Source organism: Winslowiella arboricola (assembly GCF_025527015.1).
Taxonomy (GTDB): domain Bacteria; phylum Pseudomonadota; class Gammaproteobacteria; order Enterobacterales; family Enterobacteriaceae; genus Erwinia; species Erwinia arboricola.
In genome coordinates this window covers 230,687-345,741 of record NZ_JAODIM010000041.1, presented here as the reverse complement: position 1 = coordinate 345,741, position 115,055 = coordinate 230,687, and the positions used below count along the sequence as shown (strand labels likewise).

The window sequence follows — 115,055 nt, the reverse complement described above, 5'->3', positions numbered from 1 at the left end:
CACAGTAATAGTGCGGGTGGCGGTACCAGCAGCAACTATCATCACAGTGGCAGTACTACGGCGGCGCCTGCGCAGCCACAACAAGACGGTGAGAACGCTGAGTAAGCGCGTTTGCCGTTCTGCCTGGACGGGGAGTTCAGTATTGACTGAGGTCCCCGTCTCGGTCCTATTTATAATGAGAGGTTCTACGCTTGTTTGACCGTTACGATGCCGGTGAGCAGGCCGTCCTGGTTCACATCTATTTCTCGCAAGACAAAGATATGGAAGACTTGATGGAGTTTGAAACTCTCGTCTCTTCCGCTGGTGTCGAAGCGCTGCGTGTAGTGACAGGCAGCCGCAAAGCGCCACATCCCAAATATTTTGTCGGTGAAGGAAAGGCAGTCGAAATTGCCGATGCGGTAAAATCCAGTGGCGCATCGGTGGTGTTATTTGATCACGCCTTAACCCCGGCTCAGGAGCGTAATCTTGAGCGTCTGTGTGAGTGTCGCGTAATCGATCGCACCGGCTTAATTCTTGATATTTTCGCCCAGCGCGCCCGCACCCATGAGGGTAAATTGCAGGTCGAGCTGGCTCAGCTACGCCATCTTGCCACGCGTCTGGTACGCGGCTGGACGCACCTTGAACGCCAGAAAGGCGGTATCGGCCTGCGCGGCCCGGGTGAAACCCAGCTGGAAACCGACCGTCGCTTACTGCGTAACCGTATCACTCTGATTCTTTCTCGTCTGCAACGCGTGGAAAAACAGCGCGATCAGGGCAGACAAGCACGCGCCAAGGCCGATGTGCCGACGGTGTCGCTGGTGGGCTATACCAATGCCGGTAAATCCACGCTGTTTAACTGTATTACGGCGGCCGATGTCTATGCGGCCGACCAGTTATTTGCCACGCTGGACCCGACACTGCGCCGTCTCGACGTTGCGGATGTTGGCGAAGTGGTGCTGGCGGATACCGTAGGTTTTATTCGCCATCTGCCCCATGATTTGGTGGCGGCGTTTAAAGCAACATTGCAGGAGACGCGTCAGGCGACGCTGCTGCTGCATATCATCGATGCCGCCGATCTGCGCGTCGATGAAAATATCGAAGCGGTCGATATTGTCCTCGACGAAATCGAAGCGGACGAAATTCCGCAGCTGTTGGTGATGAATAAAATCGACATGCTGGAAGATTTTGAACCGCGTATCGATCGCAACGATGAAAATCTGCCGATTCGTGTCTGGTTGTCGGCGCAAACCGGCGTCGGCATACCGCTGCTGTTCCAGGCGCTGAGCGAACGCCTGGCCGGCGAGATCGCGCAGTATGACCTACGCCTGCCGCCTGAAGCCGGGCGGTTGCGCAGCCGTTTTTATCAGCTGCAGGCGATCGAAAAAGAGTGGAATGAAGATGATGGTAGCGTAGGTTTACAGGTGCGCATGCCAATTATTGACTGGCGGCGGTTATGCAAACAGGAACCGGCGCTGGTGGATTATATTGTTTAACGGATGTTTGACTGATTTTGCCTGAAACGCGTATCCCGGCCTGGGATACCACCGCACACACAATTAATGGAGTATAAACATGGCGTGGAATCAGCCCGGGAATAACGGACAGGACCGCGACCCGTGGGGAAGCAGCAATAATCAAGGCGGCAACTCTGGGGGAAATAAAGGAGGGCGCGATAAGGGGCCTCCTGATCTTGATGATATCTTCCGTAAACTGAGCAAGAAGCTCGGTGGACTGGGCGGTGGTAAGAACAGCAACGATAACAGTGGCGGTCAACGCACGCCTGGACGCGGCGGACGTCGTCTGGTGACTATCGTGGCCGTGGCTGCCGTCGTGGTTTGGGCAGCGAGCGGTTTCTATACGATTAAAGAAGCTGAGCGCGGTGTGGTAACCCGCTTCGGGAAATTCGACCATCTGGTTGAGCCAGGCCTGAACTGGAAACCGACCTTTATCGATCAGGTACGTGCCGTTAACGTTGAATCGGTACGTGAGCTGGCGGCATCCGGTGTGATGCTGACCTCTGACGAAAACGTGGTGCGCGTTGAGATGAACGTGCAGTATCGCGTGACCAACCCGGAACGTTACCTGTTCGCGGTTACCAGCGCGGATGACAGCCTGCGTCAGGCAACGGATAGCGCCCTGCGTGGGGTGATCGGTCGTTCGACCATGGACCGTATCCTGACTGAAGGCCGTACCGTGGTGCGTAGCGAAACCCAGCGTGAGCTGGAAGAGACTATTCGTCCATACGATATGGGCATTACGCTGCTCGACGTCAACTTCCAGGCGGCGCGTCCACCGGAAGAAGTGAAAGCCGCATTTGATGACGCCATCGCCGCACGTGAAAACCGTGAGCAGTATGTGCGTGAAGCGGAAGCCTATTCGAACGAAGTCCAGCCGCGTGCTAACGGTCAGGCGCAGCGTATTCTGGAAGAAGCACGTGCTTATAAAGCGCGTACCGTTCTGGAAGCGCAGGGTGAAGTGGCGCGTTTCGCCAAGTTGTTGCCGGAGTATAAAGCAGCGCCGGAAATCACCCGTGAACGTCTGTATATCGAAACCATGGAGCGCGTCCTGAGTCATACCCGCAAGGTGCTGGTGAATGACAAGGGCGGTAATCTGATGGTGCTGCCACTGGATCAGTTAATGCGTGGTGGCCAGGCTGCCTCACCGAACAATTCTCAGGACAGCAGCAGTAACAGTTTGTTGCGCCTGCCGCCAGCGTCCGGCAGTAATGACCGCGCCAGCAGCAGTTCGTCGTACAATCCAGACAACATCATGGATCAGCGCCGGGTGAATGCTCAGCGCAACGATACCCAGCGCGAAGGGAGAGAGTAAGCGATGCGTAAGCCATTAATCGTAGTATTGATTGTTGTGCTGGTGGTGCTTTACGCGTCACTGTTTGTTGTGCAGGAAGGCCAGCGTGGCATTGTGCTGCGTTTTGGTAAAGTTCTGCGTGACGATGAGAACAAACCGCTGGTGTTTGCGCCAGGTCTGCACTTTAAGATCCCATTCCTGTCTTCAGTGAAGACGCTGGATGCGCGCACCCAGACCATGGATAACCAGGCTGACCGCTTTGTAACCAAAGAGAAGAAAGACCTGATCGTTGATTCCTATATCAAATGGCGTATCAGTGACTTCAGCCGCTACTACCTGGCAACCGGTGGTGGTGACGTTTCTCAGGCGGAAGTGCTGTTAAAACGTAAATTCAGTGACCGTCTGCGTTCTGAGATGGGCCGTCTGGATGTGAAAGATATCGTGACCGATTCGCGTGGCCGTTTGACTACCGACGTGCGTGATGCCCTGAACACCGGCAGCACCGGCGATGCTGAGATTGCTACGCCTGCGGCGGATGATGCGATTGCTTCAGTCGCCAAGCGCGTCGAGAGCGAAACCAACAGCAAAGAGCCGGCGATTAACCCGAACAGTATGGCGGCGTTAGGTATCCAGGTGGTTGATGTGCGTATCAAGCAGATTAACCTGCCAGCGGAAGTTTCTGACGCGATCTACAACCGTATGCGTGCTGAACGTGAAGCGGTAGCGCGTAGTCAGCGTTCACAGGGTCAGGAAGAAGCGGAAAAACTGCGCGCGACTTCAGATTATGAAGTGACGCGTACCCTGGCGGAAGCTCAGCGTACCGCGCTGATTACCCGCGGTGAAGGCGATGCCGAAGCAGCGAAGCTGTTCGCGGATGCCTTTAGCCAGGATCCTGATTTCTACGCCTTTATTCGTAGCCTGCGTGCCTATGACAGCAGCTTCAATAGCAATCAGGATGTGATGGTGCTTAGCCCGGACAGTGATTTCTTCCGCTTTATGAAATCGCCATCTAACGCGACGCGTTAATTCACACCCCCCGTACCCAGGGCGGCATATTGATGCCGCCCTTTTTTATGGAAATAATTAAAAATGAACGCAACCATTTTGCTGGCGCTGGCCTTAGTGCTGGTGATTGAAGGGCTGGGGCCGATGCTGTTGCCGCGCGCATGGCGCAGCATGATCCACGCGATGACGCAGTTGCCCGATCACTTATTACGTCGCTTTGGCGGTGGCCTGGTAGTGGCCGGAATCGTGATTTACTATATGGTCAGCACCCATATCCAGGGGTGAAATCCTTTCCGCACCTACTACATGCGCTCTGAGCAAAAAAACTCCGCAATCGTATGCTAAAAGTGCTGAAAGACGAAAATTACGATGGTAGAATCCTTTTTTAAGCAATCGGTGATTTTGAGAAATGGGTAAGAACGTCGTCGTACTGGGCACCCAATGGGGTGACGAAGGTAAAGGTAAGATTGTTGACCTTCTAACTGAACGTGCAAAATACGTTGTACGTTATCAAGGTGGTCATAATGCTGGCCATACGCTAGTCATCAACGGTGAAAAAACCGTCCTCCACTTAATTCCCTCTGGCATCCTGCGTGAAAACGTCACCAGCATCATCGGCAACGGTGTGGTGCTGTCTCCTGCTGCGCTGATGAAAGAGATGAAAGGCCTGGAAGATCGTGGTATCCCGGTACGTGAACGCCTGCTGATCTCAGAAGCTTGCCCACTGATTCTGCAATATCATGTTGCCCTTGATATGGCGCGTGAGAAAGCGCGTGGCGCCAAAGCTATCGGCACCACCGGTCGCGGCATTGGCCCGGCTTATGAAGATAAAGTGGCTCGTCGCGCACTGCGCGTCAGCGACCTGTTTAACAAAGAAACTTTCGCCGCTAAGCTGAAAGAAGTGATGGAATATCACAACTTTACGCTGGTGAACTACTACAAAGAAGAAGCGGTTGATTACGATACCGTGCTGAAAGATGTTATGGCAATTGCTGACATCCTGACCGGCATGGTGGTTGACGTTTCTGAACTGCTGGATGGCGCGCGTAAGCGTGGCGATCTGGTGATGTTCGAAGGCGCGCAGGGCACCCTGCTGGATATCGACCACGGTACCTATCCGTATGTGACGTCCTCTAACACCACCGCAGGTGGCGTGGCGACCGGTTCCGGTATTGGCCCGCGTTATGTTGATTACGTACTGGGCATCGTTAAAGCCTACTCTACCCGTGTCGGTGCAGGTCCGTTCCCAACCGAACTGTTTGATGACATCGGTGAGTTCCTGTGTAAGCAGGGCAACGAGTTTGGCGCCACCACTGGCCGTCGCCGTCGTACCGGCTGGCTGGACGCGGTAGCGGTGCGCCGCGCCGTACAGATCAACTCACTGTCAGGTTTCTGCATGACCAAACTGGACGTGCTGGATGGCCTGAAAGAAGTGAAGATCTGTGTGGCTTACCGTATGCCGGATGGTCGTGAGGTCACCACTACGCCACTGGCGGCTGAAGGCTGGGAAGGTATCGAGCCGATCTATGAAAGCATGCCTGGCTGGAGCGAAAGCACCTTTGGCGTCAAGACTGTAGAAGGTCTGCCGCAGGCAGCGCGCGATTACATCAAGCGTGTTGAAGAGGTGACCGGTGTGCCGATTGATATTATTTCTACCGGCCCGGACCGTAGCGAAACCATGATTCTGCGCGACCCGTTTGACGCATAATCTTAGCGCTGGCCGGACAATGTCCGGCCTTTGTCTGTCTGGCCTCTCGCTTCCTGCTGATCCCGGTTCCCGCCCTTTTCTATATAATATCAATAGTTGCTTAAAAAATTGCCCTGAAACTCATGGGCTGGTTTATCATCATTTAAACAAAATGTATTTGAGCGGACGATGCCACGTCGGTGATTCACTGAGGTATATGTGCAGCTAACCAGTTTTACAGATTACGGCCTACGCGCGCTGATCTATCTGGCGTCACTCCCCGCTGACCAGATGACCAGCATTACTGAGGTGAGCGAGACTTACGACGTTTCACGTAATCATATGGTCAAAATCATCAATCAGCTAAGCCGGACCGGCTATGTTGCTGCCGTGCGCGGTAAAAACGGCGGTATACGATTGGGCCGACCCGCCGAAGATATCGTGATTGGTCAGGTGGTGCGCGAAATGGAACCGCTGCAGTTAGTTAACTGTACCAGCGAATTTTGCCATATCACCTCAGCCTGCCGGCTGAAGAAGGCGCTGTATGATGCGGTACAGTGTTTCCTGCTGGAACTGGATAAATATACCCTCGCCGACCTCGTGGAAGATAATCATCCGCTCTACAAATTACTGCTGGTTGACCAACCGTCAATCCGCAGTCGATGACAACGGAGGAACCGATATGTCACAAGATCCTTTTCAGGAACGAGAAGCTGAAAAATACGAAAACCCCATTCCCAGCCGCGAATTTATTCTGTCGCATTTAGACAAACGCGAAAAACCGGCCAGCCGTGAAGAGCTGGCGGATGAACTGGGGATGGACGGAGAAGAACAACTTGAAGCCCTGCGCCGCCGTCTGCGTGCCATGGAACGCGACGGTCAGCTGGTATTTACCCGTCGCCAGTGTTACGCCCTGCCGGAACGCCTCGACTTACTGCGCGGTAAAGTGATTGGCCATCGTGAAGGTTATGGCTTCCTGCGCATTGAAGGTCAGAAAGACGATCTCTATCTCTCTGCAGAGCAGATGAAGATGTGCATGCACGGCGACGTGATCCTCGCGCAGGCGATGGGCGCGGACCGTAAAGGCCGTCGTGAAGCGCGTGTGGTACGCGTACTGGAACCACGTAACAGCCAGATTGTCGGTCGCTATTTTACCGACGCTGGCGCGGGTTTTGTGGTGCCGGACGACAGCCGTCTGAGCTTTGATATTTTGATCCCACAGGAGTCGATTCTCGGCGCGCGTATGGGATCGGTAGTGGTGGTGGAGCTGGAACAGCGTCCAACGCGCCGCAGCAAAGCGATTGGTAAAGTGGTTGAAGTGCTCGGCGAGAATATGGGCACCAGCCTTGCCGTCGATATGGCGCTGCGCACCCATGAAATTCCGAACAGCTGGCCAGAACAGGTTGAAGCTGAAATCGCTAAACTGAGCGAAGAAGTGCCGGAAGAGGCGAAAATCGGCCGTATCGATCTGCGCGAGCTGCCGCTGGTAACCATCGACGGTGAAGATGCGCGCGACTTTGATGACGCCGTCTACTGTGAGAAAAAACGCGGCGGTGGCTGGCGTTTATGGGTAGCGATTGCAGATGTCAGCTACTACGTGCGTCCGGGCACCGCGCTGGATACCGAGGCGGTTAACCGTGGCACCTCGGTGTACTTCCCGTCTCAGGTCGTGCCGATGCTGCCGGAAGTGCTGTCGAACGGTCTCTGCTCGCTGAATCCGCAGGTCGATCGCCTGTGTATGGTGTGTGAAATGACCGTTTCCACCCAGGGCAAGCTGACCAGCTATAAGCACTACGAAGCGGTAATGCGTTCACATGCGCGCCTCACCTACACCAAGGTGTGGCATATTCTGGATGGCGAGCAGTCACTGCGCGAGCAGTATCGGCAGCAGGTGCCGCATCTGGAAGAGCTGTACAGCATGTATCATGCGCTGGAGCAGGCGCGCGCCCAACGCGGCGGCATCTCTTTCGAAAGTGATGAAGCGAAGTTTATCTTCAATGCCGAACGCCGTATTGAACGTGTTGAGCATACGGTGCGCAACGATGCGCACAAAATTATCGAAGAGTGCATGATTCTGGCGAATATCGCCTCGGCGCGTTTTGTTGAAAAGCACAACGAGCCAGCGCTGTTCCGTGATCATGACCGTCCAAGTGACGACAGTATCACCAGTTTCCGTACGGTACTGAACGAGCTGGGCCTGTCGCTGCCGGGTGGCGCGAAGCCGGAGCCGGTGGACTATGCCGCCTTGCTGGATCAGATTGCCGATCGTCCCGATCATGAGATGCTGCAAACCATGCTGCTGCGCTCAATGAAGCAGGCGGTGTATGACCCGGAAAACCGTGGCCACTTTGGTCTGGCGCTCTCCTCTTACGCCCACTTTACTTCGCCGATTCGCCGCTATCCCGATCTGCTGCTGCACCGCGCTATTAAGTATCTGCTGGCGCAGGAGCAGGGCACTTTACAAGGTATCACCACGCCAACCGGCGGCTATCACTATGAATTGCCGGAGATGCTGCAGCTCGGTCAGCACTGTTCGATGGCGGAACGTCGCGCTGATGAAGCGACACGTGATGTTGCCGACTGGCTGAAGTGTGACTTTATGCAGGATCAGGTGGGCGAGACCTTTACCGGCGTGATCGCCAGTGTCACCGGGTTTGGGTTCTTTGTGCGTCTGCTTGATCTGTTTATCGACGGCCTGGTGCATGTTTCGACCCTCGACAATGACTACTATCGCTTTGATGCGGTCGGACAGCGTCTGATTGGCGAATCCGGCGGCCAGACTTATCGTCTGGGTGATACCGTGGAAGTGCGGGTTGAAGCGGTGCATATGGATGAGCGTAAAATTGATTTCGCGCTGATCTCAAGCCAGCGTAAAGTGCGCGGCGCAGGTAAAACTGAACGTGACCGGGCGAAAACGGCTGCGCCGAAAAATAGCGGCAAACGTCGTCGCGATACCGGTAAAAAGGCCAACTTTGAACCCGATGCCGCTTTCCGTGCGGGCAAAGAGGATGCGGCAAAAAAAGAGAAAAAAGCCAAACCGGCTGCGGATAAAACCCGTAAAATCGGCGCCGCTACCCGATCGAAGCGCGCCAGAAAGAAAACCCCGGCTGGCGAATAAATCCATGAATGTAGGGGCGGTGTTCTTGCCGCCCGTATTGATGGTTTGTAATAGTCGCGATGACGGCGTTCTCGCCGCCCGCAATGCAGCATTTTAATTATTGAGTTAACTAAATGAGTGAAATTGTTTTTGGTATCCATGCCGTTCAGGCGCTGCTTGACACCGATCCGCAACGTTTTCAGGAAGTCTTTATTCTGAAAGGACGCGATGATCGTCGTCTGCAGCCGCTGATTAAAGGGCTGGAAGCGCAGGGGATTGTCATTCAGGTGGCAAACCGCCAGTGGCTGGATAGCAAAGTCGAAGGCGCAGTGCATCAGGGAATTGTTGCGCTGATTAAACCGGGTCGTCAGTATCAGGAAAACGATCTGCCGGATCTGATTGCCAGCCTGGATCAGCCATTTTTACTGATCCTCGATGGTGTTACCGATCCGCATAACCTCGGTGCCTGCCTGCGTAGTGCCGATGCGGCTGGTGTTCATGCGGTCATCGTACCGAAAGATCGTTCTGCCCAGCTGAATGCCACCGCGAAAAAAGTGGCCAGCGGCGCGGCGGAAAATGTGCCGTTAATCCGTGTCACTAACCTCGCGCGCACCATGCGTCTGCTACAGGAGTCTGACGTCTGGATTGTGGGCACTGCTGGCGAAGCCGACCACACCGTATTCCAGAGCAAAATGACCGGCCCGATGGCGCTGGTGATGGGCGCGGAAGGTGAAGGTATGCGTCGCCTGACGCGTGAGCATTGCGATGAGCTGATCAGCATTCCAATGGCGGGCAGCGTCTCTTCACTGAACGTTTCAGTTGCCACCGGCATCTGTCTGTTTGAAGCGGTGCGTCAACGCAGCGTTAAGTAATCTCTCCGGGGCGTGACCCGCGCCCCGAAAATCTCCGCCGGTTCAGGCATATTTTCTTTCTGGCTGCATACTTAATTGCGGGCGACGAAAACGCCGTCATCCACGACTGTTATCAATCGTTAACACGGGCGGCGTTCTCGCCGACCGTGCCGATGGCCTGCAAGGAGAACAATATGTTGTGGCACACCCATACCGTTTTTAATCAGCCACGCCCGCTAAATAACAGCAATCTGTTTCTATCCGATACACCGCTGCGCGAAGCCCTGATCCGCGAAGGTGCCGAGTGGGATGTGGATCTTCAGGCATCGGTGGGACAACAACTGGGCAGCGCCGAATCACTGGAGCTGGGACGGCTGGCCAATGCTTCGCCGCCCGAACTGCTGCGCTACGATGCCTGTGGCGAACGTATTGACGAGCTGCGCTTCCATCCTGCGTGGCATCTGCTGATGCAGGGGCTCTGCGCCAATCGGGTACATAATCTTAGCTGGCAGAGCGATGCCCGTTCCGGTGCGTTTGTCGCCCGGGCGGCGCGCTTTATTCAGCATGCGCAGGTCGAAGCGGGCACTCTTTGTCCCGTCACTATGACTTTTGGCGCTATTCCGTTACTGCAGCAGAGCCTGCCGCCGCTGTTTCAGGCATGGCTGCCGGGGTTGCTGTCGGATCGTTACGATCCGCATCAGCAGGCGGGCGAGCAGAAGCGCGGCCTGCTGATTGGTATGGGGATGACCGAGAAACAGGGCGGCACGGATGTACTGAGTAATACCACCCGCGCCGAGCCGGTTACTGCACGCGGCAACGGCGAGGCTTATCGGCTGACCGGCCATAAATGGTTCTTCTCGGTGCCGCAAAGCGATGCGCATCTGGTGCTGGCGCAGAGCAAAGGAGGCCTCGGCTGCTTCTTTATGCCGCGCCTGCTGCCGGATGGCAGCCGCAATGCAATTCGTATCGAGCGCCTGAAAGATAAAATGGGCAACCGCTCTAACGCCAGTAGCGAAGTGGAGTTCGCGAATGCCAGTGGCTGGCTGCTGGGCGAAGAGGGAGAGGGCATCCGCCAGATCCTGAAGATGGGCGGCTATACCCGTTTCGACTGTGCACTGGGCAGCCACGGCCTGATGCGACGCGCGCTGTCAGTGGCGTTGTACCATGCGCATCAGCGTCAGGTGATGGGCAAAAGCCTTGTCGATCAACCATTGATGCGTCAGGTGCTGAGTGCGCAGGCGCTGCAACTCGAAGGACAGACAGCGTTGTTAATGCGGCTGGCGCGCGGCTGGTCAATGCCAGCGGATGAGAGCGAACGCGCTTTCTGTCGGCTGTTCACCCCGGCGGCGAAGTATGTTATCTGCAAAAGTGGTATGTCGTTTGTGGCGGAAGCGATGGAAACCCTTGGCGGCATCGGCTATTGCGAAGAGAGCGAGCTGCCGCGTCTGTACCGGGAGATGCCGGTTAACAGCATCTGGGAAGGCTCGGGTAATGTGATGTGTCTCGACGTGCTGCGGGTGCTGGCGAAACAGCCTGGCGTTATGGAGATGCTGAACCGGCAATTTGATGCGGTCAGGGGCATCAACCGTCACTTTGACCGCCGCTGGCGTCAGCTGAAATTGCGTCTGGCGAAGCCGCATGAATCGCAGGCGCGTGAAATCACCACGCTGCTGTTTCATCTGGCGGTGGGCGTGCAGGTGCTGACGTGGCTGGAGCCGCCGCTGGCGGACGCCTGGTGTCGTCAGATGCTGGATACGCGCGGTATCGCCATGCTCAGTGAGGATGTCTGTACGCGTTTACTGTTGCGTGCTACCGGCAGCTGACGGGTTAAACAGCACCGCCGTGGCGTACCACAGGCCAGGCATTACGGTTTCACTGACCATCACAATTTGATAGTAAGTGGCGCCGCTGGCGTTAGCTTTGGCGGCAATCGCGCGCTGTACATCGTCTGGCGAACCCCGCGATGTGGCGCTGATGGTGCCGACCTTCGTCAGGCTGCTACTTTGCGCGCGGGTAATCTCCTGCGCCTGTGAGGCGGGCGGCGGCGGCGCTTGTGGCGTGGGGGTTAATGCGCTGCAGCTACTCAGCAACAGCGCCAGCAGAAAAGTTATCGCAATACGCATATAAGGCAGCTCCGGGCGGGGATAACCCTTAGTTTACGCCATCCCCGCGTCAGGATTATCCTTTTAAGCTAAATACGCTCACTAAATGGGTGAGGTGATGCCCTTTCTGGCTCAGCTCAGCCGCTGTCTGCTCGGAACGCGCCACCATTTCAGTATTGTGGTGAGTTGCCTGACCAATCTGCGACATCGCGATATTGACCTGACCAATCCCGGCAGACTGTTCATGTGACGCCACATCGATTTCCCCCATCAACGCTTTGACCTGATCAATACGCGTGACAATATTGTCCATCGCTTCGCGCGTCTGTTCCGACAATTTATGCCCTTCGGTCACTTTGCTAATCGAGTCTTCAATCAGGCTGTCGATCTCCTTCGCCGCCTGCGCGCTACGCTGCGCCAGACCACGGACTTCAGCGGCAACCACCGCAAAGCCTTTACCGTGTTCACCGGCGCGCGCCGCTTCCACCGCCGCATTGAGCGCGAGGATATTGGTCTGGAAAGCAATTGATTCAATCACATGAGTGATATCCGCAATACTTTGTGAGGAGACCTTAATCGCCGACATGGTATTAACCGAGCGGGTCACGGTACTGCCGCCATGGTGCACCGCACTGGCCGCTTCAGCGACCAGCGTCAGCGCCTGCGAAACGTTATCGGCATTCTGTTCTACCGTGGCGCCCAGCTGTTCCATACTGGCGGAGGTCTCTTCCATGCTGCTGGCCTGGCGCGAAATCTGTTCGCTGATAGTGCTGCTGCTGGCGGCAATCGCGTCGGTGCCGTGACTGATCTCTTCGGCAGCGTGGCGCACCTGTGAAACAATGCGCTCCAGACCATCGCCGATACCATTGATCGCGGTAATCAGCTGACCGACTTCGTCCTGGCGTCGGGTCTGCAAGGTGGCTCGCAGGTTGCCGGCGGCATAGTGTTCGGCGAGGGTAATCACCTGTTGCAGCGGTTTACTTAACCAGCGACGGGTGACCCAGACGAAACTCAGCGCAAACAGCAGCACCAGCGCCAGACCGACCAGCAGGAAGGTATTACGTGTGGCATTAATTGGTGCCAGCAGGCTGGCTTTACTGATATCGCCGGTAATTATCCAGTTCCAGCCGGGCAGTTGCTGCCAGGCGACGATTTCCGTTTCGCCATGCTGATTGCGGATCTCCATGGTGCCCTGTTTTTCCTGCAACAGGCGCTGCTGATCGGTTGCCGACCAGTCCGGATTCTTGCCTTCGAGCGTGCTATGGAACAGATACTGGCCCTGAGATTTCCCGGCTGCGCCGTTGATCACACTGAAATAGCCGCTGTCGCCCAGGGTTTTATTCAGCACTTTCTCGCGCATCAGATTGAATTGCGACGTGATATCAACGCCGACAAACAGGATGCCAATCACTTCGCCCGTCGCGTCTTTTACTGGCTGATATTGGGTGATATAGCGCTTGCCAAACAGCGTCGCCAGACCGCTAAACGTTTGTGACTGGTTAGCCAGCGCCCAGGCCGGGCTGCTGCGGTCCAGTTTGGTGCCCATCGCCCGGCTGCCATCCTCTTTGCGCAGCGAGGTGGCGACACGGATATAGTCATCACCACTGCGCACAAAAATGGTTGAGATTGCGCCGGTACGCTCAAGGAAATCATCCACTGTTCCTTCATCGAGGTTCAGGGTTTTTAATCCGGCACGTAAGGTGGGGGTCGATTCGCTGCCGACCGCAACCCTCTGGTTGTTATCGCGGCTGAAGGTTTTTGGCAGAAAACTCTGGAACAGTCTGGTGTAATTACCGACTTCTTCGCTTAGGGTGGCGTTAAACATACCGGCCATATCGCCAATACCTGCCACCTGATTTTGCATATTATCGAGGGTTAAGCTCTGTAATTGTTTCGCGGCGTTGTGAGTTAATGAAAGCGTGAGAATAAAAAACAGCACTGCCACGCTTAAAGACGTCAAAACAGACAGCTTTACTCCCAGGCTCCATCTGCTGAGTGAAAGACGTATCATAAGTTATACCTTATTAGAGGGTGTTATAGAGATACGATTAACGGCAGCAGTTGTTTAAATTTTACCCTTCACTCTATAGGGTTAATGGATCTGGTGATATATGTAATAGTTGCGTGGCGAAATAAGTTATTAATTAACAATATTTTGCCTTTGCAGGCAGATATGCGACGGTGCTGAGTAAAGATTTATGCTGGAAGGAGGCGAGATGATTGAGATTGTGACGGAAACCTTTGCGGGGATTGAGTGTTTGCATGCCGCGCCGGCAGGTCAGCGGCAGCATTCATTGCCGACCATCGTGTTTTATCATGGCTTCACCTCATCGAAAGAGGTTTACTCATACTTTGCCGTGGCGCTGGCGCAGGCGGGTTTTCGTGTGGTATTGCCCGATGCTGATCAACATGGTTCGCGTTATAACGGTGACAGCGAGCAGCGGCTTAGCCATTTCTGGGAGATCCTGCGCAGCAATATTGATGAGTTGCCGCAGTTGTCAGGCGCACTACGTGAGCGTGGGCTGGTGGCGGAGGGGCGTTTTGCCGTAGCCGGCGCTTCGATGGGTGGTATGACCGCACTCGGTGCGATGGCGCGTTATCCGGATATTCACAGCGTCGCCTGTATGATGGGTTCCGGCTATTTTATGTCGCTGAGCCAGACGCTGTTTCCCCCGCTGGTGGCGCAGACCCCTGAGCAACAGCAGCGCTTAGCGCAGCGACTGGCGCCGTTACAGGCTTATGATGTCAGCGACAGGCTGGAGCAGCTGGCTAATCGTCCGTTGCTTTTGTGGCATGGCGACGCTGATGAGGTGGTTCCGGCGGCGGAAACCGTGCGGCTGGAACGTGCGCTGCGCGAGGCGTCGCTCGACGCACAGCTGACTTTTTTAACGGAAACCGGCGTCGGCCACCGTATTACGCCGCCAGCGTTGACCGCGATTGTCGCTTTCTTTAAACATCATCTGTAAATCTGCAGGGAGCCGTTCCCGGCTCCCGTATCACCATCGGCACGGGTGGCGATATTTAATTTACGATCTGCCTTGAGTTTCGGCGGGTGCGCCAGTATGATTACGCGTCAATTTTTCAGCCGCAACTTAAAACAACGTTCCTTGCTTCCATGGGCCGCGGCTGCCCTGACAGGAGGCTGAATAATCCGTAAGGAGCAAATTCGATGCGTCATTACGAAATCGTATTTATGGTTCACCCTGACCAAAGCGAACAGGTTCCGGGCATGATCGAGCGTTACACTGGTGCTATCACTGGTGCAGAAGGCACGATTCACCGTCTGGAAGACTGGGGCCGTCGTCAGCTGGCTTACCCGATCAACAAACTGCACAAAGCGCACTACGTTCTGCTGAACGTTGAAGCTCCGCAGGAAGTGATCGATGAGCTGGAAACTAACTTCCGCTTCAACGACGCCGTTATCCGCAGCATGGTTATGCGCGTTAAAAACGCGGTTACCGAAGCATCTCCGATGGTTAAAGCGAAAGACGAGCGCCGTGAGCGTCGTGAAGATTTTGCTAACGAAACCTCTGATGATGCAGATGCTGGGGATTCTGAAGAGTAATCAACCGTGACGGTTAATCGGCTGCGTTTGTCCGGCACTGTGTGCAAGACACCAGTTCGAAAAATTAGCCCGTCAGGTATTCCTCACTGCCAGTTTGTGCTTGAGCACCGCTCGCAGCAGGAAGAAGCCGGATTTAGCCGGCAAGCCTGGTGTCGTATGCCCATCATATTAAGCGGCAAGACACATCAGGTCATTACTCAAAGTATAACGGTCGGCACGCAACTCATCGTCGAAGGTTTCATTAGTTGCCATCAAGGGCGCAATGGCCTGAGTAAGATTGTGTTACATGCCGAGCAGATTGAATTGATAGATTCTGGAGACTAGCCAAATGGCACGTTATTTCCGTCGTCGCAAGTTCTGCCGTTTCACCGCGGAAGGCGTTCAAGAGATCGATTATAAAGATATCGCAACGCTGAAAAACTACATCACTGAAAGCGGTAAGATTGTACCGAGCCGTATTACCGGTACTCGCGCTAAATACCAGCGTCAGCTGGCTCGTGCTATCAAGCGCGCGCGTTACCTGTCTCTGCTGCCGTACACTGATCGTCATCAGTAACGGCCGCTGTCCATTAACGACTTTAAGAGGATATGGTAATGCAAGTTATTCTGCTTGATAAAGTAGCAAACCTGGGCAGCCTGGGTGATCAGGTTAACGTTAAAGCGGGCTACGCTCGTAACTTCCTGGTTCCACAGGGTAAAGCTGTTCCTGCTACCAAGAAAAACGTTGAGTTCTTTGAAGCACGCCGTGCAGAACTGGAAGCCAAACTGGCTGACGTTCTGTCTGCAGCTAATGCACGCGCTGAGAAAATCAACGCACTGGGCACCGTTACCATCGCGTCTAAAGCAGGCGACGAAGGTAAACTGTTCGGTTCCATCGGTACCCGCGACATCGCTGATGCAGTTACTGCAGCTGGCGTTGAAGTGGCGAAGAGCGAAGTTCGTCTGCCGAACGGCGTTCTGCGTACCACCGGTGAGCACGAAGTGGACTTCCAGGTTCACAGCGAAGTATTCGCTAAACTGACCGTGAAAGTAGTTGCTGAAGCTTAATTGATTCAGTAATGCGAGAACGCCGGCCTTGTGCCGGCGTTCTTGTTTCTGTGGTTTACTGCGCGCGGATAAAGGTTCCATCCGGCTGGCGGGTAAACAGAATTGCGCCATTATCGGTTTCCACCGTTAATCCGGTCACCACACCATTGGCATCCTGGCGGATTTTCACCTTCTGACCGGTATGCAGATTGCTTAGCGGCTTATCATCACCTTCCACCCGCGCCATGGCGAACACATCATTCACCTGCAAATTATTATCACGGAACAGCTGCGCCATCGTCTGGCCTGAGGCCACCTGATAGTTGCGCCACTCGCCCTGTGAATCGGCTTTTGGGGGCGTTTCCGTTACTGCTGCCGGTGGGCTGCTTTCATTATTGTTATAAACTTCAGCCTGCAATGGAGTATCTCCGGCGCCACTCTGCTGGGCCGGAGGCGCTTGCGGTAAGTCAGGTTGCGGATTCGGCCACAGAAATGCCAGCAGCATTACCAGCAGCGCCACAATAATGCCGCGGCGATGTCTGGCCGGCAGCGGATCCATCCAGCGGGCGTTATCGACAAAACGCCAGATATTGCTAACTTTCAGCTTGCTGCGTGATGAAGATCCTTCAGGCATCATTGCATCCTCCTGTGGCGCATCAGGTGCTGAGGGTTTGCGCGTTGCCATCCACATCTTCAGTACCGGATGGTAAAACGGCAGGCGCTTCCTTTGCCGGGGGGCAATTCTCCCCATGTAAATAACCTCGTTAACCCCAGACGATATCCCGATTCAGACATCATAAACTGCAGACATTTAATTATAGTCCGCTAACTGTTTGATGTGAAAAGAACAAGCCAGATACGTGACGCTGTGGGCGTTATTAATGATATGAAGGGCTATTGTTTCTGTTTCTGGCGCAAAAGTCATCCACCGAAACACGGGATTTTACCCTCGGGGCTTGCGCTGTTATGCTCTGCGTTTAGTTTTTATCAATGATGAAAGGAAAATCCATGACAACCCCTTCTTTTGACAGCGTCGAAGCGCAAGCAAGTTACGGTATCGGTTTACAGGTTGGCCAGCAGTTGCTGGAATCTGGACTGCAGGGTCTGCAGCCAGAAGCATTGCTGGCGGGTCTGCGCGATGCGCTGGAAGGGAATGCTCCCGCTGTACCGGTTGATGTGGTGCATCGTGCGCTGCGCGAAGTTCACGAGCGTGCAGATGCTGTGCGTCTCGAACGTCAGCAGGAGCAGGCGGTGGAAGGTCAGAAGTTCCTTGAAGAGAACCTGAAGCGTGAAGGCGTCAGCAGCACGGAGTCAGGCTTACAGTTCAGCGTGATTCAGCAGGGTGAAGGTGCGATTCCATCGCGTCAGGATCGCGTACGCGTGCATTACACCGGTAAGCTGATCGACGGCACCGTGTTTGACAGCTCCGTACAGCGTGGCGAGCCAGCAGAGTTCCCGGTAAGCGGCGTAATTGCCGGTTGGATCGAAGCGCTGACCCTGATGCCAGTCGGTTCCAAATGGGAACTGGTGATCCCTCACAACCTGGCATACGGCGAGCGTGGTGCTGGCGCCTCTATCCCACCACTGAGCACCCTGGTATTTGAAGTTGAGCTGTTAGAGATTCTGTAACAGCACTATGCAGGGGAGCCGTTATCGGCTCCCGTTCTGATGACGGGCACGGTGTAAATCATCGGCACGGGCGGCGAAAACGCCGCCCCTGCAGCGGTATCACCGTTTTAAATTAATACTCCAAATCGCAAAGCCCACCTCATCACTGCCTTTCGGCGTCATCGGATACTGCGCGTGCTGCTGAATAAACGCCGTGGCTTTTTCACCCGGTGAGGTTTCAAAACGAATATCCAATGGCTGCTTGCTGGCAATCGGCGCCAGCCGCCAGTTGTTATCCGCCTGCGGTTTCACCTCTCCCTGCGCTTTGCTTTGCGCGCTGATATAAGCCGCCACCACCGAACGGTTCTCATCCGGTGAAGCGAAAGCCACATATTTGTCGCCGGTGCCGGCAAACTTGCCGCCGTAAGCGCGATAGTTATTGGTGGCGACGAGGAAAGTCGCCTCAGGATCGACCGGCTTGCCCTGATAAGTCAGCTGCTTAATGCGCGATGCCTGAGGGTTAATCAGCTGACACTCGGCGTCGTAACGGGCGGGCTGGGTAACATCAATCTGATAATTAACGCCATCAATCACATCGAAATTGTAGGTGCGGAAATCCCAGTTCAGCAGCGCTTGCGGCTGACTGCTGTTAACGTCGATCTGATTAAACTGACCGGCGGAACACTCCAGCCACTGTTTCACCTGCTTACCGCTGACTTTCATCACTACCAGCGTATTTGGGTAGAGATAGAGATCGGCGGCATTACGGAAGGTGAGCTGGCCTTTCTCTACTTCGACATAGCTGGCGGGATCGTTTTTGCGACCACCGGCTTTAAAGGGCGCGGCAGCGGACAGCACTGGCAGATTCGCCAGGTCCGGGTCGCCCTGAATGTAGTGTTTTACGTAATCGAGCTGGGCATTATTGACGATCTGCACCGTCGGGTCGTCCTGCACCAGCGACAGATAGCTGTACATTACATCGGCGGATTTACCGATGGGCTTACTGACGAATTCACGCGTGGCGCGGTGATCGTCGGCCAGCACTTTCACCAGCGCCGGATCCTCAGCCGCCAGCGATTTTTTCGCGCTCTTATCATAGACAGGTCGTGCTTCCGCCCGGGCGCTGCTGACCTGCCATTTACCGCTCTGATTATCCAGCACCAGATCGACCACGCCGAGATGATCGCCCCACATACCGGGCATCACTGCCGGAATGCCATTCAGCGTGCCTTGCTTGATATCCGCACCCTTAATGGCAGCGAATTCCGCACTGGGGAATACCGCATGAGCGTGACCAAACATAATGGCGTCAATCCCCGGCAGCAGGCTGAGGTAGTAAACCGAGTTTTCCGCTAACGCGTGATACGGTTCGCTGGAGAGGCCAGAGTGGGGGATAGCCACCACAATATCCGCCCCCTGCTTACGCATCTCCGGCACCCATTTCCGCGCGGTGGCGGTGATATCGTCAACCGTCACTTTGCCCTGCAGATTGGCTTTATCCCATACCAAAATCTGCGGCGGCACAAAGCCGATATAGCCAATTTTTAGCTGATGCTGCTTGCCGTCGCGGTCGGTAACTTCAACCGGTACTATCAGAAAAGGCGTAAACAGCGGTTTACCGGTTTTCGTATCAATCACATTGGCATTAATATAGGGGAAGCGCGCGCCGCTAATCGCTTTATGCAGGTAGTCGAGACCGTAATTGAACTCATGATTGCCGAGATTGCCGACGCTGTAGTCGAGGGTGTTCATCGCCTTATAGACCGGATGGATCTCACCCGCATTAAGCCCCTTCGCCGCCATATAGTCGCCGAGCGGGCTGCCCTGAATAATGTCGCCGTTATCGACCAGCACGCTATTTTTGCTCTCTTTACGCGCGGCCTCAATCAGGGTGGCGGTGCGTACCAGACCAAACTTTTCGCTGGGCGTATCTTTGTAGTAGTCGAAGTCCATCATATTGCTGTGCAGGTCGGTGGTTTCCATAATCCGCATATCGACAGTAGCAGCATGGAGGCTGGTGGAAACCATTATGGCCAGCAGCGTCAGACAAGGCTTGAACATCACATTCTCCTGTAAGTGATATACTCGATAACTCAATCAGTTATGCTACAGATCTTAAATTACTCCGTTATGGCAGGAAGGCCAGATTTGACTGACTTTTGTCGGCGAGTAATGACAAACTGCTATGATCTAATCAACACGGACTTATCTGGCGCAGGCCCATGCAGGTGGTGTCGCCATGACGAATCAAACCATGAGGTGAAGAATGTTAGAGCAAATTTGCCAGCTGGCACGTGAAGCAGGCGCGGCGATTATGACGGTTTATAATGACCAGGCACCGCTTGACGTTTCTCATAAATCGGATGACTCGCCGGTCACCGCGGCAGATATCGCGGCGCATAAAGTGATTGTACAGGGACTCAGCGTCCTGACGCCGGACCTGCCGATCCTCTCTGAAGAAGATCCTCCGGCCTGGGATGTGCGCCAGAAGTGGCAGAGTTACTGGCTGGTGGATCCGCTGGATGGCACCAAAGAGTTTATTAAGCGTAATGGCGAGTTTACCGTCAATATCGCCCTGATTGAAAAGGGTAAGCCGGTGATGGGCGTGGTGTATGCGCCAGCGATTGGGGTGATGTATTCGGCGGCAGAAGGTAAAGCGTGGAAAGAAGAGGGCGGTAACCGCGTGCAGATCCAGGTGCGTGATGCACGTCCGCCGCTGGTGGTGATTAGCCGCTCGCACGCCAAATCGGATGAGGAACTGAAAGAGTATCTGAAGCAGATGGGCGAGCATCAGACCACCGCCATTGGCTCTTCGCTGAAATTCTGCCTGGTAGCGGAAGGTAAAGCGCAGCTCTATCCACGTTTCGGACCGACCAATATCTGGGATACCGGTGCTGGTCACGCGGTAGCGATTGCGGCTGGCGCCCATGTGCATGACTGGAAAGGCCAGACGCTGGACTATGCGCCGCGCGAGTCGTTTTTAAATCCAGGTTTCCGGGTGTCGATTTTTTAACAGAGGCGGCGTTCTCGCCGCCCTTATTGCAATAATTTACGCACCAGCGTAATCACCTGCTTCACTTCATCCTGAGTTAACGCGCCATCTTTAGCGAAGCGTACTTTCCCCTGCTTATCCAGCACCACAATCGCTGAACCGCCATCGGCTAATCCCCAGGCTTTTTTCGCCGCGCCATGGCTGTCGACAATAAACTGCGACCACGGATACTGCTGCTTATTGCTCTCAATGCTGCTGCGCACAAACATCCCGGTGCCTGGAATCGCATCATCGGTGTTTACCAGCGTGGTGGTCTGATAATGCTCGTGCGGGAACGTCGCTGCTTTAATCGCTTCAATCAGGGCGGCATTTTTCTCCTTGGCGGAAGAGCGCCCGGCGATATGCTGGATGACCCGTACTTTGCCTGGCAGCTGCGCGCTGTTCCAGTTTTTATAACTAAAGTCGTCCTGCTGATAGATCAGTTCTCCACGGTCAGCGATGCCGACGGCAGGAACGCGTTCTCCTTCGGTAAAATTATGGGCGGCCGCCGTCAGGGGGATAAACAGTGACAGCGCGATAGCAAGAAAGCGGGCAGTTGTCATAACGACTCCAGATAAGCAGGTGATCCGACCAGCTGGTCATGTTTCTGCAATAATAAGCAGGGATGATGCGTCTGTCGCATCGAACTGTCAGCTTTGCGGCAGACAGCACAAATCCCTGCTGATTGAAGGTTTATACTGAGATTTATACGCTGAATAACAGACTATTCTGTAATGTTATGTCAGTTCAGTAAAAAACATCGCTTTTCGGAACCATGGAAGGGAAAGGTGTTCTATAGTTTACCGACAATTTGCGCCTCAGTAGTTCGTACCGAATTTGGCAACGGCGGGGCGTAGTGAAGGATTTAACCCTCAGGAGTTAACACAGAATGAAAATATTTCAGCGTTACAACCCACTACAAGTGGCGAAGTACGTAAAAACGCTGTTTCGCGGCAGGTTGTATATCAAGGACGTAGGTGCGTTTGAATTTGATAAAGGCAAAATTTTGTTGCCACGCATCAAGGATAAGCAGCATTTTAGCGTGATGTCAGAAGTGAACCGCCAGGTGCTGCGTTTACAGACAGAATTTAACTAATTTGTGACGGTGGTGAGAATACCACCCTGAAATATCCCAGGGGAGCCGCTATCGGCTCCCTTTTTGCTGGTAGCGATAACGTCTACGGGCGGCGAGAACGCCGCCCCTACTCAGCCATCGGCAGATTTATTGCTGCGACCGGGCGTTCGACAATCCGCGTGACCAGCAGCTGATCAATGCGATAGCTGTCAATATCCACCACTTCAAACTTATAACCAGCAAACTTGACGAAATCGGTGCGTTTCGGGATTTTGCGTAGCATATACATCATAAAACCGCCGATGGTTTCGTAGTTGCCGGACTGCGGGAAGTCATCAATATCCAGTACGCGCATCACGTCATCAATCGGCGTGCCGCCCTCGACCAGCCATGAGTTCTCGTCGCGCGCGACAATCTGCTCTTCCATACCCTGACCGACCAGATCGCCCATCAGCGTGGTCATTACGTCATTGAGGGTGATAATACCCACCACCAGTGCATACTCATTCATAATCACCGCGAAATCTTCACCGGCGGTTTTAAAGCTTTCCAGCGCTTCTGATAACGTCAGAGTATCCGGCACAATCAGCGCCGAGCGGATCTGCACGCCGCTATGCAGCGCCATGCTCTGATTGCCCAGTACACGCAGCAGCAGCTCTTTGGAATCGACATAGCCGACAATATGGTCGATATCGCTGTTACATACCAGGAACTTTGAATGCGGATGGCGGGCGATTTTCTCTTTCAGGCTGGTTTCATCTTCGTGCAGATCAAACCAGACGATATTTTCGCGTGAGGTCATTGATGAAGGCACGGTGCGCGATTCGAGTTCAAACACATTCTCGATCAGCTCGTGCTCCTGCTTGCGCAGCACCCCGGCCAGCGCACCGGCTTCCACCACCGCATAGATATCGTCGGAGGTGATGTCGTCTTTACGCACCATCGGGATTTTAAACAGGCGGAAAATCATATTCGCCATGCCGTTAAAGAACCAGACTAACGGACGTAAGATAAACAGGCAGAAGCGCATCGGGTTGATAATGCGCAGCGCAATGGCTTCAGGCGCAATCATGCCGATACGTTTTGGCGTCAGGTCCGCAAACAGGATAAAGAAGCTGGTAACCAGGGTAAACGAACAGATAAAGCTCAGCTGATCGGCCATTTCCGGTGAGACCACGCGGACTAACAGGCTGCGAAATGCCGGGGAAAACGCCGAATCACCGACAATACCGCCGAGAATGGCGACGGCATTCAGGCCAATTTGCACCACGGTAAAGAACATCCCGGGTGTTTCCTGCATTTTCAGCACATGTTGCGCGTTAATATTGCCATCATCGGCTAACAGTTTAAGTTTAATTTTTCGGGCGGCGGCCAGCGAAATCTCCGACAGGGAGAAAAAGGCGCTGACTGCAATAAGTGCCAGTATGACAAGCATGCTATCTAACATAGGGTATCCGTAGGTTTGTTTCTCTTGTCATTTTTGGCTTGGGTGCAGCGCGGGTGTGGCGTACATCAATGTACATGACATCAGGTCGGGGGCCGTCCATGCCAAAAATGTCTGCGCAATACGACGACAACATAACATAAAGCGTCGGAGCAGAATCCATATATCAGGGCCGGTATTCTGAGCCCCGGTGCGCATTATAGCAGCAGCCCATATCAGGCGGCTAGTGCTTCCCGGTCAGCGGGGAAATTAGACGATAATGTTATTTTTTGCCGAAGACATAACGTAAAGCGGGAGTTTGCGCCTTGTCTAATGACTGCACCTGGTTACACTGCTGTTAAGTGTAGATGGAGATTTACTGTTGTGTACGCTACTGGCTTTGCCGACAATACACCGTAAAGTTTAATTTAGGGGAGCGATTAATCGCTCCCATTTGAGTTGAGAAAACGATCTGCCCATCTGGAATCAGGGCTGGCAAGAGAATCAGGAGTAAGCGTGCCACGAATTCATGTGTACTGCATTTACTGTCTGCTGGTTGCCGCGCCTGCGACACAGGCCGCGACTGTCCGCTTACAGGTTGAAGGTTTATCCGGGGATTTACAGAAAAACGTCAGGGCGCGCCTGTCGACCATCAGTAGCGATGAGGTTTCCGCCGATGGCCGTTTCCGCGCCAGGGTATCGAATGCGATCAAAGAGGGGCTGAGCGCGCTGGGTTATTATGAACCCGATATCGATTTCGAATCGCGACCTGCCCCAGCGCAGGGCGGCCGTCCGGTATTGATTGCCCGCGTAACAGCCGGTGAACCGGTTAAAATCGCCGGAACCACAGTGGTGGTGCGCGGCGATGCGCGCAACGACGAGGATTATCAGAAAATGGTGCGCGACGGGAAGCCAGCGATCGGCACCGTCCTCAATCACGGTAAATACGATAGCTTCAAAAGTAACTTCACCAATCTTGCCCTGCGCAACGGCTACTTTGACGGTGATTTCCGTAAAAGCCAGCTGGGTGTCTCCGTGGAACGCCGCGAAGCGTTCTGGGACATCGACTATGACAGCGGTCAGCGTTACCGCTTTGGCGATGTTAGTTTTGAAGGCTCGCAGATCCGCGAAGAGTATTTGCAAAACCTGGTGCCGTTTAAAAAGGGTGACTATTACAGTTCGCGCGACCTCGCCGAGCTGAATCGCCGCCTGTCGGCCACCGGCTGGTTTAACTCGGTGGTGGTTGCACCGGAGTTCGATAAGTCACGTAAAACCAAAGTGTTGCCGCTAACTGGCGTGGTCTCTCCGCGTACCGAAAACACCATCGAAACCGGGGTTGGCTACTCGACCGATGTCGGCCCTCGGGTTAAAGCCACCTGGAAAAAACCGTGGGTAAACTCGCGTGGTCACAGCCTGACCACCAGCGCCAATATCTCTGCGCCAGAACAGCAGCTGGATTTCAGCTATAAAATGCCGTTGCTGAAAAGCCCGCTGGAACAATATTACCTGTTGCAGGGCGGGCTGAAACGCACTGACCTCAATGACACCAAAGCCGACTCCTCCACCCTCGCCGTCTCACGCTACTGGGACAGCAGCAGTGGCTGGCAGAAAGCTATCAACCTGCGCTGGAGCCTCGATCACTTTACCCAGGCCAGCGTCACCAATACCACCATGCTGATCTATCCCGGGGTCAGCGTTAACCGTACCCGTTCACGCGGCGGCCTGATGCCGGTCTGGGGCGATTCGCAGCGCTACTCGCTGGATGTTTCCGATACCACCTGGGCTTCAGATGTCGATTTCGCCGTGGTGCAGGCGCAGAACGTCTGGATCCGCACCCTTGCCGACAAACACCGTTTTGTCGCACGCGGTAATCTCGGCTGGATCGAAACCAACGACTTTGAGCGCGTTCCGCCGGATCTGCGCTTCTTCGCCGGTGGTGACCGCAGTATTCGTGGTTATAAATACAAAGGTATTTCGCCGCGCGATGATGATGGCAAGCTGACCGGCGCCTCGAAGCTGGCGACCGGCTCGCTGGAGTATCAGTACAATGTGACCGGCAAATGGTGGGGCGCGGTGTTTGTCGACTCCGGCGAAGCGGTGAATGATATCAAGCAGAGTAACTTTAAAACCGGCGCCGGTTTTGGCGTGCGCTGGCAGTCGCCGGTAGGGCCGATTAAATTCGATATTGCCCGGCCGATAGGCGATCAAGAGGAGCATGGTGTGCAGTTTTACGTTGGATTGGGGCCTGAATTATGAGTCGCTGGAAAAAGGTCCTTATTGGCATCCTGATTTTTATGTTGCTGTTGCTGGGCGGCGTGGCATTTCTTATCGGCACCACCACTGGCCTGCATCTGGTGCTTAATGGCGCTTCGCGCTGGGTGCCCGGCCTGGAGATCAAACAGGTCGACGGCGGCTGGCGCAATCTGACGCTGAAAGGTATTCAGTACGAAATGCCGGGCGTCACGCTAAACGCCGGTGAGCTGCATCTGGCGGTTCAGCTGGGTTGTCTGCGGGACTCGGCGTTTTGTGTTAACGATCTGTCGCTGAAAGACGTCAACCTGGTGGTCGACAGCAAGAAAATGCCGCCAGCGGCCGAGCCGGTGCCGGAAGAGGATAGCGCAACCGGCGATCTCTCCACGCCATACCCCATCACCTTGCGTCGTCTGGCGCTGCAAAATATCAATATCAAAATCGACGATACCAGCATCTCGCTGCTGGATTTCTCTACCGGCATGCACTGGCAGGGGCGGGCGATGACCTTAACGCCGACGCGCATTCAGAGCCTGCTGGTGGCGCTGCCGAAAGCGAAAGAGGTGGCAACTGAGCAGGCCGTCGCGGCGAAAACGCCGGCAGAAGAGAAACCGTTGGGTGAAACCCTGCGCGAGATGTTCGCCAAACCGCTGTTGCCGGATCTGCCTGATTTCCGCATGCCGCTGGATGTCGATGTGCAGGAGATTGTGGGCGAGCAGCTGCGCATCACTGGCGATACGGAGATTGTAGTGAATCGCCTGCTGGTGAAAGCGAAAACTGAAGATCGTCTGTTGCGCCTTGAGACGCTGGATGTCGACTCGCCACAGGGGCTGCTGAATGCCAGCGGGCAGGCGCGTCTGGCCGATAACTGGCCAGTGGATTTTAGCGTCAACAGCACGCTGAATATCGATCCGCTGAAAGGCGAGAAAATTAAGCTCAACCTCGGCGGCGGCATGCGTGACCAGCTGAAGCTGGCGCTGAATCTCTCCGGTCCGCTACAGGCGCAGCTTGATGCGCAAACGGAGCTGGCTACCGCTGGCTTGCCGCTGGAGATGACGCTGACCAGTCCGCAGTTCCGCTGGCCGTTAACCGGACCAATTCAGTATCAGGCGGATGATTTCAACTTTAAATTTAGCGGTAAAGCCACCGATTACGTGATGTCGCTGCGTAGCGCCGTGAAGGGTGAAGCGATACCGCCTGCCACGGTCAGCCTCGATGGCAAAGGTAATATCGAGCAGTTTAATCTGGATAAACTGCGACTGGCGGCGTTGCAGGGCCATGCCGATCTCAGTGCGGTGGTCGACTGGAGCAAAGCGATTAGCTGGCGCAGTGAACTGCTGTTATCGGGCATCAATACCGCCAGACAGTACCCGGACTGGCCTGCGAAGCTGGACGGTAAAATCACCACCCGCGGCAGCCTGTACGGCGGCAGCTGGCAGATGCGCGTGCCGGAGCTGGCGCTGCATGGCAACGTCAAACAGAATGCGGTCAGCGCCGATGGCTCGCTGTATGGCAACAGCTATAATCAGTGGAATATCCCCGGGATTAAGCTGGTGCTGGGACGCAATAACGTCAATGTGAAAGGTTCGCTGGGCGAAACGCTGAATCTTGACGCTGATATTGACGCGCAGCATCTGGATAATGCGCTGCCAGGGCTGGCTGGCGTGGCGAAAGGCAGCATCAAGGCACGCGGTAATCTGCAGGCACCGCAGCTGCTGGCGGATCTCACCGCCACCGGCCTGCGCTGGCAGGAGATGCGTATTGGCCGGGTGAAGGTGGATGGCGATGTGCGCTCCAGCGATCAGATTGCCGGCAAGCTGGCGGTGCGGGTTGAGCAGCTGAAACAGGATGCGCTGGCGATTAATCTGCTGACGCTGAACGCGGAAGGGAATGAACACCAGCATCAGCTGAAGCTGAATGTGCAGGGTGAGCCGGTTTCCGGCCAGCTGGCGCTAAACGGCAGCTTTGACCGTAAACAGCAGCGCTGGAAGGGGGCGCTGAATAATACCCGCTTTGATACGCCGGTCGGTGAGTGGCGTCTGTCGCGCGCGATGACCATCGACTATCTTAACAGCCGTCAGACCGCCACCATTGGCCCGCACTGCTGGCAGAACCCCAATGCGGAGCTGTGTGTGCCGCAAGCGGTCGAAGCCGGTCCCAGCGGCCATGCGCGTGTGGTGTTAAACCGCTTTGATCTGGCGATGATCAAACCCTTCCTGACCGATGAAACCAAACTCAGCGGCGTGTTTAACGGTGATGCCGAGGTCAGCTGGACCGCTGACGGTAAATTGCCGCAGGGCAAAGTGGCGCTGAAAGGCAATGGCGTCAAAGTTGAGCAGGATATTGAGGGCAATACGCTGCCGATTGCCTTCGACACGCTGAATCTTAATGCCGGACTGCATAATGGCCGTGCGCAGCTTGACTGGCTGATCCGCATCGCCAATAACGGTCAGCTGGATGGCAATGTGCAAATCGCCGATCCGCAGGGACGGCGTACGCTGTCCGGTAACGTCAATATTACCGATCTGTCGCTGGCGATGCTCAATCCGGCGCTGATGCAGGGTGAGAAGATTGCCGGTGTGCTGAATTCCAGCCTGCGTCTGGGCGGCAATCTGCAACGACCGCAGGTATTTGGTCAGCTGGCGCTGCGCAATGTCGATGTGGACGGTAACTTTATGCCGGTGGATCTGACCAGCGCCAATCTGACGATGCTGTTTAACGGCATGAGTTCGACGCTGGAAGGGCTGATCCAGACTTCACAGGGACAGATTAACCTTAATGGTGACGCCGACTGGAGCCAGCTGGATAACTGGCGCGCCAGAGTGGCGGCCAAAGGCGACAAAGTACGCGTCACCGTGCCGCCGATGGTGCGGATGGATGTCTCGCCGGATCTGGTGTTCCAGGCGACGCCGTCGATGTTTAATCTGGATGGCCGCGTTGATATCCCATGGGCGCGTATCACGGTGCAGGAAGTGCCGGAAAGTGCGGTGGGTGTTTCATCTGATGAAGTGATGCTGGATGAAAAGCTGCAGCCGATTGCGCCAAAATCGACCTCGATTCCGATTAACAGCAATCTGGTGATCCATATTGGCAACAATGTGCGCCTCAGCGCCTTTGGCCTGAAAGCGCGCCTGAATGGCGATCTGAAGCTGGTGCAGGATAAGCGCGGGCTGGGACTGAACGGGCAGATTAATATTCCGGAAGGCAGTTTCAAGGCTTACGGTCAGGATCTGATGGTACGTAAAGGGGAGCTGCAGTTTGCCGGGCCGCCGGACCAGCCATATCTGAACCTTGAAGCGATCCGTAACCCGGAAGCCACCGAAGATGATGTTATCGCTGGCCTGCGCGTCACCGGCCTTGCCGATGAGCCGAAAGCAGAGGTATTCTCCGATCCCGCCATGTCGCAGCAGGAGGCGTTATCCTATCTGTTACGTGGTCAGGGATTGGGCAATGATGGTGACGGAAATGCGTTAACTTCAGCATTGGTTGGTTTAGGGGTTGCACAAAGTGGTCAGGTTGTGGGTAAAATCGGCGAGACATTCGGCGTTAGCAATCTGGCGCTTGATACCGCAGGTGTTGGCGACAGCCAGCAGGTGCAGGTCAGCGGCTACGTGCTGCCGGGTCTACAGGTAAAATATGGTGTTGGCATATTTGATTCACTGGCGACCTTAACCTTGCGTTATCGCCTTATGCCCAAACTCTATTTGGAAGCGGTGTCTGGCATTGATCAGGCATTAGATGTGCTCTATCAGTTTGAGTTTTAGCAATGCGAATAATTGTCTATGGCAGTTTACGACGCAAGCAGGGTAACAGTCACTGGATGACCAACGGCCAGTGGCTCGGCGATCATCTGATCGAAGGCTATGAGCTGTATAGTCTGGGACATTACCCGGGTGTGGTGGCAGGAGCAGGCCATGTTTATTGCGAAGTTTACCGGATTGATGCCAGCACGCTGGGAGAGCTGGATGCTCTGCGTAGCAAAGGCGGAGAGTATAAGCGTCAGTTAGTGCAGACGCCGTACGGCAGTGCCTGGTTGTATGTTTATCAACGTTCCGTTGCCGGCAGGCAACGTATCGAAAGTGGCGACTGGCTGCAGCGGGATGCCGCGAGTCAGGAGTAACATCAGGCTATAAAAAAACACCGCTCAATGAGCGGTGTTTTTGTTTCAGCCTGACGGACAGCGAGGACGCCGCCAGTGGCAATATTTACTTCGCCTTAGCGCGTTCGAAAGAGGTCACAATCTCAGCTTTAGCCGCTGCAGCATTGTCCCAGCCTTCAACTTTCACCCATTTGCCTTTTTCCAGCGCTTTATATTGCTCGAAGAAGTGAGTGATCTGTGCACGCAGCAGTTCTGGAAGGTCGTTCACATCTTTGATGTGATCGTACTCTTTAGACAGCTTGGTGTGCGGAACGGCAACCAGTTTCGCATCTTCACCAGCTTCGTCGCTCATTTTCAGCACGCCAACCGGACGGCAACGAATCACCGAGCCAGGCTGCAGTGGATACGGGGTTGGCACCAGCACGTCAACCGGATCACCATCCAGAGACAGAGTGTTATTGATGTAACCATAGTTGCATGGGTAAAACATCGCGGTAGACATAAAACGGTCAACGAACAGCGCGCCAGTCTCTTTATCCACTTCATATTTGATTGGATCGGCATTGGCCGGGATCTCGATGATCACATAGATATCTTCTGGCAGGTCTTTACCCGCTGGAACATGGTTCAAACTCATCTCGTATTCCTTCAATAGTCTTAAGTCGAGTGACGGCTATTATAGCCAACTGGTTATGAAAGTATTGCCTCTTTTTCCGCTTTCAGAATGCTCCATGGTCAGCGGATATTCTGGTGCAGTACTGCACCGCCACTGTGCAAAGCCGCGTAGCATAATGCCTCGGTATGCAGAAAAGCGCGCTATATCCGCTAACAAAAAGCTGGCACAAAGTTTGCTGTAATTAATTACCGCCATGGTCAGCCCAGGCTGATACAGGCAACGTCGCCTGCTGCGGTCAAATAATCAGCGCCGTGCTATGCAGGGCGCATACAATTTATCATCAGGCAAAGAAGCCCCGTCGACTCTCAGAGTCGGCGGGGCTTTTTTCATTTTTGGAGAGTCATCATGGGAAAACTTAAACAGTGGTTCCAGGGACCACAGGATATTACGGAAGCTGAAGCGGTCGAGGATTATGCCGTGGGACGGGTGCCAACCCATTATCGCTGGCCAATCCCGGCGATTATTCTGGTGCTGCTGGGCAACTCCACCGCGATGTTCTGGTTTAGTCTCGGCGCGGATATGAGTTACAAGGTTGGCTGGCCGACGCTACTGCTGCCGATTGCCTATATGGTGGTATTCGCGACGATTATTGGCTCCTGTATTATGAAGCTGGCAAGCAAAGAGGGGTTGTCACTGAACCTGATGACGCGCGGCCTGGGCTTCGGTTATATGGGCTCGGCGTTTACCTCACTGATCTACGCGATTAACTTTATCTTCTACTTCCTGTTTGAAGGCACCATCGTCTCACATGCGATTGCCAATTATGCCGGCGTGGAGGTGAATTCACCGGCGGGCATTGCGATATTTGCCGTTACCGGGCTGGTGGCTATCTGGTTTGTCTGGAAAGGGATGTCCTCCATGCAGTTCCTGCAGACCTGGGGCGTGCCGATCTTTATCCTGCTGTTTGGTTTCTGCATCTGGCAGCTGACCCATCACTATCAGCCGGTGGGATTCTCGGGCTGGCATGCGCAGGGCGCAGTGGACAGCAATGCGCTGTGGCTGGTGATGAATATGGCCAACGGACAGATCGTGTTCCAGGGGCTGATGGCCACCGACTATGGCCGCTTTGCCAGACCTGGCGTGACGCATAAAGGCACCGCCACCATCATGCTGGGGATGCTGATCCCCATCGTGGTGGTTATGCTGTTCGGTGCGTTTATGGCTTATACCCTGATGCCGCATATTGAGCAGGGCGATGCCTGGGCGCTGGCATTGGATCCGGGTTTTGTCTTCCCGCTGATTATTGCGCTCACCGGCGTGCTGTTCGCAATTATTACCCAGATTCGCATTAACGTGCTGAATCTCTACTCCGGCTCGATTGCACTGTCGAACACCATGGATATGGCCTTTAACTACCGTCCTGGCCGTCAGTGGTGGATGGTGCTGGTATGGGCGCTGGGCGTGATCTTCTATGTTTTCAATATCCTGCAATATACCGGCACTTTCCTGTCGATTACCGGCATTCTGACCAATACCTGGGTGTTTATCATCCTCGCCGACTACTTTATCTGCCGCAAGGTGTTCAGGCTGGCGCCGACCGACTTTGTTGAGTACCGCAAAGAGTATCTGCGCATGTGGAATCCGTCCGGCACCATTGCGCTGTTAGTGGCGGTGGCTATCGGTGCGGCGGGCGTGCTGGGGCTTTACCCGATGGTTTACGCCTCGTTTATCGCCATGCTGGTGGGACCGGTGATCCATGTGATTATCAGCGTTGCCACCCGCGGTCAGTACTACTTCAAAACCTTCCCGACAGATATGCCGACCCGCTGGCGGCCGTCTGATGCTTACAGTGGCCCAAAACCACAGCTTGCTCCGCAACTGAACAAGGAAGCTGAATAATGACCGATCCACACTTGCAGGTAGCGGCGATTCAGTTTGAGCCGACGCAGTTTCGTAAAGAAGAGAACATCAGCCAGCTGCTGGCGCTGGCGGGTGCAGCGGCACAGGACGGCGCCCGGCTGATTGTAATGCCGGAAATGGGTACCACCGGTTACTGCTGGCGCGATCGCAGCGAGGTCGCCCCCTTTGTGGAAACCGTCGATGGCGCAACCTGCCAGCGCTTTTGCGCGCTGGCGCGGGAACATGACTGTTATCTGGTACTGGGCATGCCGGAAGTGGATGCTGAGAGCGGCCTTTACTACAACAGCGCGGTGTTGATTGGCCCGCAGGGGGTGACTGGCGTGCATCGCAAAACCCATCCCTATATTTCCGAACCAAAATGGGCGGCAAATGGCGATCTTGGCCATCAGGTCTTCGCCACACCGATTGGCAATATCGCTTTGCTGATCTGCATGGATATCCACTTTATCGAAACCGCGCGCCTGGCGGCGGTCGGTGGCGCGCAGATTATCTGCCATATCAGTAACTGGCTGGCGGAACGCACCCCGGCGCCTTACTGGCTGACCCGCGCATGGGAAAATGGCTGTGCACTGATTGAGAGTAACCGCTGGGGCTGGGAACGCGGCGTGCAGTTCAGCGGTGGCAGCTGTGTGGTGGATGGCGACGGTAAGCTGCTGGCCGCTCGTGACAGCGGCGACGGCATAGTGGCGGCACAGATATCGTTGCCGCAGCATAATCCGGCGCTGGCGAAACGCCGCCCGGAGCTTTATCAGCGCCTGATGACCAATACTTTTAGCTGGAATCCTGCTGATTTCTTTGGCTTATACGGTATGGAACCGTTGCCGCCAGGCAAGCAGTCGCAGGTGGCGGTGGCGCAGTTTACGCCACAGATCGGGCCGGAGCTGAATCTGTGCAGGATGCGTGAGATGGCGCAGGCGGCGAAATGCGCTGGCGCCGAGTTGCTGGTTTTCCCGGAAAAGGCGTTAACCGGCGGCAGTGGGCGGGAACAGGCAATTGATGCCAGCCATCCGGCAGTGGCGCAGTTCCTGCAACTGGCGCTGGAACTGGATATGGCATTGCTGGCTGGCTGGATTGAGCAGGAAGGGGATGCGTTCTACAACAGTGCGCTACTGGTTGGTGCGCAAGGTGTGATTGCTAACTATCGCCAGATCCATCTCAATGCCGCCGATCAGCGGTGGGCGACAGCGGGCGAGTGCTGGGTCACCGCCGATCTGCCTTGCGGTCGCGTCGGCTTGCTGCTGGGTGAAGATTTGCTGATCCCGGAAGCGGGTCGTATTCTTGCTCTGGAGGGCTGCGATCTGCTGGCCTGTCCGGCGGCGCTGGGTGAACCGCTGCCGCTGGCGCATAGCGGCACCGTGATTCGTCATAACTATCCGATACCCACCGGCGCCGATCCGCTGCACTGCCTGTTGCCAAGAGTGCGTGCCGGGGAGAACAACTTGTGGCTGGCCTTTGCCAACAGCTGCGATGCGCAAGCGGGCAGCTTCGGCATCAGCGGTATTTATGGCCCGGATACCTTTGCTTTCCCGCGCAACGAAGCCAAAGTGGTGCAGGCGGAAGGGATGGTGACCCTGACCATCGATACCGGCGACAGCAGTACGCCGTATCCGACGCATGTGGTGCGGCGCAAAGATCTGGTATTAATGCGCCAGCCACACTATTACCGCGCACTGGTAGCCAGACGTCCGACATGAATCCATTTAGCGGCGGCCTGCAGGCCGCCTTGCAGGAGAGACCTATGCAGTTAAACGGCGATGCCGGTGATAAGAAAACGGTCATCCCGGTGGGGATTCTCTACTCCGTCTCCGGCGATTACGGCGTAATTGGCCGCGAAATGGTCAATGGCATTATGCTGGCGATTGAAGAGATTAATGCCGATCCGGCGTTTAACTTCACGCTGGCGCCGATTGTCTGCGATCCCGGCGGTTCGCTGGATAAGTACTACGAATATTGCTACGACCTGCTGTATCGCCATGGTGTGCGCCATATTGTCGGCTGTTACACCTCGGCTTCGCGTAAGGTGATGCTGCCGTTAATCGAAGGAGCCAATGCCCTGCTGTGGCACTCGGCGCGCTATGAGGGTTTTGAAAGCAGTAATAATGTGATTTACCTCGGCGCTGCGCCAAATCAGCATGTGATTCCAATGCTCAGCTGGCTGCTGGAGCACCATCAGCCGCAGATCTACCACGTTGGCTCCAACTATGTCTGGTCATGGGAAATTGATCGTATTACCCGTGAAGTGATTGAGCCGGTCGGTGGTGAACTGGTGGCCAGCCAGCTGCTGCCGCTGGGGGAAACCGAAGTGCAGGCGATTATTGACGATATTATTGCCAGAAGGCCGAAAGTGGTACTGGCGACGCTGGTGGGGATCTCCGCGTATCGTTTCTACCACGCCTGGCACGCCGCTGCACAGCAGCATCCTTTTCTCGCCTCTGACACCCTGCTTAAACTCAGCCTGACGCTGTGTGAACCTGAAGTAAAACTGATTGGCGCAGCAGCGCTGGAGGGCTATCTGGTCTCTTCGGTGTGGTTCCAGTCAATCGATACGCCGCAGAACCAGCGCTTTCTGCGCCGTTATCGACAGCGCTTTGGCGAGCAGAGTTCGCCTTCGGTGGATTCGCAGGCCGCGTGGCTGGCCGGACAGTTTCTGGCGCGTGCTATCGACCGCAGCGGCAGCGACGAAGTGGTTGGGGTGCGTGAAGCGGTCTGGCAGGATGAGATCGACGGCCCAGCCGGGAAAGTCCGTATTGATGCCGATAATAATCATGCGTGGCTGACGCCGCATATGGCGCGCTGTGAGCAGGGAGTCCTGCAAACCTTCTGGCAGGCGCCTGCGGCGGTGAAACCCGATCCCTGGTTAACCTGGGTCGATCTGGCGCTGCTGGCGCAAGAGGGCAGCGCCTGATGAGCCGCGCCAGAGTGCGTATGCGTGGTCTGAAGGTGTGCGCCATTGGCTGCGACGGGCGTGATGCGCAGCATCTGCAGCAGCAGTTCGCGCGGCTTGGCGTCGAAGCCAGCTTTCATGAGCATTTTCCGCCGCCGGCAGCCTTTGAAGGCCAGCAGCTGGTGATATTTGATGGCGACAACTCGCAGCTGTTCCATCCGACGCATCGCCTGCCATGGCCTGAGTTACCGAAAATTGTCCTGACCGCCATGGAGACGCCATCGCGTCTGCAATGGATTATCGAGCAGCAGATTTCCGGTTATATGCGTAAACCGGTGCGCTTTGATGGCGTGATGACTGCCTTCACGCTGGCGCTGGCGTCTGATGCCCGGCAGCAGGAGCTGACCGCGCAGCTGCAACGTCAGGAGGAGCGGCTGAAGGCGCGGCGTTTTCTGTTTTCCGCCCAGCTTCTGCTGATGCAACAGCTTGAGCTGGATGAAGACAGCGCATACAGCCTGCTGCGCCGCATGGCGATGCAGCAGCAAAAAACCGTCGAGCACTTCAGTATCGATCTGCTGGCGAATCGTCAGGGCTATCTGGCGCTGGCGAAAACTTTGCTGGCGGCGCCTGGTGGCTGACTATTTATTGATCAGAAACAGCGACACGATACCGGCGGCAATCAGCGGGCCAACCGGTACGCCACGAAACAGCGACACGCCGATAATGGTGCCAATCAGTAAGCCACCGACAATGGTTGGCTGACTGCTCATCAGTGAGACGCCGCGGCCACCCAGCCAGGACACAAAAATCCCCACTGCAATCGCCAGCAGTGATTTCCAGTCAAGAAACGATTTCAGCAAGGTGCTGGTGGGCAGCGAACCACTGGCCAGCGGCGCCATCACTGCGATGGTCAGAATAATAATCCCCAGTGTAATGCCCTGTTTTTCCACATAGGGGAAGAATTGCGACAGCGGGGTAATCTTGATTACCAGCAAAACCAGAATCGATACGGTGACAGCAGTGTTATGGACAAAAAAACTCAGTCCACCGAGCAGAATCAGGATAATTAACGACGAGTACGCGGCCATCTGTGGCTCCGGAAAAAGAAAAAAAACGTGCTCCTCACCTTATCACTCTATCTCACTGACAATCATCAGGATTCGCACAGCTACCCTGATTAAGCGATTTCAGCAACAGCGCCTGATTCTTAATCAGCTGGACTCCCTGCGCCCCCAGCGACAGTCCGGCCATGGTGCCCTGTTCTGCCAGATACCAGCCTTTTGCCGCGGTCAGCCAGCTGTCGCGATACTTCAGCCAGTTACGCTGCGCATCGCGTAATTTGGCTTTTTGCCCACTGTTCAGTTTTTTCATCACCGAGTTGTACTGGCGGTTCATCTCCTTATCCCATGACTGATTAGCGGTATCATAGCATTGCGACATGCCGACGGTGGATGAGTTGCTGTTCAGGCAGCTCTCCAGCGCGCTGTCAATCGGGTTGCTGGCAGCAAAGACCGCAGATGGCAGCGCCAGGCAGAGGGCGAGCAGGTTTTTTTTCATCTGTTGATTCCGTAATTTCTGATAACGCATTTAGTTAAGCGTTGGTTATCTGTAGTGGCGGGCCAATAAAAATAGCGCCAGTATCGTTAAAGTTTAGTGGAGGAATTGCCGATAACTTGTGCGTTTTTAGGCTTCAGGATTTTTTGCCTTTTTCCGCAATAGGGAATACCTCATGCTAAACAAAATCTCAATCCGTACCGGGCTGTTGGCTTTACTGGCATTAATGACGCTGCTGCTGCTGGTAGTCAGCATTATGGGCATTACCGCAATCAACAAAGGAACCCAATCACTGGATGCGATCAACCGTATTCAGGGCATCGAACAGAATAGTTTGTATCTGAGTAACAGCAATCTGCTGCGGGTGCGTGTCGTGGCGGCACTGGCGATTCGTAAAATGGAAGTGGGATTAACCGATGAAGGGGCAAGCCAGGTTAAGCGCGCGCTGGGTTATCTTGAGCAGTCGAAAATTGATCTGAAACGCTTTGTTGATGCCGGTACCGTAACCGCGCATGGCAAGCAGCTGGCGGACGCGGTGGTCAGCAGCTATCAGAATTATATGGATAAGGGTATTACACCGCTGGTGAACGCGCTGAACAAGCAGGATGTGGATGCTTACTACGAACAGCTGGAAGGGAATATTACCGCGCTCACGATGCATTTTAGCGATGCGGTGACGGCGTTTGGTGACTATGCCAATCAGGTCAGCGCCAGCCAGCTGGCGCAAGCGGCGAAAAATGAACTGCAGATGAAGATACTGATCGCCTTCAGCTGCCTGTTAACGCTGCTGCTGGTGGTGCTGGCATGGTTTATTTTACGCAACCTGCTGCTGAAACCACTGGATAGAGCCGTGGTGCATCTGGAGTATGTGGCGGCGGGAGATCTCACCCAGCAGGTGCCGCAAGGGGGCTGCTATGAGCTGGGACGGCTTAACTCCGCCTTAGGCAGTATGCAGGTTGCATTGCAGGAATCGGTCAGCCGGGTGCGCGACGCCAGCCTGCAAATTGATGTGGGCAGCCGTGAGCTGAGCGCCGGTAACCTGAATCTCTCCGCGCGCACCGAAGAGTCGGCGGCCTCGCTGGAGCAGACCGCTGCCAGCATGGAGCAGCTTACTGCGACGGTGAGGCTCAACGCGGAAAACGCGCAGAATGCCCATCAGCTGGCGCGCAGTGTTTCCGATACCGCCGATCGTGGTGCCGAAGTGGTCTGTTATGTTATCGAGAAAATGCAGCAAATCTCCCACAGTTCCGCGCGTATCGCCGATATTCTCAGCGTGATCGATGGCATTGCCTTCCAGACAAATATCCTGGCGCTTAATGCCTCGGTGGAAGCGGCGCGTGCCGGCGAGCAGGGGCGGGGATTTGCGGTGGTGGCGACCGAAGTGCGTGAACTGGCGCAGCGCAGCGCCAATGCGGCGAAAGAGATCCGCGTGCTGATTGCGGAATCACAAACCCGCGTCGGCGAAGGTAATCAGATGGCGACGCAAGCCGGGGAAACCATGGATGAGATCTCCAGCGAAGTGATGCGTGTTACTACACTGATGAAAGAGATCTCCAGCGCCTCGCAGGAGCAGAGTCACGGCATTGAGCAGGTAAATCAGGCGGTCACGCAGATGGATGAAGTGGCGCAGCAGAATGCGGCGCTGGTCGAGCAGGCGTCGGCGGCAACGCAGTCACTGGAAGAGCAGTCGCAGCAGCTGGTGGAGAGTATGGCGGTATTTAAGCTACATACCACCTGACAGTAGGGGCGGCGTTCTCGCCGCCCGTGCTGATAATTTCCCCTGCGATGATGGCGGCGTTCTCGCCGCCCGCCGGAGGGCCGAGGGGAGCCGATAACGGCTCCCCTGGATATGACACTTTACTGGTCCGGGAACTCGCGCATAAAGCGTTCAGTGTCGTCGACCATCGCTTCGTTACCAACAAAGAACGGACTGCGCTGATGCAGCGTTTCCGGTTGCAGCTCGAGAATGCGATTTTTACCGTCACTGGCTTTACCACCCGCCTGTTCTGCAAGGAACGCCATCGGGTTGCACTCATACAGCAGGCGCAGCTTACCCTGTGGGTGGCTGGCGGTGCTTGGATAGAGATAAATACCGCCTTTCAGCAGGTTACGGTGGAAGTCCGCCACCAGTGAACCGATATAACGTGAGGTGTAAGGACGGTGAGTCGCTGTATCCTCTTCCTGGCAGAACTTCAGATACTTTTTCACGCCCTGCGGGAAACGGATATAGTTCCCTTCGTTAATTGAGTAGGTATAACCCTTCTCCGGGAACATCATCCGTTCCTGGCTCAGGCAGAATACGCCGAGCGAAGGATCGTAGGTGAAGGCATGGACACCGCAACCGGTGGTATACACCAGCATGGTAGATGAGCCGTACACCACATAACCTGCTGCGACCTGCTGGCTGCCTGGCTGCAGGAAATCTTCTTCCGTGACCGGGGTGCCTGGCGGTGTGATACGACGATAGATAGAGAAGATGGTGCCAACCGAGACGTTAACATCGATATTGGATGAGCCGTCCAGTGGATCCATTAATACCACGTACTTACCGTTTTCCACGCCCTCGAAGATAACGATCTCGTCCTCTTCTTCAGATGCGATGCCGGCAACAATGCCACGCGCTTTCAGTGCTGCTTTCAGCTTTTCATTGGCAAACAGATCGAGCTTCATCTGCTGCTCGCCCTGAATGTTTTCAACGCCGCTGGCGCCGAGAATATCAACCAGCCCAGCCTTGTTGATATCACGGTGGATGATTTTCGCACCCAGTTTAATGGCGGAAAGAAGTGCCGTCAGTTCACCTGTGGCGTGAGGAAAGTCATGTTGCTTCTCGACGATAAATTCGCCTAACGTTTTCATAACACAATCCCTGAATCTGCGGTTGAGTAGCAGCAAGTTTGACGAGCCGCTAACGTATTCGTACGCAGTTTAGCCGATTGAACTGCAAAGGCCATAGTCCAAATCCGTTTATTCCCGAGTAACTCGGCGCTAAACTGTGCGCCGAACTCTAAAGTAATGGACCTTTTATGCGTATTCATATTCTCGGTATCTGCGGTACCTTCATGGGCGGGCTGGCGATGCTGGCGCGCGCGCTTGGGCATGAAGTGACTGGCTCTGATGCGAACGTTTACCCGCCGATGAGTACTTTGCTGGAAGAGCAAGGTATTGATTTAATTCAGGGTTATGATGCCGCTCAGCTTGATCCGGTGCCAGACCTGGTGATTATCGGCAATGCGATGACGCGTGGTAATGCCTGTGTTGAAGCGGTGCTGGAACGTAACATTCCTTACCTCTCCGGGCCACAATGGTTGCATGATTTTGTGCTGCGTGACCGTTGGGTGATTGCGGTGGCCGGAACCCACGGCAAAACCACTACTGCTGGCATGGCAGCGTGGATTTTACAGGCCTGCGGGCTGGAACCGGGCTTTGTGATCGGCGGAGTACCGGGAAATTTTGCTGTTTCGGCAACTTTAGGAAAAAGCCCATTCTTCGTGATTGAGGCAGATGAGTATGACTGTGCGTTTTTCGACAAGCGCTCAAAGTTTGTGCACTACTGCCCGCGAACGCTGATCCTGAATAATCTGGAATTTGACCATGCGGATATTTTTGACGATCTGCGTGCCATTCAGAAGCAGTTCCATCATCTGATCCGCATCGTGCCGGGCCAGGGGAAAATTCTGCTGCCGGAGCACGATCCGCAGCTGAAGCAGGTGATGGCGATGGGCTGCTGGAGCGAGCAGGAGCATGTTGGCGACGGCGGCAAGTGGCAGGCGAAGAAGCTGTCAGCGGACGCCTCACACTGGGAAGTGTGGCTTGATGGCGAAGTGGTGGCGGAGGTCAACTGGTCGCTGGTGGGCGAACACAATATGCATAACGGCCTGATGGCGATTGCCGCTGCGCGTCATGTCGGCGTGAAACCGGAAGATGCCGGTCGGGCGCTGAATGATTTTATCAATGCGCGCCGTCGTCTGGAGCTGCGTGGTGAAAGCAACGGCATTAAAGTTTACGACGATTTTGCCCATCATCCGACCGCCATTCTGGCGACGCTGTCGGCAATGCGTGGCAAGGTGGGGGGAACGGCGCGTATTCTGGCGGTGCTGGAACCTCGCTCTAACACCATGAAGATGGGCATCAGCAAGGATGACCTGGCGCCAGCCTTAGCCCGTGCCGATGAAGTCTTCCTGTTACAGCCGCATCATATCCCGTGGCAGGTATCGGAAGTGGCTGACGCCTGCATGCAGCCTGCTCACTGGAGCTCGGATGTGGATGCGCTGGTCGAGATGGTAGCGAAAGTCGCGCAGCCGGGCGATACGGTGCTGGTGATGAGCAACGGTGGTTTTGGTGGTATTCACCAGAAGTTGTTGGATCGTTTGTCGTAGGGGCGGCGTTTTCGCCGCCCGTGCCGATGCACAACACCATGCCCGCTATAATACGGGAGCCGATAACGGCTCCCCTACAAATCCCGCATCATCGTCACTTCACAATCAATATGACCGGTACAGCCCATCGGGCCGTCGATATGGCGGAAACCCAGCTGCTCATACAGTTTGATCGCCCGCGTCAGCGAGGCAGTGGTTTCCAGATAGCAGCGTTTAAAACCGCGTTCGCCGGCAAAGGCCATCGCCTGCAACGCCAGCGTGCGCGCCAGACCTAAACCACGTACCGCAGGCAGAAAATACATTTTCTGCAGTTCACAGATATCGGGTTCACTGCATAGCAGTGGCGCGATGCCACCGCCACCGACCACCACGCCGTCCAGTTCGACCACCCAGTAAGCGCTATTGGCTTCACTGTAAAGCTCAAACAGACGGTCCAGATTTGGATCGGAAACCGTATAGCCTTTATCCGCCGTCAGGCCAAACTCGGCGGAAACCTCGCGGATCACCCGGGCGATAAGCGGATTGTCTGTCGGCGTAATCGGGCGTACCCGCACGCCAGCCTGAGTTGCGGTTATCATGCTGCTCACTCAATAGAAATGTTGATGATGGAGTGTAATAACATCGCTGGGCGGCTGATGCAATGCTGTTGCAGCAGGATATCTGCCGCAGGTACGCCTTGCACTAAGTAATAAATACTTATTGTCGCTGACTAACGTCCATGTTTAAATAGTCGCGCAAACAGTAACCGCTTATATATTTTCCAGTAATCTGGAACAGTTTTGTATTTTTTCAGGATGAAAATTTATGACCGATAATACCAATCCAATTCAGCGCCATTCAGTGCTGTTTCATGGGAAGTCTGGTGAATACTTCTCTATCTGGCTGACGAATGCTTTTCTGACAATTTTAACGCTTGGCATCTATTCCGCCTGGGCTACAGTGCGTCGTCGCCGTTACTTCTATGGTAATACTGAAATCGCTGGCGATCGTTTTGATTACCATGCGCGCCCGATTGATCTTTTAAAAGGCCGTATTTTGGTTATGGTCGGCATAGTAGTATTCTTTATTCTTTCTGCTGTATTGCCAACTATTTCATCATTGTTTTTACTGGCGCTTTTCGCATTATTGCCATGGGTTATTATCCGCAGCTGGCGTTATAACGCGCTGATGACCAGCTATCGTGGTGTGCGTTTTAACTATCATTGTCAGACGGGGCGCGCCTACTGGGTCATGTACTTGTGCCCGCTTCTGCTGCTACTGGCGGTCTATGTGCCGGTTGGGTTGATGGTATGGGCGGTGGGCAACATGGCGGCCAGTGCCGGCAGTATGACGATGGTCGTCATTGGCGGTTTACTGGCGCTATTGATGCTGGTGGTCGGAGGGGCAGTGGTAAGCGGCATTATGGCTGCCATGACTCACGATCTCTATGTTAACAATATGCAATATGGTCGTCAGGGTTTCAGGGCAACGCTCAGTAAGAAGAAATATATTAAAATGGCATTTATTAGCATATTAATTATGCTGCCATTCTTCTTGTTTGCCGCTATCAAAGTTAGCGCCACAATGGCTTCATTGTTCTATTCCTCCCTGAATGGTGGTGATGATGCGATGATGCAGAGTGTGGCACTGCAAGGATTTTCCAGTCTGATTCTGGCTTATATCATCGTGCTGATTGGCGCCATGGTAAGTTTTGCCTGGCTGACGGTAATGCAGCGTAATTATCTGTATCAGCAGACCAGGGTTGGCGATAAAGTTCAGCTTAAGTCAGATTTAAAGGTTATTCCTTATCTGTTATTGCTGCTAACTAATACGCTGATTGTTATTTTTACCCTGGGTTTTGGCACACCCGTTGCCGAAGTCCGTCTGGCGCGTTATCTGGCGCAATCCACTGCCCTTGAGGGCGATATGTCACTATCAGATGTTCATGCACATCAGGATTCAGCGGGCACTGCCGTAGCTGAAGAAATGGTGCAGGCCTTTGATCTTAACGTCGGAATCTAAACCGGTGCACCTTAGCGGTTACTATCAGCACCCCGGACGGGCAGCTCGCGAGACTGCCCGTCTCAGCTTGTATTCACAGCACTTTTCCCTTCACCTTGCGGCAGCGGACACTCAGTTTCTGTTGAAAGATATTACCCTGTCCGATGCGCTGGGCACGATTCCACTGACCATCACCTTTGCTGACGGCGGACGTTTTGTGCCTGAGGATGATGCTCAGCTGCGTCAGTGGGTGACGCAACATCAACGCCTGGGATGGGTGCACCGTCTGGAGCGCAATAAGCGTGGTGTATTCGCCACGATGCTGGCCACGCTGTTGATGATTGTGGTGACTATCTGGATAGTGCTGCCGTTCGCCAGCCGCCAGCTGGCGCTGCATATTCCTGACTATGTTGAACAGCAGGTTGGTCGCCAGACCTTCCAGCTGTTGCAGCGGGTCGGTTTTCAGGAAAGTCAGCTACCTGAAGCCCGGCAGCGGCATGTTAAACGGCTGTTCTCAGACGTGCTGCTGGCAAGCGGGCTGCAGGATACCACGCCGCCACAGCTTAAGCTGATGCACTTCCCCGGTGTGGCAAACGCGCTGATGCTGGCGGATGGCAGTGTGGTTATCACCGATGAGCTGGTAAAACTGGCGCCAGATGATGATGCGCTGGCGGCGGTGATGTTGCATGAACTGGGACATCATCGCTGGCGCCATCCGATGCGCATGCTGGTGCGATCCTCGCTGGTATCACTCAGCTTTATGTGGATGACCGGTGATGTCAGCGGCATTGGCGATACGCTATTGCAGTCGGCGGCGTTTTTGCATCAGCTGCAATTTTCGCGCGGCATGGAGCGTGAGGCTGATAACTGGGCGATTGTACAGATGGCCGCACAGGGACGGTCGCTGACAGAGATGGCGAAAATGTATGCTGTGATCCAGCAGGCAGGGGAGCGGGGGAGTCCTGGGGTAAAAACCCCTGAGTGGTTGAGTACGCATCCGGATATGCCGTTAAGGATCGAGGCGATCAAAAAAGCGGCGGAAGGGTTGTAATCACATCGTGGCCAAGCGCGCCCGGCCACGATGTTTACAGATTACAGCGCGGCGATAACCGCCTGCTGTTCAATCAGTTTCACTTTAGCCTGCTCGCACTCTTCCATGCGCTCACGCTCTTTCGCTACCACCGCTTCCGGCGCACGTGACACAAAACCTTCGTTCGACAGTTTACCGGCGATACGGTTAATCTCGACTTCCAGCCTGGTCACTTCTTTCGCCAGGCGATCCAGCTCGGCGGCTTTATCCACCAGGCCCGCCATCGGAATCAGCAGTTCAGCGCCGTCAATCAGCTTGGTGACGGAGACCGGACCTTTATCATCGGCAGGCAGCAGGGTGATGCTTTGCAGACGCGCCAGCGTTTGCAGGAAGCTGCGGTTATCAGCAACCCGACGCTGGACTTCTGCACTCGCGCCGCGCAGCAGCACTTCCAGCGGTTTGCCTGGCGCAATGTTCATCTCAGCACGAATATTACGCACCGCGGTGATCGCCTGCTTCAGCCATTCGGTATCCGACAGCGCTGCGCTGTCGACCTTCGCCGTATCAAATGCCGGCATCGGTTGCAGCATAATGGTGTCGTCGCTGATGTTTTTCAGCACTTTCACCCGCTGCCAGATGGTTTCGGTGATAAACGGAATAATCGGATGCGCCAGGCGCAGCAGCGATTCCAGCACTTCAACCAGCGTATGGCGCGTACCGCGCAGTTCCGCTTCTGTGCCGCCGTTCATCACTGGCTTGGTCAGCTCCAGATACCAGTCACAGAACTGGTTCCAGGTGAATTCATACAGAATGTTAGCCGCGATATCAAAGCGATAGCTATCCAGCGCTTCACGATACGCTTTCACCGTCTGGTTGAATTCCGCCAGAATCCAGCGATCGGCCAGTGACAGCACCATTTCGCCGCCGTTCTGACCACAATCCTGATCTTCGGTGTTCATCAGCACAAAGCGGCTGGCATTCCACAGCTTATTACAGAAGTTGCGATAACCTTCGAGGCGCTTCATATCCCAGTTGATATCGCGACCGGTCGATGCCAGTGCCGCCAGCGTAAAGCGCAGCGCATCGGTGCCGTGTGGTTCGATACCGTTCGGGAACTGCTTCTCGGTGCGCTTACGGATTTTCTCTGCCAGCTGCGGCTGCATCATATTTCCGGTACGTTTTTCCAGCAGATCTTCCAGCGAAATACCGTCAACCATATCCAGTGGATCGATAACGTTACCTTTTGACTTGGACATCTTCTGTCCTTCGTCGTCGCGGATCAGACCGGTCATATAGACGGTGTTAAACGGTACCTGCGGCTTGCCATTTTCATCTTTGATAAAGTGCATGGTCAGCATGATCATGCGCGCAATCCAGAAGAAGATAATATCGAAGCCGCTCACCAGCACGCTGGACGGGTGGAAAGTACGCAGCGCGTCGGTATTTTCTGGCCAGCCGAGAGTGGAGAAGGTCCACAGACCGGATGAGAACCAGGTGTCGAGCACGTCTTCATCCTGACGCAGGGCAATCTCCGCACCAAGATTATTTTCCGCGCGCACTTCTGCTTCGTTACGGCCAACGTAAACATTACCGGCTTCGTCGTACCAGGCCGGGATACGGTGTCCCCACCACAGCTGACGCGAAATACACCAGTCCTGAATATCGCGCATCCACGAGAAGTACATATTTTCGTACTGCTTCGGTACAAACTGGATATCGCCTTGCTCAACCGCTTCTACCGCCACTTTCGCCAGCGGTGCGGTACGGACGTACCACTGATCGGTCAGCATCGGTTCGATAACCACGCCGCCACGGTCGCCGTAAGGCACGGTCAAATCATGTGGTTTGATCTCTTCCAGCAGACCAAGGGCATCAACCGCGGCGACAATCGCTTTACGCGCGGCGAAACGTTCCAGATTCTGGAATTCAGCCGGGATCGCGCCGTCATAGACTGCCGACTCTTCACCGTTGGTATCGTAAACCTGGGCGGTATCGCGAATATCACCGTCAAAGGTCAGGATATTGATCATTGGCAGCTTGTGACGACGTCCGACTTCATAGTCGTTAAAGTCGTGCGCCGGGGTGATTTTCACGCAGCCGGTGCCTTTCTCCATATCGGCGTGTTCATCGCCAACAATCGGAATACGGCGATTCACCAGCGGCAGCAGCACAAATTTGCCAATCAGATCTTTGTAACGCGGATCTTCCGGGTTAACCGCCACGCCGGTATCACCGAGCACGGTTTCCGGACGGGTGGTGGCGACCACCAGGTAATCTTTGCCATCGGCGGTTTTGACGCCGTCAGCCAGCGGATAACGCAGATGCCACATCGACCCCTTTGACTCGCGGTTTTCCACTTCCAGATCGGAAATCGCGGTGCGCAGTTTCGGGTCCCAGTTCACCAGGCGTTTGCCGCGATAAATCAGGTTCTCTTTATGCAGGCGAACGAATACCTCTTTCACCGCATTCGACAGGCCTTCATCCATGGTGAAGCGCTCACGCTCCCAGTCCACGGAGTTACCCAGACGACGCATCTGACGCGTAATGGTGCCGCCGGATTCAGCTTTCCACTGCCAGATCTTTTCAATAAACGCGTCGCGACCGTAATCCTGACGTGTTTTGCCCTCTTCAGCGGCGATCTTGCGCTCAACAACCATCTGCGTCGCGATACCCGCGTGATCGGTACCGGCCTGCCACAGGGTATTTTTGCCCTGCATGCGCTGGTAGCGAATCATGGTATCCATGATGGTCTGCTGGAAGGCGTGACCCATATGCAAGCTACCGGTGACATTCGGCGGCGGGATCATGATGCAGAAGCTTTCCTGGCTGGTATCACCATTCGGTTTAAAGTAGCCCTGCTTTTCCCAGTGCTCGTAAAGCGGCTGTTCGATATCTTGCGGGTTATATGTTTTTTCCATTTCTGCTATGTCGTTGTCGTTCCGGGCAAAGGCGGAGCTGCCGTATTCAAGTGGAATCCGACGCTGCGATAAGCTTTATAGCGGTCGCGCGCCAGCTGTTTAAGAGAATCTTCGTGTGGCACGAAGTCTATCACTTCATGGAAAGCAGTGGCAAAGTCTGCAAACTGTGGCAGCAGGCTGATCAGCAGGTCACGCGGCGAGTTTCCCCGTCGTTGTGGCCACGCCAGCTCTACCGGCGCGCCATATTTCGGGCCTTCGCCGGCCAGATTATGTGGCACAAAGGCGCTGGCGGGACGCTGCCACAAGGCTTCATCCAGCTTAATCGCTTGTTGTTCCGTTTCGCAGGCGATCAGCACACGCTTCCCTGTGCGCCAGCGTGCTTCCGCCAGTTCACACACCAACGCTTCAACGGCGTTGAGACCGTCAACCGGCGTATCGGTTTCCAGCAGATAGAAAGTCGCGTTTTTCATTGGTGATGCCTGTGATATCTGTAACAGAACGGGCGGCGAGAACGCCGCCCTGCAAATCATTTAGCCGTAGGGGCGGCGTTCTCGCCGCCCGCATTACGGATGTCTGCCGAATTAATCGTCGCCGTTTAAACCGGCACGATTTAACAGGAACTGCGACAACAGCGCCACCGGACGACCAGTTGCACCTTTGGCTTTACCGGAGCGCCATGCGGTGCCGGCGATATCCAGGTGCGCCCAGTTATACTTGCGCGCAAAGCGGGCAAGGAAGCTGGCGGCGGTAATTGCGCCACCGGGACGGCCACCAATATTCGCCATATCGGCGAAGTTGGACTCCAGCTGTTCCTGATACTCATCAGCCATCGGCAGACGCCATGCTCGGTCACCGGCCTGTTCGGACGCGCCAATCAGCTCATGGGCCAGCGGGTTGTGGTTCGACATCAGGCCGCTGATATGATGGCCCAGTGCAATCACACAGGCGCCGGTCAGGGTAGCGATATCGATAACCACTTCCGGATCGAAGCGTTCAACGTAGGTCAGGGTATCACATAGTACCAGACGACCCTCGGCATCGGTGTTCAGTACTTCCACCGTCTGGCCGGACATGGTGGTCAGCACATCACCCGGACGGAACGCACGACCACCTGGCATATTTTCACAGCCCGCCAGCACGCCGACCACATTCAGCGGCAGATTCAGTTCGGCGACCATACGCATCACGCCATATACCGAAGCGGCTCCACACATATCGTACTTCATCTCGTCCATCGCCTCCGCAGGCTTGATCGAGATACCGCCGGAGTCAAAGGTCAGGCCTTTACCCACCAGCACAATCGGCTTGCTGTCAGGGTCCGGATTGCCTTTGTACTCAATCACCGACATCAGCGACTCATTCTGTGAGCCCTGGCCAACGGCCAGATAGGCATTCATGCCCAGCTCTTTCATCTGCTGCTCGCCGATAACCCGGGTGGTGATATTTTTGCTGTAATTGTCGGCTAACTGGCGCGCCTGCGACGCCAGATACGCGGCGTTACAAATATTTGGCGGCATATTGCTGAGATCTTTCGCCGCTTTTACGCCGGAAGCCACCGCCAGACCATGCTGAATTGCGCGCTCACCGCTGGTCAGTTCGCGACGCGTCGGCACGTTAAACACCATTTTGCGCAGCGGACGACGTGGTTCGACTTTATTGCTTTTCAGCTGGTCAAAGCTGTACAGCGACTCTTTCGAGGTTTCAACCGCCTGACGCACTTTCCAGTAGGTGTTGCGTCCTTTAACGTGCAATTCGGTCAGAAAACAGACCGCTTCCATCGACCCGGTATCGTTCAGGGTGTTGATAGTCTTCTGGATTACCTGCTTGTACTGGCGCTCATCAAGTTCGCGCTCTTTACCGCAGCCAATCAATAAAATACGCTCAGACAGGATGTTCGGCACATGATGCAGAAGTAGCGTCTGGCCAACTTTGCCTTCCAGTTCACCACGGCGGAGCAGGGCGCTGATGTAGCCATCACTGATTTTGTCGAGCTGTTCAGCAATCGGTGACAGCCGACGCGGTTCAAAGACGCCAACGACAATACAGGCACTGCGCTGTTTTTCCGGGCTACCGCTTTTTACACTGAACTCCATGTACTCTCCTGAATCTTAAAGACAACGGCGTCGGCTACCGCTAGAATGTAGCGCTTTCGTAACTTTTAAGACCGTTGCGTAACGACGTTTAGTAAACGGACGTCAGATTGAGTTTCGATGACCATTGTTGTTTTTTGTGTCATCTAAACGCTTGTGTCATACAATATTAGCTATGACGACGGCCATTGATGAGAAAAAATGGCGAACAAGCGTTGAAACTATCGATTTTCCTGCAAAAAGACAAGTTTTCACAGGCGTACTAAGCGTGATCATCATTAGATATCTGGTTCGGGAAACGCTCAAAAGCCAGCTGGCAATCCTGTTTATCCTGCTGTTAATCTTCTTTTGTCAGAAGTTAGTCAGGATCCTCGGTGCCGCAGTGGATGGTGAGATCCCGACAAATTTAGTTCTGACATTGTTAGGCCTCGGCGTGCCAGAAATGGCACAACTTATCCTGCCGTTGAGCCTGTTTCTTGCCATCTTAATGACGCTTGGCCGGTTATACACCGAAAGCGAAATTACGGTCATGCATGCCTGTGGGCTGAGCAAAGCCGTGCTGGTGAAAGCCGCGATGGTTCTGATGCTGTTTACCGCAGTCGTTGCGGCGGTAAACGTTATCTGGCTTGGCCCGTGGTCGTCACGCTATCAAAGCGAAGTGACGCAAAACGCCAAGGCCAACCCTGGTGCTGCGGCGCTGGCGGCGGGGCAGTTCCAGCAGTCCAGCGACGGCAACTCGGTGCTGTTTATTGAGAACGTCAAGGGCGACCAGTTTGGCCATGTGTTCCTCGCCCAGCTGCGTCCAAGCGGCAATGCGCGCCCTTCGGTGGTGCTGGCGGACAGCGGCCATATGGAGCAGCGTCGTGACGGCTCTCAGGTGGTTACGCTGGATAAAGGCACGCGCTTTGAAGGCACCGCTTTACTGCGTGATTTCCGCATTACCGATTTTGAGAACTATCAGGCGATTGTTGGCTATAAAGCGGCGGTTATTGACCCGAATGATGCCGAACAGTCCAGTTTCTCGAATTTAATGAAGTCTGACAGCGTTGAGTTCCGTAGCGAACTGAACTGGCGTCTGACGCTGATCTTCTCGGTGCTGATCATGGCGCTGATGGTGGTGCCGCTTAGCGTGGTGAACCCACGTCAGGGGCGGGTGCTGTCAATGCTGCCGGCGATGCTGCTGTATCTGATCTTCTTCCTGTTGCAAAGCTCCCTGAAGTCCAACGGCGCAAAAGGTCGTCTCGATCCGGCCATCTGGATGTGGGGAGTTAACCTGCTGTATCTGGCGTTAGCGATTTTGCTTAACCTGTGGGATACGGTGCCGATGCGACGCATCCGTGCACGCTTCAACAAGGGAGGTAGCGTGTAATGTTTGGCGTACTCGACAGATACATCGGTAAAACTATCTTCAACACCATCATGATGACCCTGTTTATGCTGGTGTCGCTCTCCGGCATTATCAAGTTTGTCGATCAGCTGCGTAAAACCGGTGAAGGCGCCTATACCGCGCTGGGCGCTGGCATCTACACCATGCTCAGCGTGCCAAAAGATATCGAAACCTTCTTCCCGATGGCGGCGCTGCTCGGTGCGCTGCTTGGCCTTGGCACGCTGGCGCAACGTAGTGAGCTGGTGGTGATGCAGGCTTCGGGCTTTACCCGCCTGCAGATTGCGCTTTCGGTAATGAAAACCGCGATTCCACTGGTGCTGCTGACCATGGCTATCGGTGAGTATGCTGCGCCGAAAGGTGAGCAGATGGCGCGTAACTATCGAGCGCAGCAGCTGGTTGGCGGCTCGCTGATGTCGACGCAAAATGGCCTGTGGGCAAAAGATGGCAGCGACTTTATCTATATCCAGCGCATCAAGAATAACAGTGAGCTGGGTGGTATCAGCATCTATAGCTTTAACGATCAGCGCCGCTTACTGAACGTACGCTATGCCGCTTCCGCCACTTACGATAAAGATCGCAAGGTATGGAAGCTATCGCAGGTGGATCAATCTAATCTGACTGACCCAAAACAGGTGACCGGCAGCCAGACGGTGAGCGGCGAGTGGAAAACCAGCCTGACCCCGGACAAGCTGGGCGTGGTGGCGCTGGACCCGGATTCACTGTCGATCAGCGGCCTGTATGATTACTCGAAATACCTTAAGCAGAGTGGTCAGGAAGCCGCGCGCTACCAGCTGAATATGTGGAGCAAAATCTTCCAGCCGCTGTCGGTGGCGGTGATGATGCTGATGGCGCTGTCGTTTATCTTTGGTCCGCTACGTAGCGTATCAATGGGGACGCGTGTGGTAACCGGCATCAGCTTTGGCTTTCTGTTCTATGTGCTCGACCGCATTTTTGGCCCGCTAAGTCAGGTCTACAATATGCCACCGTTCCTTGGCGCGGTTCTGCCAAGCGCAGCGTTCTTTGCGGTTAGCGTCTATATGCTGCTGAAGCGGCGCTAAGCGTAATGTTACTGAAAAAAATCGGGAGCTAAGTCGCTCCCGGTTTTTTTTTAGCCTCCTGCCGTGACTAGCAAAGTTGAATCAGTACGCCATATTGAGGATCCACACCGGTGGAATTAAACGTAAAGTTTTTCCAGCCGTTTGAACTTGTCGTCGTGGCCATCAAAGTACCACCAAACCTCTGCACCGCCTTCACACAGACACCTGATACAGCTTGCCCGCCCTGAGTGACGGTAAATTGCCATGTCGCCGTGACAGGGACGGTTGTACTGCTGACAAAGCTGGAGCTTATTACCAGCGGTAGCGGAGCAGCGGCATTTACCGTGACGGGCACATTAATCGGCGCTGGCGCCTCCTCAGTCAGCGTCGCATCCTGCCTGACGGTAATCGTGGCGGTGCCGGCATTAATAAATGTCATCAGGCCACTGCTGGCGTCCACCGTCACTACGCTTGCGTCTGAAGAGCTGAAATGTTTAGTCCCGCCGTTGTTACCGCCACTGACGTTCAGCACCTGGGGCGCGTCACCCTGCGTGACCGTGACATCGCCAGCGCTTAGCGGCGGAGCAACATTCAGTGCCACCGTAACGGTGATAGTGGTCTGCTGCGCCAGATAGTTGGTGCTCTCAGCTTCACTGATGGTTACTGTCGCCATACCGGCGGCGACGGCGGTCAGCTTACCGTTAGCATCCACCCGCGCCGTTCCGGGTGCAGAAGAGCTCCAGGAAAGAGCCGTTCCATTGCTGTTGCCGCCGCTAACGGTGATCGTGCTGGTTTCACCGACCTTCATCGATACATTCTGTGCCGACAGCGGCGTTCCGCTAATCCGTTTAACCGTAACCGGAATGGTCAGGTTAGCGGGGGCGGTATGGCTGCTGGTTGCCGCCTGACTGACGGTAATATTTGTCGTACCTGCTTTAAGAAAGGTTACCGTCGCGTTAGTTACTTTCGCCACCGTTTCATCATTCGAAGCATAGTTAAGCGTGCTGCCGTTACCACCAGAGATGGTTAACGTACGCGGATTATCACCAAAGCTGGCTTCAACTGCTGACGGCCCGGTCAGCGGAGTGGCAACATTCAGCTCCACCGTGACGGTAATGGTGGTCTGCTGCGCGAGATAGTTGGTGCTTTCAGCTTCACTGATGGTCACTGTCGCTATCCCTGCGGCGACGGCGGTAAGCTTACCGTTAGCGTCCACACTCACCGTTCCGGGCGCTGAAGAGCCCCAGGAAAGAGCCGTTCCATTGCTGTTGCCGCCGCTGACGGTGATCGCGCCGGTTGCACCGACCTTCATCGACACATTCTGCGCCGTCAGCGGCGTTCCACTAATCCGTTTGACCGTGAGCGGAATGGTCAGACTGGCAGGCGCTGTATGGCTGCTGGTCGCTGCCTGGCTGATGGTAATATTTGCTGTACCCGCTTTAATAAAGGTGACGGTAAAGTTATTCCCGCTGGCACTACTTACCTTCGCCACCGTTTCATCAGTCGAGATCGCGTTCAGCGCGCTGCCGTTACCGCCAGAGATAGTTAACGTCCGCGGATTGTCGCCAAAGCTGGCTTCCACTGCTGACGGCCCGGTCAGCGGAGTGGCAATATTCAGTCCCACCGTGACGGTGATGGTGGTCTGCTGTGCCAGATAGTTGCTGCTCTCAGCTTCACTGATGGTCACCTTCGCCGTACCGGCGGCGACGGCGGTAAGCTTACCGTTGGCGTCCACACTCACCGTTCCGGGCGCCGACGAGCTCCAGGAGAGGGCAGTGCCATTGCTGTTGCCGCCGCTGACCGTGATCGTGCTGGTTTCGCCGACCTTCATTGACAGATCCTGCGCCGTCAGTGGCGTGCCTTGCGCCCGGGTAACCGTGGCCACCACGGTAATCGGCGCTGGCTCCTGCTGTGTCTCAGTCATATCCTGGCGCACGGTAATCATGGCCTGGCCCACGTTATGGAATCTCATCAGGCCACTGCTGGCGTCGATAGTTACCACCTCTTCGTCTGCAGAGCTGAAGTGTTTAGTGCCGCCGTTACCGCCGTTTACCTGCAACGTCTGCGGTGTTGCACCGTACTCCACGGTAACCGCGTCAGCGCGCAGCGCTTCGGTCGCCTGCCTGACCAGCGGAAGGCTCAGCTGCTGCGCGGACCCTCCTGGCTGCTTCACTGCGACCTGCCAGTAACCACTGCCATAACTTCCGGGCGCAGTCAGTTCTGTCGGGGAAATGCCATCCTGGTCAGTCATTGTGGTGCCTGCCGGCTGATCATCACTGCTCCAGTTCAGGGTTTGCTGACTGATACCGAGCTTATCCTGCTCACTCAGGGTCGCGATAAACGCCACTTTCCCGCTGCCAACCACAACCTGTGGCGTGGGGATGGCGGTATGCAGGGCCAGTGACACATGCGGCGGCACAACGTTGAAAGCAACCGATTTCTCTTTGCCGGTGGTGTCTGTCGTTCGTTTGCCTGCGCCCGGATCCAGCAGCGAAGCAACCACCGTGTCGCTGCCAGTAGTGTTAATATTTTCTAAGTAAACCATGGCCTTGCCACTGGCGTCGGTTTGTCCCTGATGAGTTTGCAATGTGCCCAGTTGAGGATTCAGATGGCGCCACCACACTTCGCGACCGGAAATCGGGTTGCCCAGCGCATCAACCGCGGTGGCGGTAAATAAGATGCGCCCTGTTTTGCCTGGTGGAAATTTGATATCGCCATCAGCGTTGATAACGCCATTCTCCAGCACTTGCAGCGTCAGGGATTTCATTGCGTCATTAGGTAATACCGTCAGCTGATAACTGGCGCGGCTGACCGGTTGATCGGACAGTTTTACATAGGCTTCAGCAGTCACAGTGGTTTTGCCAGCACGCAGTGGCGTCACCTGTCCGCTAATACTGTCCACCAGCGCGACCGACGTGTCACTGCTGCGATAACGGGTATGCGCGGTGGTAGTGCCTTTGACCGCATGAATAAAGGGCTGACTTCCGGCCTTGATACTCATTTCCGTCGGATCAAAGTAGATCTGCCAGCTTTTTTTCTGTTCTTTATACGCCAGCACAATATTGTTATTACGTTCAACGAAAGCCGTGCTGGACTGCATCAGTGATGGCAACGCCTGCGCCCGATCCGGGTCGAGCATTTCATCCAGCGTACGCCCAAACTGCCAGCTCAGGTTCAGCCCCGCTTTAAACTCGTTGCTCTGGTTGCTGATAAAATCCTGTTGGGTTTGCAGCGACAGCAGCGGCAGCGGCTGCCATTTCAGGCCAACAGTCAGACCATGCGGATCTGCACTTACCTCATTCCGGCTGCCTTTAACATCAACTTTATCGCCATACCACTGGAACCAGCCGGCATTGGCGGCAAAATGATCGCCCAGTGCGGCATCCAGCTTCACATCCCAGCCGCGTGCCGCCCGCTCATAGAGGGTAAAGTAGTCGCCATCGGATAAGAAATGGTGGTCAGCAGAGTGCCGCCAGTCGCTGAGAGGAGAATAATAGTTAGCTGAGGCGCGCAGGCGCTGACTCCACAGCTCTAACCCGGTACCGAAGCGATTATGGTCGCGAGTGAGATCCTGATCGTAGAACAGGTTGCTGCCAAACATCAGATCAGGGTTGATCATATGTCGCCAGCCGAAGCCAAGATTGACGATATTGCGCTCATTCCAGCGATGGGCGCTGAACTGGGTGAACAGTATATCATCCTGCCAGCTGCGGAGTGGCAGCAGATAGTCCAGGCCAAAATCGTTATCGCCTTTTAAACGGGTATCCATTTTTACCCGCGCATGTCCACCGGTGTGATTAAGCCAGGATTCCACTTCCGCCGTAGCGGCCTGATTAATGATGCTGCTGGCCTGATTAACCGCAGCACGGCTGGCGCCCTGCTGATTTGCCCCGTGCCAGAAGCCATCCATCCACTGCTGGATTTTTTCCGCCTGCGGCGATGACGCTTGCGCTAATGTGCTATCAGTTTTTATCCGCGGCACCACTACCCACTGTCCGCGTAAATCTTCAAGCTGATCAGGGGTTTTAATTGGCTGGTTTACATTTTTTAACTGCGAAAGTGACAGGGAATAACGCCAGGCAAATGCCTGCACATCTTCACCCGGTATAATTTGCGCTAACTCTACCGCAGGATATAAATGCGTCGTGGCATTAATATCAGGCAATAACAACCAGTCGCCCAGCTGCAGGTTATATTGCTGGCTGATATTCCGCTGCAACTGCTCCAGGTCACCGAACTCCGGCTCCATTTGCTGCTGCAACTGTTGCCAGCTCTGCTCCTGTGGTTTCGGTAGCAGAACGTAATGCTTATCTTGAATAAAATTATTCAGACTATGATTCGCAATACTTTTATTTAAGGAGAACGTTATGATAATTAATGAGATTATAAAATAACACATTAATGGCAGGGCGATGTATCCCCACCGAACAACCTTGTTTTCAGATCTGACGTCCATGTGCGTAGCTTCCATTTCAATCGAGAATAACCAACGTGGCAGACTAGCCACTCTGCTAAAGCCGATCCTGGCTAATTTAACAGTGCGGGTTTAAAGATTTCTTCGTGCAAATTTTACTTAAAAAAAAAGCGGTTTAAAACAAAATTTATCCATTCATTTATTAAGTTTTATAAAAGCGTCTTTTATGGAAACTATTCTGGCACTAACCTTATGCTAATATATTCATGACTATAAAGTTTTAATTTCAGTTCATCATAAATAAACCTTAAACGCCCCTGTAATTCACGGGTTAAATGGGTGCAGTTATTTGATTGCTGGTGGGTTTTATTTCTTTGGCTGAGAAGGTGATGAAAGGTTGATTTATAAAATATTAAAATCTGCTAATATTTTATAAAAAATAAATATTGATGGAATTTATCAACGCAATGGCGCCGGGGTGACATCATCACCTCAGCTGTGACTACATCATCAGGCGCTCAATCACCGGCGGCAGCTGCGACAGCAGATACAGAATTAGTCCGATGGTACCGCCCACCAGCGTGCCATTGATGCGGATAAACTGCAGATCCTTACCGATATTCACTTCTATCTGATGCGACATATCGCGCGCATCCCAGCTTTTTACCGTATCGCTGATATGGCGGGTCAGGAAAGCGGCGAAGTCCGGCGCGACGGTGCTGGCCGCGTCCTCCATATGCTGATTGAGCGAGGCGCGCAGACTGGCGTCATTGAGCAGCGTTTCGCTAAACCAGTGGCCTGCGGCGGTGATTTTTGCCTGTACCGCCGAGTTATCGCTGTTTAAATCTTCTTTCAGCCAGCCGCGCAGATCGCCCCACAGCTCGCCGATATAGCTATTCAGCGCCTCATCTTCTTTCAGATATGACTTAATGCTGTCGGCGCGGCGCGCCATCTCCGGATCCTGCTTCAGTTTATCGATAAAGCGCTCAACCGCGCGGTTAAAACCGAGGCGCAGCTCATGACCATGATCCTGACCAATATCATCAAGAAGCGAATTGACCGCATTCGACACCAGCTCGGCGCTGTGTTCGCCCAGCCACTCGGTCGGCAGCATTTTGGCCTTAATCGGATGCTCGCGCTTCAGCCAGCGCACCAGCTGCATGGCGATAAACTCGCGGGTACCGGGCTTATTCAGCAGTTTCAGCAACTGCTCAATTGCCGCATCCAGCAGCTCCTGATGGCGATTATTTTTGGTCAGGCTCTCCAGCAGCATCGCGCCGGACTGCGTCAGATCGACCTTATCAATCGCCTTGTGTACCGCGCGGCGGATAAAACGCTGGATGCGCGCATCATCGGTCAGATCGAGAAAGCCGCGCATCACCTGCAGCAGATGGCGTCCAAGCCGTTCGGCATTGCCCGGCGCGCTTAGCCAGTTAGCGATAATCTGCGCCGGATCGTGACGGCGGATCAGCGCCAGCAGCGACTGGGTATCGAGGAATTTCTCCTGCACAAAGCGGCCAAGATTCTCACCGATACGATCTTTATTGCGCGGAATAATTGCCGTATGGCGCGAGATAAACGGCACCGGCACGCGGCGAAACAGCGCCACCACCGCAAACCAGTCAGCCAGCGCGCCGACCATCGCCGCTTCGGCAATCGCTTTGATCCCGCTGACCCATAAACCGGGCGGGAAGAACAGGGTAGTGACAAATACGCCCGCAGCGATACACAGCAACAACAGGGCGATACGTTTGATTTTCTTTAATTCAGTCTCTTTATCCATACATGCCGCTTAGCGTTTGCGGCCTCCCATAATACTGCCCAGAACCCCACGGATAATCTGGTTGGTGATCTGTCGGCTCGCGCTTTTCGCCATGGTCTGCACCACGCCATCGCGCTTACCGCCACGTGGTCCGGTACTGCCGAACAGAATATCTTTTAGTCCGCCGAGAATACCGTTATCCACCGCCAGCTCATTGCCTTTGCTGGCGGGCGCCTGCTCGCTGGCGGCCTGTACCCCTTTTTGCAGCATCTCATACGCGGACTCCCGATCGACCGCTTCATCATATTTACCCGACAGCGGCGAGTGGTTAATCAGCCCGTTACGTTCGTCATCAGTCACCGGCCCCATCCGTGAGCCGGGAGCAATTACCATCGCGCGTTCGACCATGGTCGGGCTGCCTTTCTCATCGAGGAAAGAGATCAGTGCTTCACCGGTGCCCAGCTGCTGGATAGCGGCGACGGTATCAAAGGCCGGATTGGCGCGCATGGTTTGCGCGGCGGTTTTCACTGCTTTCTGATCTTTCGGCGTAAAGGCGCGCAGCGCATGCTGAATGCGGTTACCCAGCTGGCCAAGCACTGTATCCGGGATATCCGCCGGATTCTGACTGACAAAATAAACCCCCACCGCTTTGGAGCGGATCAGGCGGATCACCTGTTCGATCTTATCCAGCAACACCTGCGGCGCATCGTTAAACAGCAGGTGCGCTTCATCAAAGAAGAATACCAGTTTGGGCTTATCGAGATCGCCGGCTTCCGGCAGTTGCTCATACAGTTCCGACAGCATCCACAGCAGGCTGGTGGCGTACAGCTTTGGCATCTGATAGAGCTTTTCCGCCGACAGGATATTGATCACCCCTTTGCCATTCGCATCGGTGCGCATCCAGTCTTTGATATCCAGCATCGGCTCACCAAAGAAGTACTCGGCTCCTTGCTCCTCCAGCGTCAGCAGCCCGCGCTGAATGGCACCGACCGAAGCGCTGCTGATATTGCCGTATTGTGTCTGGAAAGATTTGGCGTTATCGCCGATATACTGCGTCATGGCGCGCAGATCTTTAAAATCGAGCAGCAATAAGCCCTGATCGTCGGCAATGCGGAAGATAATCTGCAACACCCCCGACTGCACCTCATTGAGATTCAGCAGGCGCGCCAGCAGCAGCGGGCCGAGATCGGTAACGGTGGCGCGTAGCGGATGCCCTTTTGCCGCGAAGATATCCCACAGCACCGTCGGGCTGCTTTGCGGCTGCCAGTCACTGACGCCGATGTTCGCCAGCCGCGCCAGCAACTTCTCAGAGCTGACGCCTTCTCTGGCGATGCCGGTAAGATCACCTTTAACATCGGCCATAAATACCGGCACGCCGATACTGGAGAACGATTCGGCCAGTTTCTGCAGGGTAACGGTTTTACCGGTGCCGGTAGCGCCGGTAATCAGCCCGTGGCGGTTGGCCATATTGGCTAACAGATGCAGTTGGGTTTCGCTGGTCTGGGCAATCAACAAGGGTGCGGTCATGGTGGCTCCGTTATCGTGATTCGATTGCTGGCGGGATGCGTCACTGCACCAGATTATAGTTCAGCGAATACTTCACGATATCGGCATTGTTACTAAAGTTCATCCGCTTCATCATGCGCGATTTATAGGTGCTGACGGTTTTATTGCTAATCGACAGGGTATCGGCAATGGCATTAATGCTTTCTCCATGGGCCAGCATAATCATAATCTGCCGCTCACGCATCGTCAGGCTCTCATGGGGCGCGCGGTTGCCGCCCTGGTATTCGGAGAACACGATCTCCTGCGCCAGATCGTGATCGATATAGCGCGCGCCACGCGCCACGGTGCGAATCGCGTGCAGCAGCACTTCCGGCGGTTTGTCTTTGGTGATATAGCCCAGTGCGCCGCTGTTCAGCACCCGGCGGGCGATTTGCGGTTCGTTATACATGCTTAGCACCAGAATGCGCAGCGCCGGATATTGCGGAATAATGCGGTTAATCAAATCCTCGCCGCTGATGCCGGGCATCGAGATATCCAGCAACAGCAGGGTGATATCACAGTGACGCAGCCGCTCCAGCACCTGGCTGCCATCCGGCGCTTCGCACACTACTTCAATATTTTCATCCAGCGCAAAAATTTGTTTCAGTCCCTCACGCATAATCGCGTGATCGTCGGCGATCATCAGCCGGATAGGTTGTTCCATCGCTTACTCATCCTTTTTATGGTTTTTACTGGCTGCGGATAGCGGGACCGTCAGTTTGATGCGGGTGCCTTTACCGGGTGAGCTGGTGACGGTGGCGTCACCATTCAGCATGCGGCCACGCTCCTGAATTCCGAGCAGGCCGAAAGCATTTTTCTGCACACGATTAACATGGAAACCTTTGCCATTATCCACCACTTCGACCACCAGCGTGTCGGGCTGTGGTTTAACGATAATATAGATATTGCTGGCGCTGGCATGGCGGGCGGCATTGGTCAGCGACTCCTGCACCACGCGGAAAGTGGCGGTCATCGCCGCTTCATCCAGCTGCACGCGGTGTTCGTCGGGGGCGACAAGAATGCAGCGGCAGCCGCCGTTTTTCATAAACTGATCGCGCAGCCACTCCAGCGCCGGGATCAGTCCGAGATTCAGCACATTCGGCCGCAGCCGGGTGGAGACATCGCGCACCACCTGAATGGTGCTGTCCACCAGCCCCATCAGATTCTCCAGCTGAGCCTGAATCACCGCGCTGCCCTCATGCTCACGCATCGACAGCAGCGACAGGCCGGTGCGCAGTGACGTCAGATGCTGGCCCAGCTCATCATGAATATCACGCGCCAGCTGTTTACGCTCCACTTCGCGGGTCAGCTCCTGATTGCGCGTCAGCATCCGCAATTGCTGATGGGCGGCGCGCAGTTCATCTTCGGTCTGGCGCACCAGCGTAATATCCCGGCCGACCGCCAGCACGCTGACCATCTTGCCTTGCAGGTTATATTCCGGTACGCAGCGCACATGTAACACCTGCTTGCTGCCCTCGCGATCGAACGTCAGCTCATTTTCCGCCCCCTGTTCATCGACCAGGGTTTGCGAGATCAGCTTAAAAAAGCTCAGGCCGACATCGCCCAGCGGCACGCTTTCGGTTAACTGCCAGTTATGGATTTCGCGTTCGCTGCGATTAAACCAGCGCCGTACCGCCGGATTGGCGTAGACGCAGCACATATTCAGGTCAAAGCGCGCGATCAAATCCGGCGAGTTCTCCACCACCGTATTCATCTGCTTTTCACGCAAACGTTGCTGCTCTTCCTTGCGGCGCAGCTCCCGCACATCGTGCACCACACAGAGGATCTGTTGCAGACCCTGATTGTCATAGCTGCTGGAACTGACCTCAACCGGAATCAGCTCGCCATTGCGGCAGGCATGCTGCGACGTAAAGGTAATTCCCTCGGGACGGATGCTCAGCTTCCACCACAGGGCGAAGACGTCACTGTCCAGCAATTCGCGATCGATAGTCGAAAAGGTCAGTTGAGAAAATTCCTTGCGCGAATAGCCCATTAACTTACAGGCTTTATCGTTGACATATTGAATGCCTAATTCACGGTCAATAAGGTAAATAGCATCGTGAATACGATTTAAAGCAATGTCAGATAAATTGGGTGAGTTTGAATCTGCACGTTCCTGGCGGTTAGAAAAGCCCTGCAGCAGCATAATTCCCTCTATATTGATGATACTTATTGCTGTATGCAGTCAATTAATCTGCCTGCAGTCGGGGAGTGACGCCGCTCCCCGGGAATATTTTAAAAGGTCGCTTAATATAAGCATGATCATAGTAGCATTTATATCATCCTGAGCAGCGGCGGAGTTTTTTCAGACTGCTTTTCAGGCATAGACCCCGACCCGTAAAGCCTCACGGGCGCGTGACAGGCGGGATCGCACGGTACCAATCGGAATATTCAGATGTTGCGCCACATCCTGATAACTGCCTTCATTCTCTACCAGAATAGAGAGCATGGTGCGAATATCGCCCGGCAGTTTTTCAATAGAATTTAGCGTCGCGCCAAGCAGCTGGCGCTGTTCAGTGATATCGCTGGGATCATTATCAAACAGCAGATCGGCGGTAATCTCATCATCAAGAGTGTCGAGCAGGTAGCGGCTCTGCTGACTTTTGTAGTAATTACGGATCAGATTCACCGCAATACCGAACACCCAGGTTTCCGGCCGCGAAGCTCCCATAAATTTATGGCGATTACGCAGCACTTCCAGACAAGTCATCTGCAGAACATCCTCCACATCCTCCGGGTTAGCGATGCGCTTGCGAATAAAATTCATCAGCTTTTTATTGTGCAGATTAAAAACCTCATCCCAGTCAACACTCAGTGAATATTCAGTGGGATTACGCTGTTCTGCGGTGGCGCCAGTGATTGTCGTGATCATGATTCTCTCCGATTAATGAACACATGCGTTCCTGCTGGATATAGCAAGGGATATGCCAGCAGGTTTTATTCTGTTAACCGGTTGTTTTTACTGATTTTGACTTTTCCGCCAGGAGTTATCTGAGACGAATTTTGTCAGCGGTTTGACCTCAGCTATGCAACTTCTTGCATTAGTGACTGACGGCGATTATTTCGCGACGGACGGCGGAACTTTTTTCTGCCGAATCAGGGAACCACCGCCTGTTAAATGACACACAGGAGATAATGCAAACTGAGGAACGCTGGCGATGATTAAAATGCAACCCGCTATACCCGCAATGCAGCACACCTTAAAAGCGCTACTGAAAGGGACTGAAGCTGCGGCGGCAAAAAATGCCAACCGGGGTCCGGATAATGTGCGCACGCGGGCGGAGACGCAGGCTGATTCGCTGGAAGAGATCGGTTCCATGTTCAGTGAGAAGATGGAGAGTAAAAATAAGGCGCAGAATCGCCGCCAGATGCAGAGCAACCTGATGCGCAATAAGCATTCGGTTGCCAAAGTGGAACATCTTGATCAGCTGTTCCAGTTAATGGACAGTAATGAAGAGCAGGTGCTGGAGCAGCAGCTCGGATTAATGCGTGAAGCGCTGGCGCGTTCCCCGGCCCCGAGCAGCGAAGAGCTGTTGCAGGAGATGGGCGGCGACCCGGCGCGCTGTGATGTGATGCTGCGTATGGTCCAGCAGCAGGCCAGCACCGACGGCGACACTAAGCTGGCCGACGCCGCCAGCCAGCACCTGAGCAACCTGCTGCAGCAGCATGGCGACAGCATTCGTGCCGGCAGCAATACCGCTTCGGCGATTGCCGAGTTCACCAGCGATCCGGCGGAAAAGCAGTCGCTGCGCAATCTCTATTACAACAGCATCGTGCATCAGCAGTCGGCGATGGCAATGCTCGATCTGCTGCTCGATCAGGTGGAGCCGCGCCACTTTGTGCCGACGCTGCGCACCCTGCAACGTGCGCTGGCCGATGATATCGCCGCGCTGGCGCCGTCAATTACCGCTGGCGCCTTGCGCCATATTCGTCACGGCCTGCATGAGGCCGGTCAGCTTAATCACACGCTGGCGGCCAGCAGCACGCTGCTGAAGCGGATGACGCATAAACTGCCGGAAGTGGCGTTAACTGCCGTCGACCTGACCCGCCGTCTGCTGCAACTGAGCCATAACGGCGCTTATAACAGCGATTTTCAGCATCTCGGTCAGGAGGTGGTTGGCGCACAGCCGCAACACCTGTCACTGTTCTTTAGCTGCCTGTTTCCGCTGGTTCATCAGCTGCCACACTCGCTGTGGAAAGAGCCCGATCAGCGCAAAACCGCGCTGCAACTGCTGCGCGGCATTATTACCGAACTGGCGAAAGCTGAGCAGCAACAGCTGGCGCGCAGAGCTTCGTAATGAATACTCTCTTTCTGATCCTTAACAAAATCGCCATCAGCGCCATGCAGCGCTCGGAAGTGGTCGGCGCCGCCTTTGCCATGGCACTGGTGTTTATGCTGATCATTCCACTGCCGCTCGGCTTAATCGATATGCTGATCGCGCTGAATATCTGCCTCTCCTCACTGCTGGTGGTGCTGGCGATGTACCTGCCGAAGCCGCTGGCGTTCTCCACCTTCCCGGCGGTGCTACTGCTGACCACCATGTTCCGCCTGGCGCTGTCGATCTCCACCACGCGCCAGATCCTGATTCAGCAGGATGCCGGTCATGTGGTGGCAGCCTTCGGTAACTTTGTGGTCGGCGGTAATCTGGCGGTCGGGATGGTGATGTTTCTGATCCTGACGGTGGTGAACTTTTTAGTGATCACCAAAGGATCGGAAAGGGTGGCGGAAGTGGCGGCGCGCTTTACTCTTGACGCGATGCCGGGCAAGCAGATGTCGATCGACAGCGATCTGCGTGCAGGCATGATCGATGTCTGGCAGGCCAAGGCGCGACGCAGCGATCTGGCGAAAGAGAGCCAGCTGTTCGGCGCAATGGATGGCGCGATGAAATTTGTTAAGGGCGACGCTATCGCCTGTCTGGTGATCCTGTTTATTAACCTGATCGGCGGCTTTAGCATCGGCGTATTGCAGCTGGGGATGCCGGCCGGTGAGGCGATGCATGTCTATTCGATTCTGACCATCGGTGACGGCCTGATCGCTCAGATCCCGGCGCTGCTGATCTCACTGACCGCCGGTATGATCATTACCCGCGTTTCGTCCGACAATGAAAAAACCATCGATAACAATATTGGTCGCGAAATCGCCGAGCAGCTGACCAGCCAGCCGAAAGCCTGGATCCTCTCTTCAATCGGCATGGTGGGTTTTGCGCTGCTGCCGGGGATGCCGACCGCCGTGTTCCTGGTGCTGGCGGCGCTGACGATGATCAGCGGCACCTTTCAGCTGTGGCGCGTGCGTCAGGAAGGGCGCATGGCGCAGCCGCAGATGGAAAATGAAGTGATCCCGCCGGAGCTGAATGGCAAAGAGGATCTGCGCCAGTTTAATCCGACCCGTCCTTATCTGATTAATTTCCCGGCCGCCAGCCGTGGTCAGCCGGAGATGCTGGAGCTGGTGCAGGATATTCGTCGTCTGCGTAACCGCATCGTCTACCACTTTGGTTTTACCTTACCGGCCTTCGATATCGAATTCCTTGAGCACCAGGATCAGCATGAGTTTCGCTTCTCGGTGTATGAGATCCCGCAGGTGGTTGGCACCTTTAATCTGCCGATGCTGGCGGTACATCGCCGCTGGCTGGCGGAGATGTCAGAGGCCGATCGCGAGCAGGTGATCGCGGGTGATGAGCTGAAGCGTGAAGGCGATCTGATCTGGCTGCCGCCAGAGCACCCGTTACTGCAAAACGACGAAGTGGATCGCTGGAGCCCGCGTGAACTGCTGGTGAAACGGATGGAAAACGCCATTCATGCCAGCAGCCCGCACTTTATTGGCTTGCAGGAGACGCGGGCGCTGATGGGCTGGCTGGAGACCGAGCAGCCGGAGCTGTCGCAGGAGCTGCAACGCGTGATGCCGATAGCCCGCTTCTCCAGCGTGTTACAGAAGCTGGTGGCCGAGCGTATTCCGCTGCGTTCGGTACGCGCGATTGCCGAGGCATTAATCGAGCATGGCCAGCATGAACGCGATATCAATCTGCTGACCGACCAGGTGCGTATCACGCTGAAAAATCACCTCTGCTACCAGTATGCGCAGGCCGATGGTCTGCATGTCTGGCTGCTGACGCCGGAACTGGAAGAGCAGCTGCGTGATGCCCTGCGCCAGACGCAGAACGAGATTTTCTTTGCCCTGATGCAGGAGCAGATCACGGCGATCCTCACCGAAGTCGGACAGGCATTCCCCTCCGACAGCAATCAGAGCGCGGTACTGCTGGTGGCGCAGGATCTGCGCAGTCCGATGCGCACCCTGATCCACGAAGAGTACCACCAGGTGCCGGTGCTGTCGTTTGCTGAACTGCAACCTAATCTGGCGGTGAATGTGCTCGGGCGCATCGACCTCGATCCCGCCGTCTACTCACTTACCAGCTGGGAGAGTTAATGATGTTCGAACTGCGCGTGCTGTCCGGCCTTCATTTAGGCGCGGCGTTGCCCCTGTTTGGCGACAGCTGGTTAATTGGCCCGGCGGAAGAGGCGGATCTGCAACTGAGTGATGCGGCGATCGACAGCGATTACCGTCTGTTACGCCCGGATGAAGAGAGCTGGCAGTTGCAGCAGGCAGTAACCGACAGCAGCCTGCAGGATCTGGTGGTCAGCGAGTCATTTTCCCTTGGCGGCGTCTGGCTGTGCGTGGCGGCAGCGGATACCGCGTGGAGCGCCTTTACCCCGCCGCCAGTGGCTGAACCGGTGATGGCAAACGAGGCTCCGGCAGTAGCCGCGCCAGCGAAAGGCGGTTTTCCGCGCTGGATCAGCGCGCTGATGTTAAGCCTGACGCTGCTGCTGACCTTTACCGTGGTCAGCTGGATCCTGCAACCGACAGTGGCGCAAAGTCAGATCAATCAGTCCGGGCGCCAGCATCTGGATACGCCTGCTGAGATGCGCGCGCCGCTGCTGAACATGTTGCGCGAACGCGATCTGGCCGCGGCGGTCAGCGTGGTGAACGGCAAAAAGACGCTGACGCTGAAGGGCAAACTGAATAAAGAGCAGATGCTGGTATTCAACCGCATGCTGGCGCGTTTTAACGCTGACTATATGACTGCCGAGCCGCTGGTTAATCAGGTCACGCCGCTGAAGATCGAACTGCCGTTCCGTATCGTGCAGATCACCACCGGCGCACGCGCCAATATTGTTACCGATGAGGGGCAGCGGCTGTTTATTGGCGACGAAGTCGACAACCTGCGGCTGGTCGCGATTACCAGCAACCGCATCGAATTTAACGGACGCGACAATATTAAGGTGAGCTGGTAATGACGGTGGCTCTCGATCACTGGTTCCGCCAGCAGCAGCAACGGCTAAGCGCCTTTGCCCCGGTCAGCGCATTTGGGCGCATCACCGGTATTAACGGCATCCTGCTGGAGAGCAGCTTACCGCGTGCGCGTATCGGCGATCTCTGCCGCGTAGAGCGCAACGACAGCAGCAGCGTGCTGGCGGAGGTGGTGGGTTTTAATCCGCAACACACCCTGCTGTCGGCGCTGGGCCAGCTGGATGGTATCGCGCAGGGCGCACGCGTAACACCGCTGTTTCTGCCGCACAGCATCACCGTTTCCGACCGCCTGCTGGGCAGTGTGCTGGATGGCTTTGGCCGTCCGATTAGCGAAGGGAGTATCGGTGCCTTTGTTATGCCCGGCAGCGGCGATGACAGCTTTAGCGTGCTGGGCGATGCGCCACCGCCAACCGAACGTCCACGTATTGATACGCCGCTGCCGACCGGCATTCGTGCCATTGATGGCCTGTTAACCCTCGGCGTCGGCCAGCGTGTCGGCGTATTTGCCGGTGCGGGCTGCGGTAAAACCACACTGCTGGCGGAGCTGGCGCGTAACACGCCGTGCGATGTGATCGTGTTTGGTCTGATTGGCGAGCGTGGTCGTGAACTGCGTGAGTTTCTTGATCATGAACTGGATGAAGAGTTGCGCAGTCGTACCGTGCTGATCTGCGCCACCTCGGATCGCAGCAGTATGGAGCGCGCCCGTGCGGCGTTTACCGCCACCGCCATCGCCGAAGCCTGGCGCGATCAGGGCAAAAGCGTGCTGCTGATCCTCGATTCCCTGACCCGTTTCGCCCGCGCCCAGCGTGAAATCGGTCTGGCGCTGGGCGAACCACCGGGACGCGGCGGTCTGCCACCTTCGGTCTATACCCTGCTGCCAACCCTGCTGGAACGCGCCGGACAAACTAACCGCGGCTCGATTACCGCGCTCTATTCAGTGCTGATTGAGGCCGACTCAATGAACGATCCGGTAGCCGACGAAGTGCGCTCACTGATTGATGGTCATATTGTGCTGACGCGCAAACTGGCCGAGCGCGGCCACTATCCGGCCATCGACGTACTGGCCAGCCTGAGCCGTACCATGAGCAGCGTCACCTCGCGCGAACATATCGGCGAAGCCACCTCAATGCGCCGCATGATGGCGGCCTGGCAACAGGTGGAAATGCTGATCCGCCTCGGCGAGTATCAGCCCGGTCACGACGCGATGACCGATGCGGCAGTAGATGCGCAACAGGCGATCAACGGCTATTTGCGTCAGGAGATGCACGATCCTTCCCACTTTGAAGACACGCTATTGCAACTCTCGGAGGTAAGCCAATATGCGCCGTCACATTAACGTTGAATCTGATATCCCTGAAGTTTCCGATACTGAGGCGTTGCAGAAAACCTTTGCGCTGCTGCTGCCTATCCGCCGCCAGCGTCTGAACCGCAGCGAGCGGGCGCAGCGCGAGCAGGAGCGGGCATTGCAGGCGGCGGACAGCCAGAGCGCAGCGGCGCAACAGCAGCTTGCCCGCCATCAGCAGCACTATCAGCAGCTGCGCGACAGCTTTGCCGCCGGGCTACAGCAGCAGGAAAACCTGCGTCAGGAGCTGCACCAGGAGCGTCAGGCGGGCGAGGCGGTACTCGGACAGAAGCGCGAACTGATCAATTGCCAGCAGCAGCAGAGTGACCAGCAGCAGCGGCTGAGCGAGGCGCAACAGGAAACGCGCAGCCGCCAGCGTGAACTGGAAAAACTGGAATATCTGATGCAGGAAAGTGAGGGACTGCAATGACACCATTACAGCAGCAGGCCCAGCGGGTAGCGGACAACATTCAGGCCAGTAAACGGCGTGACAGCCAGCAGGCAGAGAAAGCGCGTCCGCAGACCCCGGCACGCCAGCCAAAGGCGGATACCCCTAATCAACCGACGGCAAAACTGCTGGACAGAGGCGGACGCAACGCCAGCGAGCAGGGTGATAAACCCCGGCGTTCAGCAACGCGGGAACGCAGCGCATCCTCTGCTGACACGCCATCGCTGAAACGTGCGCTACAGAGTGAACCTGCGCCGCAGGAGGCATCACTGTTTAGCGAACTGCTGGGCAGTGACAGCCAGACGCCGCTGGCACCGGGTGGCGCGCATTTTGACTGGACGGCGGGCATGCCCTCTGCACCTGCGCAGGCCGCCAGCGCGGCGGCGCCATCAATGGCGCTGTGGCATCAACTGGAGCCGCCGCTTAGCGAAGCGCTGGCCAGACAGCCGGGCGGGCCGGTATCGATGACCCTGCTGCTGCCCAAGCTGGGTGAAGTGGATGCGCGCATGTCCAGCCTGCCGGCCGGTGCCGGCTGGGATATCAGCCTGCGTTTTGCTCCCGAGGCGCTGGCGATGCTGGCGCCGCATCACGAGCGCTGCCGGGAGTCGCTACGGCGACGGATGGCCTGCCGCGTGCGCCTGCGTTTTGAACAGCGAGGGGAGGGATAATGAAACCACTGCAACTGCGTCAGCAAAGCCAGCTTGAGGCGCGCCTGCGCCAGCAGATTGGCTCGGGCTATCGCTTTCCTTACGCTTTAGACGGTGCGCGCGGCTGGCTTCAGCTAACGCTGAGCCAGGCGCCCGCGGTGCCGACGCAGGCTTTACAGTGTGAGCTGGGGACGCTGCATCTGGCCGATGCCGAAGCGGTATGCAGCTTGTTCTCAACCTGTCCGCTGCTGCCGCAGGCAGATATTACCGAGCAGTGGTACTGGCCGCTGTTTAATCAAACCCTTAGCGAGGAATTGCGCTGCCTGCTGGGGTGTGTCGCGGTAACAGACGCCGTCGCCGAATACGGTGACAACTTATGGCTGACGCTGAATGTGGTGCTTGGCGAGCAGCGCGCCAGTAGTCAGCTAAAAATCTCGCTTAATACCCTGTCATTACTACTCAATAAAACCGGCTGGCAGCCGCTGATCCCACAATCAGCGGACAAGCTGGCGCTGACTCTGCCACTCACCCTGGGCGCACTGTCGTTCTCGCTACAGCAGCTGCGTACGCTGCAATGCAACGATGTGGTTCTCCCCACCACCACCCATTTTTCCCCCGCCGGAAGCGGTGTGCTGCGTTTTGCCCACCTCAGTTTACAGGGGGAATTGATCAGCGAAGAGGGGCGTTCCGCCCACTTTTATATTACCGATTTGGAGACAACTGACGTGAATTTGACCCCCGATGATTATGCGATGGATGGAATGCCGCAGCCGGAAGAGGAGTGGTCGTCTGAGCCACAGAACGAGGCGTCGGTATTTGATCCGCTGCCGCTGGCGTTAACCCTGCGCTGCGGCAATCTGAAACTCACGCTCGGCGAACTGAACCGACTGAGCGCCGGATCCACGGTGATGGTCGAGCATGTTCAGCCGGGTGAAGCGATCCTCTGCCACGGCGATTTCCCGCTGGCGAAAGGGGAGCTGGTCGATGTCGAAGGGCGGCTCGGTCTGCAAATCACCCATATGCTGCCCGGCGCAGTCAATCCATTGGGCGGGGGCAGGTAACGCGCATGGATATGGGACCGCTTAACCCGATCATGCTGGCGCTGTTTCTTGGCGCCCTGTCGCTGCTGCCGATGATGATGATTATCTGCACCAGCTTTCTGAAAATATCGATGGTGTTGCAGCTGACGCGCAATGCGATGGGTGTGCAGCAGGTGCCGCCGACCATGGCGCTGAACGGTATCGCGCTGGCGGCGACGCTGTTTATTATGGCGCCGGTATTTAGCGATATGTCGCAGCGGGTCAAAGCGCTTCCTCTCGATCTCAGCTCAATGGAACGGCTGGAATATACGCTGGGTAACGGCATTGAGCCGTTAAAAAAATTTATGACCCACAACACCGATCCCGACATTGTGGTGCACCTGCAGGAGAACAGCCAGCGCATGTGGCCGCCGGAAATGGCCAGCAGCGTAAAGCCTGACAATATGCTGCTGGCGATCCCGGCGTTTGTGCTGTCGGAGCTGCAAAACGGTTTTAAGATCGGCTTTTTAATCTTTATCCCGTTTATCGTGGTCGATCTGATCGTCTCCAACGTACTGCTGGCGCTTGGCATGCAGATGGTGTCGCCGATGACGGTATCGCTGCCGCTGAAGATCCTGCTGTTTGTGTTAATCAGTGGCTGGACGCGCCTGCTGGACGGCCTGTTCTACAGCTACTTATAGGGGCATAGGGGCGATATGGAAATTCTGACGCTTTTCCGCCAGGCCATGCTGTTAGTGGTTCTGCTCTCTGCGCCGCCGCTGATTGTCGCGGTGCTGGTGGGGGTAGTGATCTCGTTGATCCAGGCGGCGATGCAGCTGCAGGATCAAACCCTGCCATTCAGTATCAAGCTGGTGGCGGTGGGTGTCACGCTGGCGCTGACCGGTCGCTGGGTAGGCGTTGAACTGATGCAGCTGGCGCAGGCTGCTTTCGCCATGATGTCGACTGCCTGATGCTGCTCGGCGCACCGCTTACCGATACGTTCCACTTTATTCTGGCGCTGGCGCTGGCGATGGCGCGTATCTTCCCCTGCATGCTGCTGACGCCGATCTTCTCCTTTAGCGTGGTGAAAGGGGTAACACGCACCGCGATTGTGGTGGCGCTGTCGCTGTTTATGGCGCCGGTGATCAAGCCGCAAATCGATCTGTTGCAGCCCGATATGCTGACGCTGACCGGCTTAATCCTTAAAGAGCTGATCATTGGCGTGCTGATTGGCGTGCTGATGGCGATGCCATTCTGGATGTATGAATCCATTGGTGGTCTGTTTGATAACCAGCGCGGCGCGCTGATGGGCGGACAGATCAACCCGCAGCTCGGGCCGGACGTTACGCCGCTGGGCAAGCTGATGCAGCAGTCGATTATTCTGTTGCTGATTGTCGGCCTCGGTCTTTCTACTATCACCCAGATTATCTGGGACAGCTATCACCTGTGGTCGGCGACCGCATGGATGCCATTCCCCAGCGAAGCTGGTTTCCAGGTTTATCTGAAGATCCTTGGCGACACCTTTACCGATATGGTGCTGTACGCCGGTCCGCTGGTGGCGCTGATGCTGCTGATGGATTTCGCCATCGGCATTATGAGCATCTACAGTCCGCAGCTGCAGGCGACGGCGCTGGCGGTGCCGGTGAAATGCCTGCTCGGCATGCTGTTCTTTGTGCTGTATCTGCCGCTGCTTAACCATCTGGCCGATCAGCGTCTCTACGATCTGCGCGATCTGATTCATATTCTGCCGACCCTGATGGATAACAAAGGGAGCGTGCCATGAGCGAAAAAACCGAAGACGCAACCCCGCAAAAACTGCAGGAATCGCGGAAAAAGGGGCAGGTTAGTCAGAGCCAGGATATCCCTAAGCTGATGATCTGCATCGGCGTGCTGGAGGCGATTTTTGCCCTGGTGGACACCGGCATGCAACGTATGGAAGCGATGATGCTGTTGCCGCTGGCGCGCCTGCGCGACCCGTTTGATCATGCGATGGAAGAGGTGCTGACCGATTCGCTGACCGTGCTGCTGGGTTTTGTCGGCGCAGTGTGCGGCATTGCGGTGTTGCTGCGTATTCTCGGCGGCTGGGTACAGTTTGGCCCGCTGTTTTCGGTAGAAGCGCTGGCGCCAAAATTTGAGTCGCTGAACCCGGTAAACCATTTTAAGAATATGTTTTCCGCGCGTCAGTTTACCCAGTTGCTGACCAGCATTATTAAGGCGGTGATAATCGGCCTGATTGTCTGGCAGGCGATTGAACCGGAGCTGGGCGGCCTGTCGCAGCTGGCGCTGGGTAATCTCGACGGCTTCTGGCAGGGGGTGATGGCGCTGTTTGTTAAAGTGGCGCGCCGGGTGCTGCTGGTGATGCTGGCATTAAGCGTGCTCGATTTTGGCATCCAGAAATACTTCTTCCTTAAGCAGCAGCGGATGAGTCACGACGATATTAAAAACGAATATAAACAGAGTGAAGGCGATCCGCATATGAAAGGCCACCGGCGTCAGGTGGCCAGTGAAATCATGAATGAGGAGCCGAAAGCGCCGCGTCAGGTGGCGGTGGAAGAGGCGGATATGCTGCTGGTGAACCCGACCCACTTTGCCGTCGGCCTCTATTATCGACCGGGCGAAACACCGTTACCGCGCCTGCTGTTTAAAGCCAGCGATGAGGAAGCGCATACGCTTATTGAACAGGCTCAGCGTAACAAAATACCGGTGATTCGCTTTATCTGGCTGACACGTACTCTGTACCGCACCACCCGCGAGGGCGACTATATTCCGCGCGAAACCCTAACCGCGGTGGCGCAGGTCTATCGTCTGCTACGTGAGCTGGAGGATCAGTATCTGGATGAGGTGATTGAGATTCGGGAATAGGGGGATGGTCAGGGCGACGTTCTTGCAGTCCGAGACGATTGCCAGGCGGGAGCCGAAAACGGCTCCCCTACGACGGTTTCAGATATTCAGGCGTAGGGGCGGCGTTCTCGCCGCCCGCGGGTTTGACGGGCTTATCAATCAGCGTTAAAATTGTTCACAGTTAGCAGGTACAAGCAGCGCCGTTCCTTACAGCGGTCACCAACCGTTAGCGGAACAGAAAAACAACCCGGTTCACCAGACTGGGTTTTTTTTCGCCTTAATTTCACCTTTTCTGGCTGATTCGCTATATAAAAAAAATCAGAGATTGGGTTAGAGGGTGTTGCGTGAGGGAGAGTTCTTGCAGTCCGAGACGATTGCCAGACGGGAGCCGAAAACGGCTCCCCTACGACGGTTTCAGATATTCAGGCCCAAAGGCGGCGTTCTCCCGCCCTGCAGATTACAGGCCGGCAAACACTTCGGTGATTAACTCACGCGCTTCACGCGCCTGCTGCATAAACGCCAGCAACAACGGACTAAAACTGGTGGCATTCAGCGCGGCCAGCGGCTGCTGACTGCACAGGCGGATATTATCCTCTTCATCCAGCGCCAGCCAGCAGCCGCGCATCGCGTTCATTTCAAAATTCAGCGTCATCAGCAGACGCCAGGCCGCCAGCTTTTCGCCATGATCCTGCATGGCGAACAGCTGACAGTGCAGCAGCAGTACATCACTGCCATCCGGCAGTTCCAGCACCAGCGCCTCCTGGCCACTCTCTTCCTGTAAGGCGCAAACGCCATTCTCCAGCTTCAGTACCACGCCCTCGCGGCTGGCGAACTCGTCCAGCAGCATCTGCAACTGTTGTTGGGGTTTCATCGCGCTCTCCTGTTAAGCATTCTTAAACAACACCACGTTTATCCTGCACTTCCGCATTGGTCAGCGCATTCACCACATCCTGGCTGGCGTAGGCGATCTCACCCTCCAGCGAAAACGAGTGCGGCGTTTCCTGATCTTCACCGTAACTAAAGTTAATCTTGCCAAGATTACGGCTCATGCTGACATTGCCTTTGCTCGACCAGCCGGTGACCAGCAACGGAATATTGATCCCTTCCGGCTTATTGTTGGTCTCGGTAAAGCCGATGGATTTGATTCGCAGGTTATTGCGATCCTTTAACAGCTTCTCAATCTGCTGCGGCTGGGTGCGATGATCCAGCCACAGCTGCTGAGTTTCGAATTTCTTGTTGTCTTTCATCTCCAGCGTCACCACTGCCTGCGTATCGCTATGTTTTTGCAGATCGCGGATCACCTCCTTCAGCATCGGCTTCTCGGCCATAAACTGGCTGATGCGCTCCGCATTACTCGCCGGCAACTCGCTGGCGATCAGGCTGTGCAGTACATGCATCAGATTGTTGCTGTCGATCTTATGCAGGTTGTTATAGGTGGTTTGATACTCGGCGCTGTTCATCGCCTGGCAACGCAGATCCGCCGCCTGCTGCTGCAATCGCAGCTGTTTAGCGCTATTAATTACGCCATACTGACCGTTATTGGCTGGCGTCATGCCCTCAAGGTGGCTGGTGAGCTTTTCCAGTTTCTGCTTCACCGCCTGCTTTTCCGGCAGCAATGAGGTGTTGAATGCTTTCTTTTTGGCCTCGGCTGGTTTGGTTTCAGCGGCTTCATCACTGTTCGCTACGGTCACAGCCCCGCCGGATGCCTGAGCTTTAGCCTCTTCGGCGGCCTTAGTCTCATAACCCTCCAGCTGCTTTTTCTCCAGCGCGTCGAGCTTTTTCACATCATCCTTACTCAACGTGGGCTTGCCGTCAGGGTTATTCAGATAACCGCGCAGACGCTGCTCATTAAACGTTTTCATATCCGCTGATAGCTCCACCTCCGGTTTTTTTGGCGGCTTATCGGCGTCTTTGATTTCCTGCACCAGCTTATTCAGTTCGGCATCATCGAAATTCAGTCCAATCTGTTCCAGCAGCTTATCCAGTTGCCGCTGCTCAGGCGCTTCGGCTTTGGCCATATCGATACTCATACTCTGTTTGGTGCGGTTATCGATACTGACCTGAATATTGGTGGTGCTGACGCCAAACACCGGCACGCGCAGATTCGATGCGGCGTTGGTGGTGATACCGGCGCCACCGCCAATACCGGCGCCGGCGCTGGCATTATTAAGAAAACGCATGCGGTTATCGCTGCGACCGTTAGTCTGGCCGCCATCAGAACGGGTGACATTGCGATCGCGCTGGGCCGACGCCAGATTCACCCCCGCCTGGGCGATCACCGTACCGCGCACAGTGGAGGAGTCGCCATTGCCAATCGGCAGCGACAGCGCGCCGCCAGCGGTGGCAAGCAGCGTGGCATCCACGTTAAAGTTCAGCGTGGTGCCGTGCTTCATGCGCTGGCCGACGCCGCGATCGATCAGCTGCTGTGGATTCAGCTCGCCGCTGGTCATCTGTTTAATAAATGGCTGCAGCTCCGCCTCGCTGATGGTAAAGCTGATGCTGTTTTGCATCTGCCGCTGTAGCGCCATCGCAATCATGCCGCCAAGACGTGCCGACGGAATAATCGAATTATTATCACCGAGGTCGACTTTAATATCTTTGTAGTCATCCGCCTCGCTCATCGGGTTCCAGCCCACGGCGCCAAAAGCGGTGCCGGTGCCGCCGCCATTACGGCTAAAGGAGACGGTAATGCCGCTGTCGCCGCGCGAGAAGCTGGCGTTATAGGCGCGATCGAGATTGCCGCGCAAACCGGGGATGCCGATCACTTCGCCGCCGGGGATCACCGACAGGGTTAACAATCCGCCATAAGAGCGATCAAAGCCCATATTTTCCCCCGGCTCCAGCGAGGTGATGGTGCGATGCAAACGCTCGGTCATCTGATCCTGATCCTTCGCTTTCAGCACCGTACGGGTGGTCATATTGATACCGTGATGCGGCTTACTGAACGCATTGGTCATCGATTTAACCGAGTCGTAGCAGGCTTCCAGATGCTTATTGCTGACAAACCCCTGGCTGGTGGTTTTACGTATCGGATCCTCGCCGTAGGTTTCATCGCGTAATACGCGGAAGCGTTCCTGCAGATCTTTTGAATTCGCCGCAATAGCCTGGTCGTCTCCCGCCACGCCTTCCATCTCATCCAGCATCTCGTGCAGTTTGCTCATGGTGACGCCGTCGAGGATCAGCCGGGATTTCGACAGCCCCATATCATCAAAAGGATCGCGCTGACGACTCATCGGCGGGTTCTGCTTCTGATGGCGTACTACCACTCCCTGATTTTGCAGGGTATCCATTAGCGTATGGCTGTCATTTTCCGCCCGCATCGGATAGCGCTGATACAGCGTGGAGAGATCGTTAACCAGATTGCTATCGTCGCTATTAATATTCAGCGCCTGGGTAAAGGCGTTAAGTCGCGATGGCGAGAAATCTTTGGTGGCGGTGCGATCAGGTTGCAGCGCGCCGCTATGCTGGCCCAGCAGGCTGGTCTGATGGCGCGCGCTGTCGGCGACGCCATCGCTAAAGGTTTTCAGGTTCTCAATCAGCGCTTTATTAAACGAGCTGCCTTCCAGCGCGGCCAGGCGATCCTGCAGACTGGTGCGCGCGACAGCGGGCGCTGGCGCGGCGATCAGCGTCTTCATCTCGCTGTGCAGCGCTCCCTGATGCTGGTACAGCGGGCGCAGCCCTTCACGGCCTTTCCAGTCGTGCTGGATATGATAGCTGGCGTTTTTAATCGGGCGCGGCGTGGCGAGGGTTGGGTTAAATACGTGGGCGCGCAGACGGTCGCGCAGGCGGCTGTTGATATGATTGCCGTCGCGGCCTGTCATACCAAGCAGATTAGCTTCACGCTTCATTGTCATCCCCATCACGCGGGTACTTTTGGTGGCGTCATCCAGACGCTCCCAGGCTTTCTCTACACGGCGGCGATGAGATTTGGCTTCCAGTTTTTTATTCGGATCGTAGTCCGGCTGCACCAGCCAGCGGTCGGCGTCCGCCACCTGTTTGGCATTCTGGCTGGTGACCTGGCCCTCTGCGGCGGGATTGGACGCCGCCCCGGCGGCGTTTTCTCCCTGTTTCACCGTGGCATTCAGGCGGCGCCCGGCCAGCTGCAGAATCGCGCTGCGTCCGTCTTTATCGGCCACCATCAGTGAACCGTCCGCAGCATTGTGCAGGCTCGCCAGTTCCACCAGCCCGTCGGGCAGCGGCACTGGCTGCCAGCCTGGCGCGGGTTGTTCCGTATGCCGGTTCTGCCAGTGATCTTTCGGCATGGTATACAGCTTGCCCTGTTCATCGAGGGTATACAGCGACTGCTTTGGATCCATGGCGACATCGGTCAGGGTATTGCCGACACCGCTGGCTGGCATATTTTCGGCGGTGCCCGCTTTGCTCTCTGGCAGCCAGTTATCAATGCCATCTTTGGTCAGGGTATGCATCAGCTTTTCCGGCTGGCGGCTGCCGGAGAGATTACGGTGAAACTGCAGTTCGCCGTTTTCGCTCAGGGCGACAAAGCGATCGGCATCCAGCGGGGCAATCGCGCTGGCTTTGTTCTGGCTGTTGATGCCCACCAGCGGCTCATCCAGCGACAGATTGCTTTTCATCTGGCGCATGGTGAACTGATGATTGCTGCCGCCAATGCTGTCGCTTTTCAGACTGACTTTTACCCGTGAGGCGATGCCGTCTTTCAGTACATACGCCTGTCCGTCCTGGCCGCGTTTGATATTATCGGCACTCTCAAAGCTGGCTTCCCAGCGCTGGGAGTTTTTATTAAAGGCGTTGATTTTGCCATCATGGATCATCACCTGGCCGAGACGGCCCAGATCGACATTATCCTGCGGCAGCGGGCGCGGGCGTAGCAGACCTTCATGATGATCCATCACCAGGCTGGCGCTGAGATTCCAGTCGGGACGGAATGCGCCGCTGGCATCCAGCGAGCAGGCGTGGCGCTCATTGCTGGCATCTTTAACCAGCGCCAGCAGTTTGCCGTCGCCATGGTTAACAAAGCTTTCCACGCTGTATTTTTCACCGAGATGGGCCGCCAGTTGGGCGGATTTTTCGCTGTCCTGCTGCAGCACCAGCTCTTTATCGCCTTTCTTTGGCGCCGCGCTGCTGTACAACTTGCCGTTGCTGCCAATGGCAAACAGCTGGTTATTGTGCAGGGTGATGCCAGTGGCATGAAAATCGCTGGTGGTTTCTCCCTGCTGCGTTTTCAGCGCAATGCTCTGTGCTTTGGTCCGGTCACTGTCCGGCTCGCTTTCCGCATCCAGCGCACTGAGAAATTGCACGGACTGTTTGGCGGTTTTCTCATCTTTCAGTAGCAGCAGCGCATTACCCTGCTCGTTGGTGCAGTAGCTGGTGATCTTCTGCTTAAATTTCTCCGATTCGCCGCCGGTGGAGAGGTTGTACAGGGTTTTACTGTCGTGAATGGCATACAGCATGCCGTTCGGCTGTTTGGTTAATTTGCTGAAGCTTTTCTCTTCATCTTTATCCACCTGATCCCAGTGCATTTTCTTTTCATCAAGCCGATAAAGACGACCACCGTGCTCGCGCAGCTGTTCACTGACCAGATCTTTTACCCGGCCATCACCCTCTTCGCGATCGTGGCTGAATATGCCGGTCAGCTGGCTATGCAGCGCTTCCCCGGGTGTTAAGGTATTAAGTAGCAGCGTGTGATGGTCCTGCACGCTGTCGGGAACCGGCAGGCTTTGCGTCAGGCCGATAAAGGCGGTTTTCGATCCCTGCAGACTGAGCAGACGATTGCGATCGTCCAGCAGCAGATGCTGACTGTTATCGTCACTGGCCTGATGCGCCTTGTAAGTGTGACGTGGCCGCGCCACCGTCTCATTCAGGATATTGCGCAGGTTATCGGAGACGGCATCGGTTACCGTCAGCTTGCCATTATCATCCCGCGCCAGCCCGGCGATCTGCGGGCGCAGCAGGTTTTTATGTTCCGCAGTGTCACGTTCGGCGGCGTCCAGCGCCACCTGCTGCATCTGGTTAAGCTTGCTTCTTTCCAGCTCGTTGAATTTCTCTTCTTCAATCGTATCCAGCTTCGGCGGCGTGGCGGCCTGACGCGTTTGCTGCGGCGCAACGCGGGTGCCTTCCGGCTGTTTGCCACGCGCTTTTTCGCTGATCGGTGGGGTGGGATGCTCGGGACGCTGGCCCTGCGCCTGCTCCAGCAGCGGTGAAGGCGGCTTACTGGCCGGGGCAGGCGGATTATTGATTAATGCTTCAAGCTCCGGCAGTTCAGCAATGGTGTCCATCACTGCGTTGGCGAGGGTTTCCCGCCGCGAGGGTTTCTGCGTGGCCGCTGGCGTTTTTGGCGGCGTGGTGCTGGCTGATGGGCGAGTCTGCACACCCGGGGGATTTTTCCCTGCGGATGCTCTGGTCGGCGCGGGCGGAATGCCGGACGACGGGCGGGTTTGCACGTCAGGCGGCGGACTGGCTGGCGGTCGGGTCTGTGCGCCGGGTGTACGTTGCAGCGTGCTGGCGCGGGTGTAGTTCTCTGTCTTACGCGTCGTCACCTCCGCCTGCGGGCGGGCGCTGCTGCGGGTAAATTGTGCGGTATTCAGATTCTCTTCAGGCCGCGGTGGCGGCAGTGGCGCATTATGGCGGCTCTGCGGCCCCGGGCGCTTCTGTAGTTTATTGCCGTTGGATTGCAGCCGTTCGCGCAACCGCGTCAGGCTGCTGCGCAATCCACAGCCGCTGCTCTGGCGCGCCGGGCTATTCTGCTGGCGCAGCGGCGGCGCGGGCTGGCTGCTCAGACCATCCTGTTGCAGCGATCCTCCGGCGTTCTGACGCGAGCGGGCGCTCATCTGGCGTAACGGAATCGATGGTGTTTGCGGATTACGCGCCTGCGCACCGCGCATGGCGCGGTTGCCGACTAACAGGGGAAGTTTGAATGGCATACTATTCTCCATAAGCCCCCGGCAGCGGGGGCTTAACAGCGGTTAGTTTTCCACCGGCACCTGGGTGAAATCATAAGGCCCGTTGCGCAGCTCCGGCTGCCACCAGATAGTGAGCTTATGCACGTCCGACTGCGGGCGGCAGGAGACGGAGTTGCAGCCCTCCTGCTTTTTGGCACAGGCACTCAGCAGGGTCGCCAGCAGCGCCAGCATGATAATTCGGTTTATCATTCTCTCTCTCCTTAAGGTGTCAGCATGCGGCGGCTGTTGTCGCTACTGGCCGGGGCGCGAACTGGCGTGGTGGGTGCGCCGCCTGCGGCCGACAGCAGCGACATGCGCGATGGGCGTACGGTGCCGTTGGGTTCAAACGCCACATACACTTCGGCGGAATCACCCGGTTTCAGCGCCGAGCGCGGCCAGCTGGCTACCGCCAGCGTGCGGTCGCTGCGACAGGCTGCCTCGTCAAAACGCTGCGTCTGGTTGCTGGTGTTGGTGATCACGCCAACCGTAATCTGTACCGATTTATTGCCGTACCACTGGTGACGTTTGAAATCGCTGTGGAACGCCGACGGGATATTACACAGTGAACTGAGCGTCAGGCCGCTGCCGCCGCTGGTCATACCGGTGGGAATGCGGTTCTGCGCCAGGTCGCGCATGGCGTCTTCCACCATCGCTTTCATATCGGTGAATTTATGACGCTGGTTAACCTCATCCATGGCGTTATTCAGCTGCTCGCGGGATTCGGCGGCGATATAGCGCGAAGGATCAACCTGATCGCCAATCAGATGCGGGGTGATAATAAACAGCCGCTCACGCTGCGAGGTTTCATGACGCGTCGAGGAAAAGAGCTTACCGATAAACGGGATGCTGCCGAGGATCGGAATACGGCGTTCACGGTCGCCACTCTCTTTGGTGTGGAAACCGCCCATCACCAGCGAGCGTTTGGCTTCAACCAGCGCCTGGGTGCTGATCACGCCGTTATTGGTGCCTTCAGCTTCACCATCATCGTTTTTATTCAGCTTGCCATCTTCGACATCAACAATCAGCTGAATCGACGACTTCTGATGGGTGCTGATGGCGCGCGGCGTAACGCGCAGACTGGTGCCGGCGGTCACTGCCTGAATATCGGCGACGCGCTCGCCAATGGCGCGGATATAGGCAGTATCGCTGAAGTCGATCACCGCTGGCTGGTTCTCCAGCGTCAGAATCGAAGGATTGGCAATAATCGACGCGGTGCCTTCGCCTTCCATTGCTTCAATACTGGCGAAAAAGCGCGAGAAATCGGAGATAAACAGCGTACTGGAACCGGCCAGCAGATTGGTTGCGCCTGTGACGTTACCGAACTGACCACCAAGGCTGCTGGAGATGCGCTGCAGTTCGCTGCGATCGACATCGATAATTACCGCATCAATTTCAATCAGCTTTTGCGGCACGTCGATAATATCGATCAGCGCCTGATAGGCCGCGCGGTTTTTCGGATCGTCGCGCACCAGCAGGGCGTTATTACGCACATCGGCAGAGACGGTACCCTGCAAGCTGCTCAGCGATTTGGTTTTTTCACGGCCAAGGCGCGAGGTACCGCGCTGCACCATCTGATTCAGGATATTCTGCGACTGCTGCTGCATCTGATCCATTCCGCCGTCGCCGCCGTCCTGATTGCTGGACTGGCCGCTGGCGGTGGCGCTGTTACTTTGTCCCAGCAGCTCATTCAGCATGGTGGCGACACCCGGCACCAGCAGCTGCTGGTCGCGGTATTTGATATTACGATCGGCCACCGAGGCGTATTTCAGCGGGAATGACATCATATCTTTGTTGCTGGTGTCCGGCTTCTCCTCGGATTTACGCGCGAAATCGGCAATCTGACGCACATATTCCGGCGGGCCGGTAACCAGCACCACGCCTTCATCCGGCAGTTCACCCCAGCCAAAACGCGGCTCCAGCAGGCCGACGCCGCGCAGCGCTTCTTTGATATCCGGTGCGGCGTCCGGTGAGATTTCCAGTCGCTGCGAGCTTTGCGCCGACTGCGGGCTGACATACAGCGTGTTGTTATAAACAAACCACTGGAAACGGTATTCAAGCGACAGGCGATTCAGAAACGCCTCCGGGCTGTCGGCGCGTAGCTTGCCGGTAATATTGCTGTCGCCGAGGGTGCCGAGATTGATCTCGACGCCAAAACTGTTGGCAAAATCTTCAAGGATAATACTCAGCGGAGTGTTATCGGCCGAATAGGCATAAGCACCATTTTTCCACTCTTCCGGCGCGCGGGCGCTGGCAGAACTGATGCTGAATGCCAGTAAGATGATGGCCGCGACGATGCGGCATACCGCAGGAACCAGTTGAAACTTAAACACGCCGAACTCCTTGTTGCCGGACGATCGAAAACGGCAGCGCTGTGCTGCCGTGGGTAACTCAGTTAATTGCATCGATAATTGACTTACGGATACCGAACTTAAACTGGGTGTACTGCGAACTTGCCCAACCGGCGTTGGACATATCCTGCAGCTGGTTCTGGAAGGCGTACATATCGGCGACGTTAAACGACGATTCACCGGACATCTCTTTGGCGAACTGATACGCGTCGTGATGAGTACGGGATTGTTGCGTGCTTAACTGACGTTGGAGCAGATCGTTTGAACTCATGGCAAAAACTCCTCACTTTAAGGTCCAGATTTAAGTGGCACCTGATGCAAGGCAGTTCCCGCGAACGAAAAATTTTTTAACCGGGCTGCGCCGCCAGCTGCTGGCACAGCGCCGCCCAGCCGATTTGCAGTTCACCCTGATCGGTGACCAGCCGCAGCTGATCGACCGGCAGTTGCTCGTCAAAACTCAGCTGCCACTCCAGCTGTGGTTGCTGCGCCAGCCAGGCGCTGACCTCCTGCTGCTGCGCAGTGGCGCACCAGAGCGTCGCCTGTTGCTGGCGCGCATGCTGGCGCAACAGCTGCTGTAACAGCGCGCGGAAACGCTGTTGCGGGGTAAAATCATCCAGCACCTGGGTTATCGCCTGGGTCAGCAGCTGTTCGGCAAGGGTGACCAGCTGCTGTTCATCCTGCTGGCGCTGTTGCTGCCAGCTGCTAAACAGTTCGTCAGCCTGCTGCCAGAATTGGGCTTCGCACTGTTCACGCTGTTCGGCAATATGTTGCTCCGCCTGCTGTTGCGCCGCCGCCAGAATCTCCTGCGCCTGTTGCTGCGCTTCCGCGAGGATCATCTCCGCCTGCTGATGCGTGGCGATCTCTTCCGCCCGCAGCAGATTCCCCGTCGCCTGCTCGCCGTTCAGCAGGCTGATTTTTTTAACTTTCCACATAAGCGTCGCCCGGCTGATTATCGATAAGATCATGACGCTGGCACTGCCACAGCGCTGCCTGCCATAACGGCTGTAAGCGGTCGGCGGCAACCGCGGGGGGAGGGGCCGAATCTTTTACCCGCGGCTGCGGAAACAGCAGTTGCAGACGTGGCCAGCCAGCTGGCCACAGGGCATGGAGCAGGAGCAGGCTGTCGGCTGGCTGCCCGCTGGCAAACAGCGCTGGCGGCAGCCAGCTGGCAGGCCGCAGACCTTTCGCCAGCCGCCGACACCAGATTTTCATCTCTGAAGGCAGCGGCATGGCGCAGCCGCAGATCTCGGCAACCAGATCGAGCAGCAGCTGACGGCCTTGCGGCGTGAGCGCGCTAATCGCCAGGATCAGCGGCTGTGGCGCGGTGACTGGCGTCGGAGGGATCGCCAGCGACTGCTGCAATACCGCCGCATGCTGATGCAGAAAGCGCTGCTGCTGGTCATCAGAGAGGGTGGCGAAGCGGCTGTTATGCCAGCTGCGATCCGCCTGCAACCAGAAGCCGCGCTGCCACCAGTCGAGCCACGCCAGGTTCAGTTCATCATCCTGTGGTGACCTGTTCATGGCAAATTACTTGCCCTGTCCGGCATTATTCAGCGCCGGTTTTTTCAGGCGGCTACCCGGTTTCAGCACCATAATCGCCACGCCCAGCAGCAGCAGAATACCGATCACCAGCGTGATGATTTTTATCAGCGAATAGGTACCTGGGGTCAGCTGGAACGGGCCAAGATGCACCACTTCCACATGATCCTGATAGGCTTTTGCCGGTACAAATACAATGGCCAGATCGCGATCGTCACGCCCGACGAGGCCCGGAATACTGGTGGCGACCAGCCGGCGGATACGCGGCTCAATGCCGTCGGGATCAAGCGTGTCATGGTACTTAATAAATACCGATGCCGAGGCCGGTTGCACTGGCTCACCGGGGGCGATGCGTTCCGGCAGCACCACATGCACGCGCGCCACCACTACGCCGTCGATTTGCGCCAGCGTCGCTTCCACCTCCTGCGACAGCGCATAGATATAGCGCGCACGCTCTTCCAGCGGGCTGGAAATCACGCCGCTTTTCTGGAACACCTCACCTAAATTGGTACGCGATTTACGCGGTAGACCGGCAGCGCTGAGGATATTGACCGCACGCTCAATATCGGGCCGGTTAACCAGTACGCTGACCCCTTCTTTCGCCACCTGTTTTTGCGCTTCGATATGGTAGCGATCCAGTTCGGCGACAATATCGTTGGCATCATTTTCCGACAGGCCGCTGTTCAGCAGGGTTTGATCGCCGCAGGCTGACAGCAGCACGGCTAAGGTCACAGCAAACAGGGCTTTCAGCAGATAAGCAGGCATAAGAGGGCTACTGCAGGTTGGTGAGTTTATCGAGTGACTGCACGCCTTTGGAGATCACTTTGGCGTTCATCAGGCTCTCGATATAGTAGTTAGACAGCTGGGCATTCGCTTTGGCGAAGTCCTCGGGATTGGAGGATTTCGACGCTATCGACAGATCGTGAAAGGCATCTTTCTGCGCGCGCTGGCTGCTGCTAATTGATTCGGTAATCCCGCTCATCATGCCGGGAGAGGTGGCGGCCACGCTGTTATCCGGAGCGGCGGCGTTATTATTCAGCTGCGAGGAAAACCAGTGAATATCGTCCTGGCTGGCCGGTTCCGGATACATCTCAACTGAGGCGACCGGTTCAGAAGTAAGTGCAGGTTTTGCTTCAGTGACTTTCATTGGCACGACTCCATGCAGGGAAAAGTGGGAGGAGCGGAGAGGTCCCCTCCCGGAACGCGATAATTAGTACTGAATTTTAACCTGCGCAGCAGCGGAACCGGCCTGCGCGGCGCTGTCGGCAATGCCGTTAATGCGCTGGTTTTCTGCATCCAGCGCCATTTTATCCAGCTGGTTCTTCTGCATGGTGCCCTGAATTTCCTGAGCGCCATTCATAAAGCTTGCACCATCAGAAGCACCAGAGAGTTTGGATAATGCAGAACCGCCGTTAGTAATCAAACTCGACGCTTGGGTAATTAAAGACATAGGTAGTTCCTCGCTAATGGGTTCAATTTTCATCATGGATGTTGCATTGATTAAGTGGCGAAGCGGTTACGACAGTTCCAGCAAAAGCGGATTTTTTTTTCGGGCAGGAAGAAAAGGGGGGATGGCCCACCGGTCTGATTCAGGTGGGCAGCGATTCAGGCATCAAGGTTTAACAGCTTAAGACGGTGGTAGAGCGTACGGCGCGGAATACCCAGCTCATGCACCACATCATCAATGCGATTGTCATGACGGCGCAGGCAGTCGTGGATCAGGCTGCGCTCAATGCGGCGCATACGATCTTTCAGCAGCGAGCGACCCTCTTCTTTTTTCAGTTCGCTGCTGCACAGCGGCGGCAGCCCCAGCACAAAGCGCTCGGCGGCGGCTTTCATTTCGCGAATATTGCCCGGCCAGCTATGCAACAACAGGGCTTCATCCAGCGCTGACGAGCGTCCGGGCAGCGGCTGATCCAGTCGCAGTGCCGCTTCATGGGTAAAGCGGCGGAACATCGGAATAATCAGTTCAGGACGTGAGCGCACCGTTGGCGTATCGATTTTGATGGTATCGAGGCGGAAGAAAAGGTCGCGGCGAAAACGTCCCTGCTCCACCAGCTGCTCCAGCGGCGTCTGCGAAGCGGCCACAATGCGCAGATCAAGACCGACGCTTTTGGTGCTGCCCAGCCGCTCAATGGCGCGGGTTTCCAGCACGCGCAGCAGCTTGGCCTGCACCGTGAGCGGCATGCTGTCGATCTCATCGAGGAACAGTAAGCCTTTATTGGCGGTTTCGATATAACCGGCACGCGAGTTATTCGCGCCGGTGTAAGCGCCGGACATCACACCAAACAGTTCGCTCTCCGCCAGCGTTTCCGGGATAGCGGCGCAGTTAACCGGCACCATCGGGCCGCGGCAGCCGGAAAGGTGGTAGATGCGCATCGCCAGCGTGTCTTTGCCGGTACCGGTTTCACCCTGTAACAGCACATCGATTTTCAGCGGCGCAATGGTCTGCACAATTTTATGCAGATGATTGTGAATATCGGCCGGCGGATTGCAGGCGTTCGCTGATGCGCTGATAGCGGGCTTTGCGATAGCGGAACGGTTATCAATGCTCACCTCATCTGCGCTGTTGCGCATCTGAGTCTTAGTAAGACCAACCATAAATTCTCCAGTGGCTTAACGTAAACGCCGGATCCCAACATGCTGGCGTTAAAGCAATCCTGCTTGAAGCAATAGTAAAGCTGAGCTGATGTAAGTCTTGTTGTAAAAAATTACAAATCTTAAGTCAGCTTTACTCTCGCCCATGGTTGCCACATCGCGCTATCAGTCCTGGATGATAGTTGTGTAGGGATTGCCAGGTGCTGTGTAGGGATATCCTTACAACTGACAATCTATTGAGCGTAAATACAAGGCATTACGTTAACCGCCTGATGGTGAGGCCGGTGCAGTGAAACTTTTATGACCATCAGACAACCGGCGGATGATGAGATTAATTTGGAACTCATCGATAACACCGCACACCTATTAATCGAGTCGAAACCTGAAAAACTGTCGTGAATGTCAGTTAAGTGTAAATAAATTGGCACGCAGAAGAGCGCAAACTGTAAAGGCAGTAACCGGTTGCGGCTCAAAACATTCGAAACGATTACGTTTACTCGAGGAGTTATCCATGAAATTTCCCGGAATAGGTGGCGGTGCATCCAGCGCCGGTAAAATTGATACTCCGCCCGCAACAGCTGCGGGCAAAATTGAAACCCCGAACACCAATACGGCGGGTAAAGCTGATGGCGCTTCGTCCGGCAAAGCCGGTGGCGGTCCACTCTCTTACGCCGGAACGGCGATGAATGTGGCAGGAGGCGCCAGCACGCTGGCTTCGATGACCGGTATTGGCGGTGGTGGCGGGAATTCTGCCAGCAACGGCGCTGCGGCTAAGGGTTCTGACCAGTCGCAGTCTGCCAGCAGTGGTGGTGGTCTGGCGTCGATGGCATCTAAGTTGTTGATGATGCTGGGTCTGCAGCAGTTACTGGGTGGTGGTGAACAATCCCAGCAGAACCAGGTTCAGCAACAGCCTAAACAGCAGTCTGCTCAGCCAGCCAAAAGTGAAGGCGGCGGTATGGCTCAGCAAATGATGCAGATGATGCAGCAGATCATGCAGATGATGATGCAGCTGATGGGCATGCAGAGCAGTGGTAGCAGCAACAGCAACAGCAACAGTAACCAGAGCGGAGGTGGCAACAATGGCAATTAATCCACTGGGTGCGGGCGGTAATGCGCTGGCGCTGATCAGTCAGCTGACTCAATCGTCACAGAGCCAGCAGAGCACCACTAACCAGAGTCAGAGCAGCGCTGGCGGTACATCGCCGGTTAACTTTGGCACCAATGCCGCCAGCACGGTGCAGCCACAATCGCTGGCGCAGAAGAGCAGCGCCAGCGGCGAGAGCGACTCGCAGGGCGGCATGATGGGCATGATGCAACAGATGATGCAGATGTTGCAGCAGCTGTTGCAGGCGATGATGCAGCAGATGGGCGGCGATTCGAAACAGAGTGGTGACGCGGGAACCTCTGGCGCTTCAGGAGCGGGCGGCGCGGGTAACGCTGCTTCGCCTGAAGGCGCAGCGGGTGGCGAGGGCGCGGGTAATGCAGCTGCTCCGGCTAACGCAGCTGCTTCTGAGAACAGTGGTGAAGCAGGCGGCGGTCAGCAGTCTGGCGGCCTGGGTGATATGTTGAAAAATGCCCTGATGATGCTGGGAATGAATTCGCTGATGCAGATGATCGGCGGCGGCAACCAGAATCAGGCTGAGGGCCAGTCACAGAATCAGTCTCAGGTCTAAGCCCGGAGGAACTATTCGATGGCAATTCAATTAGGTAACGGGGGAGGACTCTCCCCCGGAAAACTGGGCGATATAAAAATGCCGCCCGGCACGCAAAACCCGGCAGCATCGGGCCAGCTGTCGCTGAAGAAAGATGCCAACACCATCAGCTATGGTGGCGGTGGCGGTGGCGGCGGTATTGCTGATAGTGGTTCGTTGCTGTCTGGTAAGCAGAGCAGCGCCGGACAACTATCACAGCAGAACGGCGCCGGGATGTTACAGGGAATGCTGATGCTGCTGGGTATGCAGGCGCTGATGCAGGCAATGGGCGCCGGCAACACTGAAGGGGCGCAAGCGGAAGCCACGGCCTTGCCGGAAGAGTCGGCGGCGGGCAGCGGCACGGCCGATCCTAATATTCGCTCCAGTGAGAAGGATCTTACCGTAAAACCGAGCGAGGAGAATCTGCAGGGGCGCCCGGTGGGTGATAACCGTAGCGCCGATCAGATTATCGATGACAACCCGGTGCTGAAGAACCTTGGCGATCAGAAAGATATCAAGCGCGATGAGCTGAAACAGCGCTTTGGTGACTGGACGGAAGACAATAAGGATCCGAAAAGTCGCGCCGATGCTGCTTACAATATGTCCTGCGTGCTGAACAGCATCAAAGGACTGAACGGCAGCGATGGCAGCGAGAGGACGGAAATTTCAGCCAATGACAAGATCGAAGGGATCACCAAAGACGGCGATGCGCGTCACGGCACTGAAGCCGGTGTGCTGAAGGATGTTGCCGAGCAGGGTCTGAAGATGCTGCCGGACAATAAAAATCTGCCGGAAACCAGTGACACTCACGTGCGCAAAGATGGCACCAATAAGGATAACTTCCAGTGGGGAATGGGCGAGATTGGTAAGGTGTTATCCAATATCCCTATTCTGAAATCGGTGCTGGCGCCAACCTTTAACAATATTGGTGAAGCGCGCGATCTGGGTGAAGTGTTTACCGGAGGCCTGAAAGGGCTGGGTGAGGGGGCATTAAGCGCGGCGCGTGGCCCGGTTGGCTGGGGAATTACCGCCGCCAGTGACACCGTGCAGATTGCGATGGAAAATGCCAATAAAGACAAGAAAGACCCGCCACCGTTCTCCTGAGTGGCGCTGCAATGCCTTGTATTTCCCTTTGTCCCTGCTATTGCTCAGGGACTTTTTTTGGCCTGAATTCGGGGGGCAGGCCTGTAGGGGCGGCGTTTTCGGCCGCGTGAACTGCATCTGACAGGTAGGGGCGGCGTTCTCGCCGCCCGTGCCAAATCAGGCGCTTTAAGAAATAAAGTTCTTACCCTGTTTCAGCACCACATCACAGGCTTTGGTTTTCACCTTTTTGCCCATCTCGGTATCGCCGAGACTCTTCAGATTCAGCTGCTGACCGTTGCCGGTATTCAGCAGCCCCATCAGACCCTGCTGATAATCGGTCTGCTGGGTTTTTTCCTGCTGGGTATTCAGGCCCAGTTTATCCAGCACCTGGTTTTTCACCGAAGCGACATTGTTATCCACCACATTGTTTTTCACACAGTATTCCAGCACGCCAGCGGCGTTGGTCATGCTGTTAGCGCTTACTGCTTTATCGCCGCCGGTTAGCAGGCCGGAGAGCGAAGAGAGCGAGGTGCCGCTTTGTGAACTGTTGCTGGTGGTATTGCTGTTGTTCTGCTGACCGAGCTGCGATGCCGCGCTGTTCAGCTGATCCTGCCAGCTGGCTGCTGCGGCATTGCCCGCCAGCAGTGCTGATGAGATGCTCAGAGCCAGTAACACCCGCTGAGTGGACTTGTTCATTGGTAACCCCTGTTTACTGTATTACGCACAATGCCGACAGAAAAAGGCATTGTGCCTGCTATTAGAGACTTTCCGACTTTGGCTAAGTGTAGAAGTTCCTGCGGCGGGGTACGGGCTGGGGAAATGAGGGGGAATTGGGATTTATCTGTATGGGGGGAATGGAGCTGAAAGCAGCGAAAGCGTGGCTTTGCTGGTGGTTGCGCTGTTTTTTTCAGCACTCAGATCGCAACCCGGAGGATTAAGGTTGCGCAGACCTTGTGTAACGGTATAATCCTCAACGTTTTCCGCGTACCTCTTCGTGCCGAAGTGGCGAAATCGGTAGACGCAGTTGATTCAAAATCAACCATCGCGAGATGTGCCGGTTCGAGTCCGGCCTTCGGCACCATTTGAGTATGAAAAATTAAGTCACCGTGAGGTGGCTTTTTTTTTGTCTGTGGTTTGCTGATTTTGTCTTTAACTGATTGTTTAATAATTAATTATTCAAAAGGTTCCTCTGAACCTGGTAAGCAACCAGCTGTGAGGCCGTGGAATGTGCTGAGACCGTCTGGGCAACTATTTAATCTTTCTTAATAATTGGGTATGCTGGACGTTGCCGGGATAAGTTTTTCGCCGGGTTAATAGCGAACAGATTATTACAGGGAGTAATTATCATGGGAATGCTAAAGTTACCTTTCACAATATTTACCACACAAAGGAAATTTGAAGACTATACTGCGGAAGATATGCGATATGGCGATTTATCATCATCTCAATTAAAAGAAAAATTTAAACTTAACACTATTTCTGAAGTAGCAGATCCTTATACGCTTACCAGACTTACTCCTTTTGATTCGCCGAGATCAAGATTCGCCAACGTTTATGGAAGCAGAAGTGGTGAGAAATTAACTATCAGAGAGTGCGCTAATCTTCTTTTTGATGAAATGCGCGTATTGTCCTGGCCTTTCTCCCTTTACAGCCCATATAAGCAGCTGATAAACCGAATGTTAACGCATATGCAGAATAAAAATGGCATATCATTTCGGGATTCTATTTTTAATTTGGCGCTGGCAAACCAGATTACTCAGAATAAATCTAAAGAGAGTTCTCTTGAGACCATTAAATCAATAATAAATAAAAATGTAGATTATAAAAGAAAAGGTTATCCAGAATCAAAGTTGGAAGCGTTCTCGGATGCACTAAAAGTCACTGTGCTGCCTAAATTCACCAGGTTTTCCGATAACATCAACGGCCTTGGCATAACTGTGCATGATATCCATGCGATGTGTATCAGACTGATAAATTTAGAAGTGAGCCACAATAGCTGGAAAGCAAAAGTACAGTATCAGGCACAAGACCACTTTGGCCTTGATAACAATGATATAATGAAAACAAAGTTTAATCAGTTTAGATTCTTCAGGATCTGGTTTGTACTTCAACGTTACGAGAAGTTTGGATTCAGACCTTTTATGACAGATATGGAGACTACATTGGTGATAGAAGGCGGATCGAGATGAAAAAAATTATAGCTTCTGGTGTTGTTATCGCAGTCGCGGTATTTGTTATATTTTATTATTACTTATCACGCCCGGTTAAGGTCGTTGATGTACATATGACAAATTATAGCGCGACTATACTTGTTGACCATTTACCTGTAACGGATATGCAGAGGATAGAGTGGTGGCAAGAGAACAAGGCAGAGATTTTAAGTAAGTATAAAATTCCTTTAGAGAACACTTATGGGGAGTTATCGTATTATATTATGGCCTTTGGTGATGGTTATAAGGAATTGGGTAAAGAGGACAGGCTTTGCTTTGATGATATGCCGCCGCCAAAGAACTGCATTGATAAAGAGCGGTTGCTTACTGTGCGTACGGCACGTGATGGTGGTACGGAATATGTTTTGAAACGTGGGTTTTATGTTCAGGGAAGGGATGGTGAGGTGCGTGAGGGGGGATGAATTAGGGCAATATTGGGGCAGCGATAACGTAGTGGCCAATTTTGTCGGCCACTACACTCGGGGATTAAGGTCTACCAGAGCTAAATTCTGTGTTGGCACAAGCTGACTGTGCGCCAATTTTTGAAGTTCTGACATTTCAACAGGATAACCCCCACATGGTGTTGGCAGATTATGTAGCAAGGTTTCCATCAGCGCGACGCCCACATTTTCACCGCCATAAATCGTTGGTACAAAAGCTCCATTTTGATCCTTCATCGGGCTGAACCTGGCATGCCCTTTACCCGGATTGAACTGCGCGGCAGTAAAATCCGGGTGATGGATACGATCTATGGGTTTTTCGGCTTCCCATATCGTCATTGAAGCGGACGCATTTTTCGGTGGGGATGGAAGCTTCTGCTTTTTCACCCTGGGGAGCTTAGTATTAACCATGCACCGGTCCCTCTTTATCCATGGCTGCTGCTTTTAATACTGCTTCGGGATCGCTAGCCAGCAGATCTTTTGGTTTTTTGCTACCCAACCAGCTGTTAGGCAGTCCAAACCAAAAAGCTAACGACCAGGGTGTCTTCGAACCGTCGAAGATTTCAAGGATCCTTCTTACCAGTGGCAGTGGCTGGCCGCCAGCATCAAGAGCGTAATCCGGATAAAGATCCTTACCTTTAGACGGCACGGCAAATATTTTACTCTCATGTTTCCAGCGATTTGGTACTGCGCTTGGGTTTTTCACTGCCGGATCAGAGCCAGACCGCTGACTGACTTCCCGCGCTGGTAACAGTGACCATCCTGCAGTATTGATTCCTTTAACTGATTTAATCTTTGCGTATTTCTGTCCGTGAAGGTTTCGGCGTTATTCTGCACAGCGTTTCTTTGCGGGGTGGTCTTACGTTCTTCTTGTTTCCGGAAGTTGATCGCCGCAAGTGTATTAACAGCACTCTGAAGAGCGATCTGAAACACTTCGGCATTAGCGAACTCAGGGATCTCAACAATGACATACTGCTGACCATTTTTGACCGGCAGCTCATTGATGCGGATATCGTGTTCAATCCTGTTGCCTGGCGAAACAAGGTCAAAATTCATTGTTCTGGCTCTTCTTTGTTTTGCGGTCATAGATGCCTCTCTTCTTCTGATATACGCACTAACATATGTCTTAAGGATTGAGTTTGCAGCAAGAGATCATTGCAGCGTTAATTATTGCACCTTCGTAGTTAACCCTCATAGTCGGACAAAATCACGTTAACATTAAAATTACGGATAATATTCGAAAAAAAGTTTTTGATGTCGGTGAGGTATCAATGAATTTGAAAAAGATTAATTGGCAGTTTAATATAACATAAGTGTGGTTATACAGCTTTAAAGTTGTTATTAAATAAATACAGATTTATAATCTGTGTCTAAATTAGCATTAATCAGGAGGTTTTTATGACTAAAAATTAAAACAACTTAGTCAGTTGCGGCTCTTTTTTATGGAAATTAATAATGTCTATTTCACTGTTTAATAATTTTATGCTAATTAATATTTATACTCACATATTTCCTGGTAATATATAATAAAATCAATAAATATTTTTCATCATCTATTATATGGACTTTACCACGTTACTGTATATTATAACAGTGTGTTTTTTAATCGCGATGCGAATATGCGCTAACATACCCGCACCGCTAACCACAACAACTATCGAGGTTAGTTATCATGGCTAAGCAGGATTGTAAGTCAGAATTTTCAGGATCAAAAGCCATCACTGCAAATATTCGGCGAAATACGGTGAGTTATGTGAGGCGGCATCCGGATTTTACGCCAGTACCTTCTCTGTCATTAACAGGTCAGTGGCTGGCGACAGCCGAATTTACTATCGGTAAAAAGGTAGATGTACGCGTAATGCCGGGTTGCCTGGTGATTACTACGCTGGATGAGCCTGGACTTATTCAGTCTTTGCATAGACTCTCTGCACGGAAACAGCGGCAAGTTGAAGAGTATATCGGTATGGTCGCGAGTAACAGCACTCGATAACACTACCGGCCGCTGTCCTGCAACGATAACCGGGACAGCGACCATAGTTTCAAATTGTTAAAGTTATCCGGTGTCGTTACTTTACCTTCCATAAATCCAATGCCTGGAGGTTGATTGTTTATGTGACTTTCTTTGTTAATGTTTGATACTGATGGTATAAACATGCATTGTGGCTAATTTTTATATATAAATATATTTCACAGCTTAATGGTTTTATGTTGATTAATTTTTATAGCTATATATTTTTCTTGCAATATATAATAAGGTCAAAGAGTATTTTTTATCATCTATTATCTGGGGTTTATCCATGTCACTGTATATTATAACAGTCTGTCTTTAATCGCGATGCGAATATGCGTTAACATACCCGCACCGCTAACCACAACGACTAGCGAGGGTAGCTATTATGGCTAAGCAGGATTGTAATGCAGATATTTCAGGATAAAAAGCCATCTCTGAAAATATTTGGAGAAATACGGTGAGTTATGTGATGTGGCATACGAATTTTACTTCAGTGCCTTCTCTAAATTTGAAATCGTTCGCTATCCTGGACTGATAGCTGTGATCGGCGACCATAGTTTAAAAAATGCTTTAAAGAGTAATTAACGATTATTAATATAATTAGCTGTATTTTACTCGATTATTTAATGGCTTTAGCAGGGAAGCTAGCACCGCCGCTATAAGGCAATAGCGTCTTTTTTATTTTCGGACCTCGCAAAACACAACAACTGTTGATAGTTTCCCAGATCTGCTTCTCTTAATGCGGTGATGTAGTCAGTGCGCTGCGCATCAGCATCTCCCAGATTTTCAGTACTGTTTCCCCAGGTAAAACTTCTTTTACCCAAGGCTGTACGCAGAATATCGCAGTAGATACGTGAGTGGCGGCCATTGCCGTTAGGGAAAGGGTGGATCCAGACGATATCGCGGTGCAGGCGTAAGCAGATTTCATCTAACGGGTAGGTTTTATTTTCGACCCAATAGCATGCATTATCGAGCGTTTCTCTTACTCTCGTCGATATCATGTAAGGCGGCGTGTTGCCGATATTAACTTCTCGCAGCCTGAATTTTCCGGCCCATTCCCATGTTGCATCGAACATTCTCTGATGTAACTTACAGCAGAACTCAATGCTTAGAACTTTATTGTAATGGAAACGCTGTCTGCGCAACCAGCTGATAGCCTGCTGGATGTTCATCTTCTCAAATTCGTTAAGATCATCACGCGTCATAATATAGTCAGGAATCAGCCCAACCATATCATCGGGACTCAGTGCCGTTGCTCCATCAGGCAGATTGCTGTTAATTCCTTTAATCATCAGATATCCCAGAAGTCGCGACGCCACTCTCTGAGCAGCTCATCCTTGAGGTTGTTCTTATTGTCCGTTTGAAAGCTTTTTGTTGTCGGTTGCTTTTCAAGAGACATATGAGTTTCGGAATAATTGTTAAGAAACGCGGCTTTTTTTTCTGCCTGCTCCTCACGCAATTTTTCCAGTGATTTCTCCTGCTTTGGCACCAGATAGTATACCAGTTCACACTCCAGTCCGTCGGCGACTTTCTCCAGTGTGTTTAGCGTAATGGTTCCGTCTATCTCACCTTTTTCAATCAGGGCGATTCGTGACTGGCTCAGTCCTGTGCGGTCGCCGAGCGCGCGAGCACTCATACCGAGTGTCGTCCTGATTAGGTTTATCCACCCTTTTTTGGGACGCTTCGCTTTCCGACTACTCGTCATATCGCTAAGTGATCGGTCTAATTGTTTGATTTTAAGCTCTTTATTCCACATTTTATTTATCTTATATTGCGTATATGCAATGATTTTACACCTTTTTCATTGTATATATGATATGAATTTTCCATGTATTTATATTATATATGCAATAAAATTTTAGGGATTGATAACATCAAACTTACCCACGCGCCCTCCAAACCCGGCTAAAACTCATCACCATCGCCAGAACCGTCGCTACCACCGCTAACCAAAGGCTTAATCTCACTGCCTGCGCTTCCTGCACTGCATTGTTCAGCGGCAGGGCATACAGCGACAAAATAACCCCAACCAACGCCGCACCGAGGCACTGGCCGAAAGTGCGCATTATCGCCAGCACGCCGGAGGCATAGCCGCTATTGGCGCGCGACGCATTTGACAGCATCTCGCGGTTATTGGGGCTTTGAAAGCAACCAAAGCCGATGCCGCATAGCAGGCTACGCGCACCAATATCCCACGCCTGCGCGTGTTCAGGCAGTTGCGCCAGCAGCACCAGTCCGGCAGCATACAGACATAGCCCGACTGTAGAGATAATCGCCGCCGGATAACGGTCGGCGAGGCGTCCGGCGTGTGGCGCGGCCAGCACGATACCTGCCGGCCATGGGATAAACAGCAGGGCGGAAACAAAGGCGCTGTAACCATAAACACTCTGGAACAGGAATGGCAATGCCACAAAGGTAATCCCCTGGCTGATAAAGGATGCCAGCGAGGTTAACGCCGCCAGTGAAAAACGTGCAGAAGCAAACATATCCAGCGGCAGCAGCGGTTTTGCCGCGCGACGCTGACGCCAGATAAACACCATGCCAGTAATGATAGCGGTCACTCCGTAAGCGATGGCGGTGGCCAATGTCTCAGGCGCAGGCGCTGCTTCACCAGGCCGGGAAAAGCTGTTTGCCGCCATAATCAGTGCGCCCAGCATCACCGCAGAGAGAATCGCGCCTGCGATATCAAATGGCTCACGCGCTGGCGTCTGTTTGCCAGGGATAACTCGCAGGCTGAGTATCATCGCGATAAGACCCAGCGGAATATTGATGGCAAATAACCATTGCCAGCCGATTGCCGACAGCAAGGTTCCGCCCAGCACCGGCGCGATGGCGGTGCTGGCGGCGATCAGCAGGGCATTAAGCCCGAGAATGCGTCCCAGCAGACGGTTAGGGAAAATCGAGCGCAGTATTGCCGGTGCAATACTGAGGGTTGCTGCGCCGCCAATGCCCTGCAATAAGCGCATCGCAACCAGCATATCCAGCGACGACGATAATGCGCAGCCAAGAGATGCCAGCGTAAACAGCATCAGACCAGCGCTAAATAGCGCGCGAAACCCCATTCGGGTTGCCAGCGCGGCAAAGATCGCCAGCGTCATTGCCGCCGATAAAAGATAGCCGTTGGCTACCCACACCGCCGATGCGGCGGAAACTTCCAGCGAACGGGCGATCTGCGGTAACGCAATATTCACCATCGAACCGTCGAATACCGCCATTGTGGTGCTGGTCATTACCGCAGCCATCGCTAATCCGCGCTCATGGCCTGGCAGCCCTTCATCACCCGACTGGTTGGAGAATAATTCTGTCTTCTGCATCATGGAAGAACCTTGCTTCTCTGGAATATTGATGCAGAAAATATAACCATGCAGGAGATAAGGCGGAAGACGCAGCATTTGCACTTATAACCTGCATCAGACGCCTTCCCACTTCCTTTGACTGTGGATACTATGAGTTATGACTGAACCTGACCTCAATTTACTGATCGCGCTTGATGTACTGCTTGCCGAAGGAAGTGTGGCGGGTGCTGCGCGTCGTCTGAACTTAAGCGCCTCGGCGATGAGCCGCACGCTGAGCCGCCTGCGCGCGGTGACCAATGACCCGATACTGGTGCGGGCAGGGCGTAATATGGTACTGACGCCCTATGCGGAACAGATACGCGAACGCACGCAAAATACCGTTTTCGCCGCACGCGCTATCCTGCGTCCCGCGGCGTCAGAACTGAATATAGCCACGTTGCAGCGAACCTTTACCATTCGCGCTAACGATGGTTTTGTTGAGGCGTTTGGCGCGGCGCTGATTGCCGCTGCGGCAAACGAGGCTCCTTTGGTGCGTCTGCGCTTTGCGCCAAAATCAGAAAAAAGTTCCAGACATTTACGTGAAGGGCTGGTCGATCTTGAGGTGGGTGTATTAAGCGATATGGGGCCGGAAATACGCTTACAGGCGCTGTTCCGCGACCGTTTTGTCGCAGTGGTAAGAAAGGATCATCCACTGGCGCGGGAAGCGAAGGTGTCCGCCAGCCAGTATGTCTCTTACGGGCATGTTGTCGCTTCTCGCCATGAAACGCTGAACGGACCTGTCGATGAAGCACTGGCTGAAATCGGCTTAGAACGTAATATCGCCGCCGCGGTGCCGAGCTTTCCGGCGGCGCTGGCGGTAGCTCAGGCATCCGATCTGGTCGCGCTGGTGCCTGCATCATTCCTTAACCATCAACGTATTGTTGAGGGTGCTGCCGCCACACTCAGGGCTTTTGAACTTCCGGTCAAAACCAGCGGCATCACCATTTCACAGATGTGGCATCCGCGTTCAGAGGTCGATGCGGCCCACCGCTGGCTGCGACAATTAGTGCTGAGCGTCTGCCGCCAGCGGGTGGCGGAGTGATGGTTCGATGCTCTTAGTGTTCTGTAGTAGCTGAAAGTAGTGGAAAAAATGATCTTTTTTGCCACATGATATGTATATCAAATATCATTCGGAGGGCATACCTATGACTCGTATTGTTATCGATCTATCTGAAGAGGATCTGCGTCAGCTGGATAACTTAAAGGCCATTCGCGATGTTTCGAGGGCTGAGTTAATCAGACAGGCTATGGCAGCTTTTCTGGATAGAAATCGTGTGGGCGGTAATAGCAATGCATTTGGCCTGTGGGGAAATAAAAAAGTTGATGGAGTCATTTATGAAAATCAGATGCGCGAGGAGTGGGAATGATTGCGCAACTGGCTTTGTTTGACACTAATATCCTGATTGATTGACTGAGCGGTATTCCTCAGGCAAAAAACACGCTAGAGAAATATAGCTACAGACCCGCTATCAGCGTTATTACGTGGATGGAGGTAATGGTGGGCGCAAAAAAAATGACGGAAGAGCAAGAAGTCCAGACTCGTCAGTTTTTAGCGCAATTTCTGTTACTACCGGTGACTGATGCTGTATCGGAGCGCGCAGTCACTATACGCCATGAGAATAGCGTAAAATTACCTGATGCTATTATATGGGCAACCGCTCAGGTAAATTTCAGGACGTTAATTTCGCGCAATCCAAAAGATTTTGGCACCGAATCTGGCGTTATCATGCCTTACCAACTTTAGGCATGTTTTTCTATGTTGCTAATAAAGTAACAGCCAATATCTTCTGTAATCTCCATCCTGCGAGTTAACAGGAGATCGGCAAAGGCCATCTCCTGTAACTTAACTAATCATCACCACCCATAATATTGCACCGGGTAGCGGTTGCCATCGATCTGCAGATCACGCCATTGTTTCTCAACCGTATTCAGCTTGCCATCCTCTATCGCCTTGCCAGTTAATTGAGCACTATCGCGCAGCGAAATATGTGCAACGGTACGCCAGCTGCCATTCTCTATGCTGAATATATCAATCTTATTCTGGTCGCGGTCATATATCAGCACTTCCGCGATACCATCATTGTTCATATCCATCGACCACGCGAGACAGAATGATGACGCAGCCATGCAGGTACGCACTGCATAACTGTTTTCCGGCAGGCTTTGCCACCAGCTCTCCGGCGGTACGCGGCTGCCTTTCCGCACATGAATATGCTGGCGCAAAGTCTCCGGGGTTAGCGCTGATGCTTCATCGCGACCATTTTCGGTCAGCATCGATGCCAGGGTGCTGCGAAGTTGCGCTGGCTTATTCAGCCATTGCGGATGTTGCTGCAATGTCCGCAGTGCCTGATTGCCACGTCGGCCTGCGGAGCTGAACATATAGAGATCGAGATAGTCAGCGCGGTTCTGGCCCTGTTCCAGCCGTGAGAGCTGACTGTTAACCGCAATCCGGTACGGATCAATAACCGGGGTGTGCAGCAGCAGCCATAGCAGCGCTATCAATCCGAGGATCGCGGTAGTGAGCCGATCAATTTGCGGTACAACATCACGCCATCCATGGCGTAGCATCCAGACGGCACCCAACGTCCAGATGACTATCACGCTGATTGCCACGGCGGCATTGACGCGATCCATGCTCCAACCATATTCCGCTATTCTCAGTCCTAACGCATAGGCCGCCAGCAGGGAAAAAATCGGCGTCAGAAGCTGCGCCACCACCACCAGCTTATGTATCCAGTTGGGGTAACGCAGCGTGGACGTGCCAGTTGTACCGACCATGGCGCTGATTACCATCATCATTAGCGCCAAAATACTGAGCAACGTGGCGGCAGACACATTTTTGGGAATAATCGATAGTCCGGTAAACGGCAAAAAGGCGATGAACAGCAGTGAAATCGCGGCAAACAGTGGCAGAGTCACCGTTGCCAGCAGCGTGAGAAAGCGTCTGAAAATAGCGCTGGCGGCAGGCAGGCTGCGACACAGGGCAATACCCGTCGCGATAACGGTGCCGGTGGCAATCGGTGGAAAGAAGCTGTTGCGGAAAAAGAGCTCATCGAACAATCCGATGCCAATCAGGCTGAATAATTTGCTCCAGAACAGCAGCAGCAGCCAGAACAATCCCGTCAGTAATACCGTGGCCGTAACGGTGAAACTGTTTTGCCACAGTGCAGCGACGACCGCCGTGGCATAACTCTCCTGTTGCGGATTGCTGCGGGCCTGCAATAGCGGCAACAGCAGAAATAGCCAGAAGATAGCGACCACAAAGATCTGGTCCGGGAACGCGCCTTTATCAGTATCAGCAAAGTGCCAGCATAGCCAGCCCGTCATCAGCGCGAGAAAAGGCAGTACCACCAGCGCCTGAAGCCAGGGGGCGGGTGAGCGAAAGCGCGTTACGGTAAATGCCAGAACCCCAGCAAAACCTGTCAGCAAAACCTGCAGATACAGAGTCAGGACAGCGTTGGGTTGCAGATACCCCAGAGCCGCCCAGAATGCGCCGCTAAGCAAGCCGGTAACCATAATGCCCTTGCGTACAGGCGGAGTCAGTGAAGAGGTGACAAACATAAAACAGTCCCTTGTTAAACCAGTTATGGATGATTATGGCGGCAAAAAAAAATATTAAAAGATAATATTACCCATTATTGAAAAACGGAGATTTGTGATCGAACGCGTTTTATATAAATGCGTATTTACGCTATAAAACAGATACAGGGCATGAAGCCCGAGATAATGAGAAGGAATCTCCAATGTCACTATCTTCTACTGCGTTACAGTTTCCCTTTACGCTTTATCAGACTAAGAATCAATTTGATGATTACGATGCTAATGATATGAGGTATGGTGATTTAAGTGAAAATTGTCTGAAAGGCTACTTTGGTTTAAAAACCATCGTCGAAGGCGTCGATCCGTGGAACAGTGAGGTTGCGAAATATCCGCTTGGTAACTACGCTTTCGCCCGCCCGGTAATCATTCATCAACCAACCAGTCACGATAAAATCGCAAAACTATTATTTGACCATTTCAGAAGTCATTCCTGGCCAGTCTCTTTTATGGGCAATCGACGACTGTTTATTGATTTAGTTAATCATATGCAACGATGTACAGGGAACCCATTTCATTCGCGCGATCTGGATATGGCTTACTATTTACATATTCTTAATGATAAAACAGAGCGTAGTTCATTCTCTGCAATTGAAAGGGTGTTAAATGCGAATATTGATTGGGATAATAAATGCTATCCTGATGCGGCAAAAGAAGAGTTTAAAAACATATTAATGGATACGGTTCTACCTAAATTCAATCGATGGCAGGATAAGTACAATGGACTAAGTGTTTCGATTCATGATGTCTTCGCCACTCAGATAACTATTGAATCTTTATATATTGATGGGGCGCGCTTTCGGGCAAAAGTACATTATAAAGGACAGGACCATTTTGGTCTGGATAATCAAGATATAATGAATCTTCGTTTTCATCATATTCCTGTTTTCCGTATCTGGTTTGTTTTGCAACGTTGGGAGAAGTTTGGCTACAGACCTTTTATGACCAATATGTCAGCCACTCTGGATATCACTGGAGAACGAACCAGATGAAATATTTATTTAAAATATTAATTGTATTGTTGTTAATTGTGCTTTTATATTTACTGTGGAAGATCTCTCGCCCGGTAGAAATCGTTGCTATACATTATGAGAATGCTTCCAGCGACATCCTGGTAAAAAACTTTCCGTTAACCATTAATAGACAGATAGCGTGGTGGCAGGAAAACAAAACAATGCTGAAAGAAAAATATGGCCTGCCGCAACTGGACACGAATGGGCTTCGGTGGATATCTTTCTGGAACTTTGGCGAAGGTTATCAGATAGAAAAACCGGAGGATACTTTCTTCCCCAGTAAGGATACCTCTTATCTGCTCTGTTTTGATGATATGAAGGTGGCAGAAAGGTGTATTGTAAAAGATCGCCAGATGCATATAAGCATCACTCGAGATGGTGTAGTGCTTATCTACTTCGGCAGAAAAGTCTTTATTGAACGGCCAAATGGCGAGATTGTCCGGGGTAAAGACCTCTGAAATGACAAAATCATTCGCCAGCGCACCGCCGGACATAAAGCGGTGATTTCATCACTCCCATTAGCAATCATTAACTTTTATACTTGTGACACATATTGAAATGAGTTAGTTTTCCCGAAGTGCATTTTACCCGATGAATGGCGGGTTACGGATAAATTATACGTGATGCTTTACCAGCAAACTGCTGGCTTAGGTACGCTGATAACCCAATCACAAGGAAAAATAATGGCTCTGCCTGGCTCAAATCCCGAAAAAAGCATGATGGATTACGATTTCGCGCATCTCTTTGGTCAGGGAGCGCCTGATTTTGATTTCAAAAGGCTGGGTGCATCAATGGATTGTACTCGCGAGTTCTATCAGGCAGGGATTATCTATGCTGATGGTCCCCATAAATATCTGGTGAGGCCAGGCTACAGGCATCCGAACGGACAGAGTGGTGTTGTCACGCATGTGATTGTCACCAAAACCCCGCCGCAAGGTTCACAAAACAGCGTTGGAAAAACGCTCTCCGAAGCCGTTTCTGCTACCTCGTTAGGCACCGAGATTGCCTCCACGGTGCTCTCTTGCGGCGCAATGCTCATTACCGCTGGTGTGGCGATTGCGGCCGGTGCGGCAACACCGATCACCGCTGGAGCCAGTGGCGCACTGGTCGCGCTGGGATATGCGGGCGCTGCCGCCACCGGTTTGCAATGTATTAATGGTATGTACCGCCTTTATGATATTGGGGAAACCAGTGGGGAAAATGTTGCATGGCTGGACTCGCAAAACTGGTATGTGACAACATCGACTGCTCTTGACCTGATTTCTCTTGCCAGCGCCGCTGGTGCTTTGAAAGAAGCAGTTGCTACTTATCGCGCGATGAAATCCGTATCGTCGTTAAAAGTGACCGAGTGGCTGAAAAATTATCCACGACAGGATCGCGCGCGACTGACTGAATTAATTATTCGGGTACAAAATCCTGGCATTACGGCTAAAGAAATTAAGATAGCGCTGCGCGCTGGCCTCTACCCGAAACGTTTTCCCATTGAGCCGATTCAGCACGAGCTAAGAAAACAACTTGCCGCAGTGGTCACCAGTGCAGCATCCGTAGCCGGAAGCGCGGTCAGTGGCGTTATTGCCGCCCCCGGCAATATCCCCAAATCAGGGCGCTATATTTTTGGCACCATCCAATCTCTCGCGGTAATTTAATGCAATTGTTAGCTTTTTTAGCCGGTTCCCGTTTTTATAAATTGCTGCAGCATGGCAGAGAAACCGAGCAAATTATTGCGCGTAACGACGATAGTTTGTTGCAGCACTCGACGATTGAACTGGAGCGTTATTTTGATAACCCTCCTGCGCAGTTGCCACGGCAGAACGCCTTTTCACTGGCACTCGCCTTGTTGTGTTTTTTGGTGGTATTTGTGCTGAATCTGCTGATGCTGCTGCATATCTTGCCCGATCAACAGCCACAGGTCAGAGCGCTCTGCTTTTTCCTGCCATCAATACTGTTTCTTATCAGCATCCTGTCGGCAAGCTACCAGACTTCCCGTGGTTACCTTCGCGGTCTGAACCTGTTTTTCGCGCTGCATGGCCTGTTGTTTATTGCGACGATTGCGCAGTTAATGTTGGCGATGCTGGCCGGCGATAGTCGCCATGCGGTTATGATGGTAGTTGCGCTGGCGGCGGCGCTGTTATGTCGTCGGCTGATAAACAGTCAGTCATTTATCCTGTTTGTGCTCTGGTGCCGGTCACAGCGAATTGCCAGCCTTGCTCGTGAAATAAGGTCTGAAAATAATAACCTCAGATAAATATTTATAACGGCAAAGTGGCGTTTAAGCTGTCTGAAAAGCGATGTGGATCGCTAAAATCTTGCCTGAGTGGATCTTTCAAATGGTCCACTTATCAGCCAGATTAGAGATCATCATTGTCAGCCGGGAGAACAGTAATGACATCAGTTACCAATCAATATGGCCAGCCGGTGGGCGCGGATCTGCCAGACTGGACGCCGCGCTCATTGCCACCACGTATCATTCTTGACGGGCAATATTGCCGTCTTGAACCGATCGATGTGGATAAACATGCCGCCGATCTCTATGCCGCTTTTGCGCTGGCGCCAGATGGTCGTGACTGGACATATATGTTTGCCGAGCCGTTTAGCGACTTCGACAGTTATCTGCACCATGCGCAGTCAATGGCGGCCAGTCAGGATCCGTTGCATTTTGCGGTTATCGATAAAACCACCGATCGCGCGGTTGGCACGCTATCACTGATGCGTATCGATCCCCAGCACGGCGCAATAGAGGTGGGACATGTGGCGTTTTCGCCGCTGCTAAAGCAGACGGCAATGGCCACCGAAGCCCATTATCTGCTGATGAAACTGGCCTTTGATCAACTGGGCTATCGTCGCTATGAATGGAAATGCGACAGCTGCAATCTGCCATCGCGAAAAGCGGCTCTGCGCCTGGGGTTTCAGTTTGAAGGGCTGTTTCGTCAGGCGCTGGTGTATAAAGGGCGCACGCGCGACACCTGCTGGTTTTCGATTATCGATGGCGAATGGCCGGTGGTAAAACAGGCGCTGGAGTCGTGGCTGGATCGTCGCAATTTTGATAGCGAAGGGCAGCAGATTCAGTCGTTGCAGAGTTTGCGCCAGGGTTGAAGGTATTTTATCCCCTGTAGAGGATATTTTTGTATTATCCGTTATAGAGGATAAAACTTGTTTTATCCGCTATGGGGGATATACTGAAAATATCCGCCCGGGAGGATAAAATGAAGATAACTTCGGCAAAAATGCTGGCAAGTGCGCTGCGTAACGAGCGTAAAAAGCGTCATCAGAGTCAGAAAAAGACCGCTGAAACTATCGGCTTAAAGCAGTCGACGGTATCTGGATTTGAAAACTATCCAGATGGAACCCGCCTGGAAACCTTATTTAAGCTGCTGGCCGCATTAGATTTAGAGCTGCAGATTGCTCCACGCAACAGTAAAGAGGGTGATACGACCTCCTGGGATCAGGAGTGGTAAGCGATGGATAAATTAATTGTCGCATTAAATGGTATCACCGTGGGAGTGCTGGAGAAGGCCGCTGGCGGAGAAATGTCATTTATCTATGATGCCGACTGGCTTGAACGTACTGGCGCCCGTGCGATTTCTCTTTCATTGCCTCTTCAGGTAGCAAAATTTCGTGGCCATGTGGTTTACAATTTTTTTGATAATCTGCTTCCTGATAACGAACAAATTCGCCGTCGTATCCAGTCCCGCTTCAAGATTCCAACCCGACAACCTTTTGATTTGCTCTCCCGTATAGGCAGTGATTGTGTTGGCGCCGTCCAGCTTTATTCTGAAGGAAGCGAGATTGCACCAGTCACCAGCATCAATGCTGAGCCACTAAGTGATAAAGAGGTTGAGCAGCTACTCCAGGGTTATAAAGACGCGCCCTTAGGCATGGAAGAAGGTATTGATGATTTTCGCATTTCTCTGGCGGGAGCGCAGGAGAAAACCGCACTACTCTGGTATCAGAATCGGTGGCAGCGGCCACAGGGCAGCACGCCAACCAGCCATATTATTAAACTACCGATCGGTTATATCGCGAATAACGGTATTGATCTCAGTGAAAGTGTAGAAAATGAGTGGTTGTGTTTAAAAATCGCCCAGGCCTATGGGCTACCCGCCGCCTGTTCTGATATGGCGCGCTTTGGTGAGCAGAAAGTTCTGGTCGTTGAACGCTTTGATCGTCGCTGGTCACAAGACGACAGTTGGCTGATGCGCTTGCCACAGGAAGATTTTTGTCAGGCGTTAGGTGTGGCGCCCGCATTAAAATATGAATCTGATGGTGGCCCGGGCATTGCGGATGGCATGAAGCTGTTACTGGGGTCGCAGCATCCGGTGCAGGATCGGGACACTTTTTTTAAGAGTCAAATACTGTTCTGGATGCTGGCTGCTATAGATGGACACGCAAAAAACTTTAGCCTCTTTATTGAGCCGGGAAGTGCTTACCGTATGACACCGCTGTATGACGTGATGTCTGCGTTCCCATTGATGAATCCAAAAGGTATAGCGGTTAAAAAAGCCAAAATGGCCATGGCGATGCTTGGTCGCAATCGTCATTTTCACTGGCATACCATTTTGCCACGGCATTTTATCTCAACCGCACAGCAAGTTGATTATCCGGTAAGCAGTGTTGAATTGCTGATGAGTGAAATGAAAAGAAAAACGGCGCAGGTCATTACCGATATGCTGGCGATTCTACCGCACGATTTCCCGGAGAATATCAGTGAGCCGATATTCCAGGGCTTAACCCGGCAGGCAACAAGATTACCCTGACGGCGCAGCTCCTGCGCCGCCAGCCCTTAACCCACTACTGCACCGTTGGCACAATCTTAATATCCACCATACCAATCCCCAGCCGACGCGGATCGTGGCCGGTGATATTACCTTCATTGGATAACAGCGGCTCCGGCGGCACAATCACCAGTGTGTCCACTTTAGCCGGATTGCGGAAGTGCAGGGTGGTGGTGGTGTCCTGCTCGCCCAGATTGAGCTGCTGCTTATCCTCGCCGACGCTAATCGGTATAGGTCGGTGAATATTTGGGCCGATAGCCCGCGCGGTAATCACCAGATCAAAGCTTTCCGGCAGCGGCTCGCTGTACTCTATTTTCACTTCTGCGGCCAGATTGGCATTCGACCAGCGTCCCCACTCTTCCGGGCGTGAAATACCGCTAAACTGTTTTACCGCTTGCGGCGCGCCGGGCAGATTAAAAATAAAGCTGTCGGCCTGATAGCGAATATCGTTATCAAGAATTTTCAGCCGGGCGATATTCTGCGTGAACTGCTTATCGTCGCCTTTTACCGCTTTAAAGTTCACCTTGCCTTTATAGATATCCTCTTTAATCAGCATCACTTCGGGCTGGCTATTAAGCTGTCCGCTGGAGAGACACAACTGATTAGACAGCGCTAAATCGTGCGCCCACATGCGCGCCATCTTGAAGCATTTATCCACCCAGATAAATTTATCATCAGCGGTAAAATCGGCCAGCTGATAGCGCAGTGGCGCGGAGTATTCACCTTCCGGCAGCGGTTCGACTTTTCCGTCGGTGATGCGCAGCAGCAGTGGCAATTTAAAGTTAGCGCCGGAAAAGCTAAAGTCGCCGTTTTTCTGATCGATAACATAGCTGGTTATGGTTTTCGGGAAATTCCACAGCTTTACAATATCTGGTTTCCACTCACTAATTTTTTCTTTCATATTGAGGAAAGAGGAGGAGAGCGACATGCCGGACAGGCTGCTACGTCCGAGACCGATATAGTTATCGCCGCCTAAAATATCCAGTACCGTCGCGCCATTATCCAGCGGGCTGCGTTTTACCGGGATCAGCGCGCTATCCGGTTGATCGCCGCGCACAATAAAGAACAGGTTTTTGCGATCTTGTTTAGTGAGATATTTATAAGCGGTATTGTTCATTGCCAGATGGTCGCTGGAGACCACAATCACGGTATTTTTAAAGTAAGGCGAGGCTTTAATGCGCTCAATCAGTCGGGCAATATGCTCCTGGCTACAGGTTACCGCGCTAAATGATTGATTGGCTTTGCCTTCCATACTGTAGCTTTTACGCTGGCAGCTGCGCGAGATAAAGCCGTCAGGATGGTGGGTATCCACCGTCAGGGTAAAAAGCGCAAAAGGTTTTTTCTGTTGCGACAGTTGGGTAAATTTCTGCCACACCTCATCCAGCACCGTATCGTCGTAATAACCCCAGTTATTACGGTATTTAGCATCATCGACCAGATGTTCCAGCTCCTGCAAACCATACATATTTTTGCTGTCGAAGCCGTGGGATTTCAGAAACAGATCTTTACCGGCAAAGCGCAGATCGGCACCCTGCATAAAATAGTTGTCGTAGCCGGAGGCTTTCAGAATATCGCCAAGACAGATATTTTCCGGATAGAAGCTCGACAGCGCCGCGGAGGCATTGCCACTAAACGGCGCAAATAACGGGATGCCGCACTGGGAAGCGACCATGCCGGCAATGGTATATTCGGTACCGGGCAGTTGTTCCGTCTGACTAAAATCAATTGCATTATCTTTGACCGCGCTTAATTCCGCCGTCAGCCCGGGAAAAGCCTGTTCATCAAAGTAAGTGCGTTCAAGACTTTCCGCATAGATATAGACCAGGTTAGGCTTACTGCCGGTCATGGTTTTATGCGGCACTTTATAGTGGGCGGCGAAATCTGAATCACCCTGTCGCGTCTGGGAGCGCACCAGCTCAAACACCTGCTGAAACGCGGGCGTGGTTTTGATCGAGGCCAGCGCCAGCACCACTGCCATCAGACTATAGCCGATATGGTGTGGATGCTCTTTACGGCGCAGTAATATCCACGACAGCAGGCAAAAAATAAGAAACAGAGCCAGAATCAGACCAATGGCGGGCAGGACATATTTACTGATCCCTGCGCCTTCCATGCTGTTGGTTAAGGTATAGATGACCGCATCGTTAATCCCATCGCCGGTAAAATAGTTACTGGCAAACAGCGTGGCATTCAGCACCACAAATGCGCCTGAGATAATTAAAATAACGCTGAACCAAAATTTATTACGCCCGGCTTTTGTCGCATAAACTACAATAGCAACCAAAAATAAAACAACTGAAAGCAGTTCAGACGACATCAATTCCTCTCTTTATCATTAAGCACTTTCCCTTGCGCTTACCCTCCCGACATGGCAGCGATACCACAGTCCAATTTAGCGCGGCAGCTGCGGGCAGGCAACTGACACTGACAGAAATGCGGGCTGAATCAGAATTGGGCTAAAAAAGCAGCGGGCCAGCAGAGAGAAGAGGCTGACCCGTGGAGGGAAAAGCTTATAACTCGCCGGTCATATACTGGGCAACGCCGTTGCCAAAGCTCCAGTCGCCTTTGCCATTGGTGATAAACGCGATCATCAGATCACTGCCGGCAATACCGCAGCTCTGTTTAAACTCGCGCGCCAGCTCCGCCATAAACAGTTGCTTCTGCTCGTCGCTGCGTGGACTGGTAAATACCCGCACCATCACCAGGTTGTCGGTGCGCTGCAGCCCCAGGCCGGTATCTTCAAATACCATCTGATATCTTTTATTTTCGTGAACAATCTGATAGCGATCGCGTTGCGGTACTTCAAAGGCGGTCAGTACTGCACGGTGCGCAGCATCGAGCAGCGTTTGCAGTTCAGATTCTGAACGGCCCTGGATAACGTCGAACTGTAATAACGGCATAGAAGCTCCTGATGACATTGCTGAAAGGATAATCTGACAGGGATTATCCTGAACCTGCTGGCAGCAAAGAAAAAGCGCTATACTTGAATTGATTATTTACTATTTTGAACAATCCTGATGAAAGAACTGAAAACTGAAGCGTTATGGATGCATCTGCACTGGCTGACGGTGCTGGCGGAGCAGGGCAGTTTTACCCGTGCGGCAGAGCGGCTGGAAGTCAGTAAAGCGGCGATGAGCCAGAAAATAAAACAGCTGGAAGAGATGGCCGGTGTGGCGCTGGTGCAACGCACCACACGCAGCGTGCGACTGACCAGCGCCGGTGAAAAGCTGGTGGACGATCTGCGTGAGCCGTTTTCGCAGATTGCGCAAAGTTTTTATAGCGTGCGTGACTCCAGCGGCCCGTTGCGCGGGCTGGTGCGGGTGACCGCGCCGGTGGCCTTTGCCCGCCAGCAGCTGGTGCCACATATCAGCAGTTTTCTGCGCCAGCACCCGCAGGTGAGGGTGCAGCTGGAAGTCTCCGATCGGCTGGTCTCGCTGGCCAGCGAGGGCTTTGATCTGGCGATCCGCCACAGTAATTCGCTGCCGGAAACCCATGTGGCGCTGCCGCTGTGCGATACGCGCGCGCTGCTGGTGGCCTCGCCGGGCTATATCGCTGCGCATGGCAAACCACAGACGCCGCAACAGCTGCATCAGCATCAGTGTCTCTACTATCCGCGCGGCGTTGAGCTGCCACGCTGGATCTTTGCCCACAGCGCGTCGGCCAGCGAGCAGGTGACGGTCAGCGTCAGCGGCCCTTTTGCGACTAACAACAGCGAATCGATCCGCGATGCGGCGCTGGATGGGCTGGGTATCGCCATGCTGCCGGATTTTAGCGCGCAGGCGGCGCTGGATAACGGCACTCTGCAGGTGATCCTGCCGCAGTGGCAGGCGGTGGGCGCGTTTGCCGATAAGCTGTGGATTGTGCGCCCTTACACCGCGCAGGTGCCGCGCGCAGTCACCGAATTTACCCACTGGCTGCGCGCCGCTTTTCGTCAGAACCAATGAACTACGCTTAAAGCAGTGACTTCTCACTTGTCAGCAAGGAGAACAACATGACAAAAGCGCAATCCGGTCTGATCGCAGTTGATAAACAGGGCAGCAACGTGCTGTTTCTTAATCCGCAAACCTTTGCCGTCGAGCAGCAACTTAACGCCTTTCCGCCCCGCCCGCATGAGTTGTTGATCCTGCCGCAGCACAATAAAGCTTATGTGCCGATCTTCGGTGATGGCATCCATGGCGATAATCCCCATCCCGGCCATAAAATCGCGGTTATCGATCTGGTTAAACGCCAGCTCAGTCACTTTATCGATATTCGCCCGCTGGTTTCACCGCATACCGCGCGTCTTGGCAGAGACGGGCGCGTCTATATCTGCTGCGAAAACAGCGCCACAATCCTGGTGATCGACCCGGATACAGACCAGCCGGTTGATCAGATCGCGCTGCCTTCACATAACAGCCATCGCCTGACCATTTTGCCGTCGGGGCGTAAGTTATTCACTGAAAACGAAGAAGATGCCACTATTACAGTGATCGATCTCTGCTCCGCCCATGGCGAAGTGGTGGAGAATATTTTGATGCCGCGGGCGATCAACGGTATTGCCGCCTCATCGCGCTACCCGTATCTGGTGGCTACAGATGCTGAACGGCCACTGCTGTATGTTCTCGATGCGGAGAGTCACCGTATTCGGCATCATCTGCCGCTGCCAGGGCATAAAAAAGCAGCGCAAGTTGCCCGCTTTAGCGAAGATGGTGGACTGCTGGTGGTGATTGGTGACGGTGAACCGATTATCACCCTGTTCGATGGCATGCTGACGCCGCTGAAGCAGATTCATGTCGGCAACAAACCGATGGATGGCTGCTTTAGCCCGGACAATCGCACCCTGCTGATTGCCAATGAAGATGATGGCACGCTAAGCGTGATCGATATCGCCACCGGCAAAGTAATTGCCACGCCATCGGTCGGACGCGGTTGCGAAGTGCTAAGTTATTTTACCCTGAGCTGATAACTGTTTGAGAGGGAGTCAATGAACAACTATAAAGTGGCGGTAATCCCGGGCGACGGCATTGGCGTCGATGTGATCAAAGCAGCCTGGCAGGTGCTGGAGCTGAGCGCGGCAAAGCATCACTTCAGCTTGCAGGGTGAATGGTTTCCCTGGTCCTGTGATTACTATCTCGAACATGGCGAGATGATGCCGCAAGATGGCATCGCCACACTGCGTCAGTTTAATGCCATTCTGCTGGGCGCGGTCGGCTGGCCGCAGCGTGTACCGGATAATGTATCGCTGCATGGTCTGCTGCTGCCGATTCGTAAGCAGTTCGATCTGTTTGCCAATGTGCGTCCGCATCGTCTGTTACCGGGCGTGCGCGGCCCGCTGCGCGAGGAGAACTTCGATATTCTCTGCATCCGCGAAAACACCGAAGGGGAATACAGCGGCGCGGGTGGTCGACTCCATCAAGGCACGCCGCAGGAAGTGGCGGTCGAAACTTCGATTTTCACCCGTCACGGCGTCGGGCGCATTCTGCGTTATGGCTTTGAAGCCGCGCGTCAGCGCAGCGGACGTCTGGCATCGGTGACCAAATCCAATGCCCAGAAATACACCATGGTGATGTGGGATGAGATTACCGACGAAATTGCCAGTGAGTATCCCGATGTCAAGGTGACGCGCTACCATATCGACGCCATTGCCGCGCGTTTTGTGATGCAGCCTGAGTCGCTGGATGTGGTGGTCGCCTCTAATCTGTTTGGCGATATCCTCACCGATCTCGGCGCGGCGATTCAGGGTGGACTGGGATATGCCGCATCGGCCAACCTTAATCCCGATCCGGCTGTGCCATCGATGTTTGAACCGGTACACGGCTCAGCGCCGGATATTGCCGGGCAAAATATCGCTAACCCGATTGCGTCCATCTGGTCAGGCGCATTGATGCTGGATCATCTTGGCGAAAAACAGGCGGCGCAGGGGATTATGCAGGCGCTGGAACAGGTAACGGCGGAAATTCCGTTAAACCAGACACAGAGTACCGCGGCAATTACCGATGCGGTATTGCGCTTAATTTAATGATGACGGCCAGGCGGCTGCGACGTGACTGATCCTCTTAATCGCACGCTGGCGACAACTATGGTTAAATTGCTGACAACCATCGCAAGGAGCATATAATGAATTACACCACGGTTGTTATTGATACCCCACGCCTGATTTTACGCCCCCTTACCCGCGACGACAGCGCCAGCTGGTTCGCCATTATGCGCGATCCGCAGGTGATGAAATATTGGGGACACAAGGTCTGGCGGCAGATCTCGCAGGCTGAACAGGGAATTGTCGCTGATATGGAGGCAATGGCCAGCGGCGAGTATCTGAAGCTGGCGATCACCGCCAAACCGGATAATCAGTGCATAGGTATGTGCATTTTCTTTCATCATCATCAGGGATCGCAGCGCGGTGCCATCGGCTATTGCCTCGCCAGCGAAGCGCAGGGGCGCGGTTATATGACCGAAGCGCTGCAGCATTTTTTCGCCTTTTTGCAGCAACAGATGTCGCTGCGTCGGCTGGAGGCGGATGTTAACCCACACAATCTGGCTTCCGTGCGGATGCTGCAACGGCTGGGCTTTCAGCAGGAAGGGATGATGAGAGAGCGCTGGTGCGTGGAGGGAGTCACCTCTGATTCGCTGCTATTTGGTTTGTTGCTGGATAAACAACAGGAGTGAGTGATGCAGGGACCAACACCTGATACCCCTTTTCCTCTGGCAGGTTTTCCTCAGCTCTGCTTTCTGAAAAATGTGGTGAATAATCCGCAAATTATCATTGGTGATTACAGTTATTACGATGATCCCGATGGTGTGGAAAACTTCGAGCGTAATGTGCTGTACCTGTTTCCCTTTATTGGCGACAAGCTGGTTATAGGCAAGTTTTGCGCGCTGGCTCGCGGCGTAAAATTTATTATGAACGGTGCTAACCATCAGCTTTCCGGTATTTCGACTTATCCGTTCTGGATTTTTGGCCATGGCTGGGAAACCAGTATACCGTCCGCCGGTGAACTGCCGTTTAAAGGCGATACGGTGATCGGCAACGATGTCTGGATTGGTTATGACGCGCTGATTATGCCCGGGATAAAAGTCGGCAATGGAGCGATTATCTCTGCACGCGCGGTGGTGACGCGCGATGTGCCTGCTTATAGCGTCGTGGGTGGCAATCCGGCGCAGGTGATTAAAATGCGCTTTCCAGCGGAGGATATTGCACGACTGGAAGCCTTGAGCTGGTGGGACTGGCCGGCAGAGAAAATCAGCGCCGGCCTGCCACAGATTGTGGCCGGGGATATTGCCGGGCTGGAGCTAATTCGCACCAAGGCGTAGGCGGCGAGAACGCCGCCCCTGCAAGTGAGCTGCGTAGGGGCGGCGTTCTCGCCGCCCGCGGTCTATACCTGATCCAGATCCGTTGACAGGGTAATCGCTTTATCGGCTTCCAGATCGGCCAGCCGCTGTTCCAGCGCCGCTTTGATCAGATTGTAGGCGTCGCTGCCCAGCGCCAGGCGATGTGGGGCAGGCGAGCGATCGACACTGGCGATCATCTCACGCACCATCTTTTTCGCGTCGCCGATCCATGGAAAAGGCTGATGCAGCAGATGCCCAGGGGTGCCGTCATATTCCGCCATCGCTTCTGCCATCACCAGCCCGCGGTCACGGAAACCGGTGTTTGCGGTGCCCGGTTCAATCAGGGTAAATTCAATATTAAAGCCGCGCACTTCCTCGCGTACCGCTTCAATAAATCCTTCAATCGCCCATTTGGTGGTGTGATAAAGGCTCAGGCCGGGGAAGACAATTTGTCCGCCCATCGAAGAGATTTGCAGAATGCGGCCACCGCCCTGGCGACGCAGATGCGGCAGCACGGCCCGCGTCACCTGAATCGAGCCAATCACATTGGTGTTAATTTGTTGCACGATCTGCTCATCGCTTAGCTCTTCGGCCGCGCCGCCGAGGCCGTAACCGGCGTTACTGACAATAACATCAATTCGCCCCAGTTCATTAAAGGCGCGCTTAATCACCGCATGTACCGCCGCGGTATCCGTTACATCCAGCGCCGCAACCCATAACCTCTTGCCATAGCGCTGTTGCAGACCGTCGAGTTGTGCCGGATTACGCAGGGTGGCCGCCACGCGATCGCCGCGTGCCAGCAGGGTTTCAGTCATTTCGCGGCCAAAGCCGGAAGAGGTGCCGGTGATAAACCATGTTCTGGACATAATCATTTCCTCAGAAGATGTTGAAGGTTTAATCACTTTAAGCCAGTCAAATTGATGCTACTATCCGTCTAATTTCGCATGCGGAAGTGAAAATTAAACATGAATCAGAAGCCCGATCTGAGCTCGCTCACGGCATTCGCCGCGATTGTCTCCCATGCCAGTTTTCGTAAAGCGGCGGATGAACTGGGGATGTCGCCATCTACTCTCAGCCATATGATGCGCACGCTGGAAGAGAAGCTGGGTGTGAGATTACTGCATCGCACCACGCGTAGCGTGTCGCCAACCGAAGCCGGTGACGCGCTGTTTGCCAGCCTGCAGCCGGCGTTACGCGATCTCGATAGCGCTTTAGCGGTGGTGGAGGATTTTCGTCAACATCCGCGCGGTAATTTACGCATTAACGCCAGCGAGATTGCCGCACGTTATCTGCTTAATCATGTTGTTCCACGCTTTTTAGCGCGTTATCCGGATATTTCACTCGATCTGGTGACCGAAGGGCGGCTGATCGATATTGTCAGCGAGCATTTTGATGCCGGTGTGCGGCTGGCGGAAGATGTGCCGCAGGATATGATTGCGGTGCCTTTTGGCGGCAATGCGCAATTTGTGGCGGT

106 protein-coding genes and 1 tRNA gene (2 of these 107 running past the window's edge) are annotated in these 115,055 nt (G+C 54.2%); 65 read left to right on the top strand and 42 right to left on the bottom strand.

Annotated elements, in window-relative coordinates; all coding sequences use genetic code 11:
* The 10 genes from hfq to N5923_RS13305 form a co-directional block, all read left to right on the top strand.
* Positions 1-105, top strand: partial view of an RNA chaperone Hfq gene (gene hfq, locus N5923_RS13350; protein WP_267142943.1) — the end only. It extends 210 nt beyond the left edge of the window; only the last 105 of its 315 coding nucleotides appear in the window; the start codon falls outside the window, past its left edge; the stop codon is at positions 103-105.
* Positions 106-191: 86 nt separating this feature from the next.
* Entirely contained in the window at positions 192-1,472 is a 1,281-nt protein-coding gene (gene hflX, locus N5923_RS13345) for a ribosome rescue GTPase HflX (RefSeq protein WP_267142944.1), read from the top strand.
* Positions 1,473-1,551: 79 nt separating this feature from the next.
* Complete coding sequence (gene hflK / locus N5923_RS13340; protein WP_267142945.1) at positions 1,552-2,808, top strand: FtsH protease activity modulator HflK; 1,257 nt, start codon at positions 1,552-1,554, stop codon at positions 2,806-2,808.
* A 3-nt stretch (positions 2,809-2,811) separates the two neighbouring features.
* Positions 2,812-3,813: a protease modulator HflC gene (gene hflC / locus N5923_RS13335; protein WP_017801097.1), complete on the top strand. Its 1,002-nt coding sequence runs from the start codon at positions 2,812-2,814 to the stop codon at positions 3,811-3,813.
* Between the two features lie 63 nt (positions 3,814-3,876).
* Positions 3,877-4,077 (top strand): DUF2065 domain-containing protein, encoded by a 201-nt coding sequence (locus N5923_RS13330; RefSeq protein WP_267142946.1) that lies wholly within the window; start codon positions 3,877-3,879, stop codon positions 4,075-4,077.
* A 124-nt stretch (positions 4,078-4,201) separates the two neighbouring features.
* Positions 4,202-5,500, top strand: coding sequence for an adenylosuccinate synthase (locus N5923_RS13325; protein WP_267142947.1), 1,299 nt, complete (start codon positions 4,202-4,204; stop codon positions 5,498-5,500).
* Positions 5,501-5,698: 198 nt separating this feature from the next.
* A complete protein-coding gene (gene nsrR / locus N5923_RS13320; RefSeq protein WP_267142948.1) occupies positions 5,699-6,145 on the top strand; it encodes a nitric oxide-sensing transcriptional repressor NsrR in 447 nt (148 codons plus the stop codon).
* 16 nt (positions 6,146-6,161) lie between these two features.
* On the top strand, positions 6,162-8,597 hold the full coding sequence (gene rnr, locus N5923_RS13315) for a ribonuclease R (protein WP_267142949.1): 2,436 nt from the start codon (positions 6,162-6,164) through the stop codon (positions 8,595-8,597).
* Positions 8,598-8,710: 113 nt separating this feature from the next.
* Positions 8,711-9,448, top strand: a complete 738-nt coding sequence (rlmB, locus tag N5923_RS13310; protein ID WP_267142950.1) for a 23S rRNA (guanosine(2251)-2'-O)-methyltransferase RlmB — start codon at positions 8,711-8,713, stop codon at positions 9,446-9,448.
* Positions 9,449-9,621: 173 nt separating this feature from the next.
* Complete coding sequence (locus N5923_RS13305) at positions 9,622-11,250, top strand: isovaleryl-CoA dehydrogenase (RefSeq protein WP_267142951.1); 1,629 nt, start codon at positions 9,622-9,624, stop codon at positions 11,248-11,250.
* On the opposite strand, the gene bsmA is transcribed toward N5923_RS13305, so the two are convergent.
* Positions 11,224-11,550: a biofilm peroxide resistance protein BsmA gene (bsmA, locus tag N5923_RS13300; protein ID WP_267142952.1), complete on the bottom strand. Its 327-nt coding sequence runs from the start codon at positions 11,548-11,550 to the stop codon at positions 11,224-11,226. The two genes, N5923_RS13305 and bsmA, sit on opposite strands and share 27 nt — an antisense overlap.
* Before the next feature lie 55 nt (positions 11,551-11,605).
* Positions 11,606-13,540 carry a methyl-accepting chemotaxis protein gene (locus N5923_RS13295; protein ID WP_267142953.1) on the bottom strand — a complete coding sequence of 645 codons (1,935 nt, stop codon included), beginning with the start codon at positions 13,538-13,540 and terminating at the stop codon, positions 11,606-11,608.
* Positions 13,541-13,745: 205 nt separating this feature from the next.
* On the opposite strand from N5923_RS13295, the gene yjfP reads away from it, so the two are divergent.
* The 5 genes from yjfP to rplI all read left to right on the top strand — a co-directional run bounded on the left by yjfP (position 13,746) and on the right by rplI (position 16,141).
* On the top strand, positions 13,746-14,495 hold the full coding sequence (gene yjfP / locus N5923_RS13290) for an esterase (protein ID WP_267142954.1): 750 nt from the start codon (positions 13,746-13,748) through the stop codon (positions 14,493-14,495).
* 203 nt (positions 14,496-14,698) lie between these two features.
* On the top strand, positions 14,699-15,094 hold the full coding sequence (rpsF, locus tag N5923_RS13285; RefSeq protein ID WP_017801086.1) for a 30S ribosomal protein S6: 396 nt from the start codon (positions 14,699-14,701) through the stop codon (positions 15,092-15,094).
* Between the two features lie 6 nt (positions 15,095-15,100).
* On the top strand, positions 15,101-15,418 hold the full coding sequence (gene priB / locus N5923_RS13280) for a primosomal replication protein N (protein ID WP_040462398.1): 318 nt from the start codon (positions 15,101-15,103) through the stop codon (positions 15,416-15,418).
* Positions 15,419-15,422: 4 nt separating this feature from the next.
* Positions 15,423-15,650: a 30S ribosomal protein S18 gene (rpsR, locus tag N5923_RS13275; RefSeq protein WP_000135199.1), complete on the top strand. Its 228-nt coding sequence runs from the start codon at positions 15,423-15,425 to the stop codon at positions 15,648-15,650.
* Between the two features lie 38 nt (positions 15,651-15,688).
* Entirely contained in the window at positions 15,689-16,141 is a 453-nt protein-coding gene (rplI, locus tag N5923_RS13270) for a 50S ribosomal protein L9 (RefSeq protein WP_267142955.1), read from the top strand.
* Positions 16,142-16,196: 55 nt separating this feature from the next.
* Here the strand turns inward: rplI and N5923_RS13265 are convergent, their stop codons facing one another.
* Positions 16,197-16,871 carry an OapA family protein gene (locus N5923_RS13265; protein WP_407704448.1) on the bottom strand — a complete coding sequence of 225 codons (675 nt, stop codon included), beginning with the start codon at positions 16,869-16,871 and terminating at the stop codon, positions 16,197-16,199.
* A gap of 257 nt (positions 16,872-17,128) precedes the next feature.
* On the opposite strand from N5923_RS13265, the gene fklB reads away from it, so the two are divergent.
* Entirely contained in the window at positions 17,129-17,749 is a 621-nt protein-coding gene (fklB, locus tag N5923_RS13260; protein ID WP_267142956.1) for an FKBP-type peptidyl-prolyl cis-trans isomerase, read from the top strand.
* Between the two features lie 99 nt (positions 17,750-17,848).
* On the opposite strand, the gene N5923_RS13255 is transcribed toward fklB, so the two are convergent.
* Complete coding sequence (locus tag N5923_RS13255; RefSeq protein WP_267142957.1) at positions 17,849-19,789, bottom strand: bifunctional 2',3'-cyclic-nucleotide 2'-phosphodiesterase/3'-nucleotidase; 1,941 nt, start codon at positions 19,787-19,789, stop codon at positions 17,849-17,851.
* Between the two features lie 205 nt (positions 19,790-19,994).
* On the opposite strand from N5923_RS13255, the gene cysQ reads away from it, so the two are divergent.
* Positions 19,995-20,741, top strand: a complete 747-nt coding sequence (gene cysQ, locus N5923_RS13250) for a 3'(2'),5'-bisphosphate nucleotidase CysQ (RefSeq protein ID WP_267142958.1) — start codon at positions 19,995-19,997, stop codon at positions 20,739-20,741.
* 23 nt (positions 20,742-20,764) lie between these two features.
* Here cysQ and N5923_RS13245 read toward each other — a convergent pair whose 3' ends face one another.
* Positions 20,765-21,322 carry a YtfJ family protein gene (locus tag N5923_RS13245; protein WP_267142959.1) on the bottom strand — a complete coding sequence of 186 codons (558 nt, stop codon included), beginning with the start codon at positions 21,320-21,322 and terminating at the stop codon, positions 20,765-20,767.
* Positions 21,323-21,648: 326 nt separating this feature from the next.
* Between N5923_RS13245 and N5923_RS13240 the strand changes: the two genes are divergently transcribed.
* Positions 21,649-21,855 carry a DUF1107 domain-containing protein gene (locus tag N5923_RS13240; protein WP_267142960.1) on the top strand — a complete coding sequence of 69 codons (207 nt, stop codon included), beginning with the start codon at positions 21,649-21,651 and terminating at the stop codon, positions 21,853-21,855.
* A 106-nt stretch (positions 21,856-21,961) separates the two neighbouring features.
* Here the strand turns inward: N5923_RS13240 and N5923_RS13235 are convergent, their stop codons facing one another.
* Entirely contained in the window at positions 21,962-23,281 is a 1,320-nt protein-coding gene (locus N5923_RS13235; RefSeq protein WP_267142961.1) for a hemolysin family protein, read from the bottom strand.
* A gap of 492 nt (positions 23,282-23,773) precedes the next feature.
* Between N5923_RS13235 and tamA the strand changes: the two genes are divergently transcribed.
* From tamA to N5923_RS13220, 3 genes are read left to right on the top strand one after another with little or no spacing between them, the layout of a single operon-like run.
* A complete protein-coding gene (gene tamA / locus N5923_RS13230) occupies positions 23,774-25,513 on the top strand; it encodes an autotransporter assembly complex protein TamA (protein ID WP_267142962.1) in 1,740 nt (579 codons plus the stop codon).
* Positions 25,510-29,271: an autotransporter assembly complex protein TamB gene (gene tamB, locus N5923_RS13225; protein WP_267142963.1), complete on the top strand. Its 3,762-nt coding sequence runs from the start codon at positions 25,510-25,512 to the stop codon at positions 29,269-29,271. Before tamA ends, tamB begins: the two co-directional genes overlap by 4 nt.
* Before the next feature lie 2 nt (positions 29,272-29,273).
* The gene (locus tag N5923_RS13220; RefSeq protein WP_267142964.1) at positions 29,274-29,627 is read left to right on the top strand and encodes a gamma-glutamylcyclotransferase family protein; all 354 of its coding nucleotides are present in this window, start codon (positions 29,274-29,276) and stop codon (positions 29,625-29,627) included.
* 85 nt (positions 29,628-29,712) lie between these two features.
* On the opposite strand, the gene ppa is transcribed toward N5923_RS13220, so the two are convergent.
* A complete protein-coding gene (gene ppa / locus N5923_RS13215) occupies positions 29,713-30,243 on the bottom strand; it encodes an inorganic diphosphatase (protein ID WP_267142965.1) in 531 nt (176 codons plus the stop codon).
* Positions 30,244-30,627: 384 nt separating this feature from the next.
* On the opposite strand from ppa, the gene N5923_RS13210 reads away from it, so the two are divergent.
* The 4 genes from N5923_RS13210 to N5923_RS13195 are packed head-to-tail and all read left to right on the top strand — an operon-like array spanning position 30,628 to position 35,664.
* Positions 30,628-32,121 carry a purine-cytosine permease family protein gene (locus N5923_RS13210; RefSeq protein ID WP_267142966.1) on the top strand — a complete coding sequence of 498 codons (1,494 nt, stop codon included), beginning with the start codon at positions 30,628-30,630 and terminating at the stop codon, positions 32,119-32,121.
* A complete protein-coding gene (locus N5923_RS13205) occupies positions 32,121-33,836 on the top strand; it encodes a nitrilase-related carbon-nitrogen hydrolase (RefSeq protein ID WP_267142967.1) in 1,716 nt (571 codons plus the stop codon). The genes N5923_RS13210 and N5923_RS13205 overlap by 1 nt, the downstream gene beginning before the upstream one ends.
* Before the next feature lie 44 nt (positions 33,837-33,880).
* Positions 33,881-35,047 (top strand): transporter substrate-binding domain-containing protein, encoded by a 1,167-nt coding sequence (locus tag N5923_RS13200; protein WP_267142968.1) that lies wholly within the window; start codon positions 33,881-33,883, stop codon positions 35,045-35,047.
* The gene (locus N5923_RS13195) at positions 35,047-35,664 is read left to right on the top strand and encodes an ANTAR domain-containing response regulator (protein WP_267142969.1); all 618 of its coding nucleotides are present in this window, start codon (positions 35,047-35,049) and stop codon (positions 35,662-35,664) included. The genes N5923_RS13200 and N5923_RS13195 overlap by 1 nt, the downstream gene beginning before the upstream one ends.
* Here N5923_RS13195 and N5923_RS13190 read toward each other — a convergent pair whose 3' ends face one another.
* Together N5923_RS13190 and N5923_RS13185 are read right to left on the bottom strand one after the other, a co-directional pair.
* Positions 35,665-36,114 carry a DUF441 domain-containing protein gene (locus tag N5923_RS13190; RefSeq protein WP_267142970.1) on the bottom strand — a complete coding sequence of 150 codons (450 nt, stop codon included), beginning with the start codon at positions 36,112-36,114 and terminating at the stop codon, positions 35,665-35,667. It lies immediately after the preceding gene.
* Positions 36,115-36,166: 52 nt separating this feature from the next.
* Entirely contained in the window at positions 36,167-36,583 is a 417-nt protein-coding gene (locus tag N5923_RS13185) for a lysozyme inhibitor LprI family protein (protein ID WP_267142971.1), read from the bottom strand.
* A gap of 172 nt (positions 36,584-36,755) precedes the next feature.
* Between N5923_RS13185 and N5923_RS13180 the strand changes: the two genes are divergently transcribed.
* Complete coding sequence (locus tag N5923_RS13180; protein ID WP_267142972.1) at positions 36,756-38,318, top strand: methyl-accepting chemotaxis protein; 1,563 nt, start codon at positions 36,756-36,758, stop codon at positions 38,316-38,318.
* Positions 38,319-38,437: 119 nt separating this feature from the next.
* Here N5923_RS13180 and fbp read toward each other — a convergent pair whose 3' ends face one another.
* Positions 38,438-39,436 carry a class 1 fructose-bisphosphatase gene (gene fbp, locus N5923_RS13175; RefSeq protein WP_267142973.1) on the bottom strand — a complete coding sequence of 333 codons (999 nt, stop codon included), beginning with the start codon at positions 39,434-39,436 and terminating at the stop codon, positions 38,438-38,440.
* Positions 39,437-39,603: 167 nt separating this feature from the next.
* Between fbp and mpl the strand changes: the two genes are divergently transcribed.
* A complete protein-coding gene (gene mpl / locus N5923_RS13170; protein ID WP_267142974.1) occupies positions 39,604-40,956 on the top strand; it encodes a UDP-N-acetylmuramate:L-alanyl-gamma-D-glutamyl-meso-diaminopimelate ligase in 1,353 nt (450 codons plus the stop codon).
* Between the two features lie 74 nt (positions 40,957-41,030).
* Here the strand turns inward: mpl and N5923_RS13165 are convergent, their stop codons facing one another.
* Positions 41,031-41,534: a GNAT family N-acetyltransferase gene (locus N5923_RS13165; protein ID WP_267142975.1), complete on the bottom strand. Its 504-nt coding sequence runs from the start codon at positions 41,532-41,534 to the stop codon at positions 41,031-41,033.
* Between the two features lie 226 nt (positions 41,535-41,760).
* Here N5923_RS13165 and N5923_RS13160 point away from each other — a divergent pair, with 226 nt between their 5' ends.
* Together N5923_RS13160 and N5923_RS13155 are read left to right on the top strand one after the other, a co-directional pair.
* Positions 41,761-42,957: a YjgN family protein gene (locus N5923_RS13160; protein WP_267142976.1), complete on the top strand. Its 1,197-nt coding sequence runs from the start codon at positions 41,761-41,763 to the stop codon at positions 42,955-42,957.
* A gap of 4 nt (positions 42,958-42,961) precedes the next feature.
* Positions 42,962-43,987 carry a M48 family metallopeptidase gene (locus N5923_RS13155; protein ID WP_267143041.1) on the top strand — a complete coding sequence of 342 codons (1,026 nt, stop codon included), beginning with the start codon at positions 42,962-42,964 and terminating at the stop codon, positions 43,985-43,987.
* A gap of 41 nt (positions 43,988-44,028) precedes the next feature.
* Here N5923_RS13155 and N5923_RS13150 read toward each other — a convergent pair whose 3' ends face one another.
* The 3 genes from N5923_RS13150 to pepA all read right to left on the bottom strand — a co-directional run bounded on the left by N5923_RS13150 (position 44,029) and on the right by pepA (position 48,977).
* Positions 44,029-46,884, bottom strand: a complete 2,856-nt coding sequence (locus tag N5923_RS13150; protein ID WP_267142977.1) for a valine--tRNA ligase — start codon at positions 46,882-46,884, stop codon at positions 44,029-44,031.
* Between the two features lie 5 nt (positions 46,885-46,889).
* Positions 46,890-47,354 (bottom strand): DNA polymerase III subunit chi, encoded by a 465-nt coding sequence (locus N5923_RS13145; protein ID WP_267142978.1) that lies wholly within the window; start codon positions 47,352-47,354, stop codon positions 46,890-46,892.
* Between the two features lie 111 nt (positions 47,355-47,465).
* A complete protein-coding gene (gene pepA / locus N5923_RS13140) occupies positions 47,466-48,977 on the bottom strand; it encodes a leucyl aminopeptidase (RefSeq protein ID WP_017801056.1) in 1,512 nt (503 codons plus the stop codon).
* 265 nt (positions 48,978-49,242) lie between these two features.
* On the opposite strand from pepA, the gene lptF reads away from it, so the two are divergent.
* A complete protein-coding gene (lptF, locus tag N5923_RS13135) occupies positions 49,243-50,343 on the top strand; it encodes an LPS export ABC transporter permease LptF (RefSeq protein ID WP_267142979.1) in 1,101 nt (366 codons plus the stop codon).
* Positions 50,343-51,419, top strand: coding sequence for an LPS export ABC transporter permease LptG (lptG, locus tag N5923_RS13130; protein ID WP_267142980.1), 1,077 nt, complete (start codon positions 50,343-50,345; stop codon positions 51,417-51,419). Before lptF ends, lptG begins: the two co-directional genes overlap by 1 nt.
* A gap of 67 nt (positions 51,420-51,486) precedes the next feature.
* Here lptG and N5923_RS13125 read toward each other — a convergent pair whose 3' ends face one another.
* The 6 genes from N5923_RS13125 to N5923_RS13100 form a co-directional block, all read right to left on the bottom strand.
* Positions 51,487-55,659 carry an inverse autotransporter beta domain-containing protein gene (locus tag N5923_RS13125; protein ID WP_267142981.1) on the bottom strand — a complete coding sequence of 1,391 codons (4,173 nt, stop codon included), beginning with the start codon at positions 55,657-55,659 and terminating at the stop codon, positions 51,487-51,489.
* A gap of 655 nt (positions 55,660-56,314) precedes the next feature.
* Positions 56,315-57,595, bottom strand: a complete 1,281-nt coding sequence (locus tag N5923_RS13120) for a DUF445 domain-containing protein (protein ID WP_267142982.1) — start codon at positions 57,593-57,595, stop codon at positions 56,315-56,317.
* Between the two features lie 9 nt (positions 57,596-57,604).
* On the bottom strand, positions 57,605-59,101 hold the full coding sequence (locus N5923_RS13115) for a helicase HerA-like C-terminal domain-containing protein (protein ID WP_267142983.1): 1,497 nt from the start codon (positions 59,099-59,101) through the stop codon (positions 57,605-57,607).
* A 40-nt stretch (positions 59,102-59,141) separates the two neighbouring features.
* Positions 59,142-59,783: a response regulator gene (locus N5923_RS13110; RefSeq protein ID WP_267142984.1), complete on the bottom strand. Its 642-nt coding sequence runs from the start codon at positions 59,781-59,783 to the stop codon at positions 59,142-59,144.
* Between the two features lie 3 nt (positions 59,784-59,786).
* The gene (locus N5923_RS13105) at positions 59,787-61,265 is read right to left on the bottom strand and encodes a PAS domain-containing sensor histidine kinase (RefSeq protein WP_267142985.1); all 1,479 of its coding nucleotides are present in this window, start codon (positions 61,263-61,265) and stop codon (positions 59,787-59,789) included.
* 171 nt (positions 61,266-61,436) lie between these two features.
* Entirely contained in the window at positions 61,437-61,991 is a 555-nt protein-coding gene (locus N5923_RS13100; RefSeq protein WP_267142986.1) for an RNA polymerase sigma factor, read from the bottom strand.
* A gap of 286 nt (positions 61,992-62,277) precedes the next feature.
* On the opposite strand from N5923_RS13100, the gene sctW reads away from it, so the two are divergent.
* The 11 genes from sctW to sctU are packed head-to-tail and all read left to right on the top strand — an operon-like array spanning position 62,278 to position 72,740.
* A complete protein-coding gene (gene sctW, locus N5923_RS13095) occupies positions 62,278-63,417 on the top strand; it encodes a type III secretion system gatekeeper subunit SctW (protein ID WP_267142987.1) in 1,140 nt (379 codons plus the stop codon).
* Positions 63,417-65,540: a type III secretion system export apparatus subunit SctV gene (sctV, locus tag N5923_RS13090; protein WP_267142988.1), complete on the top strand. Its 2,124-nt coding sequence runs from the start codon at positions 63,417-63,419 to the stop codon at positions 65,538-65,540. Before sctW ends, sctV begins: the two co-directional genes overlap by 1 nt.
* Complete coding sequence (locus N5923_RS13085; RefSeq protein ID WP_267142989.1) at positions 65,540-66,406, top strand: FHA domain-containing protein; 867 nt, start codon at positions 65,540-65,542, stop codon at positions 66,404-66,406. Before sctV ends, N5923_RS13085 begins: the two co-directional genes overlap by 1 nt.
* Positions 66,400-67,758: a type III secretion system ATPase SctN gene (gene sctN, locus N5923_RS13080; protein ID WP_407704463.1), complete on the top strand. Its 1,359-nt coding sequence runs from the start codon at positions 66,400-66,402 to the stop codon at positions 67,756-67,758. Before N5923_RS13085 ends, sctN begins: the two co-directional genes overlap by 7 nt.
* A complete protein-coding gene (locus N5923_RS13075; protein WP_267142991.1) occupies positions 67,742-68,194 on the top strand; it encodes a type III secretion system protein in 453 nt (150 codons plus the stop codon). Before sctN ends, N5923_RS13075 begins: the two co-directional genes overlap by 17 nt.
* Positions 68,191-68,880, top strand: coding sequence for a type III secretion system HrpP C-terminal domain-containing protein (locus N5923_RS13070; protein WP_267142992.1), 690 nt, complete (start codon positions 68,191-68,193; stop codon positions 68,878-68,880). Before N5923_RS13075 ends, N5923_RS13070 begins: the two co-directional genes overlap by 4 nt.
* Positions 68,880-69,920, top strand: a complete 1,041-nt coding sequence (locus tag N5923_RS13065) for a FliM/FliN family flagellar motor switch protein (RefSeq protein ID WP_267142993.1) — start codon at positions 68,880-68,882, stop codon at positions 69,918-69,920. Before N5923_RS13070 ends, N5923_RS13065 begins: the two co-directional genes overlap by 1 nt.
* Positions 69,921-69,925: 5 nt before the next feature.
* Positions 69,926-70,579 (top strand): type III secretion system export apparatus subunit SctR, encoded by a 654-nt coding sequence (gene sctR, locus N5923_RS13060; RefSeq protein ID WP_267142994.1) that lies wholly within the window; start codon positions 69,926-69,928, stop codon positions 70,577-70,579.
* A gap of 15 nt (positions 70,580-70,594) precedes the next feature.
* Positions 70,595-70,849, top strand: a complete 255-nt coding sequence (sctS, locus tag N5923_RS13055; RefSeq protein WP_267142995.1) for a type III secretion system export apparatus subunit SctS — start codon at positions 70,595-70,597, stop codon at positions 70,847-70,849.
* Positions 70,849-71,661 carry a type III secretion system export apparatus subunit SctT gene (gene sctT, locus N5923_RS13050; protein ID WP_267142996.1) on the top strand — a complete coding sequence of 271 codons (813 nt, stop codon included), beginning with the start codon at positions 70,849-70,851 and terminating at the stop codon, positions 71,659-71,661. Before sctS ends, sctT begins: the two co-directional genes overlap by 1 nt.
* Positions 71,658-72,740 (top strand): type III secretion system export apparatus subunit SctU, encoded by a 1,083-nt coding sequence (gene sctU, locus N5923_RS13045; RefSeq protein ID WP_267142997.1) that lies wholly within the window; start codon positions 71,658-71,660, stop codon positions 72,738-72,740. Before sctT ends, sctU begins: the two co-directional genes overlap by 4 nt.
* Before the next feature lie 436 nt (positions 72,741-73,176).
* Here the strand turns inward: sctU and N5923_RS13040 are convergent, their stop codons facing one another.
* From N5923_RS13040 to N5923_RS12990, 11 genes are all read right to left on the bottom strand, one after another.
* The gene (locus N5923_RS13040; protein ID WP_267142998.1) at positions 73,177-73,590 is read right to left on the bottom strand and encodes a type III secretion system chaperone; all 414 of its coding nucleotides are present in this window, start codon (positions 73,588-73,590) and stop codon (positions 73,177-73,179) included.
* Positions 73,591-73,612: 22 nt separating this feature from the next.
* Positions 73,613-79,618, bottom strand: coding sequence for an AvrE-family type 3 secretion system effector (locus N5923_RS13035; protein WP_267142999.1), 6,006 nt, complete (start codon positions 79,616-79,618; stop codon positions 73,613-73,615).
* 42 nt (positions 79,619-79,660) lie between these two features.
* Positions 79,661-79,846, bottom strand: a complete 186-nt coding sequence (gene hrpT / locus N5923_RS13030) for an HrpT family type III secretion system protein (RefSeq protein ID WP_267143000.1) — start codon at positions 79,844-79,846, stop codon at positions 79,661-79,663.
* An 11-nt stretch (positions 79,847-79,857) separates the two neighbouring features.
* Positions 79,858-81,966 carry a type III secretion system outer membrane ring subunit SctC gene (sctC, locus tag N5923_RS13025; RefSeq protein ID WP_267143001.1) on the bottom strand — a complete coding sequence of 703 codons (2,109 nt, stop codon included), beginning with the start codon at positions 81,964-81,966 and terminating at the stop codon, positions 79,858-79,860.
* A 58-nt stretch (positions 81,967-82,024) separates the two neighbouring features.
* Positions 82,025-82,255, bottom strand: coding sequence for a hypothetical protein (locus tag N5923_RS13020; protein ID WP_017801022.1), 231 nt, complete (start codon positions 82,253-82,255; stop codon positions 82,025-82,027).
* Between the two features lie 76 nt (positions 82,256-82,331).
* Complete coding sequence (gene sctL / locus N5923_RS13015; RefSeq protein WP_267143002.1) at positions 82,332-82,916, bottom strand: type III secretion system stator protein SctL; 585 nt, start codon at positions 82,914-82,916, stop codon at positions 82,332-82,334.
* Entirely contained in the window at positions 82,903-83,505 is a 603-nt protein-coding gene (locus tag N5923_RS13010; RefSeq protein ID WP_267143003.1) for a serine kinase, read from the bottom strand. Before N5923_RS13010 ends, sctL begins: the two co-directional genes overlap by 14 nt.
* 6 nt (positions 83,506-83,511) lie before the next feature.
* Complete coding sequence (gene sctJ, locus N5923_RS13005; RefSeq protein ID WP_267143004.1) at positions 83,512-84,288, bottom strand: type III secretion system inner membrane ring lipoprotein SctJ; 777 nt, start codon at positions 84,286-84,288, stop codon at positions 83,512-83,514.
* A 7-nt stretch (positions 84,289-84,295) separates the two neighbouring features.
* Positions 84,296-84,670: an EscI/YscI/HrpB family type III secretion system inner rod protein gene (locus N5923_RS13000; RefSeq protein WP_267143005.1), complete on the bottom strand. Its 375-nt coding sequence runs from the start codon at positions 84,668-84,670 to the stop codon at positions 84,296-84,298.
* Positions 84,671-84,733: 63 nt separating this feature from the next.
* Complete coding sequence (locus N5923_RS12995) at positions 84,734-84,973, bottom strand: hypothetical protein (RefSeq protein WP_267143006.1); 240 nt, start codon at positions 84,971-84,973, stop codon at positions 84,734-84,736.
* Between the two features lie 155 nt (positions 84,974-85,128).
* A complete protein-coding gene (locus N5923_RS12990; protein WP_267143007.1) occupies positions 85,129-86,124 on the bottom strand; it encodes a sigma 54-interacting transcriptional regulator in 996 nt (331 codons plus the stop codon).
* Between the two features lie 508 nt (positions 86,125-86,632).
* On the opposite strand from N5923_RS12990, the gene N5923_RS12985 reads away from it, so the two are divergent.
* Genes N5923_RS12985 through N5923_RS12975 form a run of 3 tightly spaced genes read left to right on the top strand, consistent with a single transcriptional unit; the run spans position 86,633 to position 88,916 of the window.
* Complete coding sequence (locus tag N5923_RS12985; protein ID WP_267143008.1) at positions 86,633-87,211, top strand: hypothetical protein; 579 nt, start codon at positions 86,633-86,635, stop codon at positions 87,209-87,211.
* Positions 87,201-87,794 (top strand): hypothetical protein, encoded by a 594-nt coding sequence (locus tag N5923_RS12980; protein ID WP_267143009.1) that lies wholly within the window; start codon positions 87,201-87,203, stop codon positions 87,792-87,794. Before N5923_RS12985 ends, N5923_RS12980 begins: the two co-directional genes overlap by 11 nt.
* 18 nt (positions 87,795-87,812) lie before the next feature.
* Entirely contained in the window at positions 87,813-88,916 is a 1,104-nt protein-coding gene (locus tag N5923_RS12975; protein ID WP_267143010.1) for a hypothetical protein, read from the top strand.
* 165 nt (positions 88,917-89,081) lie between these two features.
* Here N5923_RS12975 and N5923_RS12970 read toward each other — a convergent pair whose 3' ends face one another.
* A complete protein-coding gene (locus N5923_RS12970; protein WP_267143011.1) occupies positions 89,082-89,591 on the bottom strand; it encodes a DUF2501 domain-containing protein in 510 nt (169 codons plus the stop codon).
* Between the two features lie 300 nt (positions 89,592-89,891).
* Here N5923_RS12970 and N5923_RS12965 point away from each other — a divergent pair.
* From N5923_RS12965 to N5923_RS12955, 3 genes are all read left to right on the top strand, one after another.
* A tRNA-Leu gene (locus N5923_RS12965) sits at positions 89,892-89,976 on the top strand.
* A 265-nt stretch (positions 89,977-90,241) separates the two neighbouring features.
* Positions 90,242-91,084, top strand: coding sequence for a DUF3289 family protein (locus N5923_RS12960; RefSeq protein WP_267143012.1), 843 nt, complete (start codon positions 90,242-90,244; stop codon positions 91,082-91,084).
* Positions 91,081-91,527: a DUF943 family protein gene (locus N5923_RS12955; protein ID WP_267143013.1), complete on the top strand. Its 447-nt coding sequence runs from the start codon at positions 91,081-91,083 to the stop codon at positions 91,525-91,527. Before N5923_RS12960 ends, N5923_RS12955 begins: the two co-directional genes overlap by 4 nt.
* A 51-nt stretch (positions 91,528-91,578) precedes the next feature.
* On the opposite strand, the gene N5923_RS12950 is transcribed toward N5923_RS12955, so the two are convergent.
* The 3 genes from N5923_RS12950 to N5923_RS12940 are packed head-to-tail and all read right to left on the bottom strand — an operon-like array spanning position 91,579 to position 92,631.
* Positions 91,579-91,956, bottom strand: coding sequence for an RES family NAD+ phosphorylase (locus N5923_RS12950; protein ID WP_267143014.1), 378 nt, complete (start codon positions 91,954-91,956; stop codon positions 91,579-91,581).
* Positions 91,949-92,251 (bottom strand): hypothetical protein, encoded by a 303-nt coding sequence (locus N5923_RS12945; RefSeq protein WP_267143015.1) that lies wholly within the window; start codon positions 92,249-92,251, stop codon positions 91,949-91,951. Before N5923_RS12945 ends, N5923_RS12950 begins: the two co-directional genes overlap by 8 nt.
* Positions 92,248-92,631 carry a hypothetical protein gene (locus N5923_RS12940; protein WP_267143016.1) on the bottom strand — a complete coding sequence of 128 codons (384 nt, stop codon included), beginning with the start codon at positions 92,629-92,631 and terminating at the stop codon, positions 92,248-92,250. Before N5923_RS12940 ends, N5923_RS12945 begins: the two co-directional genes overlap by 4 nt.
* 586 nt (positions 92,632-93,217) lie before the next feature.
* Between N5923_RS12940 and N5923_RS12935 the strand changes: the two genes are divergently transcribed.
* Positions 93,218-93,535 (top strand): SymE family type I addiction module toxin, encoded by a 318-nt coding sequence (locus tag N5923_RS12935; RefSeq protein WP_267143017.1) that lies wholly within the window; start codon positions 93,218-93,220, stop codon positions 93,533-93,535.
* A 677-nt stretch (positions 93,536-94,212) separates the two neighbouring features.
* On the opposite strand, the gene N5923_RS12930 is transcribed toward N5923_RS12935, so the two are convergent.
* From N5923_RS12930 to N5923_RS12920, 3 genes are all read right to left on the bottom strand, one after another.
* The gene (locus tag N5923_RS12930) at positions 94,213-94,848 is read right to left on the bottom strand and encodes a mobile mystery protein B (RefSeq protein WP_267143018.1); all 636 of its coding nucleotides are present in this window, start codon (positions 94,846-94,848) and stop codon (positions 94,213-94,215) included.
* Positions 94,848-95,312, bottom strand: a complete 465-nt coding sequence (locus tag N5923_RS12925; protein ID WP_267143019.1) for a mobile mystery protein A — start codon at positions 95,310-95,312, stop codon at positions 94,848-94,850. The genes N5923_RS12930 and N5923_RS12925 overlap by 1 nt, the downstream gene beginning before the upstream one ends.
* A gap of 124 nt (positions 95,313-95,436) precedes the next feature.
* Complete coding sequence (locus tag N5923_RS12920; RefSeq protein ID WP_267143020.1) at positions 95,437-96,873, bottom strand: MFS transporter; 1,437 nt, start codon at positions 96,871-96,873, stop codon at positions 95,437-95,439.
* Positions 96,874-97,009: 136 nt separating this feature from the next.
* Here N5923_RS12920 and N5923_RS12915 point away from each other — a divergent pair, with 136 nt between their 5' ends.
* From N5923_RS12915 to N5923_RS12905, 3 genes are all read left to right on the top strand, one after another.
* On the top strand, positions 97,010-97,933 hold the full coding sequence (locus N5923_RS12915; RefSeq protein WP_267143021.1) for a LysR family transcriptional regulator: 924 nt from the start codon (positions 97,010-97,012) through the stop codon (positions 97,931-97,933).
* 103 nt (positions 97,934-98,036) lie between these two features.
* Positions 98,037-98,258 carry a ribbon-helix-helix domain-containing protein gene (locus tag N5923_RS12910; protein ID WP_267143022.1) on the top strand — a complete coding sequence of 74 codons (222 nt, stop codon included), beginning with the start codon at positions 98,037-98,039 and terminating at the stop codon, positions 98,256-98,258.
* Between the two features lie 44 nt (positions 98,259-98,302).
* Positions 98,303-98,635, top strand: a complete 333-nt coding sequence (locus tag N5923_RS12905; protein WP_267143042.1) for a type II toxin-antitoxin system VapC family toxin — start codon at positions 98,303-98,305, stop codon at positions 98,633-98,635.
* 110 nt (positions 98,636-98,745) lie between these two features.
* On the opposite strand, the gene N5923_RS12900 is transcribed toward N5923_RS12905, so the two are convergent.
* Positions 98,746-100,452, bottom strand: a complete 1,707-nt coding sequence (locus tag N5923_RS12900) for a DUF4153 domain-containing protein (RefSeq protein ID WP_267143023.1) — start codon at positions 100,450-100,452, stop codon at positions 98,746-98,748.
* A gap of 182 nt (positions 100,453-100,634) precedes the next feature.
* Here N5923_RS12900 and N5923_RS12895 point away from each other — a divergent pair, with 182 nt between their 5' ends.
* The 7 genes from N5923_RS12895 to N5923_RS12865 all read left to right on the top strand — a co-directional run bounded on the left by N5923_RS12895 (position 100,635) and on the right by N5923_RS12865 (position 106,255).
* A complete protein-coding gene (locus N5923_RS12895; protein WP_267143024.1) occupies positions 100,635-101,480 on the top strand; it encodes a DUF3289 family protein in 846 nt (281 codons plus the stop codon).
* On the top strand, positions 101,477-101,959 hold the full coding sequence (locus N5923_RS12890; RefSeq protein ID WP_267143025.1) for a DUF943 family protein: 483 nt from the start codon (positions 101,477-101,479) through the stop codon (positions 101,957-101,959). Before N5923_RS12895 ends, N5923_RS12890 begins: the two co-directional genes overlap by 4 nt.
* 225 nt (positions 101,960-102,184) lie before the next feature.
* Positions 102,185-103,147 (top strand): hypothetical protein, encoded by a 963-nt coding sequence (locus tag N5923_RS12885; RefSeq protein WP_267143026.1) that lies wholly within the window; start codon positions 102,185-102,187, stop codon positions 103,145-103,147.
* The gene (locus tag N5923_RS12880) at positions 103,147-103,746 is read left to right on the top strand and encodes a hypothetical protein (protein WP_267143027.1); all 600 of its coding nucleotides are present in this window, start codon (positions 103,147-103,149) and stop codon (positions 103,744-103,746) included. Before N5923_RS12885 ends, N5923_RS12880 begins: the two co-directional genes overlap by 1 nt.
* 137 nt (positions 103,747-103,883) lie before the next feature.
* Positions 103,884-104,594 carry a GNAT family N-acetyltransferase gene (locus N5923_RS12875; RefSeq protein ID WP_267143028.1) on the top strand — a complete coding sequence of 237 codons (711 nt, stop codon included), beginning with the start codon at positions 103,884-103,886 and terminating at the stop codon, positions 104,592-104,594.
* 110 nt (positions 104,595-104,704) lie between these two features.
* Complete coding sequence (locus tag N5923_RS12870) at positions 104,705-104,956, top strand: helix-turn-helix domain-containing protein (protein ID WP_323372724.1); 252 nt, start codon at positions 104,705-104,707, stop codon at positions 104,954-104,956.
* Positions 104,957-104,959: 3 nt separating this feature from the next.
* Positions 104,960-106,255, top strand: a complete 1,296-nt coding sequence (locus N5923_RS12865; RefSeq protein ID WP_267143030.1) for a type II toxin-antitoxin system HipA family toxin — start codon at positions 104,960-104,962, stop codon at positions 106,253-106,255.
* 34 nt (positions 106,256-106,289) lie between these two features.
* Here N5923_RS12865 and opgB read toward each other — a convergent pair whose 3' ends face one another.
* Together opgB and N5923_RS12855 are read right to left on the bottom strand one after the other, a co-directional pair.
* Positions 106,290-108,590, bottom strand: a complete 2,301-nt coding sequence (gene opgB, locus N5923_RS12860; RefSeq protein ID WP_267143031.1) for a phosphatidylglycerol--membrane-oligosaccharide glycerophosphotransferase — start codon at positions 108,588-108,590, stop codon at positions 106,290-106,292.
* A gap of 193 nt (positions 108,591-108,783) precedes the next feature.
* Positions 108,784-109,173 carry a tautomerase family protein gene (locus N5923_RS12855; protein ID WP_267143032.1) on the bottom strand — a complete coding sequence of 130 codons (390 nt, stop codon included), beginning with the start codon at positions 109,171-109,173 and terminating at the stop codon, positions 108,784-108,786.
* A gap of 117 nt (positions 109,174-109,290) precedes the next feature.
* Between N5923_RS12855 and N5923_RS12850 the strand changes: the two genes are divergently transcribed.
* The 5 genes from N5923_RS12850 to N5923_RS12830 all read left to right on the top strand — a co-directional run bounded on the left by N5923_RS12850 (position 109,291) and on the right by N5923_RS12830 (position 113,563).
* Positions 109,291-110,217, top strand: coding sequence for a LysR family transcriptional regulator (locus N5923_RS12850; protein WP_267143033.1), 927 nt, complete (start codon positions 109,291-109,293; stop codon positions 110,215-110,217).
* Positions 110,218-110,264: 47 nt separating this feature from the next.
* On the top strand, positions 110,265-111,215 hold the full coding sequence (locus N5923_RS12845) for a YncE family protein (RefSeq protein ID WP_267143034.1): 951 nt from the start codon (positions 110,265-110,267) through the stop codon (positions 111,213-111,215).
* A 21-nt stretch (positions 111,216-111,236) separates the two neighbouring features.
* Positions 111,237-112,271: a tartrate dehydrogenase gene (locus N5923_RS12840; protein WP_267143035.1), complete on the top strand. Its 1,035-nt coding sequence runs from the start codon at positions 111,237-111,239 to the stop codon at positions 112,269-112,271.
* Between the two features lie 98 nt (positions 112,272-112,369).
* Positions 112,370-112,918 (top strand): GNAT family N-acetyltransferase, encoded by a 549-nt coding sequence (locus N5923_RS12835; protein ID WP_267143036.1) that lies wholly within the window; start codon positions 112,370-112,372, stop codon positions 112,916-112,918.
* A gap of 3 nt (positions 112,919-112,921) precedes the next feature.
* Complete coding sequence (locus N5923_RS12830; protein WP_267143037.1) at positions 112,922-113,563, top strand: CatB-related O-acetyltransferase; 642 nt, start codon at positions 112,922-112,924, stop codon at positions 113,561-113,563.
* Positions 113,564-113,625: 62 nt separating this feature from the next.
* Here N5923_RS12830 and N5923_RS12825 read toward each other — a convergent pair whose 3' ends face one another.
* Positions 113,626-114,447: an SDR family oxidoreductase gene (locus tag N5923_RS12825; protein WP_267141368.1), complete on the bottom strand. Its 822-nt coding sequence runs from the start codon at positions 114,445-114,447 to the stop codon at positions 113,626-113,628.
* 99 nt (positions 114,448-114,546) lie between these two features.
* Here N5923_RS12825 and N5923_RS12820 point away from each other — a divergent pair, with 99 nt between their 5' ends.
* Positions 114,547-115,055, top strand: the 5' portion of a protein-coding gene (locus N5923_RS12820; protein WP_267141367.1) for a LysR family transcriptional regulator. It continues 385 nt past the right edge of the window; the window shows 509 of its 894 coding nt (coding positions 1-509); the start codon lies at positions 114,547-114,549; its stop codon lies off the right edge, out of view.

Bases quoted from the DNA above. Each gene is read 5' to 3' on its own strand.
- N5923_RS13020 (WP_017801022.1), bottom strand. From the start codon at position 82,255: ATGAGTTCAAACGATCTGCTCCAACGTCAGTTAAGCACGCAACAATCC.
- N5923_RS13165 (WP_267142975.1), bottom strand. From the start codon at position 41,534: ATGATAACCGCAACTCAGGCTGGCGTGCGGGTACGCCCGATTACGCCG.
- N5923_RS12830 (WP_267143037.1), top strand. From the start codon at position 112,922: ATGCAGGGACCAACACCTGATACCCCTTTTCCTCTGGCAGGTTTTCCT.
- N5923_RS12980 (WP_267143009.1), top strand. From the start codon at position 87,201: ATGGCAATTAATCCACTGGGTGCGGGCGGTAATGCGCTGGCGCTGATC.
- cysQ (WP_267142958.1), top strand. From the start codon at position 19,995: ATGTTAGAGCAAATTTGCCAGCTGGCACGTGAAGCAGGCGCGGCGATT.
- N5923_RS12900 (WP_267143023.1), bottom strand. From the start codon at position 100,452: ATGTTTGTCACCTCTTCACTGACTCCGCCTGTACGCAAGGGCATTATG.
- N5923_RS12825 (WP_267141368.1), bottom strand. From the start codon at position 114,447: ATGTCCAGAACATGGTTTATCACCGGCACCTCTTCCGGCTTTGGCCGC.
- yjfP (WP_267142954.1), top strand. From the start codon at position 13,746: ATGATTGAGATTGTGACGGAAACCTTTGCGGGGATTGAGTGTTTGCAT.
- fklB (WP_267142956.1), top strand. From the start codon at position 17,129: ATGACAACCCCTTCTTTTGACAGCGTCGAAGCGCAAGCAAGTTACGGT.
- N5923_RS12950 (WP_267143014.1), bottom strand. From the start codon at position 91,956: ATGGTTAATACTAAGCTCCCCAGGGTGAAAAAGCAGAAGCTTCCATCC.
- hflC (WP_017801097.1), top strand. From the start codon at position 2,812: ATGCGTAAGCCATTAATCGTAGTATTGATTGTTGTGCTGGTGGTGCTT.
- opgB (WP_267143031.1), bottom strand. From the start codon at position 108,590: ATGTCGTCTGAACTGCTTTCAGTTGTTTTATTTTTGGTTGCTATTGTA.
- hrpT (WP_267143000.1), bottom strand. From the start codon at position 79,846: ATGATAAACCGAATTATCATGCTGGCGCTGCTGGCGACCCTGCTGAGT.
- N5923_RS12855 (WP_267143032.1), bottom strand. From the start codon at position 109,173: ATGCCGTTATTACAGTTCGACGTTATCCAGGGCCGTTCAGAATCTGAA.
- N5923_RS13100 (WP_267142986.1), bottom strand. From the start codon at position 61,991: ATGATCACGACAATCACTGGCGCCACCGCAGAACAGCGTAATCCCACT.
- N5923_RS13110 (WP_267142984.1), bottom strand. From the start codon at position 59,783: ATGGAACAACCTATCCGGCTGATGATCGCCGACGATCACGCGATTATG.
- N5923_RS12865 (WP_267143030.1), top strand. From the start codon at position 104,960: ATGGATAAATTAATTGTCGCATTAAATGGTATCACCGTGGGAGTGCTG.
- N5923_RS13070 (WP_267142992.1), top strand. From the start codon at position 68,191: ATGACACCATTACAGCAGCAGGCCCAGCGGGTAGCGGACAACATTCAG.
- N5923_RS12955 (WP_267143013.1), top strand. From the start codon at position 91,081: ATGAAAAAAATTATAGCTTCTGGTGTTGTTATCGCAGTCGCGGTATTT.
- mpl (WP_267142974.1), top strand. From the start codon at position 39,604: ATGCGTATTCATATTCTCGGTATCTGCGGTACCTTCATGGGCGGGCTG.
- N5923_RS13180 (WP_267142972.1), top strand. From the start codon at position 36,756: ATGCTAAACAAAATCTCAATCCGTACCGGGCTGTTGGCTTTACTGGCA.
- N5923_RS12925 (WP_267143019.1), bottom strand. From the start codon at position 95,312: ATGTGGAATAAAGAGCTTAAAATCAAACAATTAGACCGATCACTTAGC.
- fbp (WP_267142973.1), bottom strand. From the start codon at position 39,436: ATGAAAACGTTAGGCGAATTTATCGTCGAGAAGCAACATGACTTTCCT.
- N5923_RS13325 (WP_267142947.1), top strand. From the start codon at position 4,202: ATGGGTAAGAACGTCGTCGTACTGGGCACCCAATGGGGTGACGAAGGT.
- hflK (WP_267142945.1), top strand. From the start codon at position 1,552: ATGGCGTGGAATCAGCCCGGGAATAACGGACAGGACCGCGACCCGTGG.
- N5923_RS13160 (WP_267142976.1), top strand. From the start codon at position 41,761: ATGACCGATAATACCAATCCAATTCAGCGCCATTCAGTGCTGTTTCAT.
- N5923_RS13295 (WP_267142953.1), bottom strand. From the start codon at position 13,540: ATGATACGTCTTTCACTCAGCAGATGGAGCCTGGGAGTAAAGCTGTCT.
- N5923_RS13085 (WP_267142989.1), top strand. From the start codon at position 65,540: ATGATGTTCGAACTGCGCGTGCTGTCCGGCCTTCATTTAGGCGCGGCG.
- N5923_RS13065 (WP_267142993.1), top strand. From the start codon at position 68,880: ATGAAACCACTGCAACTGCGTCAGCAAAGCCAGCTTGAGGCGCGCCTG.
- N5923_RS13195 (WP_267142969.1), top strand. From the start codon at position 35,047: ATGAGCCGCGCCAGAGTGCGTATGCGTGGTCTGAAGGTGTGCGCCATT.
- rpsR (WP_000135199.1), top strand. From the start codon at position 15,423: ATGGCACGTTATTTCCGTCGTCGCAAGTTCTGCCGTTTCACCGCGGAA.
- N5923_RS12975 (WP_267143010.1), top strand. From the start codon at position 87,813: ATGGCAATTCAATTAGGTAACGGGGGAGGACTCTCCCCCGGAAAACTG.
- N5923_RS12940 (WP_267143016.1), bottom strand. From the start codon at position 92,631: ATGACCGCAAAACAAAGAAGAGCCAGAACAATGAATTTTGACCTTGTT.
- N5923_RS12880 (WP_267143027.1), top strand. From the start codon at position 103,147: ATGCAATTGTTAGCTTTTTTAGCCGGTTCCCGTTTTTATAAATTGCTG.
- N5923_RS13205 (WP_267142967.1), top strand. From the start codon at position 32,121: ATGACCGATCCACACTTGCAGGTAGCGGCGATTCAGTTTGAGCCGACG.
- N5923_RS12930 (WP_267143018.1), bottom strand. From the start codon at position 94,848: ATGATTAAAGGAATTAACAGCAATCTGCCTGATGGAGCAACGGCACTG.
- N5923_RS13075 (WP_267142991.1), top strand. From the start codon at position 67,742: ATGCGCCGTCACATTAACGTTGAATCTGATATCCCTGAAGTTTCCGAT.
- N5923_RS13220 (WP_267142964.1), top strand. From the start codon at position 29,274: ATGCGAATAATTGTCTATGGCAGTTTACGACGCAAGCAGGGTAACAGT.
- N5923_RS13040 (WP_267142998.1), bottom strand. From the start codon at position 73,590: ATGAAACCCCAACAACAGTTGCAGATGCTGCTGGACGAGTTCGCCAGC.
- N5923_RS13010 (WP_267143003.1), bottom strand. From the start codon at position 83,505: ATGAACAGGTCACCACAGGATGATGAACTGAACCTGGCGTGGCTCGAC.
- sctU (WP_267142997.1), top strand. From the start codon at position 71,658: ATGAGCGAAAAAACCGAAGACGCAACCCCGCAAAAACTGCAGGAATCG.
- rlmB (WP_267142950.1), top strand. From the start codon at position 8,711: ATGAGTGAAATTGTTTTTGGTATCCATGCCGTTCAGGCGCTGCTTGAC.
- N5923_RS13200 (WP_267142968.1), top strand. From the start codon at position 33,881: ATGCAGTTAAACGGCGATGCCGGTGATAAGAAAACGGTCATCCCGGTG.
- rplI (WP_267142955.1), top strand. From the start codon at position 15,689: ATGCAAGTTATTCTGCTTGATAAAGTAGCAAACCTGGGCAGCCTGGGT.
- N5923_RS12870 (WP_323372724.1), top strand. From the start codon at position 104,705: ATGAAGATAACTTCGGCAAAAATGCTGGCAAGTGCGCTGCGTAACGAG.
- N5923_RS13240 (WP_267142960.1), top strand. From the start codon at position 21,649: ATGAAAATATTTCAGCGTTACAACCCACTACAAGTGGCGAAGTACGTA.
- tamB (WP_267142963.1), top strand. From the start codon at position 25,510: ATGAGTCGCTGGAAAAAGGTCCTTATTGGCATCCTGATTTTTATGTTG.
- sctS (WP_267142995.1), top strand. From the start codon at position 70,595: ATGGAAATTCTGACGCTTTTCCGCCAGGCCATGCTGTTAGTGGTTCTG.
- lptG (WP_267142980.1), top strand. From the start codon at position 50,343: ATGTTTGGCGTACTCGACAGATACATCGGTAAAACTATCTTCAACACC.
- N5923_RS13000 (WP_267143005.1), bottom strand. From the start codon at position 84,670: ATGAAAGTCACTGAAGCAAAACCTGCACTTACTTCTGAACCGGTCGCC.
- N5923_RS13255 (WP_267142957.1), bottom strand. From the start codon at position 19,789: ATGTTCAAGCCTTGTCTGACGCTGCTGGCCATAATGGTTTCCACCAGC.
- N5923_RS12875 (WP_267143028.1), top strand. From the start codon at position 103,884: ATGACATCAGTTACCAATCAATATGGCCAGCCGGTGGGCGCGGATCTG.
- N5923_RS13035 (WP_267142999.1), bottom strand. From the start codon at position 79,618: ATGCCATTCAAACTTCCCCTGTTAGTCGGCAACCGCGCCATGCGCGGT.
- sctL (WP_267143002.1), bottom strand. From the start codon at position 82,916: ATGTGGAAAGTTAAAAAAATCAGCCTGCTGAACGGCGAGCAGGCGACG.
- sctT (WP_267142996.1), top strand. From the start codon at position 70,849: ATGCTGCTCGGCGCACCGCTTACCGATACGTTCCACTTTATTCTGGCG.
- N5923_RS13330 (WP_267142946.1), top strand. From the start codon at position 3,877: ATGAACGCAACCATTTTGCTGGCGCTGGCCTTAGTGCTGGTGATTGAA.
- rnr (WP_267142949.1), top strand. From the start codon at position 6,162: ATGTCACAAGATCCTTTTCAGGAACGAGAAGCTGAAAAATACGAAAAC.
- N5923_RS12850 (WP_267143033.1), top strand. From the start codon at position 109,291: ATGAAAGAACTGAAAACTGAAGCGTTATGGATGCATCTGCACTGGCTG.
- N5923_RS12890 (WP_267143025.1), top strand. From the start codon at position 101,477: ATGAAATATTTATTTAAAATATTAATTGTATTGTTGTTAATTGTGCTT.
- rpsF (WP_017801086.1), top strand. From the start codon at position 14,699: ATGCGTCATTACGAAATCGTATTTATGGTTCACCCTGACCAAAGCGAA.
- N5923_RS13145 (WP_267142978.1), bottom strand. From the start codon at position 47,354: ATGAAAAACGCGACTTTCTATCTGCTGGAAACCGATACGCCGGTTGAC.
- N5923_RS13185 (WP_267142971.1), bottom strand. From the start codon at position 36,583: ATGAAAAAAAACCTGCTCGCCCTCTGCCTGGCGCTGCCATCTGCGGTC.
- N5923_RS13120 (WP_267142982.1), bottom strand. From the start codon at position 57,595: ATGGATAAAGAGACTGAATTAAAGAAAATCAAACGTATCGCCCTGTTG.
- N5923_RS13245 (WP_267142959.1), bottom strand. From the start codon at position 21,322: ATGACAACTGCCCGCTTTCTTGCTATCGCGCTGTCACTGTTTATCCCC.
- sctJ (WP_267143004.1), bottom strand. From the start codon at position 84,288: ATGCCTGCTTATCTGCTGAAAGCCCTGTTTGCTGTGACCTTAGCCGTG.
- N5923_RS13115 (WP_267142983.1), bottom strand. From the start codon at position 59,101: ATGACCGCACCCTTGTTGATTGCCCAGACCAGCGAAACCCAACTGCAT.
- N5923_RS13190 (WP_267142970.1), bottom strand. From the start codon at position 36,114: ATGGCCGCGTACTCGTCGTTAATTATCCTGATTCTGCTCGGTGGACTG.
- N5923_RS13210 (WP_267142966.1), top strand. From the start codon at position 30,628: ATGGGAAAACTTAAACAGTGGTTCCAGGGACCACAGGATATTACGGAA.
- N5923_RS13305 (WP_267142951.1), top strand. From the start codon at position 9,622: ATGTTGTGGCACACCCATACCGTTTTTAATCAGCCACGCCCGCTAAAT.
- N5923_RS12885 (WP_267143026.1), top strand. From the start codon at position 102,185: ATGGCTCTGCCTGGCTCAAATCCCGAAAAAAGCATGATGGATTACGAT.
- N5923_RS12895 (WP_267143024.1), top strand. From the start codon at position 100,635: ATGTCACTATCTTCTACTGCGTTACAGTTTCCCTTTACGCTTTATCAG.
- N5923_RS12935 (WP_267143017.1), top strand. From the start codon at position 93,218: ATGGCTAAGCAGGATTGTAAGTCAGAATTTTCAGGATCAAAAGCCATC.
- N5923_RS13235 (WP_267142961.1), bottom strand. From the start codon at position 23,281: ATGTTAGATAGCATGCTTGTCATACTGGCACTTATTGCAGTCAGCGCC.
- N5923_RS13150 (WP_267142977.1), bottom strand. From the start codon at position 46,884: ATGGAAAAAACATATAACCCGCAAGATATCGAACAGCCGCTTTACGAG.
- sctR (WP_267142994.1), top strand. From the start codon at position 69,926: ATGGATATGGGACCGCTTAACCCGATCATGCTGGCGCTGTTTCTTGGC.
- N5923_RS13105 (WP_267142985.1), bottom strand. From the start codon at position 61,265: ATGCTGCTGCAGGGCTTTTCTAACCGCCAGGAACGTGCAGATTCAAAC.
- N5923_RS13265 (WP_407704448.1), bottom strand. From the start codon at position 16,871: ATGGGGAGAATTGCCCCCCGGCAAAGGAAGCGCCTGCCGTTTTACCAT.
- sctW (WP_267142987.1), top strand. From the start codon at position 62,278: ATGATTAAAATGCAACCCGCTATACCCGCAATGCAGCACACCTTAAAA.
- N5923_RS12835 (WP_267143036.1), top strand. From the start codon at position 112,370: ATGAATTACACCACGGTTGTTATTGATACCCCACGCCTGATTTTACGC.
- N5923_RS12840 (WP_267143035.1), top strand. From the start codon at position 111,237: ATGAACAACTATAAAGTGGCGGTAATCCCGGGCGACGGCATTGGCGTC.
- bsmA (WP_267142952.1), bottom strand. From the start codon at position 11,550: ATGCGTATTGCGATAACTTTTCTGCTGGCGCTGTTGCTGAGTAGCTGC.
- N5923_RS12910 (WP_267143022.1), top strand. From the start codon at position 98,037: ATGACTCGTATTGTTATCGATCTATCTGAAGAGGATCTGCGTCAGCTG.
- pepA (WP_017801056.1), bottom strand. From the start codon at position 48,977: ATGGAGTTCAGTGTAAAAAGCGGTAGCCCGGAAAAACAGCGCAGTGCC.
- N5923_RS12915 (WP_267143021.1), top strand. From the start codon at position 97,010: ATGACTGAACCTGACCTCAATTTACTGATCGCGCTTGATGTACTGCTT.
- N5923_RS12985 (WP_267143008.1), top strand. From the start codon at position 86,633: ATGAAATTTCCCGGAATAGGTGGCGGTGCATCCAGCGCCGGTAAAATT.
- N5923_RS12960 (WP_267143012.1), top strand. From the start codon at position 90,242: ATGGGAATGCTAAAGTTACCTTTCACAATATTTACCACACAAAGGAAA.
- N5923_RS12995 (WP_267143006.1), bottom strand. From the start codon at position 84,973: ATGTCTTTAATTACCCAAGCGTCGAGTTTGATTACTAACGGCGGTTCT.
- N5923_RS12845 (WP_267143034.1), top strand. From the start codon at position 110,265: ATGACAAAAGCGCAATCCGGTCTGATCGCAGTTGATAAACAGGGCAGC.
- sctV (WP_267142988.1), top strand. From the start codon at position 63,417: ATGAATACTCTCTTTCTGATCCTTAACAAAATCGCCATCAGCGCCATG.
- ppa (WP_267142965.1), bottom strand. From the start codon at position 30,243: ATGAGTTTGAACCATGTTCCAGCGGGTAAAGACCTGCCAGAAGATATC.
- N5923_RS12970 (WP_267143011.1), bottom strand. From the start codon at position 89,591: ATGAACAAGTCCACTCAGCGGGTGTTACTGGCTCTGAGCATCTCATCA.
- N5923_RS12990 (WP_267143007.1), bottom strand. From the start codon at position 86,124: ATGGTTGGTCTTACTAAGACTCAGATGCGCAACAGCGCAGATGAGGTG.
- N5923_RS12920 (WP_267143020.1), bottom strand. From the start codon at position 96,873: ATGATGCAGAAGACAGAATTATTCTCCAACCAGTCGGGTGATGAAGGG.